The 111747-nt window shown below is 73.8% G+C and carries 102 protein-coding genes, 3 tRNA genes, 2 pseudogenes and 1 riboswitch (1 of these 108 only partly in view); of the genes and pseudogenes, 48 read left to right on the top strand and 59 right to left on the bottom strand.

The annotated features are described in order from the left end of the window. The 3 genes from ACZ45Q_RS14175 to ACZ45Q_RS14165 all read left to right on the top strand — a co-directional run. A protein-coding gene (locus tag ACZ45Q_RS14175; RefSeq protein ID WP_468259774.1) for a BCCT family transporter crosses the window boundary here: on the top strand, positions 1-277 show its 3' portion. Its footprint begins 1418 nt before the window's first position; only the last 277 of its 1695 coding nucleotides appear in the window; the start codon falls outside the window, past its left edge; the stop codon is at positions 275-277. 80 nt (positions 278-357) lie between these two features. Beyond that, entirely contained in the window at positions 358-1020 is a 663-nt protein-coding gene (locus ACZ45Q_RS14170) for a TetR/AcrR family transcriptional regulator (RefSeq protein ID WP_468259771.1), read from the top strand. Further along, positions 1017-2675 (top strand): acyl-CoA dehydrogenase family protein, encoded by a 1659-nt coding sequence (locus ACZ45Q_RS14165; protein ID WP_468259769.1) that lies wholly within the window; start codon positions 1017-1019, stop codon positions 2673-2675. Before ACZ45Q_RS14170 ends, ACZ45Q_RS14165 begins: the two co-directional genes overlap by 4 nt. 21 nt (positions 2676-2696) lie before the next feature. Here ACZ45Q_RS14165 and ACZ45Q_RS14160 read toward each other — a convergent pair whose 3' ends face one another. Beyond that, positions 2697-2891, bottom strand: a complete 195-nt coding sequence (locus tag ACZ45Q_RS14160) for a hypothetical protein (RefSeq protein WP_468259767.1) — start codon at positions 2889-2891, stop codon at positions 2697-2699. A gap of 270 nt (positions 2892-3161) precedes the next feature. Here ACZ45Q_RS14160 and ACZ45Q_RS14155 point away from each other — a divergent pair, with 270 nt between their 5' ends. Next, positions 3162-4142: a TerC family protein gene (locus ACZ45Q_RS14155; RefSeq protein ID WP_468259764.1), complete on the top strand. Its 981-nt coding sequence runs from the start codon at positions 3162-3164 to the stop codon at positions 4140-4142. 52 nt (positions 4143-4194) lie between these two features. Then, positions 4195-4461 (top strand): hypothetical protein, encoded by a 267-nt coding sequence (locus tag ACZ45Q_RS14150; RefSeq protein ID WP_468259762.1) that lies wholly within the window; start codon positions 4195-4197, stop codon positions 4459-4461. Between the two features lie 218 nt (positions 4462-4679). Here the strand turns inward: ACZ45Q_RS14150 and ACZ45Q_RS14145 are convergent, their stop codons facing one another. Further along, the gene (locus tag ACZ45Q_RS14145) at positions 4680-6569 is read right to left on the bottom strand and encodes an ABC transporter ATP-binding protein (protein ID WP_468260363.1); all 1890 of its coding nucleotides are present in this window, start codon (positions 6567-6569) and stop codon (positions 4680-4682) included. A gap of 126 nt (positions 6570-6695) precedes the next feature. Between ACZ45Q_RS14145 and ACZ45Q_RS14140 the strand changes: the two genes are divergently transcribed. Then, on the top strand, positions 6696-7619 hold the full coding sequence (locus ACZ45Q_RS14140; protein ID WP_468259759.1) for a lysylphosphatidylglycerol synthase transmembrane domain-containing protein: 924 nt from the start codon (positions 6696-6698) through the stop codon (positions 7617-7619). Between the two features lie 83 nt (positions 7620-7702). On the opposite strand, the pseudogene ACZ45Q_RS14135 reads toward ACZ45Q_RS14140, so the two are convergent. The 3 genes and pseudogenes from ACZ45Q_RS14135 to ACZ45Q_RS14125 form a co-directional block, all read right to left on the bottom strand. Continuing rightward, positions 7703-8656 (bottom strand): annotated as a pseudogene (locus tag ACZ45Q_RS14135) (NAD(P)/FAD-dependent oxidoreductase); the annotation flags it as partial. Then, entirely contained in the window at positions 8653-10059 is a 1407-nt protein-coding gene (locus ACZ45Q_RS14130; protein WP_468259756.1) for an FAD-dependent oxidoreductase, read from the bottom strand. The gene ACZ45Q_RS14130 and the pseudogene ACZ45Q_RS14135, both read right to left, overlap by 4 nt. A gap of 43 nt (positions 10060-10102) precedes the next feature. After that, positions 10103-11545, bottom strand: coding sequence for an FGGY family carbohydrate kinase (locus ACZ45Q_RS14125; protein WP_468259753.1), 1443 nt, complete (start codon positions 11543-11545; stop codon positions 10103-10105). A 259-nt stretch (positions 11546-11804) separates the two neighbouring features. Here ACZ45Q_RS14125 and ACZ45Q_RS14120 point away from each other — a divergent pair, with 259 nt between their 5' ends. The 6 genes from ACZ45Q_RS14120 to ACZ45Q_RS14095 all read left to right on the top strand — a co-directional run bounded on the left by ACZ45Q_RS14120 (position 11805) and on the right by ACZ45Q_RS14095 (position 20138). After that, complete coding sequence (locus ACZ45Q_RS14120) at positions 11805-12797, top strand: hypothetical protein (protein ID WP_468259750.1); 993 nt, start codon at positions 11805-11807, stop codon at positions 12795-12797. A 41-nt stretch (positions 12798-12838) separates the two neighbouring features. Further along, the gene (locus tag ACZ45Q_RS14115) at positions 12839-14353 is read left to right on the top strand and encodes an amino acid permease (RefSeq protein ID WP_468259747.1); all 1515 of its coding nucleotides are present in this window, start codon (positions 12839-12841) and stop codon (positions 14351-14353) included. A 247-nt stretch (positions 14354-14600) separates the two neighbouring features. Next, positions 14601-15710: a mechanosensitive ion channel family protein gene (locus tag ACZ45Q_RS14110; protein WP_468260360.1), complete on the top strand. Its 1110-nt coding sequence runs from the start codon at positions 14601-14603 to the stop codon at positions 15708-15710. A gap of 37 nt (positions 15711-15747) precedes the next feature. Next, a complete protein-coding gene (locus tag ACZ45Q_RS14105; RefSeq protein WP_468259744.1) occupies positions 15748-17967 on the top strand; it encodes an NADP-dependent isocitrate dehydrogenase in 2220 nt (739 codons plus the stop codon). A gap of 83 nt (positions 17968-18050) precedes the next feature. Further along, positions 18051-18848, top strand: coding sequence for an N-formylglutamate amidohydrolase (locus ACZ45Q_RS14100; RefSeq protein WP_468259741.1), 798 nt, complete (start codon positions 18051-18053; stop codon positions 18846-18848). A gap of 69 nt (positions 18849-18917) precedes the next feature. Then, entirely contained in the window at positions 18918-20138 is a 1221-nt protein-coding gene (locus ACZ45Q_RS14095) for a cytochrome P450 (RefSeq protein ID WP_468259738.1), read from the top strand. Between the two features lie 67 nt (positions 20139-20205). Here the strand turns inward: ACZ45Q_RS14095 and ACZ45Q_RS14090 are convergent, their stop codons facing one another. Genes ACZ45Q_RS14090 through ACZ45Q_RS14080 form a run of 3 tightly spaced genes read right to left on the bottom strand, consistent with a single transcriptional unit; the run spans position 20206 to position 22813 of the window. Beyond that, the gene (locus ACZ45Q_RS14090; RefSeq protein WP_468259735.1) at positions 20206-20736 is read right to left on the bottom strand and encodes a hypothetical protein; all 531 of its coding nucleotides are present in this window, start codon (positions 20734-20736) and stop codon (positions 20206-20208) included. Further along, entirely contained in the window at positions 20733-21383 is a 651-nt protein-coding gene (locus tag ACZ45Q_RS14085; RefSeq protein WP_468259732.1) for an RNA polymerase sigma factor, read from the bottom strand. The genes ACZ45Q_RS14090 and ACZ45Q_RS14085 overlap by 4 nt, the downstream gene beginning before the upstream one ends. Continuing rightward, entirely contained in the window at positions 21380-22813 is a 1434-nt protein-coding gene (locus tag ACZ45Q_RS14080; RefSeq protein ID WP_468259730.1) for a S8/S53 family peptidase, read from the bottom strand. Before ACZ45Q_RS14080 ends, ACZ45Q_RS14085 begins: the two co-directional genes overlap by 4 nt. 162 nt (positions 22814-22975) lie before the next feature. Between ACZ45Q_RS14080 and ACZ45Q_RS14075 the strand changes: the two genes are divergently transcribed. After that, entirely contained in the window at positions 22976-25861 is a 2886-nt protein-coding gene (locus ACZ45Q_RS14075) for a CHAT domain-containing protein (protein WP_468260358.1), read from the top strand. An 18-nt stretch (positions 25862-25879) separates the two neighbouring features. Here ACZ45Q_RS14075 and ACZ45Q_RS14070 read toward each other — a convergent pair whose 3' ends face one another. The 13 genes from ACZ45Q_RS14070 to ACZ45Q_RS14010 all read right to left on the bottom strand — a co-directional run bounded on the left by ACZ45Q_RS14070 (position 25880) and on the right by ACZ45Q_RS14010 (position 46579). Next, positions 25880-27745 carry a LuxR family transcriptional regulator AbsR2 gene (locus tag ACZ45Q_RS14070; RefSeq protein ID WP_468259728.1) on the bottom strand — a complete coding sequence of 622 codons (1866 nt, stop codon included), beginning with the start codon at positions 27743-27745 and terminating at the stop codon, positions 25880-25882. A 283-nt stretch (positions 27746-28028) separates the two neighbouring features. Further along, positions 28029-28298, bottom strand: a complete 270-nt coding sequence (locus ACZ45Q_RS14065) for a 4Fe-4S dicluster domain-containing protein (protein ID WP_468259725.1) — start codon at positions 28296-28298, stop codon at positions 28029-28031. A 14-nt stretch (positions 28299-28312) separates the two neighbouring features. Then, positions 28313-29572, bottom strand: a complete 1260-nt coding sequence (locus ACZ45Q_RS14060; RefSeq protein ID WP_468259723.1) for an NAD(P)/FAD-dependent oxidoreductase — start codon at positions 29570-29572, stop codon at positions 28313-28315. Positions 29573-29640: 68 nt separating this feature from the next. Continuing rightward, positions 29641-30579, bottom strand: coding sequence for a DUF1702 family protein (locus ACZ45Q_RS14055; protein WP_468259720.1), 939 nt, complete (start codon positions 30577-30579; stop codon positions 29641-29643). Further along, on the bottom strand, positions 30576-31571 hold the full coding sequence (locus ACZ45Q_RS14050; protein ID WP_468259718.1) for a DUF1702 family protein: 996 nt from the start codon (positions 31569-31571) through the stop codon (positions 30576-30578). The genes ACZ45Q_RS14055 and ACZ45Q_RS14050 overlap by 4 nt, the downstream gene beginning before the upstream one ends. Beyond that, positions 31568-32878 carry a cation:proton antiporter gene (locus tag ACZ45Q_RS14045; RefSeq protein WP_468259715.1) on the bottom strand — a complete coding sequence of 437 codons (1311 nt, stop codon included), beginning with the start codon at positions 32876-32878 and terminating at the stop codon, positions 31568-31570. The genes ACZ45Q_RS14050 and ACZ45Q_RS14045 overlap by 4 nt, the downstream gene beginning before the upstream one ends. A 45-nt stretch (positions 32879-32923) precedes the next feature. Next, positions 32924-33847, bottom strand: coding sequence for a DUF1702 family protein (locus ACZ45Q_RS14040; protein WP_468259713.1), 924 nt, complete (start codon positions 33845-33847; stop codon positions 32924-32926). Beyond that, positions 33844-34806, bottom strand: a complete 963-nt coding sequence (locus ACZ45Q_RS14035) for a DUF1702 family protein (protein WP_468259710.1) — start codon at positions 34804-34806, stop codon at positions 33844-33846. The genes ACZ45Q_RS14040 and ACZ45Q_RS14035 overlap by 4 nt, the downstream gene beginning before the upstream one ends. Further along, positions 34790-40405, bottom strand: coding sequence for a type I polyketide synthase (locus ACZ45Q_RS14030; protein WP_468259708.1), 5616 nt, complete (start codon positions 40403-40405; stop codon positions 34790-34792). Before ACZ45Q_RS14030 ends, ACZ45Q_RS14035 begins: the two co-directional genes overlap by 17 nt. Beyond that, complete coding sequence (locus ACZ45Q_RS14025) at positions 40398-41282, bottom strand: thioesterase II family protein (protein WP_468259705.1); 885 nt, start codon at positions 41280-41282, stop codon at positions 40398-40400. Before ACZ45Q_RS14025 ends, ACZ45Q_RS14030 begins: the two co-directional genes overlap by 8 nt. After that, the gene (locus ACZ45Q_RS14020) at positions 41279-43024 is read right to left on the bottom strand and encodes an NAD(P)/FAD-dependent oxidoreductase (protein WP_468259703.1); all 1746 of its coding nucleotides are present in this window, start codon (positions 43022-43024) and stop codon (positions 41279-41281) included. The genes ACZ45Q_RS14025 and ACZ45Q_RS14020 overlap by 4 nt, the downstream gene beginning before the upstream one ends. A gap of 14 nt (positions 43025-43038) precedes the next feature. Further along, positions 43039-44736, bottom strand: a complete 1698-nt coding sequence (locus ACZ45Q_RS14015) for an NAD(P)/FAD-dependent oxidoreductase (protein ID WP_468259700.1) — start codon at positions 44734-44736, stop codon at positions 43039-43041. Continuing rightward, complete coding sequence (locus tag ACZ45Q_RS14010; protein ID WP_468259698.1) at positions 44729-46579, bottom strand: NAD(P)/FAD-dependent oxidoreductase; 1851 nt, start codon at positions 46577-46579, stop codon at positions 44729-44731. The genes ACZ45Q_RS14015 and ACZ45Q_RS14010 overlap by 8 nt, the downstream gene beginning before the upstream one ends. A 341-nt stretch (positions 46580-46920) precedes the next feature. Here ACZ45Q_RS14010 and ACZ45Q_RS14005 point away from each other — a divergent pair, with 341 nt between their 5' ends. Further along, the gene (locus ACZ45Q_RS14005) at positions 46921-47298 is read left to right on the top strand and encodes a nuclear transport factor 2 family protein (protein ID WP_468259695.1); all 378 of its coding nucleotides are present in this window, start codon (positions 46921-46923) and stop codon (positions 47296-47298) included. Positions 47299-47326: 28 nt separating this feature from the next. On the opposite strand, the gene ACZ45Q_RS14000 is transcribed toward ACZ45Q_RS14005, so the two are convergent. Continuing rightward, complete coding sequence (locus ACZ45Q_RS14000) at positions 47327-48220, bottom strand: AfsR/SARP family transcriptional regulator (protein ID WP_468259692.1); 894 nt, start codon at positions 48218-48220, stop codon at positions 47327-47329. Positions 48221-48398: 178 nt separating this feature from the next. On the opposite strand from ACZ45Q_RS14000, the gene ACZ45Q_RS13995 reads away from it, so the two are divergent. Then, entirely contained in the window at positions 48399-49241 is an 843-nt protein-coding gene (locus tag ACZ45Q_RS13995) for a TetR/AcrR family transcriptional regulator (RefSeq protein WP_468259689.1), read from the top strand. Positions 49242-49312: 71 nt separating this feature from the next. Here the strand turns inward: ACZ45Q_RS13995 and ACZ45Q_RS13990 are convergent, their stop codons facing one another. After that, entirely contained in the window at positions 49313-50185 is an 873-nt protein-coding gene (locus ACZ45Q_RS13990; protein ID WP_468259686.1) for an AfsR/SARP family transcriptional regulator, read from the bottom strand. A 365-nt stretch (positions 50186-50550) separates the two neighbouring features. Here ACZ45Q_RS13990 and ACZ45Q_RS13985 point away from each other — a divergent pair, with 365 nt between their 5' ends. The 8 genes from ACZ45Q_RS13985 to asnB all read left to right on the top strand — a co-directional run bounded on the left by ACZ45Q_RS13985 (position 50551) and on the right by asnB (position 58024). Continuing rightward, positions 50551-50979 carry a VOC family protein gene (locus ACZ45Q_RS13985; RefSeq protein WP_468259683.1) on the top strand — a complete coding sequence of 143 codons (429 nt, stop codon included), beginning with the start codon at positions 50551-50553 and terminating at the stop codon, positions 50977-50979. Between the two features lie 18 nt (positions 50980-50997). After that, the gene (locus ACZ45Q_RS13980) at positions 50998-51327 is read left to right on the top strand and encodes an SCP2 sterol-binding domain-containing protein (protein ID WP_468259681.1); all 330 of its coding nucleotides are present in this window, start codon (positions 50998-51000) and stop codon (positions 51325-51327) included. Positions 51328-51351: 24 nt separating this feature from the next. Continuing rightward, a complete protein-coding gene (locus tag ACZ45Q_RS13975; protein WP_468259678.1) occupies positions 51352-52134 on the top strand; it encodes a class I SAM-dependent methyltransferase in 783 nt (260 codons plus the stop codon). A gap of 38 nt (positions 52135-52172) precedes the next feature. After that, entirely contained in the window at positions 52173-52505 is a 333-nt protein-coding gene (locus ACZ45Q_RS13970) for a YciI family protein (RefSeq protein WP_468259676.1), read from the top strand. A 39-nt stretch (positions 52506-52544) separates the two neighbouring features. Then, the gene (locus ACZ45Q_RS13965; RefSeq protein WP_468259673.1) at positions 52545-55037 is read left to right on the top strand and encodes a DHA2 family efflux MFS transporter permease subunit; all 2493 of its coding nucleotides are present in this window, start codon (positions 52545-52547) and stop codon (positions 55035-55037) included. A 14-nt stretch (positions 55038-55051) separates the two neighbouring features. Then, positions 55052-55393 carry a TfoX/Sxy family protein gene (locus tag ACZ45Q_RS13960; protein WP_468259670.1) on the top strand — a complete coding sequence of 114 codons (342 nt, stop codon included), beginning with the start codon at positions 55052-55054 and terminating at the stop codon, positions 55391-55393. Next, complete coding sequence (locus tag ACZ45Q_RS13955; RefSeq protein WP_468259668.1) at positions 55383-56081, top strand: DUF2461 domain-containing protein; 699 nt, start codon at positions 55383-55385, stop codon at positions 56079-56081. Before ACZ45Q_RS13960 ends, ACZ45Q_RS13955 begins: the two co-directional genes overlap by 11 nt. Positions 56082-56170: 89 nt before the next feature. Continuing rightward, on the top strand, positions 56171-58024 hold the full coding sequence (gene asnB / locus ACZ45Q_RS13950; RefSeq protein WP_468259665.1) for an asparagine synthase (glutamine-hydrolyzing): 1854 nt from the start codon (positions 56171-56173) through the stop codon (positions 58022-58024). Positions 58025-58086: 62 nt separating this feature from the next. Here asnB and ACZ45Q_RS13945 read toward each other — a convergent pair. Beyond that, positions 58087-58160 (bottom strand) — tRNA-Pro (locus ACZ45Q_RS13945). A gap of 171 nt (positions 58161-58331) precedes the next feature. Here ACZ45Q_RS13945 and ACZ45Q_RS13940 point away from each other — a divergent pair. After that, the gene (locus ACZ45Q_RS13940) at positions 58332-58676 is read left to right on the top strand and encodes a cupin domain-containing protein (RefSeq protein WP_468259662.1); all 345 of its coding nucleotides are present in this window, start codon (positions 58332-58334) and stop codon (positions 58674-58676) included. Between the two features lie 35 nt (positions 58677-58711). On the opposite strand, the gene ACZ45Q_RS13935 is transcribed toward ACZ45Q_RS13940, so the two are convergent. Beyond that, on the bottom strand, positions 58712-59716 hold the full coding sequence (locus tag ACZ45Q_RS13935) for a LacI family DNA-binding transcriptional regulator (RefSeq protein WP_468259659.1): 1005 nt from the start codon (positions 59714-59716) through the stop codon (positions 58712-58714). A 123-nt stretch (positions 59717-59839) separates the two neighbouring features. On the opposite strand from ACZ45Q_RS13935, the gene ACZ45Q_RS13930 reads away from it, so the two are divergent. Beyond that, complete coding sequence (locus tag ACZ45Q_RS13930) at positions 59840-61003, top strand: Gfo/Idh/MocA family protein (RefSeq protein ID WP_468259656.1); 1164 nt, start codon at positions 59840-59842, stop codon at positions 61001-61003. A 78-nt stretch (positions 61004-61081) separates the two neighbouring features. Here ACZ45Q_RS13930 and ACZ45Q_RS13925 read toward each other — a convergent pair whose 3' ends face one another. Then, the gene (locus ACZ45Q_RS13925; RefSeq protein ID WP_468259653.1) at positions 61082-62116 is read right to left on the bottom strand and encodes a LacI family DNA-binding transcriptional regulator; all 1035 of its coding nucleotides are present in this window, start codon (positions 62114-62116) and stop codon (positions 61082-61084) included. A gap of 165 nt (positions 62117-62281) precedes the next feature. Here ACZ45Q_RS13925 and ACZ45Q_RS13920 point away from each other — a divergent pair. From ACZ45Q_RS13920 to ACZ45Q_RS13910, 3 genes and pseudogenes are all read left to right on the top strand, one after another. Further along, positions 62282-63411, top strand: a pseudogene (locus tag ACZ45Q_RS13920) (phytanoyl-CoA dioxygenase family protein). A gap of 8 nt (positions 63412-63419) precedes the next feature. Further along, entirely contained in the window at positions 63420-64196 is a 777-nt protein-coding gene (locus ACZ45Q_RS13915; protein ID WP_468259651.1) for an SDR family oxidoreductase, read from the top strand. Positions 64197-64351: 155 nt separating this feature from the next. After that, on the top strand, positions 64352-65356 hold the full coding sequence (locus tag ACZ45Q_RS13910) for a Gfo/Idh/MocA family protein (protein WP_468259649.1): 1005 nt from the start codon (positions 64352-64354) through the stop codon (positions 65354-65356). Between the two features lie 40 nt (positions 65357-65396). On the opposite strand, the gene ACZ45Q_RS13905 is transcribed toward ACZ45Q_RS13910, so the two are convergent. The 5 genes from ACZ45Q_RS13905 to ACZ45Q_RS13885 form a co-directional block, all read right to left on the bottom strand. Further along, a complete protein-coding gene (locus tag ACZ45Q_RS13905; RefSeq protein WP_468259647.1) occupies positions 65397-65810 on the bottom strand; it encodes a VOC family protein in 414 nt (137 codons plus the stop codon). Between the two features lie 140 nt (positions 65811-65950). Then, entirely contained in the window at positions 65951-66853 is a 903-nt protein-coding gene (locus ACZ45Q_RS13900; RefSeq protein WP_468259645.1) for a sugar phosphate isomerase/epimerase family protein, read from the bottom strand. A 1-nt stretch (position 66854) separates the two neighbouring features. Further along, complete coding sequence (locus tag ACZ45Q_RS13895) at positions 66855-67832, bottom strand: ATP-binding cassette domain-containing protein (RefSeq protein ID WP_468259644.1); 978 nt, start codon at positions 67830-67832, stop codon at positions 66855-66857. Positions 67833-67838: 6 nt separating this feature from the next. Beyond that, positions 67839-68915: an ABC transporter permease gene (locus ACZ45Q_RS13890; RefSeq protein WP_468259641.1), complete on the bottom strand. Its 1077-nt coding sequence runs from the start codon at positions 68913-68915 to the stop codon at positions 67839-67841. After that, on the bottom strand, positions 68915-69937 hold the full coding sequence (locus ACZ45Q_RS13885) for a sugar ABC transporter substrate-binding protein (RefSeq protein ID WP_468259638.1): 1023 nt from the start codon (positions 69935-69937) through the stop codon (positions 68915-68917). Before ACZ45Q_RS13885 ends, ACZ45Q_RS13890 begins: the two co-directional genes overlap by 1 nt. 225 nt (positions 69938-70162) lie before the next feature. Here ACZ45Q_RS13885 and iolC point away from each other — a divergent pair, with 225 nt between their 5' ends. From iolC to ACZ45Q_RS13850, 7 genes are all read left to right on the top strand, one after another. Then, positions 70163-71158, top strand: coding sequence for a 5-dehydro-2-deoxygluconokinase (iolC, locus tag ACZ45Q_RS13880; protein WP_468259635.1), 996 nt, complete (start codon positions 70163-70165; stop codon positions 71156-71158). Continuing rightward, positions 71155-72033, top strand: a complete 879-nt coding sequence (locus tag ACZ45Q_RS13875; protein WP_468259633.1) for a Cgl0159 family (beta/alpha)8-fold protein — start codon at positions 71155-71157, stop codon at positions 72031-72033. The genes iolC and ACZ45Q_RS13875 overlap by 4 nt, the downstream gene beginning before the upstream one ends. A gap of 16 nt (positions 72034-72049) precedes the next feature. Beyond that, positions 72050-72943 (top strand): 5-deoxy-glucuronate isomerase, encoded by an 894-nt coding sequence (gene iolB / locus ACZ45Q_RS13870; RefSeq protein ID WP_468259631.1) that lies wholly within the window; start codon positions 72050-72052, stop codon positions 72941-72943. Beyond that, the gene (gene iolD / locus ACZ45Q_RS13865) at positions 72940-74811 is read left to right on the top strand and encodes a 3D-(3,5/4)-trihydroxycyclohexane-1,2-dione acylhydrolase (decyclizing) (RefSeq protein WP_468259629.1); all 1872 of its coding nucleotides are present in this window, start codon (positions 72940-72942) and stop codon (positions 74809-74811) included. Before iolB ends, iolD begins: the two co-directional genes overlap by 4 nt. A 33-nt stretch (positions 74812-74844) precedes the next feature. Continuing rightward, positions 74845-75600 (top strand): GntR family transcriptional regulator, encoded by a 756-nt coding sequence (locus tag ACZ45Q_RS13860; RefSeq protein WP_468259627.1) that lies wholly within the window; start codon positions 74845-74847, stop codon positions 75598-75600. Between the two features lie 96 nt (positions 75601-75696). After that, complete coding sequence (locus ACZ45Q_RS13855) at positions 75697-76083, top strand: BlaI/MecI/CopY family transcriptional regulator (RefSeq protein ID WP_468259624.1); 387 nt, start codon at positions 75697-75699, stop codon at positions 76081-76083. A 6-nt stretch (positions 76084-76089) separates the two neighbouring features. Further along, positions 76090-77046 (top strand): M56 family metallopeptidase, encoded by a 957-nt coding sequence (locus ACZ45Q_RS13850; RefSeq protein ID WP_468259622.1) that lies wholly within the window; start codon positions 76090-76092, stop codon positions 77044-77046. Between the two features lie 57 nt (positions 77047-77103). Here ACZ45Q_RS13850 and ACZ45Q_RS13845 read toward each other — a convergent pair whose 3' ends face one another. The 4 genes from ACZ45Q_RS13845 to ACZ45Q_RS13830 all read right to left on the bottom strand — a co-directional run bounded on the left by ACZ45Q_RS13845 (position 77104) and on the right by ACZ45Q_RS13830 (position 78652). Then, positions 77104-77559: a tellurite resistance TerB family protein gene (locus ACZ45Q_RS13845; protein WP_468259620.1), complete on the bottom strand. Its 456-nt coding sequence runs from the start codon at positions 77557-77559 to the stop codon at positions 77104-77106. 117 nt (positions 77560-77676) lie between these two features. Continuing rightward, positions 77677-78339: an NUDIX domain-containing protein gene (locus tag ACZ45Q_RS13840; protein WP_468259619.1), complete on the bottom strand. Its 663-nt coding sequence runs from the start codon at positions 78337-78339 to the stop codon at positions 77677-77679. Beyond that, positions 78336-78464 carry a hypothetical protein gene (locus ACZ45Q_RS13835; protein ID WP_468259616.1) on the bottom strand — a complete coding sequence of 43 codons (129 nt, stop codon included), beginning with the start codon at positions 78462-78464 and terminating at the stop codon, positions 78336-78338. Before ACZ45Q_RS13835 ends, ACZ45Q_RS13840 begins: the two co-directional genes overlap by 4 nt. A gap of 114 nt (positions 78465-78578) precedes the next feature. Next, a tRNA-Pro gene (locus tag ACZ45Q_RS13830) sits at positions 78579-78652 on the bottom strand. A gap of 100 nt (positions 78653-78752) precedes the next feature. Here ACZ45Q_RS13830 and ACZ45Q_RS13825 point away from each other — a divergent pair. Beyond that, positions 78753-79280, top strand: coding sequence for a DUF309 domain-containing protein (locus ACZ45Q_RS13825; protein WP_468259614.1), 528 nt, complete (start codon positions 78753-78755; stop codon positions 79278-79280). Between the two features lie 46 nt (positions 79281-79326). After that, positions 79327-80097 (top strand): precorrin-6A synthase (deacetylating), encoded by a 771-nt coding sequence (cobF, locus tag ACZ45Q_RS13820; RefSeq protein ID WP_468259611.1) that lies wholly within the window; start codon positions 79327-79329, stop codon positions 80095-80097. 75 nt (positions 80098-80172) lie between these two features. Here the strand turns inward: cobF and ACZ45Q_RS13815 are convergent, their stop codons facing one another. The 3 genes from ACZ45Q_RS13815 to ACZ45Q_RS13805 form a co-directional block, all read right to left on the bottom strand. Then, the gene (locus ACZ45Q_RS13815; protein WP_468259608.1) at positions 80173-80919 is read right to left on the bottom strand and encodes a cobalt-precorrin-6A reductase; all 747 of its coding nucleotides are present in this window, start codon (positions 80917-80919) and stop codon (positions 80173-80175) included. Between the two features lie 20 nt (positions 80920-80939). Next, positions 80940-81713 carry a sulfite exporter TauE/SafE family protein gene (locus tag ACZ45Q_RS13810; protein ID WP_468259605.1) on the bottom strand — a complete coding sequence of 258 codons (774 nt, stop codon included), beginning with the start codon at positions 81711-81713 and terminating at the stop codon, positions 80940-80942. A gap of 238 nt (positions 81714-81951) precedes the next feature. After that, positions 81952-83139: a thiolase family protein gene (locus ACZ45Q_RS13805; RefSeq protein ID WP_468259602.1), complete on the bottom strand. Its 1188-nt coding sequence runs from the start codon at positions 83137-83139 to the stop codon at positions 81952-81954. 202 nt (positions 83140-83341) lie between these two features. On the opposite strand from ACZ45Q_RS13805, the gene ACZ45Q_RS13800 reads away from it, so the two are divergent. From ACZ45Q_RS13800 to ACZ45Q_RS13770, 7 genes are all read left to right on the top strand, one after another. Further along, positions 83342-84151: an alpha/beta hydrolase gene (locus ACZ45Q_RS13800; RefSeq protein ID WP_468259600.1), complete on the top strand. Its 810-nt coding sequence runs from the start codon at positions 83342-83344 to the stop codon at positions 84149-84151. Between the two features lie 120 nt (positions 84152-84271). Beyond that, positions 84272-84751 carry a Dps family protein gene (locus ACZ45Q_RS13795; protein ID WP_468259597.1) on the top strand — a complete coding sequence of 160 codons (480 nt, stop codon included), beginning with the start codon at positions 84272-84274 and terminating at the stop codon, positions 84749-84751. A gap of 50 nt (positions 84752-84801) precedes the next feature. After that, the gene (locus ACZ45Q_RS13790; RefSeq protein WP_468259594.1) at positions 84802-85134 is read left to right on the top strand and encodes a DUF3140 domain-containing protein; all 333 of its coding nucleotides are present in this window, start codon (positions 84802-84804) and stop codon (positions 85132-85134) included. A gap of 2 nt (positions 85135-85136) precedes the next feature. Then, the gene (locus tag ACZ45Q_RS13785) at positions 85137-85784 is read left to right on the top strand and encodes an endonuclease (RefSeq protein ID WP_468259591.1); all 648 of its coding nucleotides are present in this window, start codon (positions 85137-85139) and stop codon (positions 85782-85784) included. Positions 85785-85975: 191 nt separating this feature from the next. Next, positions 85976-86839: a hypothetical protein gene (locus tag ACZ45Q_RS13780; protein ID WP_468259588.1), complete on the top strand. Its 864-nt coding sequence runs from the start codon at positions 85976-85978 to the stop codon at positions 86837-86839. 160 nt (positions 86840-86999) lie between these two features. Next, positions 87000-87812 carry an SAM-dependent methyltransferase gene (locus ACZ45Q_RS13775; protein ID WP_468259586.1) on the top strand — a complete coding sequence of 271 codons (813 nt, stop codon included), beginning with the start codon at positions 87000-87002 and terminating at the stop codon, positions 87810-87812. Between the two features lie 32 nt (positions 87813-87844). Further along, positions 87845-88372: an NUDIX hydrolase family protein gene (locus ACZ45Q_RS13770; protein ID WP_468260355.1), complete on the top strand. Its 528-nt coding sequence runs from the start codon at positions 87845-87847 to the stop codon at positions 88370-88372. Between the two features lie 58 nt (positions 88373-88430). Here the strand turns inward: ACZ45Q_RS13770 and ACZ45Q_RS13765 are convergent. Further along, positions 88431-88504: transfer RNA gene (locus ACZ45Q_RS13765), tRNA-Pro, on the bottom strand. Between the two features lie 170 nt (positions 88505-88674). Here ACZ45Q_RS13765 and ACZ45Q_RS13760 point away from each other — a divergent pair. Further along, positions 88675-89382, top strand: coding sequence for a transketolase (locus ACZ45Q_RS13760; protein ID WP_468259583.1), 708 nt, complete (start codon positions 88675-88677; stop codon positions 89380-89382). Positions 89383-89437: 55 nt separating this feature from the next. Next, the gene (locus ACZ45Q_RS13755; RefSeq protein WP_468259580.1) at positions 89438-90361 is read left to right on the top strand and encodes a transketolase family protein; all 924 of its coding nucleotides are present in this window, start codon (positions 89438-89440) and stop codon (positions 90359-90361) included. A gap of 80 nt (positions 90362-90441) precedes the next feature. Here ACZ45Q_RS13755 and ACZ45Q_RS13750 read toward each other — a convergent pair whose 3' ends face one another. The 13 genes from ACZ45Q_RS13750 to ACZ45Q_RS13690 all read right to left on the bottom strand — a co-directional run bounded on the left by ACZ45Q_RS13750 (position 90442) and on the right by ACZ45Q_RS13690 (position 102795). After that, positions 90442-91785, bottom strand: coding sequence for an MFS transporter (locus tag ACZ45Q_RS13750; RefSeq protein WP_468259578.1), 1344 nt, complete (start codon positions 91783-91785; stop codon positions 90442-90444). A 426-nt stretch (positions 91786-92211) separates the two neighbouring features. Then, on the bottom strand, positions 92212-92571 hold the full coding sequence (locus tag ACZ45Q_RS13745; protein WP_468259576.1) for an MmcQ/YjbR family DNA-binding protein: 360 nt from the start codon (positions 92569-92571) through the stop codon (positions 92212-92214). A 30-nt stretch (positions 92572-92601) separates the two neighbouring features. Continuing rightward, on the bottom strand, positions 92602-93144 hold the full coding sequence (locus ACZ45Q_RS13740) for a GNAT family N-acetyltransferase (RefSeq protein ID WP_468259574.1): 543 nt from the start codon (positions 93142-93144) through the stop codon (positions 92602-92604). Beyond that, positions 93141-93746, bottom strand: coding sequence for a helix-turn-helix domain-containing protein (locus ACZ45Q_RS13735; protein ID WP_468259571.1), 606 nt, complete (start codon positions 93744-93746; stop codon positions 93141-93143). Before ACZ45Q_RS13735 ends, ACZ45Q_RS13740 begins: the two co-directional genes overlap by 4 nt. Positions 93747-93792: 46 nt before the next feature. After that, the gene (locus tag ACZ45Q_RS13730; RefSeq protein ID WP_468259568.1) at positions 93793-94695 is read right to left on the bottom strand and encodes a LysR family transcriptional regulator; all 903 of its coding nucleotides are present in this window, start codon (positions 94693-94695) and stop codon (positions 93793-93795) included. A gap of 29 nt (positions 94696-94724) precedes the next feature. After that, on the bottom strand, positions 94725-95945 hold the full coding sequence (locus ACZ45Q_RS13725; RefSeq protein WP_468259565.1) for a glycine C-acetyltransferase: 1221 nt from the start codon (positions 95943-95945) through the stop codon (positions 94725-94727). 85 nt (positions 95946-96030) lie between these two features. Continuing rightward, positions 96031-97059 carry an L-threonine 3-dehydrogenase gene (gene tdh, locus ACZ45Q_RS13720; protein ID WP_468259563.1) on the bottom strand — a complete coding sequence of 343 codons (1029 nt, stop codon included), beginning with the start codon at positions 97057-97059 and terminating at the stop codon, positions 96031-96033. Between the two features lie 178 nt (positions 97060-97237). Then, positions 97238-97813 (bottom strand): GAF domain-containing protein, encoded by a 576-nt coding sequence (locus ACZ45Q_RS13715; RefSeq protein WP_468259561.1) that lies wholly within the window; start codon positions 97811-97813, stop codon positions 97238-97240. Positions 97814-97874: 61 nt separating this feature from the next. After that, entirely contained in the window at positions 97875-98519 is a 645-nt protein-coding gene (locus tag ACZ45Q_RS13710) for a GTP-binding protein (RefSeq protein ID WP_468259559.1), read from the bottom strand. Beyond that, positions 98497-98874, bottom strand: coding sequence for a DUF742 domain-containing protein (locus ACZ45Q_RS13705; RefSeq protein ID WP_468259556.1), 378 nt, complete (start codon positions 98872-98874; stop codon positions 98497-98499). The genes ACZ45Q_RS13710 and ACZ45Q_RS13705 overlap by 23 nt, the downstream gene beginning before the upstream one ends. Further along, positions 98871-99314, bottom strand: a complete 444-nt coding sequence (locus ACZ45Q_RS13700) for a roadblock/LC7 domain-containing protein (protein WP_468259553.1) — start codon at positions 99312-99314, stop codon at positions 98871-98873. The genes ACZ45Q_RS13705 and ACZ45Q_RS13700 overlap by 4 nt, the downstream gene beginning before the upstream one ends. A gap of 35 nt (positions 99315-99349) precedes the next feature. Beyond that, a complete protein-coding gene (locus tag ACZ45Q_RS13695; protein ID WP_468259550.1) occupies positions 99350-101140 on the bottom strand; it encodes a sensor histidine kinase in 1791 nt (596 codons plus the stop codon). Between the two features lie 440 nt (positions 101141-101580). Beyond that, positions 101581-102795 (bottom strand): MBL fold metallo-hydrolase, encoded by a 1215-nt coding sequence (locus ACZ45Q_RS13690; RefSeq protein ID WP_468259547.1) that lies wholly within the window; start codon positions 102793-102795, stop codon positions 101581-101583. A 135-nt stretch (positions 102796-102930) separates the two neighbouring features. On the opposite strand from ACZ45Q_RS13690, the gene ACZ45Q_RS13685 reads away from it, so the two are divergent. Next, positions 102931-103551, top strand: a complete 621-nt coding sequence (locus ACZ45Q_RS13685) for a TetR family transcriptional regulator C-terminal domain-containing protein (protein WP_468259544.1) — start codon at positions 102931-102933, stop codon at positions 103549-103551. A gap of 52 nt (positions 103552-103603) precedes the next feature. On the opposite strand, the gene ACZ45Q_RS13680 is transcribed toward ACZ45Q_RS13685, so the two are convergent. Together ACZ45Q_RS13680 and ACZ45Q_RS13675 are read right to left on the bottom strand one after the other, a co-directional pair. Next, positions 103604-104389 carry an SGNH/GDSL hydrolase family protein gene (locus ACZ45Q_RS13680; RefSeq protein ID WP_468260352.1) on the bottom strand — a complete coding sequence of 262 codons (786 nt, stop codon included), beginning with the start codon at positions 104387-104389 and terminating at the stop codon, positions 103604-103606. A 233-nt stretch (positions 104390-104622) separates the two neighbouring features. Then, positions 104623-105597 carry a M23 family metallopeptidase gene (locus ACZ45Q_RS13675; protein ID WP_468259541.1) on the bottom strand — a complete coding sequence of 325 codons (975 nt, stop codon included), beginning with the start codon at positions 105595-105597 and terminating at the stop codon, positions 104623-104625. Positions 105598-105601: 4 nt separating this feature from the next. Further along, a riboswitch (cyclic di-AMP (ydaO/yuaA leader) is annotated at positions 105602-105759 on the bottom strand. A 459-nt stretch (positions 105760-106218) separates the two neighbouring features. Here ACZ45Q_RS13675 and ACZ45Q_RS13670 point away from each other — a divergent pair. Then, complete coding sequence (locus ACZ45Q_RS13670) at positions 106219-107016, top strand: tyrosine-protein phosphatase (RefSeq protein ID WP_468259538.1); 798 nt, start codon at positions 106219-106221, stop codon at positions 107014-107016. A gap of 68 nt (positions 107017-107084) precedes the next feature. On the opposite strand, the gene ACZ45Q_RS13665 is transcribed toward ACZ45Q_RS13670, so the two are convergent. The 5 genes from ACZ45Q_RS13665 to ACZ45Q_RS13645 form a co-directional block, all read right to left on the bottom strand. Further along, complete coding sequence (locus tag ACZ45Q_RS13665) at positions 107085-107204, bottom strand: DUF6126 family protein (RefSeq protein WP_365826801.1); 120 nt, start codon at positions 107202-107204, stop codon at positions 107085-107087. Continuing rightward, a complete protein-coding gene (locus ACZ45Q_RS13660; RefSeq protein WP_468259534.1) occupies positions 107201-107824 on the bottom strand; it encodes a helix-turn-helix domain-containing protein in 624 nt (207 codons plus the stop codon). Before ACZ45Q_RS13660 ends, ACZ45Q_RS13665 begins: the two co-directional genes overlap by 4 nt. Positions 107825-107944: 120 nt before the next feature. Beyond that, a complete protein-coding gene (locus ACZ45Q_RS13655) occupies positions 107945-109330 on the bottom strand; it encodes an aspartate aminotransferase family protein (protein ID WP_468259531.1) in 1386 nt (461 codons plus the stop codon). After that, on the bottom strand, positions 109327-111252 hold the full coding sequence (dxs, locus tag ACZ45Q_RS13650; protein ID WP_468259528.1) for a 1-deoxy-D-xylulose-5-phosphate synthase: 1926 nt from the start codon (positions 111250-111252) through the stop codon (positions 109327-109329). Before dxs ends, ACZ45Q_RS13655 begins: the two co-directional genes overlap by 4 nt. Positions 111253-111279: 27 nt before the next feature. Further along, positions 111280-111747 (bottom strand): flavodoxin-dependent (E)-4-hydroxy-3-methylbut-2-enyl-diphosphate synthase (locus ACZ45Q_RS13645; RefSeq protein WP_468259525.1); only part of this gene is annotated, 468 nt, incomplete at its 5' end.

The following is a 111747-nucleotide window of genomic DNA, read 5'->3' as shown; positions in this document are numbered from 1 at the left end:
GGTGCTGCTGGTCGTCGGCGGGCTGAACTCGCTCCAGACCGCGACGATCCTGGTCGCGCTGCCGTTCGTGGTCGTCATGCTGCTGCTGTGCTGGGCCCTGCTGAAGGAGCTGCGGGAGGACCCGGGTGCCGGTCCCGCCCGGCACCACGCGCTGCACGGGCTGCGGGACGTCGTACGGACCATGGTCGGCGACGTCGTCACGGAGCAGACCACGGTGCGCCACCACCGGCTGCGCCGGGCGGCGAAGGCGCGCTCGGAGTCCGACGAGCAGACCTGACGCGGGCGCTGCCGGCGGCTCCGGTGCGGGCGCTGCCGGCGGCTCTGGCGTGAAGGTGTGAATGGTGGTTCACTTCTTTCATGGCCTACCGGAAGACCCCCGCTGAGATCCGTCGGCTGGAAGCCGCCCGGGACCACCTCGTCGCCTGTGCCACCGCCGTGGTCGCCGAGGTGGGCTGGGCGCAGGCCTCGGTGACGGCGGTCGCCGGGGCGGCCGGGATCGCGGCCGGCTCGGTCTACCAGCACTTCCCGTCGAAGGCGGCGCTCGCCGTCGAGGTGTTCCGGCGGGCGGCGGGACGTGAGGTCGAGGTGCTCGGCGAGGTGCTGCGCGGTGACGGCGATCCCGTCGAGCGGCTCGCCGCGGGCGTGCGGGTCTTCGCGCGCCGCGCGCTGGAGAACCGCGGCCTGGCCTACGCCCTGCTCGCTGCCCCGGCCGAGCCGGCGGTCGGCGCCGAGCGCCTGGACTTCCGGCGCCGCTACCGCGCCCTGTTCGCGGAGGTGGTCCGCGAGGGCATCGGGCACGGCACGCTCCCCGCGCAGAACGCGGAGGTCACGGCCGCCGCGCTGACCGGCGGGATCGGCGAGGTCCTCGTGGTGCCGCTCGGCGCGGCGGAGGACGGCGACACCGAGGCGCTGCTCGGCGAACTCACCGCCATGGCCCTGCGCTGCGCGGGCGCCGCCCCCGTCGCGCACCCGCGCTCCACCCCGTCGCACCACCCCGTCACCTCGGAGGCAGCCCCGTGACCGCACCCGCCGCACCCCGCAGCAACCCCACCGCCACGACCCACGAGGTGACCAACCAGCCCCCGCCGCTGACCGGGCACGACGTGGCCGACGACCCGGTCCTCCTGGAGGGCGTGCGCCGGGAGGGCGCCGCATGGTGCCTGGACGACCTGCACCGCATCGGCCGGCTGGCCGGCGGCGAGGAGGCGCAGCGCTGGGCCGAGGAGGCCAACCGCCACGAACCGGTGCTGCGCACCCACGACCGCTACGGCCACCGCGTCGACGAGGTCGACTTCCACCCCTCGTACCACGCCCTGATGAAGGTGGCGGTCGGCGAGGGCCTCGCCGGCGCGGCCTGGGCCGACGAGCGGGCCGGAGCCCATGTGGCGCGGGCCGCCGGGTTCATGGTGTGGAGCGCCACCGAGGCGGGACACGGCTGCCCGGTCTCCATGACGTACGCCGTGGTCCCCGCGCTGCGGCACGCGCCCGACCTGGCCAAGACCTACGAGCCCCTGCTGACCGGCCGGGTCTACGACCCCGGGCTGCGCACGCCCACCGACAAGCGCGGGCTGCTGGCCGGGATGGGCATGACGGAGAAGCAGGGCGGCTCGGACGTGCGCGCCAACACCACCGTCGCGGCCGAACGGCCCGACGGCACCTGGCGGCTGCGCGGGCACAAGTGGTTCACCAGCGCTCCGATGAACGACCTGTTCCTCGTGCTCGCCCAGGCGCCCGGAGGGCTGTCCTGCTTCCTGGTGCCGCGGGTCCTGCCCGACGGCAGCCGCAACACCTTCCGCATCCAGCGGCTGAAGGACAAGCTGGGCAACCGCTCCAACGCCAGCAGCGAGCCGGAGTTCGACGACACCGTGGCCTGGCTGGTCGGCGCCGAGGGCAAGGGGGTGCGCACCATCATCGAGATGGTGACCATGACCCGGCTCGACTGTGTGCTGGGCTCGGCCGCCGGCACCCGGACCGCGCTCGGCCAGGCCGCCCACCACGTCCGCCACCGCTCCGCGTTCGGCGCCCGGCTCATCGACCAGCCGCTCATGCGCAATGTGATCGCCGACCTGGGCGTCGAGTCCGAGGCGGCCACCACCCTGGCGCTGCGCCTGGCCGGGGCCGCCGACCGGGCGGCGCGCGGGGACGCGTCGGAGCGCGCCTTCCTGCGGTTCGCGACGGCCGTGGCCAAGTACTGGGTCTGCAAGCGCCAGCCCGCCGCCGTCGCCGAGGCGCTGGAGTGTCTCGGCGGCAACGGCTACGACGAGGCCTCCGGCATGCCGCGCCTGTACCGCGAGGCCCCGCTCAACGGCATCTGGGAGGGCTCGGGCAACGTCAGCGCGCTGGACATGCTGCGCGCGCTGGCCCGTGAGCCGGAGTCCCTGGACGTCTTCCGCGCCGAGATCGAGGCCGCCCTCGGCGCCGACCGCCGGCTGGACGCGGCCTGGCGGGGGCTGCGGGAGGAACTGGTGCTCACCGAGGACGCTCCGCTGCGGGCCCGGCGGGTCATCGAGCGTGCCGCGCTGGTGCTCCAGGGCTCCCTGCTCGTCCGGCACGCCCCGGCCGCCGTGGCGGACGCGTTCTGCGCGTCCCGGCTGGCCGGCGACCGCGGGCTGGCCTTCGGCACGCTCGCGCCGGACACGGACTTCGCGGGGGTGCTGGGACGGCTGCCCGCCTGAGCGCCGGCGCGGTCGTCCCGGTCAGTCCCGCCAGGACTCGGCGCCCGCGCCGCGCCACTCGATCAGCGAGGAGGCCAGCGCCTCGTCGGGGTCGAGATCGATCCCGACGCGGCGCACCAGGGCCACGACGTCCTCCAGGCTCGTCGCCACTCCCGCCGGCGCGCCCGCGACGGAGACCCGGCGGCCCGCGGCGTCGCCGGGCGGGTGCACGACCACGGGGGCGATCCGTCCGCGGCGCCCGCCGGGCGGCCGGGGGCACTCCCACGCTCCGGGCTCCGTGGCCCTCGTACGCCGCCTCGCGGACACGTCACCACCCTCCCGGTTTTCTTGCACAGTGCAAAGGTACCGCACCCGACCGGCGGTCCCGTCCGGCTCCGCGCCCGGCCTCCTCCCCGGCAATCCCGCGTCCGCGGAGGAGACATCGGCCCCCGGATGCCCCAGACTCTTAGGGAGACCGAGGTCGATCCCGCGCGAGAGGTCGGGCCTGTGCATGATGTGCCGTTCTGGTTGTGGGCCGTCTTCGCCGTCACGGTGGTGGTGTCCCTGGCGATCGATCTGCTGGCCCACCGGCAGGCCCACGTCATCGGCTTCAAGGAGGCCGCGGCCTGGAGCATGGTGTGGGTCGGGCTGGCGATCGCGTTCGGCGGTGTCGTCTTCGCCGTGGTCGGCACGTCGGCCGGGGTGGAGTACACGACGGCGTGGCTGCTGGAGAAGAGCCTGTCCGTCGACAACCTCTTCGTCTTCGCACTGATCTTCGGCTACTTCCGGGTCCCGCGCGCCTACCAGCACCGGGTGCTCTTCCTCGGCGTGCTCGGCGCCCTGATCTTCCGCGGTGTCTTCCTGGCCGCCGGTGTGGCGGTGGTGAGCCGCTTCACCGCCGTGCTGTTCGTCTTCGCGGCGATCCTCTTCTGGAGCACGTACAAGATCCTCAAGGAGGAGGACGACAGCTTCGACCCGGGCAAGAGCGTCGCCGTCCGCCTGCTGCGCAAGCTCGTCCCGGTGCGGGACGAGTACGCGGGGCCGCACTTCTTCGTCAAGGAGGCCGGCAAGCGCGTCGCCACGCCCCTGCTCGCGGTGGTCGCGGCCATCGAGGCCGCCGACCTGGTCTTCGCCGTGGACAGCGTGCCCGCCGTCCTGGCCGTCAGCAGCGACGCCTTCATCGTCTACACCAGCAACGCCTTCGCCATCCTCGGACTGCGCGCCCTGTACTTCCTGCTCGCGGGGCTGCTCGACCGCTTCCACTACCTCAGCAAGGGACTGGCGCTCATCCTGGCCTTCATCGGCGTCAAGCTGGTCCTCCAGGCCTGCCACAAGATCATCAGCCCCTCCGTGCCCGAGGTCCCCTCGCTGCTGAGTCTCGCCGTGATCGTGGTGGTCCTGGCCGTCTCCATCGGCCTGAGCATGACGCGGCCCCCGGCGAGAAGGAACCCGGAGGCGGCCGAGACGCCGGAGCAGGCCGAGGACTGATCTGCGTCAAGGGACTCCCAAAAGGGATTAAAGCGGCCGTAAAATGGGGGGCATGAACAGCGAGAGGCAACGTCCGGCCCCGGCTTCGTCCGGTGAGCATGTCTGCCCGGCCTGCAAGCAGCCCGTGGAAACGGTCGTGCACCGGCACAAGAGCATGGGCATCTACGTCCCGGCCTGGGGCCCAGGTCCCTGTCACAATCCCCGGTGCGAGAGGTACGAGCCGGAGATGGTGCCGCTGGACTCGGTGCGGAGCGCCCCACCCGGCGAGCGGCGCCGCGACACCGACCCCGGAACCGGGGCCGGAACCGGGGCCGACTGACCCGGCCGACCGACCCCGACCGACGGCCCCGCCCTGCCGACCGACCCGACCTACGGACCCGGTGGCCGGACCCGGCCCGGCCGGCGGACCCGGCCCGGCCGGCGGACCCGATCCGGCCGCGCCGGCCGGTCGGGGGGCCTGGTCGGCGTGATGCGCGGCCACGCGGCCGGCCGGCGTGATCGGGTGAGCCGGTCTGCCGGACCGCTGCGCGGGTCCGCTCACGCGGCCACGGCCCGCGCCGGCCGCTCCTGCGGCTGCCGGGCGAACTGCGTGCGGTACAGCTGCGCGTAGCGTCCCCCGGCGGCCAGCAGTTCCTCGTGCGTGCCCTGTTCCGCGATGCGGCCGTCCTCGACGACGAGGATCCGGTCCGCCGCGCGGACGGTGGACAGCCGGTGGGCGATGACCACGGCCGTACGCCCCTGGAGTGCCTCGGTGAGGGCCTCCTGCACGGCCGCCTCGGAGGTGTTGTCGAGGTGCGCGGTGGCCTCGTCGAGGATGACCACGCGCTGGCGGGCCAGGAGCAGCCGGGCGATGGTCATGCGCTGGCGCTCCCCGCCGGACAGCCGGTACCCGCGCTCGCCGACCACGGTGTCCAGGCCGTCCGGCAGCGACCGCACCAGCTCGTCCAGGCGGGCCCGCCGCAGGGCGTCCCACAGCTCCTCGTCACCGGCGTCCGGACGGGCGAGCAGCAGGTTGGCGCGGACGGTGTCGTGGAAGAGGTGACCGTCCTGGGTGACCATGCCGACGGTCCGGCGCAGCGACTCGGCGCTCAGGTCGCGCACGTCCACTCCCCCGATCCGCACGGCGCCCCCGTCGGTGTCGTACAGCCGCGGCAGCAGCTGCGCGATGGTCGACTTGCCGGCGCCGGAGGAGCCGACGAGGGCGACGGTGCGGCCGGCCTCGGCGCGGAAGGAGACGCCGTGCAGCACCTCGGCGCCGCCCCGGGTGTCCAGCGTGGCGACCTCCTCCAGGGAGGCGAGGGAGACCTTCTCGGCCGAGGGGTAGCCGAAGCGGACGTCATCGAACTCCACCGACACCGGGCCGTCGGGAACCGGGCGGGCGTCGGGCCGCTCCTCGATCAGCGGCCTGAGGTCGAGCACCTCGAAGACGCGCTCGAAGCTGACCAGCGCGCTCATGACCTCCACGCGCGCCCCGGCGAGCGCCGTGAGCGGCGCGTACATCCGGGTGAGCAGCAGGGCCAGCGCCACGACGGCGCCCGGCTCCAGGCTGCCGCGCAGGGCGAACCAGCCGCCGAGCCCGTAGACGAGGGCCAGGGCCAGGGCGGAGACCAGGGTCAGCGCGGTGATGAACGCCGCCTGCGCGGTGGCCGTGCGGACGCCGATGTCGGCGACCCGCCGGGCGCGCACCGCGAACTCGGCCGACTCCTCCTCCGGGCGGCCGAACAGCTTCACCAGTGTGGCGCCGGGCGCCGAGAAGCGCTCCGTCATCCTCGTGCCCATGGCGGCGTTGAGGGCGGCGGCCTCCCGCTGCATGCGGGCCATGCGGCTGCCCATCCGCCGGGCGGGCACGACGAACACCGGGAGCAGCACCAGCGCCAGCAGGGTGATCTGCCAGGACAGGGTGAGCATCACGGCCAGCGTCAGCACCAGGGTCACCAGGTTGCTGACCACGCCGGACAGGGTGTTGCTGAACGCCCGTTGCGCACCGATGACGTCGTTGTTGAGACGGGAGACCAGCGCGCCCGTACGCGTACGTGTGAAGAACGCGACCGGCATGCGCTGCACATGATCGAACACGGCCGTGCGCAGATCCAGGATGAGCCCCTCCCCGAGCGTCGCCGACAGCCGCCGGGAGAGGATGCCGAGCCCGGCCTCCACGACCGCGATGAGCGCGATGAGCAGAGCCAGGCGGACGACGGTGCCCTCGTCGCCGCCCGACACGATCGCGTCGACGACGCGGCCGGCCAGGACGGGCGTGGCGACGGCGAGCAGTGCGGTCACCACCCCGAGCAGCACGAACACGGCGATACGGCGGCGGTGCGGACGGGCGAAGGCGGCGATGCGGCGCAGGGTCGCGCGGGCGAAGGGGCGGCGGTCCTGCTCGGCGTTCATGACGCTGTGCAGCTGGGTCCATGCGGTCGTCTCCATGCTCATGCCGACGACGGTAGAACCTCAAGCTTTCTTGAGGTCAAGGGCCGGCCGCTGTCCGCTCGTAAGCCGCCGGTCCCGCCCGGGACATCGGCCGTTGGTGCGGCGCGGGCAGCCTCCTGGACCGTGACCGTCCGCCGAGTCCTCTGTCTGCTGCCGCTCGCGCTCGTCGCGGCGGTGGCGTGGCACAACCGGTCCGTGCTGGCCGACGGACTGGGCCAGTTGACCTCCGCCCGCTGGCCGTGGCTGCTGGCCGCGGGCGGCGCGACCTGTCTGACCTGGGTCGCCGCCGCCTGCACCCGGCAGGGCGCGGTGGTCGAGCGGCTGCCCGGCGGGCGACTGCTCGTGACCCAGTTCGCGGCGGGCGCCGCCAACCACATCCTGCCGTCGGGTCTGGGCGCGAGCGCGGTCAATCTGCGGTTCATGACGGTGTGCGGGCTGCCGCTCGCCCGTTCCTCGGCCGCGCTCGCCCTGTACCTGCTGGCGGAGAGCATCGGCCGGGTGGCGCTGCTGGGCGTCCTGCTGCTCGTCTTTCCCGACGCGCTGGGGCTCGGCGCGCTGCTGCCGGACGGGGCGGTCGGGCCCTTGCTGCTCGTCGCGGCGGTCGCGCTGCCGGTGGCGGCGGGCGCGCTGGCGTGCGTACGGCGGCTGCGCACGGCCGTCGTCTCCTTCCTGCGCACGGCACTCGGCGAGGCCCGCGCGGTGCACTCCCGGCCGGCCCGGGTGCTCGCCCTGTGGGGCGGTTCGCTGGCCTTCCCCGCCCTCCAGGCGACCGGACTGGTGCTGGTGGGGCGGGCCTTGAGCCTCGAGGTGCCGGCCGCGCACATGGCGGTCGCCTATCTGGCGGCGACGGTGGCCGTGGCGCTCGTGCCGACGCCGGGCGGCCTCGGCACGGTCGAGGCGGCGCTGATCGTGGCCCTGGTGGCGGCGGGCGGCCCGGCGGCGGTGGCCACGGCGGTGGTGCTGGCCTACCGGGTCATCACCGTCTGGCTGCCGATGCTGCCGGGCGCGCTGACGCTGGGGGCACTGATCCGGCTGAAGGTCGTCTGACGCTTGTCCGGGCGGTCTCGACGGTGGTCGCCCCGGGAGGCGCGGCCACCGGGCCGGACACCCGAGCCCCGTCACAGGCCCGCGCCCGGCCACTCGCCCGAGGCCAGCCAGGTGTGTACGGCCGCTGCCGCGCGGGCGCCCTCGCGGGCCGCCGTGGCGGCGGTCCCGGCCGGGTGCAGCACGCTGCCGACGGCGAACACGCCCGGCCGGGCGGTGCGCAGCGCGCCGTCCACGGCCGGGCCGCGGGTGCCGGGGTCGAGGGGGATGCCGCCGCTGCGCGCCAGGTCGTGCTCGGGGACGAAGTCGCCGGTGAAGACGACGGTGTCGCACGGCAGCGTCGCCGTGCGGCCGTCCCGGTGGCGCACGCGGACGCCCGACAGCCGCCGCCCGCCGAGGATCTCGGTGACCGTGGTGCCGGTGAGGAGCGGGACGCCGTGCCGCAGCCGCTCGTCCAGCGCCCGCACGACACCCGTCCGGGCCCGGGGCAGCTCCGTGACCAGGGCGACGACCTCGGCCCCGGCGGCCCGTAGGGTCCCGGCGGCGACGTAGGAGACGTCCTCGGCGCCGACCACCACCGCCCGGCTGCCGATCCGCTGCCCGAACAGGTGGACGGCCTGCTGGAGTTCGCCGGTGGTGTAGACGCCGGCCGGCCGGGTGCCGGGGACCAGGCGGGCGGCGCGGGGGCGTTCCCGGGCGCCGGTGGCGAGCACCACCGCCCGGGCGGTGACGGTTCCAGGGCCGCCGGGACCGGCGGTGGCCAGCGACCGCGGGCCCGCCCACTCCAGGGCGCCGACGCCCGTCCGCAGCACGGCCCCGGCACCCACCGCCGCCCGGACGGCCCGGCGGGCGTACGCCGGGCCGGTCCGCGGGTGCGGCGGGGTGCCGAAGCCGCGGTGCGGGCAGTACCGGGGCACGCCCCCGGCCGACTCCTCGCGTTCCAGTACCTCGACGCAGGCGCCGTCGGCCGCCAGCCGTGCCGCGGCGGCGAGGCCGCCGGGGCCGGCGCCCACCACGAGCACGTCGACGCGCCGGGTCATGCCGGCCCCCTTTCGAACAGCGCGCGGACCGCCGCCCCGCAGTGGAAGCCCTGGCAGCGGCCCGCCCGCGCGCGGGTGCGGCGGCGCAGTCCGTCGAGGTCGCGGGGCGGGACCGGGCCGGCGAGGGCGTCGCGGATCTCGCCACGGGAGACGTGCTCGCAGTGGCAGACCAGGACGCCGTACTCCGGGTCGGCGGCGACCAGTCCGGGACGCCGGCAGGGGCGCGGGGAGGCCGCGCCGAGGTCGGGCATCCGCACCGGCTCCGGCTCGCGCTCCGGACCGAGGTCCAGACCCGCGTCGGCGAGCAGCGCGGTGACGTGGCCGGCGATGGCGAGGGAGGCGGTCAGGCCGGTGGAGCGGATGCCGCCGACGGTGACGTACCTCCGCGACGGGTGGGTGCGGATGCGGTAGTCGTCGTGCTCGGTGGCGGCGCGCAGCCCGGCGTAGACGGCGGTGACCTCCTCCTCGACCAGGGCGGGCAGGATGCGGCGGCCCCGGGCGCGCAGCAGGGCGATGCCCTCGGCGGTGGAGCCGGTGGCCGACCTGTCGTCCAGGTCCTCGGCGGTGGGGCCGAGCAGCACGTTGCCGTGGACGGTGGGGGCGACCAGGACGCCCTTGCCCAGGGCGGTGGGGACGGGGAGCAGGATGTGCCGCACCAGGGGGCGGGCGGCCTTGTCGTAGACGAGGAGCTGGCCGCGGCGCGGGGTGACGGTGAAGTCGTGCAGCCCGAGCCGGGCGTCGAGCGTGTCGGCGTGCAGTCCGGCCGCGTTGACCAGCCATCGGGCGCGCAGCCGGCCGCGCGGTGTGTGCAGCACATGGGTGTCGTCCTGCCGGCGCACGTCCGCCACAGGGCAGTCGAGGTGCAGGTCGGCTCCGGCGCGCACGGCCTGGGTGGCGTACGCCAGCGTCGTCGTCCACGGGCAGACGATGCTCTCGCCGGGCACGTGCAGGGCGCCCAGCGCGCCGGGGCCGAGGTGGGGTTCGCGGGCGTAGAGGTCGTCGCGGCCGAGGAGGCGGGCGGCGTCGTACGCGTTGCGCCGGGCCTTGTCCGCCAGGGCCGGCAGGGCGGCGAGCTGCTCCTCGTCCCAGGCGACCAGCAGGGCGCCGACCGGTTCCAGGGCGATGCCGGACTCGGCGGCGTAGGCGGCGAGCGCGCGGGCGCCCTCGCGGACGAGCCGCGCCTCCAGGGAGCCGGGCACGGCGTCGAACCCGGTGTGCAGGATGGCGGTGTTGGCCTTGGACGTGCCCTCGCCGACGTCACCCCGGGCCTCGACGAGGGCGACGCGCAGCCCCGGGTGGTGGGCGAGCCGGCGGGCGATCGCGCAGCCGACCACGCCGGCGCCGACGACCGCCACGTCGTAGGGCCGCGGGGGCAGGGGCTCGCCCTGGACGGTGACCGTCACGCCGGGCCCCGGGTGATCGGCGCGCCCCGTCCGCGGGTGACCGTCATGCCGGCGTCCGGTCGAGCAGCGCGGCGACGGCGGTGCGGAAGCGGCCGAGGCGTTCGGCGGCCTCGCCTGCGGTGATGCGGGGTTCGTACACGGCGGCCGGTGTGCCGTCGGGCAGCGCCTCGGCGACCGTCAGGTCCGGTTCCGCGCCCAGCCGGGCCAGGACGCCGACGCCGAGGGCGGTGGCGTCGGCCAGGGCGGACACCTCCACGGGGCGTTGCAGCAGATCGGCCTGGGTCTGCATGAGCAGCGCCGAGCGGGTCAGTCCGCCGTCGGCGCGCAGCACGGTCAGCGGTGCCCCGAGGTCGGCCGCGGCGGCGTCGGCGAGTTCCACGACCTGGGCGGCCAGCCCCTCGCACAGGGCCCGGACCAGGTGGCCGGGCGTGGTGTCCAGGCCCAGTCCGGTGAGCGAGCCGCGCACGTCGCCCCGCCACCAGGGCGCGGCGAGCCCGGCGAGCGCCGGGACGAAGGTGACGCCGCCGCTGTCGGGCACGGCGCCGCCGACGCGGTCGAGGTCGGCGGCGCCGGTGATGACGCCGAGGTCGGTGAGCCAGCGCACGGCGGAGGCGGCCGTGTAGACCTGGCCGTCGAGGCAGTAGGCGGTGCGTCCGGCGAGCCGCCAGGCGACACAGCCGGCCAGGCCGACGGCGCTCCGGCGCGGGGTGTCGCCGGTGTGCGCGAGCAGGAACGCGCCGGTGCCGTAGGTGCACTTGGCGGTGCCGGCCGCGGTGACCCGCTGGGCGAGCAGGGCGGCCTGCTGGTCCACGGCGAGTCCGGTGAGCGGGAGTGCGGGGCCGAAGGCGGTGGTGGTGCCGGTCTCTTCGGCGTTGCCGACGACCTCGGGGAACCGTTCGCCGGCGAGGCCGTACAGCTCGCGGGCGCGCGGTGACCAGGTGGTGCCGTCCAGGTCGAGGAGCTGGGTGCGGGAGGCGGTCGCGGCGTCGGTGACGAAGGCGCCGGTGAGCCGGTGGACCAGCCAGGCGTCGGAGGTGGTGACGACGCCGTCGCGGGTGAGCCGGCGGCGTATCCACGCCATCTTGGGGGCGGCGAAGTACGGGTCCAGGGGCAGCCCGGTCAGCTCGCGCAACTCCTCGGCGTGCGGGGCCAGTTCGGCGCAGACGGTCTCGGCGCGGCGGTCCTGCCAGACGAGGGCGTCGGTCAGCGGGCGGCCCGTCGCCGGGTCCCAGGCGAGCACGGTCTCGCCCTGGTTGGCGAGTCCGAGGGCGGTGGCCGGTTCGCCGGCGTCGGCCAGGGCCTGCCGGCCGGCGTCGAGGACCGACCGGTACAGCTCCCCGGGGTCCACCTCGACCCGGCCGCCGGGCAGGTGGCGTGGGCGGACGGGGGCGAAGCCGGTGCCGATGACGCCGCGGTCCGGGCAGAGCACCAGGGCCTTGGTGCCGGACGTGCCCTGGTCGACGGCGAGCAGCGGTCCCCTGGCCAACGCACGCCTCCCGTTCCGGACGATCACCGAGCCTCAGCCTGCCGTCGCCGCACACACCCCGTCAAGCGGTGCTGACCGGCAGTCATATTCCTCTGGCAGCAGTGGTGTTGGCCGGAGATCGCCTTTCGGGGACTGGGGCCCGGCCCCCGCCCCTATAGTGACCGCCGACCACCGCACCGCTGCACCACCGCCCCCGGGGAGGGCTGTTGTCACTCCATCCTGCCGTCGTGCCCGTACCGCTCGCCGGGACGGGCGGGTGATGGCACGGGACGGAGCCCGACCCGCCTACGACCCCGCAGGCCACGACAGCGCGCTGCGCGCCGCCCTCCAGGAGGTGCGCACCGGCCGCTGGATGTCGATGCGCACGCTGCTGGAGCAGACCACGACCTGGTCGCAGTGGACGCGGCGCACCCAGGTGCTGGCGACCGCTGCGGCCGGCACGGACGTGGTGCGGGCCTGGCTCGGGGAGGAGCCGCACAGCGTGCCGGCCGCGGTGATGCACGCGCGCGTGGCCGTCGAACGCGCGCTGCGGGCGCACCGGGAGGAGCACCGCCGTACGCACGAACTGTGGCTGGAGGCCTGGCACGCGTGCGACGCGGCGACGCGGTCCGCCCCGTACGACCCGGTGCCGTGGGTGTGTCTGCTGGCGCTGGCCCGGCTGGACGGCGAACAGCGCTGGGCGGAGCACCGCATGGCGCCGCCGGAGCCGATGCTGCCCGCGGGCCCCTGGGGGCTGCTGGCCCGGGCGGACGAACGGGACCCGTTCAACCGCGAGGCACATCACCGGATGCTCCAGTTCCTGTACCCGCGCGGCGGTTCTGGGCGGCTGGCCGAGGCGGCCGGGTTCGCGCACTGGGCGGCCGGCGCGGCCCCGCCGGGTTCCGCGCTGCACGTCCTGCCGCTGTACGTGCGGGTCGAGCGCTACCGGCGCTCGGGCGGGCGGGCGGCGGCACTCGACCTGAACTGGGTGGCGGAGGACGCCACCCGTGAGGCCCGGCAGGCGTTCGACTCCTGGTTCCGGCTCGCGCCTCCCGCCGAGCGCTCGGTGCTGGACCTCAACCACCTGGCGCACGCCCTGTGGGGCGCCCTCCGCTTCGCCGAGGCGGCGGAGGTGTTCGACGCGCTGGGCCCCTATTGGACCCCGCTGCCCTGGGCGCTGCGCGTCACCGGGCCGCGCGATCCCGGCCGGGCCGTGGAGGTCTTCGCCCAGGCCCGGGCCCGCTGCCGGCCGGCCGGCCGCCGGTCCCGCTGAACGCCACACCCACCCCCCACCCTCTCGACGGAGGTCTCCGCATGCCCCGCACCCCCTCCTCACCGGCGCACGACGAGGAGCAGCGTCTGCGCGAACTGGGCTACCGGCCGGTGCTGGCCCGCCGCATGGGCGGCTTCGGCAACTTCGCGATCAGCTTCTCGGTGATCTCGATCCTGTCCGGCTGCATGACCCTGTACGGCTTCGGCCTGGGCACCGGCGGTCCCGCCGTGATGCTGTGGGGGTGGGCGGGCGTCGGCCTGTTCGTGCTGTGCGTGGGAATGGCGCTCGCCGAGGTCACCAGCGCCTACCCCACCTCCGGCGCCCTGTACTACATGGCCGACCGGCTCGGCGGCCGGCGCTGGGGCTGGTACACGGGCTGGCTGAACCTGCTGGGCCTGCTGGGCGCGATCGCCGGCATCGACTACGGGGCGGCGCTGTTCACCGGCGCCTTCCTCAACCTCCAGTGGGGCTTCGAGCCGACGCCGGAGAAGACGATGCTGATCTTCGTCGTGATCCTGCTGCTGCACGCCACGCTGAACCTCTTCGGGGTGCGGCTGGTCAGCGTGCTCAACTCGGTCAGCGTCTGGTGGCACCTGGCCGGCGTGGCGCTGATCGTCGGCGCGCTGGTGATCGTGCCCGACGACCACCGCTCACCGTCCTTCGTGTTCACGGAGTTCGTCAACGACACCGGCTGGGACAACCCGCTGTACGTGGCGGCGATCGGGCTGCTGCTCGCGCAGTACACCTTCTCCGGGTACGACGCCTCGGCCCATCTGTCGGAGGAGACCGCCAACGCCTCGGTGACGGCGGCGCGCGGCATCGTCCGGGCCATCTGGGTGTCGTGGATCGCGGGTTTCGTCCTGCTGGCCGGCCTGACCTTCGCCATCCAGGACTACGAGGCCACGCAGAACACCGCGACCGGGGTGCCGCCGGCCCAGATCCTGCTGGACGCACTGGGTACCGACGGGGCGAGCGCCCTGCTGCTGGTGGTGATCGTCGCCCAGTTGTTCTGCGGCAACGCCGAGGTCGCCGCCGCCAGCCGCATGGTGTTCGCCTTCAGCCGGGACGGTGCGCTGCCCGGCTCGGCCCTGTGGCGCCGGGTCTCGGCGCGCACCCGGACGCCGGTGGCCGCCGTGTGGCTGTCGGTGGGGGCCGCCTGTGTGCTGGCGCTGCCGTCCCTGTACTCGGCGACGGCGTACGGGGCGGTCACCGCGATCAACGTCATCGGGATCACCCCGGCCTACGCCATCCCGGTGCTGCTGCGGCTGCGGGCGGGCGACCGGTTCACGCCGGGGCCGTGGAACCTGGGCCGGTGGAGCCGGCCGGTCGGCTGGACCGCGGTGGTGTGGGTGGCGTTCGTCACGGTGCTGTTCTGCCTGCCGCAGTCGTCGCCGGTGACGGTGGACACGATGAACTACGCCTCCCTCGCCCTGTTGGCCGTCCTGGTCCTGGCCACGGTGTGGTGGTTCGTCGCCCGCCGCCGGTACGCGATCCCGACCACGGCGGCGTACGGCGACGACCGCGAGCAGGCGGAACTGGCCGAAGGCATCGTCTGAGGGCCGGGGCACGGTCCCCGTGGCGCGGGGCCCGGTCCTCGTGGTGCGGACCGCCCCCGCGGATGCGGCAGGATGAGGCCTCGCGCCGGTCGAACTCCTTTGCGGTATCCGGCGTTCGCACATCCCGGAATCGAGCAGGTGACGACGTGACGAAACTTCGCATCCGGCCGTCGGCGGGCATCCTCGCCGCATCCGCGCGCCACGGAGGTGACCGGTGAACGGCGACCTCACCGCGGACCACCTGGTCATGGCGGGGGTGGCCCTGGCCGCCGGCCTGCTGGCCGCGTTCCTGCTGCGGGTGCTGCTGCGCTGGCTGGCGAAACACGCCGACCGCACCCGCTGGAGCGGCGACGACGTGATCGTGGCCGCGCTGCGCACCGTGGTGCCGTGGGCGGCGGTCGCCGGCGGGGTGGCGGGTGCGGCGGCGGCGCTGCCGCTGACCCGGACGGTGCAGCACAACGTCAACCAGGTGCTGACGGTGCTGCTGATCTTCGTGGTGACGGTGTCGGCGGCCCGGGTGATCGCCGGGCTCGTGCGGACGCTGACGATGTCCCGGTCCGGAGTCGCCGGGTCCGCCACGATCTTCGTGAACATCACCCGGGTCCTGGTCCTGGCCATCGGTTTCCTGGTGGTGCTCCAGACCCTGGGCATCTCCATCGCGCCGCTGCTCACCGCCCTGGGCGTCGGTGGTCTGGCGGTCGCGCTGGCCCTCCAGGACACCCTCGCCAACCTCTTCGCGGGCATCCACATCCTCGCCGCGAAGACGGTGCAGCCCGGTGACTACATCCAGCTCAGCAGCGGTGAGGAGGGGTACGTCGAGGACATCAACTGGCGGCAGACCACCATCCGTGAGCTGTCCAACAACCTGGTGGTGATCCCGAACGGTCAGCTCGCCAAGTCGAACATGACCAATTTCATGCGCCCCGAGCAGAAGCTGACCATCCTGGTGCAGGCGGGCGTCGCCTACGACAGCGACCTGGAGCAGGTGGAGCGGGTCACCATGGAGGTCGTCTCCGAGGTGATGACCGAGATCGCCGGCGCCGTCCCGGACCACGAGCCCGCGGTGCGCTTCCACACGTTCGGCGACTCGCGGATCGGCTTCACGGTGATCCTGGGCGTGGGCGAGTTCAGCGACCAGTACCGGATCAAGCACGAGTTCATCAAGCGCCTGCACAAGCGGTACCGCGCGGAGGGCATCCGGATCCCGGCGCCCGCCCGCACCGTCGCGCTCCAGCAGGGGGCCGTGGTGCTGCCGCAGCAGCGGACCGGGGAGGCCGCCGACGTCCCGCACGCCGGGTTCGTCCGGAATCTCCCGGCGGACCCCAGTCGAGACGGCGTCGATCACGAGATATCTTGATGTCGAGCAATGTTGCAGACGTGGAGCGGAGCACCCGGTGACTGACTCGACCATCATCTATACGCACACCGACGAGGCCCCGGCCCTGGCGACGTATTCGTTCCTGCCGGTGATCCGGGCGTACGCCTCGCAGGCGGGCGTCCCCGTGGAGACGCGGGACATCTCGCTGGCCGGACGCATCATCGCCGTGTTCCCGGAGTACCTCACCGAGGACCAGCGCATCCCGGACGCCCTGGCGGAGCTCGGCGAGCTGGCCAAGACGCCCGCCGCCAACATCATCAAGCTGCCGAACATCTCGGCGTCCATCCCGCAGCTGAAGGCCGCCGTCGCCGAGCTCCAGGGCCAGGGCTACGCGCTGCCGGACTACCCGGACGACCCGAAGACCGACGAGGAGCGCGAGATCCGCGCCCGTTACGACAAGGTCAAGGGCTCCGCGGTCAACCCGGTCCTGCGCGAGGGCAACTCCGACCGGCGCGCCCCGGCCTCGGTGAAGAACTACGCCAAGTCCCACCCGCACCGCATGGGCGCCTGGACCGCCGAGTCGAAGACCAACGTGGCGACCATGGGCGTGGACGACTTCCGCTCCACCGAGAAGTCCGTGATCGTCGCCGAGGACGGCGCGCTGCGCATCGAACTCAAGGGCGACGACGGCTCCACCACCGTGCTGCGCGAGTCGGTACCGGTGAAGAAGGGCGAGGTCGTCGACGCCTCCGTGATGCGGGTCGCCGCGCTGCGGGAGTTCCTCACCGCGCAGGTCGCCCGCGCCAAGCAGGAGGGCGTGCTGTTCTCCGTGCACCTGAAGGCCACGATGATGAAGGTCTCCGACCCGATCATCTTCGGCCACGTGGTGCGCGCCTTCTTCCCGAAGACCTTCGCGAAGTACGGCGACAAGCTCGCCGCGGCCGGCCTCACCCCGAACGACGGCCTCGGCGGCATCTACAAGGGCCTCGAGGCCCTGCCGGAGGGCGCCGAGATCAAGGCCTCCTTCGACGCCGAGCTGGCCGAGGGCCCGGAGCTGGCGATGGTCGACTCCGACAAGGGCATCACCAACCTGCACGTCCCCTCCGACGTGATCATCGACGCCTCGATGCCGGCCATGATCCGCACCTCCGGCCACATGTGGGGCCCGGACGGCCAGGAGCACGACGCCCTCGCCGTCATCCCGGACTCCTCCTACGCCGGTGTGTACCAGGCCGTCATCGACGACTGCCGCGCCAACGGGGCCTACGACCCGTCGACCATGGGCTCCGTGCCGAACGTCGGCCTCATGGCGCAGAAGGCCGAGGAGTACGGCAGCCACGACAAGACCTTCGAGATCCCGGTCACCGGCACGGTCCGCCTGGTCGACCAGGCCGGCAACGCCGTCATCGAGCAGGCCGTGTCCGCCGGTGACATCTTCCGCGCCTGCCAGACCAAGGACGCGCCGATCAAGGACTGGGTGAAGCTGGCCGTCACCCGCGCCCGCGCCACCGGCGACCCGGCCGTCTTCTGGCTGGACGCCACCCGCGCCCACGACGCCAACCTGATCAAGAAGGTCGAGCAGTACCTGCCGGAGCACGACACCGAGGGCCTGGACATCAAGATCCTGTCCCCGGTCGAGGCCACCAAGCTGTCGGTGGAGCGCATCCGCCGCGGTGAGAACACCATCTCGGTGACCGGCAACGTGCTGCGCGACTACCTGACCGACCTGTTCCCGATCCTGGAGCTGGGCACCAGCGCCAAGATGCTGTCGGTCGTCCCGCTGATGGCGGGCGGCGGCCTGTTCGAGACCGGCGCCGGCGGCTCCGCGCCCAAGCACGTGCAGCAGCTGGTCAAGGAGAACTACCTGCGCTGGGACTCCCTGGGCGAGTTCTTCGCCCTGGTCCCGTCGCTGGAGAAGTACGCCGAGGTCACCGGCAACGCCCGCGCCAAGGTGCTGGCCGACGCCCTCGACCGCGCGACCGCGACCTTCCTCAACGAGGACAAGTCCCCGACCCGGCGCGTCGGCGGCATCGACAACCGCGGCAGCCACTTCTACCTGTCCCTGTACTGGGCGCAGGAGCTGGCGAAGCAGACCGACGACGCGGACCTGGCCAAGGCCTTCGCCCCGCTCGCCGAGAAGCTGTCCGCCGACGAGCAGAAGATCGTCGAGGAGCTGAACGCCGTCCAGGGCAAGCCGGCCGAGATCGGCGGCTACTACCAGCCCGACCCGGCCAAGGCCGCGGAGGTCATGCGCCCGTCCGCGACCTGGAACGAGGCCCTGGCGTCCCTGAGCTGACGCCCCGCCCCACCGTCTCCGCCCCGTCCGGCCTGGCTGCCGGGCGGGGCGGAGCCGTCCCGCCACCGACCCCGGAGCAGCCCGTGACCGACGCCCCGCCCTCCTTCGAACTCCTCCCGGGAGCCCCGGACTCCCCGGTGATCCTGCACGTCCCGCACTCCGCGCGCGAGATACCGGACGAGGTGCGGGCCGGCATCGTGCTGGACGACACCGGGCTGGAGCGGGAGCTGGACCACATCACCGACGCGCACACCGCCGAGATCGCCGAGGCGGCGGCCGGGCTGGCCGCCAAGCGGCCCTGGCGGTTCGTCAACCGGCTGTCCCGGCTGGTGGTCGACCCCGAGCGGTTCCCGGACGAGCGGGAGGAGATGACGGCCGTCGGGATGGGCGCCGTGTACACGCGGACCACGCACGGCGAGGTCCTGCGCTGCGCCGGTCTCGATCCCGAGCCGCTGATCGAGCGCTGGTTCCGGCCGTACGCGGCGGCCATGACCCGGGCGGTCGCGGACCGGCTCGCCGCCACCGGGCGGGCGGTGATCGTCGACGTGCACTCCTACCCCACCGAGCGGCTGCCCTACGAACTGCACGGCGACGGCCCGCGCCCGCCGGTCTGCCTGGGCACCGACGCCTTCCACACCTCGCCCGGGCTGCTCGCCGCCGCCCGGGAGGCGTTCGCGCCGTGCGGGGAGACCGGGCTGGACAGCCCGTTCGCCGGGGCGTACGTGCCGCTGGAGTTCCACGGGAAGCGGGCCGAGGTCGGCGCGCTGATGGTGGAGATCCGCCGGGACACCTACATGAGCGAGCCGGGCGGCCCCGCCGGTCCCGGACTCGCCCGCCTCGCCGGGTCGCTGGCGGCCCTGGTCGACGCCGTCTGCCGCTGACCGCCGGCCGGAGCACGGCTGGAGCACTCCCGCGCGACAGGCGGCCCGGGCGGCGGCCAGGGTGGGGACATGACCCAGGAGACCACCACGCTCACCGGCCACGCCCCTCCCCCGGTGCGGGACTGGCCCACCGTCGACCTGGACGGGACGACGTTCGACCCGCATCTCGCCGAACTGATGCGCGAGGGGCCGCTGACCCGCATCCGCCTGCCGCACGGCGAGGGCTGGGCGTGGCTGGCCACCCGGTACGAGGACGTGAAGCTGATCACCAACGACCCGCGGTTCGGGCGGGCGGAGGTGACCCGGCGCCAGGTGACCCGGATGGCGCCGCACTTCAAGCCGCGGCCCGGCTCCCTCGCCTTCGCCGACCAGCCCGACCACAACCGGCTGCGCCGGGCCGTCGCCGGGGCGTTCACGGTCGGCGCGATGAAACGGCTGCGGCCCCGGGCGCAGGACGTCCTCGACGGCCTGGTGGACGGGGTGGTCCGGGACGGGCCGCCGGCCGACCTGGTCGAGCGGGTCCTCGAACCGTTCCCGATCGCCGTCGTCAGCGAGGTCATGGGGGTCCCGGACGCCGACCGCGAGCGGGTGCACGCATGGACCCGGGAGATCATCTCCACCACCGGGGCGGAGGCCGCCGAGCGGGCCAAGAACGGGCTGTACGGCTGGATCACCGAGACCGTCCGGGCCCGCGCCGGCAGCGACGGCGAGGACGTGTACTCCCGGCTCGGCGCCGCCGTGGCCCGCGGCGAGGTCGCCGAGGAGGAGGCGATCGGGCTCGCCGGGCCGTTGCAGATCGGCGGCGAGGCCGTCACCCACAACTGCGGGCAGATGCTGTACCTGCTGCTCACCCGGCCCGAGCTGATGCGGCGGATGCGCGAGCGGCCCGGGGAGCGCGGCGCGGCCCTGGACGAGCTGCTGCGCTGGATCCCGCACCGCTCCTCCGTGGGCCTGGCCCGCATCGCCCTGGAGGACGTCGAGCTGCACGGCCACCGGATCGCCGCGGGCGAGGCGGTGTACGTCTCCTATCTGGCCGCCAACCGCGACCCGGACATCTTCCCCGACCCCGACGCCATCGACGCCGGCCGGGACCCCAACCCGCACCTGGCCTTCGGCAACGGGCCGCACTACTGCACCGGTGCGGTGCTGGCCCGGATGCAGCTGGAGCTGCTCGTCGACACCCTGCTCGACCGGCTGCCGGGACTGCGCCTCGCGGTCACCGCCGACCAGGTCGAATGGCGCCGCAAGACCATGATCCGCGGCCCGCGCACGCTGCCCTGCGCCTGGTAGCCCCGAGCGGCCGGGAACCCACGGTCGCCTGCGCGGCGGCACCCACGGCCCCGCCCGTCGGGTGCCGTCAGGCCCGCAGCCACTCGGTGACGACCAGTTCGCCGCCGGCCCGCAGCCGCAGCGCGAACGGGCCGGACGGCGGTGCCGCGCCGGTGAACCGGCCCAGGTCGTCCGCCGTGAGCGAGCCGACGGCCTGCGGTCCGCTCAGCACCTCGATCCGGGCCGGCCCGGGCGGCAGCAGCTGCCCGATCAGCCCCTCCTCGGTCACCTCGACGTCGATCGTCAGCTCGCCCGCGCTGAACGTCAGCATCCGCGGCGGGTCCTCCTCGCCCCGTACCGGGATGCCGTCCACCAGCGAGTCGAAGGTCAGCTCGGCGAGCCGGGCGTCCAGGTCGTGCAGGGCGTAGGCGTCGACGGCGATCCGGCTCAGCTCGGCCGGCACGGGGTCGAGGATCGCGGCGGCCTGCCGCAGCTCCTCCTCCAGCAGCCCGTCGCCGAACTCGCCGTCGTGGGACACCCCGTCAGGGAACCCCTCGTCGTGGAACACCCCGTCGTCGGCGAGGCCGTCGCCGTCGTGTGCGTCGCTCAGGTCGCTCATCCCGTCCCCCGTGCCTGAAGCCGGTCGCGCAGACGGCGCAGACAGCGCTGGCGCGTCGGCCCGATGCTGCCCACGGCGATGCCCAGCGCCGCCGACACCTCCTGATAGCTGGGCGGCGGCGACGCCATTAGCACGCGCAGCAACTGCCTGCACCGCTCGCCCAGCTCCTCGAACTCCTGCCACAGCCGCCGGATGCGTTCGCTCTCGGCGGCGGCCTCCTCCGAGTCCAGCACGGACTCCTCCGGCGTACGGTCCTCGCTGACCCGGTCCAGCAGCTGCGGATCGTCGGTCGGCGTCCAGCGCCGCGCCGCCCGGAGCACCTTCAGCGACTCGTGCCGCGCGGTGCTCGCCAGCCAGGACCCGGCCTTGTCCGGCTCCCGGATCCGCCCCAGGTGCTGGGCGAAGCGGAACCAGGCGGTCTGATAGACCTCGTGCGCGTCCGCGTCGGAGAGCCCGTGCGCGCGCACCACGGACCACACCAGCGGGCCGAGCCCTTCCACCAGTGCCTTCCACGCCGCCGCGTCACCGTCGGCGGCGGACTGGACGAGCGCCCCGACAGCGTCACGTTCCACGGTCCCACCCCTCGTGTACGACTCGTCATCGTACGCCGTGGAGAGGGCCGTTCCGCCTCGCGCGACGGTGCTCATGCCCCGGTGGCCGGCGGGTCGGCGGGGCCGGGCCGCCAGGTCGGCGGCAGCAGTGCCGGCACATGGGCGCCGCGCACCTCCGCGTAGTCGGTGCCGGCCGCGAGGAGCTGCTTGCGGGCGGCGCGCGGGGCGGTCTCCTTGTGCGCGCTCATGTGGGCGGCGACCATACCGGCGACCAGCGGCGTGGCGAACGAGGTGCCGCTCCACTGGGCGTGCCCCTCGAACATCACCTGGTCCGGTTTGGCGGGCGGCTCGCCCGGGTCGCTCAGGACGCCGGTGTGCGGCGGGAACTGGCAGGTGCAGGCGTAGCCGAAGCCGTAGCGGCAGGCGTCGTACGTGGAGTGCTGGTAGACGTACGGGACGGGGGTGGTGAAGCCGGTGAGGGCGCTGGTGAGCCGCTCGCCGGGGGCGTACACCTTCACCCAGCCGCCGTGGTTGGTGAAGCAGGCGCCGAACTCGCCGTCGGTGCGCAGCGCGCCGACCGACAGCACGGCGCCCTGCCAGCCGGGCAGGTCGGCGTAGGCGGCGGGCCAGAAGGGGGTGGCGCTGGCGTTGTTGCCGGCGGCGGCGACGAGCAGCGTGCCCTGGTCGCGCAGTTCCTCCATGAAGGCGTGGACGCCGAGCAGGCCGTCGGTGCGGCCGTTGGAGGTGCCGGCGGAGAGGCTGATGACGTCGGGCCAGCCGTCGCGGTCGACGGCCTCGAAGAGCTTCTCGCCGAACTCGTCCTCCAGGATCGCCCCGGCGTCGTTGAGGGTGTTGCGCACGGTGATGTCGGTGTTGGGCGCGACGGCCGCCAGCAGCCCGGCGATGAAGGTGCCGTGGCCGACGTACTGCCGGAGCACGCCGTCCTCGTCGCACTCCTCGGTCTGGAGGTCGCCGTCGGTGTGCGCCAGCAGCGGGCAGGACCGGTAGTCGCGCATGAGGCCGGTGTCGATGACGAGGACGCCGACCGCGGAGTCGGCCGAGTGAGGGGTGGTGTCGGGTGCCGGGTTGGGCGGCTCGCTGAGCGGGACGGGCACGGGTTCGTCGCCGGGGCAGGCGTTGACCGCGATGGACACCACGTGGTTGCGGCTGATCAGCCGGCGGCCCGCCCGGCCCTCGAAGGACCGCAGCGAGCGCAGGGCGTTGGCGACGGCCCGGTCGCCGCCCGCCTCGCCCTCGCCGGGGTCGCCGACCCGGATGCGGGTGATGCCGGTGCGGTTGGTCTCGGGGCCCGCCCGGCGCACCTGGTCCGCGCTCAGTCCGGCGAACGTCGTGAAGTGCTCGCGCACCGTGTCCTCGACGAGGCGGGCCTCCTCGCCGTCGCGGGCGAGGACGACGCCCTTCTCGTAGAGGAACTCGGCGGAGTCGTCCGGGCCCATCGCCAGGGGGACGTCGGGCATCGAGCGCTGTATCTGGTCGAACTGCTCACGGAAGCGGTGTGGTGCCATGGGCGGTTCCTCCCACTGAGGCGACGGCTGTCGCGGCGCGGTCGTCAATCAGAGCCCGGGGGTGGCTGATTGATACAGACACCGCCCTGTGGCACACGGTTGCGGAGCACTACCATCCGTTGCGTGACCGCGGGAAGCGAATCGGTGCCGGACCTGCTCCCGATGGTGTTCGCCGCACCGAACGAGGCCCGGGCGCGGGCCGAGGAAGTGCTCGCCGCGCGGCCGGGGCCGCTGCACGCCTCCGTGGCCCACCAGGTGATCGGCATCTGGCAGCGGGACTTCGGCGACACCCGGCTGGCCCTGTCCCATCTGCGGCGCGCCCGCGCTCTCGCCGCCCGCGCCGGCTCCGCCGACCGCGAGGCGGACGTGCTGGCCACGCTCGGGGTCGCGCTGGTGCACACCGGCCGCACCCGGCAGGGCCTGGCCGAGCTGGAGCGGGGCGTGGCGCGCGGCACCGGGCACACCCGGGCGCGGGTGCTGTACCGGCGGGCGTACGTGTGGTGGGTCCTGGGGCGGCACGCCGAGGCGCTGGAGGACGTACGGCGGGCCATCGCGGTATTGCGCCAGGTGGACGACGTGATCTGGACGGCGCGGGCGCTGACGCTGCGGGCGACGGTGCATCTGGCGCTGGGTGCGGTGGAGCGGGCGGACGCCGACTTCACGGCCGCGGAGGCGCTGTGGGACACCACGGGCCAGGAGCACGACAAGGCGGACGCGGTGGAGAGCCGGGGGCTGGCCGCGTTCCGCTCCGGGGACGTGCCGGCGGCGCTGCGGCTGCTCGACGAGGCCGAGGAGCGGTACGCGAAGCTCGGCACACCGACGTTCGTGCTGAGCATCCGGCGCTGCGAGGTGCTGATGGCGGCGGGCCTCGCCCCGGAGGCGCTGGCGGAGGCCGACGCGGCGCTCGCCGCGCTGGACGGCATCGGCGGACAGTCCACCCGTAGGGCGGAGCTGCTGCTGATGGCCGCGCGGGCGGCCCGGCCGGCCGGTGACGCGCGGACCGCCGTCGACCGCGCGGCCGTCGCCGTGCGGCTGTTCGCGGCGCAGCGGCGCACCTGGTACGAGACGCACGCCCGGCTGGTGCTGATCGAGGCGCGGATGGCGGCCGGTCGCGGCTCGGGGCGGCTGGTCGCGGACGCCGCCGCGGTGGCGGAGCGGCTGGCCGCGTTCGGTGCGCCGGCCGCGGCCGAGGCCTCGCTGCTCGCGGGCCGGATCGCGCTCGGTCTGGGCCGGCCGGAGGACGCCGAGCGGCATCTGGCGCGGGCCGCGCGCAGCCGGCACAGCGGGCCGCCGCTGGCCCGGATGACGGGCTGGGCCGCGCAGGCGCTGCGGGCGCGGGCGGCCGGGTCGACGCGGGGGGTGCTGGAGGCGTGCCGGCGCGGTCTGGACGTGCTGGACGACCACCGGATGACGCTGGGCGCCTCGGAGTTGCGGGCCCGGGTCACGGAGCAGGGCGCGGAGCTGGCCGCCCTCGCGCAGCGGGCGAGTCTCGCCTCGGGCGGGCCGCGGCGGCTGCTGGTGTGGAGCGAGCGCTGGCGGGCGACGGTGCTGTCCGCGCCGCCGGCCCGGCCGCCGGCCGATCCGGCGCTGCTCAGCGGCATGACCGCGTTCCGGGAGATCGCCGCCCGCGCGGAGCAGGCCCGCCGGGACGGGCGGCCCGTGGCGGCGCTGGAGCGTGAACAGCGGCGCCTGGAACGGGAGATCCGCTCCCGGACCCTGCACATGCGCGGCGCGGCGCCGGGCGGCGGGGGCCGGTTCGACGTCGGCCGGCTGCTCGCGGCGCTGGGGGACGGCGTACGGCTGGTGGAGCTGGTCGTGCTGGACGGGCGGGTGCATGTGCTGCTGTGCGGGCAGGGGCGGGTGCGGCGGTTCGAGGCGGGGCTGCTGGCGGAGGCGGAGCGGGAGGCCGAGCATGTGCAGGCCGGGCTCAGGCGGCTGGCCCATCCGGGAGCGCAGGCGCGGCTGCCGCTGGTGGAGGCCGCGGGGCGCCGCCTTCAGGAACTGCTGCTCGGACCGGCGGCCGCGCACCTCGGCTCGGGCCCGGTCGTCGTGGTCCCGCCGGGGCGGCTGCACCGCGTGCCGTGGGCGCTGCTGCCGGCGCTGCGCGAGCGGGTGCTGAGCGTGTCACCGTCGGCGAGCAGCTGGCTGCGGGCCCGCGCGACCGAGCCGCCGCCCGACGGCCGGCACGTCCTGGTCCGCGGCCCCGGCCTGGCCAGCGGCGGCGCGGAGGTCCCGGAACTCGCCCGACGGTACGGAAACCGGGCGCCGGCCGGCGCACCGGGCTCGTCGAACGGCACGACAGCGCCGGGCGGCGGCACGGGACCGACCGGCCCGGCCGGCGGAGAGCGATGCGGGCCGGGCGGAGGGACCGGAGCAGCGACCGCCGTGCCGGGCGGCGGCACGGCACCGGCCGGACCGGCCGGCGGAGAGCCGACCGGGCCCCGGGAAGCGCTCGGCACGGGTGCCGCCGAGCCGGCCGGGCGCGGGGAAGGGCTCGGCACGGGTGTCGCCGGGGCGGGCGGCGGTGAGCCGGCCGGGCGTGGCGAAGGGGTCGGGACAGGGGCCGTCGGGGTGGAGCCGGTCGTGCTGGAAGGGGACGAAGCGCGGGTTCCGAGGGTGTTGCGGGAGCTGGACGGGGCCGCGTCGGCGCACATCGCCGCGCACGGGACCTTCCGGGCCGACAGCCCGCTGTTCTCGGCGCTGCGGATGGCCGACGGGCCGCTGATCGTCCACGACTTCGAGCGGCTGCACCGCAGCCCGTACCGGATCATCCTGTCCTGCTGCGACACCGCCCGGTTCGCGACGGTGGGCGCGGACGAGCTGCTCGGCCTGGTCACCGCGTTGCTCCCGCTGGGCACGGCCGGTGTCGTGGCGTGCAGCGCGCCGGTCAACGACGCGGCGGTGGTGCCGCTGATGCTCGCGCTGCACAAGGGGCTGGATGCGGGTCTGTCGCTGGCCGAGGCACTGCGCGACGCCCGGGCCGCACTGCCGGACGACGCGGTGCACCAGGCGACGGGATGGGCGTTCACGGCGTTCGGGGCGGCTTGAGACGGGGGCCGGGCGGGGTCAGGCGGGCCGGGGCTCGGGCAGGTCCAGCAGGCGGCTCAGGGCCGTGCGGTCGCCCGAGCCGAGGCGGGTGTAGGCGCTGTGGAGGTGGTTGCCGACGGTCCGCACCGACAGGGTCAGCCGCTCGGCGATCTGCCGGTTGGTCAGGCCGCCGGCGGCGAGGGTGACGATCTGGCGCTGGCGGGCGGTGAGTTCGCCGAGCGCCAGGCCGGACAGTGCCGGCGTGCGCGCGTCGTCGCAGCGCCGGGCCAGGGACACGGCGCGGGCGCGGGAGGTGCGGGCGGCGCCCGGATCGCGGTGGACGCGGGCGGCCTGGGCGTGGGCCTCGGCCGCGAACAGCAGGTATCCGCGCCGCCGCAGCTCTTCGGCCGCCCGGTCGAGGCCGGGTCCGTCGCCGCGGGCGAGGGCGTCGGCGTGGGCGGCGAAGACGCCGGTCAGCCGGTGGGCGGCGCGGCCGGGGGCGCCGAGCCGGACGGCCTCGTAGGCGTCCTCGTCGGTCACGGCGGCCAGGGCCGCGTCGAGGTCGCCGCGCGCGGCGGCGACCCAGACGAGCGCCGTCCCGGTCAGGGCCGCCTCGGTGCCCCGCACGCCGGCCGGGCACTCGGCGTCCTCGTGCCGGGTGGTCGGCGGGGTGCCCGACTGGGCGGTCGCCAGGGCCAGTTCGGAGCGGCAGGTGCGGTCCCCGGGAGCGGCGCGCAGGCCCTCGCGGGCCCAGGCCGCGGCCAGGCGCAGCTCGCCGCGGAGGCGGGCGCAGCGGGCGCGCACCGCCGCGTACCCGGCGGGCACGGGCAGGCCCTCCGCCACCAGCCACTCCCCCACGGGCGCCTCGGCGGGCCGTACGTCGTCCCGCTCCAGGCGGTCGAGGAGGGCGGTCCGCTCGGCCGCGAGCGCGGCGTCGCACCGGCCGGGCGCGGTACGGCTCAGGCGCCGGGCGCGCAGCCGGCCGGCCCGGGCCCGCAGCACGGGTCCGTGCAGGGGGTGGGCGAGGCGGGCGGCGCCCTGGTCGTCGACGTGGACCAGGCCCTCGGCCTCCAGCGCCTCCAGGTCCTTCAGCGTACGGGCGTCGACGTCGTCCGTGGGCAGCGGCAACGGCTCGGCGAAGGCGAGGAGTTCCAGCGTCGCGCGTTCCTCGGGGCGGGCGCGGTCCAGGAGGTGCGCGGTGCGGTGCCGTACGGCCGCCGTGACGGGCACCGGCCCCCGCAACGCCCACGGGGCTGCGGTGTCCGGGGCCGGCCCGGCCGCGGACACGAGGTCGCGCAGCAGCCGCAGGTCGCCCTGGCACAGGCGGTGCAGCCGGTCGGCGGTGAACGGGTCCGGCCGGCCGCCGGCCCGGGAGGCGAGCAACTCGGCGGTCTCGGCGCGGGACAGCGGCTCCAGGGCGAGACGCGGCAGCAGTTCGCCGCCCCACAGCCGGGTGACCGCGTCGGGTGCGGGCTCGCCGTCGGCGGCGACGACCAGCAGCCGGGTGCGGCCGTGCACGGCGAGCTGGTGGAGCAGGGCGGCGGAGGCGTCGTCGAGCAGGTGCGCGTCGTCCACCACCAGCAGCCGCACGCCGGACAGCAGCCGGACGGCACGGTGCAGGGTGGCCGGCTCGGGCAGCAGGTGCGCGAAGGCGCCGAAGGGGAGGTGCCGGGCTCCGGGCGTCCCGGCCGCCAGGGCGTGGTCGGTGCCGCGGAGGGCCTCGGTGACGAGCCGGGTCTTGCCGTGGCCCGCCGGTGCGGTCACCACCAGGCCGGGCCGTCCGGCGGCCACGGACCCGCGGACCGCCCGCAGTTCCTCCTCGCGTCCGGTGAACGGCCAGGGCGGCGGTGCGGTGGCCGTCTCCCGGTCGTCCCGGCCGGGTGCGCGCGTCGCGAAAGTCGTCACGCCAACAAGAGCCCGCCTACTCACATCTGATACACGCGCGGTTGAGCAGCCCTCGACTCAGGTGCCGCACCCGTGCGGAGGGCACCCTGGTCCCCTGACGGCCCGACGCTGCCCGCTCGCGCCGCGGACGGCCCGCGGGGCCGACAAACCACAGTCCGGCGCCGGGGGACGGTCGCCGGGAGCGCCGCCTTCGGGGGAGGGCGGCGCCCCGGCGCCGCCGGCGTCCGCCGGACGGGGGTCGGCGGACGCCGGGGCCGGCCCTTCGCGGCCCGGGCCCCGGCGCTCAGGCCGTGCGGGCCGCGAAGAAGTCGCGGTTCGCGGCGACCGAGTCCCGCGACTCCTCCGGCACGTCCTCCTCGGGGTAGATCGCCTCCACCGGGCAGACCGGTTCGCAGGCGCTGCAGTCGATGCACTCGGTGGGGTCGATGTAGAGCTGGACGTGGGTGCCGAAGGCCTCCTCGTCCGGGCCGGGGTGGATGGCGTCGGCGGGGCACGCCTCCCAGCAGGCGGTGTCCTTCCGGCCGGCGCAGGCGTCGGTGATGACGTAGGTCATGGATCTCTCCTGGCTCAGCGCGCGTCGGCGAGTTCGGGCTCGGCGGGCAGGTCGGGGTCGGTGAGGCCCATGAGGGCGGACAGGTTCCTCGGGGAGAAGAACTCCTCCCAGGGCACGGTGTTCTGGATCACCCCGAAGAACCGGTTGACGGCGTCCTGGTCGCCCCGCATCGCGGCGAGCACGTCCTGGAACGCGGGGTCGAACGGTTCCATCGCGGCGTGGTCCACGATGAAGTCGTACAGCGGCTTGAGCGCCTCGTTGCGCCGGTACTCGTAGCCGCGCAGCGCCGTTTCGACCGGCATCCGCCCGCTGAACCCGGCGTCGAGGGCGCGCGCGAGGAGTTCGGCGTCCCGGAAGGCGTCGGTGATGCCCTGGGCGGTGATGGGGTCCTTGTGGACACCGGCGTCGCCGACCAGCGCCCAGCCGGGTCCGAAGGGCCTGCGGAAGAAATTCGGGCGGTTGCCCGCGCCCATGAACCGGTGGGCGAGGCGTCCGTCCGCCAGGCGCGCTCCCAGGTCGGGAGCGATGTCGTCGACCGTCTTGCGGTACCCGGCCTGGACGTCGGCCTTGAAGTCGGCGAAGTCCCGCTCGGGCCGTTCGACGAAGACGGCGGCCTGGTCGTCGTGGGTGGGGAAGGCGATGACGGTGCTGCCGGGGCGGGTGTAGAACTCCAGGCCCTTGAGGGGTACGCCGTCCCAGTAGGTGTAGTAGCCGAACGCCTTGGGCGGTACGACGTGGTACTCGGGTGCCCCGACGGTCCGCGCGACGACGGAGCGCAGGCCGTCCGCGCCGACGACCATGCGGGCCCGCTCGGTGACGGTGATGCCGCTGGCGCCCCGCCCGCGCACGCCGACCACCCGGCCGTTCTCGGTGAGCACCTCCTGGACCGAGAAGCCCTCGCGGACGACGGCGCCGGCCGCGGCGGCCGCGTCCACCAGGATCTTGTCGAGGACCGTGCGCTTGGGGGCGTAGATGGCGGCGAAGCCGTCGTCGTCCGGGTACGGGAAGCCCTCCAGGGTGAAGTGCCCGTACCGGTCGAAGCAGAGGTCGAGCACGATGTTGGTCACGGCGGGGCATCCGGAGGCCTCGATCTGGCCCAGCAGGCCCCAGCGCCTGAGCTGGGCGCTGCCCTCCACCGTGATCATGTGGGTGGAGACCGTGTCGCTGGGGAACGTGGCGCGGTCCAGCAGGAGTACCCGGTGTCCCTTTCTGGCGAGCAGCATGGCGGTGGGTGCGCCGGACACGCGGGCACCGATCACGATGGCGTCGTACACGGCCTGTTCCCTTTCCTCGGCGGGTCGTTCGGGTCGCTCCGTTCCTCGGGGTGCTGCGGCCCGGCGGCTCAGGTGGCCGCGCGGGCGGTGAACCGTTCCTCGATGCGCCTGCGCCACAGCTCGCAGGCCGGTTCGACGCTGATCAGGGGCAGGTCGCGGGCCGCCTCCTCGACGACCGCGGCGGCCTCCTCGGCGTCCTGGCCGCAGAAGACCCGGCAGGCCAGGCCGGTGTGGGCGGTCGGGTTGCCCGCGGCCCGGCGTCCCCAGGCGGCGATGGCCGCGCCGCGGGCCAGCCGGGGGCGGTGCACCCCGGCCAGGTCCCGCACCGTGCGCAGTCCGGCCTCGTCGGTGCCGCCGCCGTAGGCCGATGCCAGGCCCACGCCGCTCCACAGGTCCGCGTGGCGGCCGGGCGGGAAGCCGGTGACGAGACCCGCGACGCGGTCGGCGACCGCACCGCCCGAGAACCACAGGGCCCGGCCCACGCCCTGGTCGAAGAACCGGCGGCCGGTGTCGGACAGCCGGGCCGGTACGGCGTGCCGCTCGACGTGGCGCCGGCGTTTGAAGAAGGCCTCGTGGAACCCGTAGCCGTCGGCGGTGATCCAGCCCAGCAGCGGGTCCAGGCGGGCGAGCCGGCTCTCCGGCGTCCGCCGCAGCCGTGCGTAGGCCAGGCCGACGCCGACGTAGACGGGGTAGATGTGCGGTGCGCCGGGCCCGGCGACGAAGGCGTCGAGCCGGCGGCCGCCGGGCGTGACGGCGTCCAGCGCCGCCAGGCCCATCCCCGCGCCTTCGTAGGCGAACCCGCGCAGCGCCGGTTCCACGGCGTCGAGGCGGGCGGCGAGCACCGGGAGCCGGGGGTCCTCCAGGGTGGCGTGGTAGCCCTCCATGAGCGAGCGGGCCACCGGGGCGAACCGCTGCCAGGCCTCGGGGGCGAAGCCGGGCCGGGAGAAGACGGCCTCGGCGGACGGGATTCCGAACAGCCGCCTGCGGACGGCTCCGGCGGTGGTCATGCCCGGGTCTCCTTCGCTGCCGTGGTGAGGGGGGCCGCCCCGGTGTCGAGCCAGGCGGCGCGGATCCGCAGCCGCCACCGTTCGTAGGCGGGGCCGGTGCCCGTCCCGGCGAGGCCGCGGCCGGCGTCGTGGGCGATCGCGGCGACGTCGCTGCCCGCGCTGCCCCACACCACGTCGCAGGCGAGGTCCGTGTGCGGCGCGGGCAGGCCCGACTGCTCGCGGAAGACCGAGGCGACGGCGGTGCCGGTGGCGAGGTCGGCGCGGTGCCGGCCGGCGGCTTCGAGCAGTGTGGCGACGGCACCCCGGTCCATCACCCCGGCGGCGTAGGCGCAGGCCAGGCCTATGCCGCTCCACAGGTCGCCCTGCCGGGCGAGGGGGAAGGCGCGGATGGTGCCGATGATGCGCTCGACGTCGGCGCCGGTGGAGAACCACAGGCTGCGGCCCACCCCCTGGTCGAAGGCGCGTGCCGCGTAGCCGCGGATCCCGCGCGGTGTGCGGTGCCGTTCGACGGTCTCCCGCCAGGTGAAGAAGCCCTCGTAGAAGCCGTAGCCGTCCATCACCAGCCAGCGCAGCACGGGGTCCTGGCGGGCGAGGAACCGGCGCGGGTCGACGGGGACACGGGGCAGGACGAGTCCGGCCCCGATGTGGATCAGGCACCGGTAGGGCGCGCCGGGTCCGTGGAGGAACGCGGGCAGCCGCCTGCGGTACGGGAAGAGGCTGTCGAGCAGCATCAGCCCCATGCCGGCGCCCTCGTAGGCGATGCCGCGCAGAGCGGGCGGCACGGCGTCCAGCCGTGGGACCAGTTCGTCGTGGCGGGGGTGGTCCAGCGTCAGGTAGAAGCTGTCGACGAGGGTGCGGGCGACCGGTTCGAAGGTGAGCCAGGTCGCCTCCATGTCCTCCTGCGCGCCGAAGCGTTCGGCGGCCATCTCGGGGAAGGAGTCCGCGGACAGCGGGAAGACCGGCTTGAGCAGGGTTCCGAGGGGCAGGCTCATCGTCCGCCTCCCGGCAGCTCGGCGAGTTCTTGGGCGGGACCTTCGGGGGCCGGGGCCGTCGGGGCCGGCCGGGGGCGGAACCGGCCGTAGACGAACTCGAACAGCGGTGTGGCCATGAGCGTCGTCGCGATGGCCATGAACACCAGGATCGTGAACAGGGTCGGGGTGATCAGGCCGGCCTGGAGTCCGATGTTGAGCAGGATCAGTTCCATCAGGCCGCGGGCGTTCATCAGGCTGCCCAGTGCCAGCGCCTCGCGCTGGGGTTCCTTGTTGAGCCGGGCGGCGAACCAGCAGGCGACGCCCTTGCCGAGGACGGAGACCACGAGCACGAGCAGCGCCACGCCCCACAGGTACAGGGAGTTGACCAGGCCGATCTGGGTGTTCAGACCGGAGAAGACGAAGAACAGCGGCAGCAGCAGATGGGTGGTGAGCGGTTCGAAGGCCTGGCGGATGCGGTCGGCGAAGACACCGCGCGGCATCGCGGCGCCGAGGATGAAGGCACCGAAGACCGCGTAGATGCCGACGTGGTCGGTGAACCAGGCGGCCAGCATCAGCAGCATCAGCACCAGCGCCATGACGGGCGAGCTGACGCCGCCCTCCCGCTCGGCCCTGTCTCCCAGCCGGCTCAGTACCCGCCTGCCCGCGGTGAGGACCACGACGGCGTAGGCGATGCCGCCGCCGATGGCCAGCAGGGCGATCTGCATGTCGTTCTTGAAGACGGCGAGGACGACGGCGAGCAGGCACCAGGAGATGGCGTCGTCGGTGGCCCCGGCCGCCAGCGCCAGGGTGCCCAGCGACGTCCCGGCCAGCCGCCGCTCGAAGATGATGCGGGCGAGCATGGGGAAGGCGGTGATGGCGATGGCCGAGCCGAGGAACAGCATGGCCTGCCAGGTCTCGACGCCCTCGGTGAAGAACGTGCCGTCCTGCTGCACGAGCAGCCAGGCGGTCAGTGCGCCCAGGACGAGCGGTGCGAGGACCCCGGACAGCGAGATGGAGACGGCGCTGGGGAGCCGGTGACGGATCAGCCCGGTGTCGAACTCCAGGCCCACCAGGAACATGTACAGCGCCAGTCCGACCTGGCTGACCACGTAGATCATGGACATCGACGGCCCGGCCGGGAACAGCTTCTCCTGCCAGTCGGGCCACAGCAGCCCCAGCAGCGAGGGGCCCAGCAGCACGCCGGCGATCATCTCCCCCACGACCTGCGGCTGCCCGATCCTGCGGACGAGCAGGCCGACCAGGCGGCAGGCGGCGAGGATGGCGGCCAGTTGCAGGAAGAACTGGATGGCGATTTCGGAATGGGACACGTTTCCCCCTCGTCGAGCGGATCGACCGGTGGTCGGGGAGGGTGGTCAGGCGAACGGGCGGCGGATGCGCTCGCGCCAGATCTCGTAGGCCGGTTCGACCCCGTCGGCCGGCAGGCCGGTCAGGGCGGCGGCGGCGAGGTCCGCCGCCTCGCGGCTGTCGATTCCGCAGATCACCCGGCAGGCGATCTCGTTGTGCTCGGCCTCGTTGCCGACCTGGTGCCGGGCCCTGGCCGCGACGACCACCCCCTCGGCGAGCCGCGCCCGGTGGGCTCCGGCGCGGGCGCGCAGCCGCTCGACCGTCGGCCGGTCGACGCCTCCGGTGTAGCCGCACGCCAGGCCGACCCCGGCCCACAGGTCGCCGCGGCGGTCCGCGGGGAACGCCTCGATGGTCGCCACGACCCGCTGGACGTCGGCGCCCGTGGCGAACCAGATGCTGCGTCCCAGGCCGTGGTCGAAGGCGCACAGCGCATAGCCGCTGAGGTGGCGGGGAACGGCGCGCTCCTGGACGTGCCGGCGGTGCGCGAAGAAGCCCTCGTGGAAGCCGTAGCCGTCCAGGACCGCCCAGTTGAACACGTCGTCCCCGAGCCTGCGGCGGAAGGGTTCGGGGTTGCGGCGCAGCCGGGCCAGTCCCATGCCCGCGCCGAGGTAGACGGCGAAGACGTACGGGCGTGCGGCCCCGTCCACGAAACGGCGGGTGCGCCGTCCCCACGGCAGCAGCTGGTCCAGGGCGGCGAGTGCGACGCCCGCCCCCTCGTAGGCGAACCCGCGCAGTTCCTCGGGGTAGGCGTCGAGCTTGCGCAGCAGCGCCGGCTCCCGCCGGTCGAGCAGCGTGGTCTGGCAGCATTCCGTCACCGTGTACACCACTTTGCTCAGTCGTTCCGCGGTGGCGCCGGTGTCCGTCGCCGCGGCCGGCAGATCCGCCGGGGCGACCTCGAACAGCGGCCGCATCACGGCCCCCAGCACGGTCATGGGGCGCCTCCCGTTGTCGTGGAGGGCGCGGCGGCGGCGAGCGCGGCCTCCAGGCGGTTCTGGAGGGTGTCGTAGGCGGGCGCGGAGGGGCTGTCGGGCAGGTCCTGGAAGGCCCGGTCGACGTGGTGCGCGGCCTCCTTCTCGGAGATGCCGCAGAGCACCTCGCAGGCCAGGGCGGTGCCGGGCACGGGATTGCCGGCCCTGATGCGGCCCTTGGCCACGAACGCCGTCCCGACCGCCATCCGTGCCGCGTGCCGGCCGGCCGCCGTGCGCAGGGCCTCGACGGCGGACCGGTCGACGCCGCCGACGTAGCCGCAGGCCACGCCGACGCCCAGCCAGAGGTCGGGGTGCCGGTGCGCCGGGAACGCCGCGACGGTGCGGGCGATCGAGGTGGGCTCGGCCCCCGAGGTGAACCAGATGCTGCGGCCGACGCCCTGGTCGAAGACGCGCCGGGCGAAGGGCGACAGGCGGGCGGGCACCTGCTGCCGGTCGACGAAGCGGCCCGGTTTGAAGAAGCCCTCGTGGAAGCCGTAGCCGTCCATCACCAGCCACCGCAGCGCGGGATCGCTCATGCGCCGCAGGAAGGGCTCCGGCCTGCGGCGCAGCCGGGCCAGCGCCTCGCCGGCGCCGATGTGCGCCATGTACAGGTGCGGGCGGCCGGGTCCGGAGAGGTAGGCCGCCAGCCGGGACCTTCCGGGCAGGAAGCAGTCCAGGCCGGTCAGCCCCATGGCGGCGCCTTCGTAGGCGTAGCCCCGCAGTTCCAGCGGTGTCCGGTCCAGTCGGGGGACCAGGTCCTCCAGGCGGCTGCCGTCGAGGACGGCGTGGTATCCGCCGACCGCGGCGCGCACGGCGGTCTCCAGGTGCCGCCACGTCGGGGTGTCGCCCCGGCTGAAGGCGGTGGCCTCCGCGTCGGGGACGCCCATCACGGCGCGGCGCAGTCTGCTAGGCGACAGGGTCATGGTTCACCGCTCCCGTGGGGTCCTCGGTGGGCTGGTCCTTCTCCAGCTCGTCCAGGAGCCGCTCCAGTTCCTCGGGCGGTACGTGGGCGAGCAGGGCGGCGAGTTCGTCCGCCTCGCCCGGTTCCTCGTCGCCGGCCTCGGTGCCGGGGTCCGTCCGTCCCTCGGGCTCCTCCAGGTCCAGGAGGGGCAGGAGCCGGCCGGCGAGCGCGTGGACGCTGACGCCCTGGAGCAGGTCGAGGACGGAGACCTCGGCGCGCAGGGTCGCCTCGACGCGGTGCTTGACCTCGACGGCCATCAGCGAGTCGATGCCCAGGTTGCTGAGGTTCTCGTCGTCGCCGAACTCGCCCGGATCGAGCTTGAGGACGAGCGCGGCGATGTCGTGCAGGTGCGCGGCGAGCGCGGCCGGCCGGTCCGGCTCCGGCGTGCGCCGCAGGGCGTCGAGCACGGCGTCGGCGGAGGCCGTCGGCTCCCGGCCGTCCGTGGTGCCGTCCGGTTCGGCGTCGAGTTCGGCGTACATCGGCGCAAGCTGCCCGGACACGGACGTCGCCCGGGCGGTCGCCCAGTCGGCGGTGATCGCCAGCACGTGCGCCGGGTGCCGGCCGAGCAGCCGGCCGAGGATGCGGTCGCCGGCCTCGGGAGTGATCAGCTCGATGCCGCGCCGGGCGTACAGCTGCTCCAGGCCGAGCTTCTCGACCATGCCGACCGACCAGGGGCCCCACCCGATGCTGAGGGCGGGCAGGCCGAGGGAGCGCCGGTGGTGGGCGAGGGCGTCGAGGAAGGCGTTGGCCGCGGCGTAGTTGGCCTGCCCGGCCGAGGCGACGACGGATCCGACCGAGCCGAACAGGACGAAGAACTCCAGCGGGGTGTCGGCGAACAGCCGGTGCAGCAGCCAGCCGCCGTGCAGTTTGGGCCGCAGGACGCGCTGGAAGGTGTCCCGGCTCATCCGTGCCGTCAGCTCGTCCTCGACGACTCCGGCGGCGTGCACCACGCCCGCGACGGGGGGCCGGCGCAGCCGCCGGTGTTCGGCGGACCAGGCGCGCAGGCCCTCCTCGTCGGCGGCGTCGACGGCGGCGCAGTGGACGCGCACCCCGCGGTGCTCCAGCAGGAGCAGGTCGTCGACCAGGTCGCGCTGGGGGTGATCGGCGGGCAGCGTGTGCCAGTCCCCCCGCGGGGGCACGGGCGTGCGGCTCAGCAGGGCCAGGTGGCGTGCGCCGCGGTCGGCGAGGAACCGGGCGACGAGCCTGCCGAGGGCGCCGGACCCGCCGGTGACCAGGTAGGTGGCGTCGGGCCGCAGGGCCGTCGGGAAGGGCGGGCCGAGCGTGTCGCAGCGGACCAGGCGCGCGACATGGCGCCGTCCGTCGCGGAAGGCGACCTGGTCCTCGCCGTGCGGCGCGGTGATCTCCTCGACGAGGCGGCACGCCTCCTGCGCGTCCGGCCCGGTGTCGAGGTCCACGATGCCGCCCCACATGCCGGTGAACTCCTGGTGGCCGATCACCCGGCCGATGCCCCACATCGGGGACTGCGGCAGCGCGAGGGGCCGCGCCCGGTCGCCGACGGCCTGTGCGCCGCGGGTGACCAGCCAGACCCGCGGCAGGGCCTGGGTGACGCCGGCGGAGAGGGCCTGCATCAGGTGCAGGACCGACAGGGCGCCCAGGTCCTGGCCGTCCTGGAGCGCCGTGACCGGACCGTCCTCGGTGAACGGCGCGTCGAGGCTCCACAGGTGCACCACCGCGCCGATCCTGCTGTCCGGCGCGAGCCGGCGCACCAGCCACGCGTAGTGCTCCGCCCGCGTCGGGTCGAGCACGAAGCGGCCGTCCGGGCGTTCGACGGGCTCGGCCACCGGGCCGTGGCAGACCGTGACCACCGGGCGTCCGTGCGCGCTCAGCAGACGGGCGGCCTCGGTGCCGACCCCGTTGTCGCCGGCGAACACCACCCAGGCGCCGTCCGGGGCCGGTGCGGTCCGCTCCTGCCCGTCGTCCTCGCGGGGCGCGGGACGCCACCGGAGCTCGTACAGCCCCTGGTCGATGCGTTCGGGGGTCAGGCCGGCCGCGGTGTCCAGCGACTGCGCCCGGAACCCGCGGATCTCGGCGAGGACGGTGCCGTCGGCGTCGCACAGGGCGACGTCGCTGACGAGGGACGCCGTGTCGGCGTCGCCGGCCTCGGCCAGCACGAACATCTCCCGCGCCGGGGGGCCGAGGACGGTCACGCTGTCGATGGCCACCGGCAGCCAGGGGCCACCCGGCGCGGCGCCGTCGGTCTCCCCCGGCGCGGCCGACGCCAGCAGCACCTGGAACGCCGCGTCGACGAGGCCGGGGTGGAACCGGTGGGCGGCGAGTTCGTCCCGGAGGGGCTCGGGGACGGTGATCCGCCCGACCGCGCGGCCGGGGGCGGTGGAGACCTCCTGGACGGCGCGGAAGGCGGGCCCGTACTGGAAGCCCATCCGCTCGACCCGCGCATAGAACTCCTCGCGGCTCAGGTGGTGTTCGCAGCCGGCCCGGGCGCCGTCGAGGTCGCGGGTGCGCGTCGCCGGGCGGCGGCCGAGCCGGGCGGTCGCGTGCAGCGTCCAGGTGCGGTCGCCGCCGGGCGACGCCGTGAACGCGGCGATCTCGACCCGGCCGGTCTCGCGGTGCAGGGTGGTGCGCAGCCGCGGGTCGCAGGTGTCCGGGAGGACGAGGGCCTTGCGCAGTTCGACGTCCTCGACGCTGTAGTCGCCGTCGCCCCACGTCTCGTGCGCCGCCGCCAGGGCCAGTTCGACGTAGGCGGCACCGGGGAACACGGTGCTTCCCTTCACCCGGTGATCGGCGAGGAACGGAAGCCGCCCGGGGTTGAGTTCGCGCTCCCAGGTGGGGTGGGTGGCGTTCACGCGCTGCCCGAGCAGCGGGTGCGCCTCGTCGTAGTGGCGGTCCTCGCGGGCCTCCGCCGACTCGTTCCAGTAGCTCTTGAGCTGCCAGGGGTAGGCGGGCAGCGGCACCGGGCGGCCGTCGTCGCCGTGCAGCGCCCGCCAGTCGATGTCGTGGCCGTGGCTGTAGAGGGCCCCGAGGGACCCGAGGAGCACGGCGTCGTCGGGTTCGTCGCGGCGCAGCGAGGGCAGGACGAGCCCGTTCTGCTGCTGCTCCGCCAGCAGTTCCCGCATGGGGCCGGCGAGCACCGGGTGCGGGCCCAGCTCCACGAAGTGGGTGTAGCCGTCGGCGACCATCTGCCGGAAGGCGGCGGCGAACAGTACGGTCGCGCGCACGTTCTGCCACCAGTAGTGGGCGTCGGCGCCGCGGCCGTCGATACGGGTCCCGGTCACCGTCGAGTACAGGGGGAGGGCGGCGGTGGCCGGGCGGAGGTCGGCCAGCCCCTTCTGGAGGTCCTCGCGCAGCGGGTCCATGAAGTGGCTGTGGTAGGGGACCTTGACGGACAGGAAGCGGTGGAAGACCCCGAAGGTCTCCAGCTGGGCCGCCATGTCCTGAAGGATCCGCGCGTCACCGGCCAGGGTCACGGAGGCCGGGCTGTTCACGGCGGCCACCGAGACCCCGGGACCGGCGTCCGCCACGGCCCGGTCCAGGGTCTGCGGGGTCAGCCCCACGGCGAGCATCCGGCCGGTGCCGGTCGCGCGTTGCTGGAGGCTGCTGCGGTAGTAGTTCACCTTCACCGCGTCCTCGAAGCCGAGGACGCCCGCCAGGTACTGGGCGGCGACCTCGCCGGTGCTGTGGCCGACGACGGCGTCGGGCGTGACGCCCCACGAGCGCCACAGTTCGGCCAGGCCCAGCTGGACGGCGAAGTTGGCCGGCTGCGCGACCTCCGTCTCGGCCATCCGGGAGTCCTCCTCCCGGGCGAGGAGTTCGTCGAGCAGGGACCACCCGGTGTAGGCGCCCAGTTCGCGGTCGCAGCGTTCGACGGCGGCGCGGAAGACCGGCTCGGTCTCCAGCAGCCGGCGGGCCATGGCCCACCACTGGGGGCCCATGCCGGAGCAGACGAAGGCCACCTTGGGCCGCTCCCCCGCCGGGGCGTGTCCGCTCGCGACGCCCTTCACCGCGCGTCCCGCGGCGAACGCGCCGAGCTTCTCGGCGGCCTCGGCGGCCGTGGCCGCGACCACGGCGGCCCGGTGCTCGTGGTGGTCACGGCGCAGGGCGCGGGTGTGGCCGACATCCCGCAGGTCGGGCGCGCCGTCGCCCGTCAGGGCGCCGGCGAGCGCCGCCGCCGTGTCGGCCAGCGCTTCCGGTGAGCGGGCCGACACCGGCACCAGGCGGTGCCGCGGGTCGTCGGTGCGCGGGGCGGGCGGCTGCTCGGCCGGGGGTTCCTGGAGGACCACGTGGGCGTTGGTGCCGCCGAAGCCGAACGAATTCACGCCGGCGAGGCGCGGCCCGTCGGCCGGCGGCCAGTCGCCCGGTTCGGTCTGGACGTGGAGCCGGAGGGCGGCGAAGTCGATCGCCGGGTTGGGCGTGCGGTGGTGCAGCTGGCCGGGTATCCGGCGGTGCTTGAGGGAGAGTGCCGTCTTGATCAGCCCGGCGACCCCCGCGGCGGCCTCCAGGTGACCGATGTTGGTCTTGACGGACCCGATCACCAGGCGCTCCCCGGCGGGCCGCCCCTCGGAGAAGACCCGCCCGATGGCGGCCGCCTCGACGGGGTCGCCGACCGGTGTGCCGGTGCCGTGCGCCTCGACGTACTGGACGTCGCGCGGCGCGACCCCGGCCCGTTCGCAGGCGGCCCGCATCGCGGCCTCCTGCGCCTGGCCGTTGGGCACGGTGATCCCGTTGCTGTGGCCGTCCTGGGAGACGGCGGTGCCGCGGATCAGGGCGTGGACCGGGTCCCGGTCGGCCAGCGCGCGGGACAGCGGCTTGAGCAGGACCACGCCGGCGCCCTCGCCGCGCGCGTATCCGTCGGCGGAGGCGTCGAAGGCCTTGGAGCGGCCGTCGGGCGACAGGAAGCCGCCCTTGGACTCCGCGATGGTCATGTTGGGCGCGATCATGACGTTGACGCCCCCCGCCAGCGCCAGCGAGCACTCGCCGTCCCAGATGCTGCGTGCCGCCAGGTGGACCGCGACCAGCGACCCCGAGCAGGCGGTGTCCACGGCCATGCTCGGCCCCCGGAAGTCGAAGGCGTACGACAGCCGGTTGGCCAGCATCGTCATCATCATGCCGGTGGCGGAGTGGGACTGGAGTTCGTAGCGGCTGTGCACGCCGTAGTTCTGGAGCAGCTGGTAGTCCAGGGTGAAGCCGCCCATGAAGACGCCGGTGTCGCTGCCGGCCAGCCGGGCGGCGACCTGTCCGCCGTCCTCCAGCGCCTCCCAGGCGGTGTGCAGCAGCAGGCGCTGCTGGGGGTCGAGCCAGACGGCCTCACGCGGGGAGATCCCGAAGAACTGGGCGTCGAACTGGTCGATGCGGTCGAGGAAGCCGCCGCGGACGGTGGCGGTCTTGCCGAGCTTGGTGCTGTCCGGGTCGTAGAACTTGCCCGCCTCCCAGCGGTCGGGGGGCAGTTCGCGGGTGGCGTCGACGCCGGCGCACAGCAGGTCCCAGAACTGGGCGGGCGTGGTGGCGCCGCCGGGGAGGCGGCAGCCGATTCCGATGATGGCGATGGGTTCCGGCGGTCCGCCGGCCGGTGACCGGTCAGTCATGGCGCCTGTCCCCTTCCGTGGCGCGAAGGGCCGGTCCGAGGTCGCGGGCGAGCTCGGCCAGCAGCAGGTCGAAAGAGCTGTGCAGGAAGAAGTGCGAGCCCGGGAGCATCACGAGCCGGAACGGCCCGCCGGCCTGCGCGCGCCACGAGCCGAGGTCGCCGCGGCCGACGCGCACGTCCTGGTGGCCGCCGTAGACGGACAGGGGCATGGGCAGCGCGGCCTCCTCCCGGTAGCGGTAGGTGTCGCAGACCTCCAGGTCGGCCCGGAGGGTGGGCAGCAGGGCCCGCATCAGCTCGTCGTTGTCGAGCACCTGCGCGGGGGTGCCCTCCTTGCGGAGCACCGTCTTGAGCACTTCGTCGGGCAGGTGGTGGATGCGGATGTGCGGGTTCGGCAGCTGGGGCGCCCGGAACGCGCCGAGCAGCAGCCGGGACGGCAGCGGCGCTCCGGCGCGGCGCAGGCGCCGGGTCAGTTCGAAGGCGACGAGGGCGCCCATGCTGTGGCCGAAGAACGCGTACGGCAGGTCCAGGCGCGGCAGGACGGCCTCGTACAGTGCCTCCACCAGGGTGTCCAGGCGCCGTAGCGGGGCTTCGGCCACCCGGGTCTCGCGGCCCGGCGGCTGGACCGCCGTCACCTCGACGCCGGCGGGCAGGTGTGCGCCCCAGCCGCGGAAGGCGGACGCCCCGCCGCCGGCGTAGGGGAAGCAGAACAGCCGCAGCGCGGGGGGTGCGGCGGCCGGGTGCCGGACGAACCACTCGCCCGTCGGCCGGGCCTCGTGCGGCCTGCCGCGCAGGTGCTCGACGAGGCGGGTCCGCTGGTCCCGGGGCAGTCGTGCGACGCGCTTCAGCGGGAGCGCCGCCGCGTCCGGCCGGCCGGTCACCGGGCCTCCCCCGTGCCGACGGTCTCGCCGGCGGGCCGCAGCCGGATCCACCGGTCGCTGAGCGGCGTGGTCCCGCGTTCCCGCAGGTGGACGTCGACGAGGTCCATCAGGGCCTGGTCGGCCCGCCAGCGCCGGGCCTGGTCGCGCTTGACCGGGTTGAAGGGTTCGGCCTCGAACTCCTCGAGCACGGTCAGCACCAGTTGGCCCGAGAGGTGCTCGATGAACCGGACGTTCGCCGCGAACTGCGTGTCGAGTTCGGCTTCCCCGAGCCCCGCGGTCATGCCGATGTGCAGGCGGCTCATGAAGTCGAAGTCGTAGAAGCGGACGAAGGGGGCCGGCTCGGCCGGGTCGTCGTCGGCCGCGGCCCACTCCCGGAAGAAGCGCTGCACCTCCCGGCTCGCCGCGCTGAACCGGGCCAGTCCGGTCACCATGGCGGGCCGGTCCCCGAGGCGGCGCAGCGCGTCGTGGAAGAACAGCAGCCCGGGGACCGCCCAGTACACGGCGGTGTCCCAGATGACCTTGGCGAGCATGACCCGGGCATTGCCCATGAGCGCGTACTGGTTCTCGTAGATGCTCAGCCAGCCCTCGGCGACGAGGAGGAAGACCTGGTTGTGGATGGCGGCGAGTTCCTCGACGTCGTCGCCGTCGAGGGCGTGCGCGATCAGGTCGGTGATCAGGCCGTTGCTGATGGCGATGAGGTCCAGCCCCGGGGAGTACAGGGGGTCGAGGAAGACGCCGGCCTCCCCGGCCAGGCACCAGCGGTCCGCGGAGAAGACCTGTTCGCAGCTGTAGGCGTAGTCCTTCATCACCCGGAAGTCCTGGATCCGGTCGAGGTGCTGCCGGACGACGCCCGCGCACTGCGGCTCGTGCGCGTCGAGCCATTCCAGGGCGCGCTCGAAGCGGTTGAGGTCCTCGAAGCGGTGCAGGTCCGGGTCGGTGACGATGCCCACGCTGGTGGAGCCGGAGGCGAGCCTGATCAGCCAGACCCAGTAGCCGGGGCCCATGAGGTGGTTGGTGGACAGCTCCCGCCGGCCCTCCTCGATCCGGGCGTGCCACTGCGGGTCGTCGGACCACTGGTCGACGTCGATGGGGCAGCCGACCCGGAACCACACGGCGTTGGCCCGGTGGCCGACGCTCTTGGCGAGGCCGAGGCGGCGTTTGAGCAGGGAGGTCCGCCCGGTGGCGTCCACCACCCACCGTGCGCGTACGTTCCTGGTGGTGCCGTCGGAGGTGCGGACCCGGAGCCGGTGGTGCTCGTCGCCCGGGACCAGGTCGACGGCCTCGACCTTCGCCCCGGACAGGAACCGCATGCCGCGGGCGGTCACCTCGTGCGCGAGGGCGTTCTCCAGCCGGCCCCGGTCGAGCTGGTAGGTGCCGACGGCGCCCGGGGGGCGGACGGAGTGGCCGAGTTCCACGCGGCGGGTGATGTCGTCGTTGCCGTCCTTGGAGAAGAACACCCGCAGCCCGTACTTGTTCAACTGCTGGGACCGGAGGTGCTGTTCGAGTCCGAGTACCTGGCGCAGGTAGTGACCGGCGATCTCCACGGTGGACTCGCCGACCTTGTGGGTCGCCTCCGGCACCGGGTGCGCCTGGCGCTCCAGCACCAGGACCCGGGTGCCGGGGCGGTGCTCGCGCAGGTGCAGCGCCAGGGTGAGGCCGGCGGCGCCCCCGCCGACCACGGCGACGTCGACGGTGTCGACGGTGTCGTCCGCTGCGGAAGGGGCGACGGTCCTGTCGTTCATCGTGCTCCTGTCCTTCACGGCGCCACCGCCGCGGTCCGGGTGCCGAGGGTGATCCAGGCGCTGTCGACGGGCTCCATGCCGTCCTTGCGCTCCCGGTAGCGCTCGACGGCCTCGCTCAGCAGTGCGTCGGCGCGCCAGCCGTCGACCAGGGCCCGGGCCGTGTCGTCGGCGCCGCGCCGCTCCAGTCGCCCGGCCACGGTGTCCACCAGCTGGCCCGCGAGCCGCTCCAGCAGGTCCACGTTGCGGGTGAACTGTTCCTCCAGCTCGTCGTCGTCGAGGCCGGCCGCCATGCCGTTGTGCAGGTCGACGATGAAGTCGAGCAGGCTGTAGGGGTCGGCGAAGACGTCGGAGGCCGGCTCGTTGCCGGCGGAGTGCCACTCCCGGAAGAACTGCTGGACGCGGGTGTGCAGCAGCCAGATGCGCTGGAGGTCGGCGTAGGCGCGGGGGCTCTCGCCGAGGCGGCGGAAGGTGTCGTGGAAGAACAGCAGGCCGGGCACGGCCCAGTAGATGATCGTGTCCCAGACGACCTTGGCCACCATCACCTGCGGGTCGGCCATGACCGGGTACTGGCCCTCGTAGGCGACCAGCCAGATCTCGCTGAGCACCAGGTAGACCTGGTTGTGCGCCACGGCCCGGTCGGTGACGTCCTCGCCCCGGCGGTCCCGGGTGACGAGGTCCGTGACGAGGCCGTTGCCGATCGCCATGAGGTCGCCGCCCGAGGAGTAGAGCGGGTCGATCGACACCCCGGCCTCACCGATCAGGCACCAGCGGTCCTCGGAGTACACCTGCCGGCAGCCGTAGGCGTAGTCCTTCATCACCCGGAAGTCCTGGATCTTCCCACGGTGGCGGCGTACGTCGGCCGCGCACTGCGGCTCGTGCGCGTCCAGCCACTCCAGCGCGCGTTCCAGGGTGTTGAACCCCTCGAAGGGGTGCGCCGCGTCGTCGGCGACGATGCCGATGCTGGTGGAGCCCGACGCGAGCGGGATGAGCCAGACCCAGTAGCCGGGGCCCATGAGGTGGTTGGTGGACAGCCGGCGCAGACCGTCCTCGACCCGGGCCCGCCACCGCTCGTCGTCCGACCACTGCTGTACGTCGACCTCGTGGCCGATGCGGAACCAGGCGGCGTTGGCACGGTGGCCCACCGGCCGGGCCAGCCCCAGCTTGCGCTTGAGCAGGCCGGCGCGCCCGGTCGCGTCGACGACCCAGCGGGCCCGCAGCGTGCGCCGCTCCGTGCCGTCCTGGATGCGGACGAGGTGGTCGTCGTCGCCGGTGGCCAGGGCCACGTCCCGGACCTTGCAGGGCCGGCGGAACGTCACTCCCAGGTCGGCGACGAGGTGACCGAGCGCGTTCTCCAGCCGGCCCCGGTCGAGCTGGTAGGAGGCCAGGGGTGCCTCGGAGACCTGGCCGTACTCCACGCGCCGGGCGATGTCCTCGTTGCCGGCGTGGCTGAAGAACATCCGCAGGCCGAACTTGCGCAGCTGCTCGGTCTCCAGGTGGTCCTTCAGACCGAGGACGTCGCGCAGGTAGTGGGCCTGGACCTCGACGCTGGACTCACCGACCTTGTGGGCGGCCTCGGGCACCGGGTGCGGCTGCCGTTCGAGGACGGCGATGCGCAGGTCCGGATCGGTGCGCCTGAGCTGAAGGGCCAGGGTCAGCCCGGCGATGCCGCCGCCGAGGACGGCCACGTCGAAGCGCTCGGAGGTGTCATGCATAGCTGACCTCGCTGGGGTGGGGTTCCATGCCGTCCGCTCCGTTCGGTCGCCGGCCCGGGCTGCTCGTCCGCGGGCCGGTCGTGGGCAGGGCGATCCAGCCGTCGCTGGTGGGGTTGCGATGGCGTTCCCGGCGGTGGCCGGCGACCAGGTCGGCGATCAGCGGGTCCCGCTGCCAGCTCTGGACCTGGGCCATGACCCGGTCGTCGCCGTACCGGTCGCCGTGGGCGTCGATGACCGCGGTGACCAGTTGCCCGGCCAGTTGGGCGAAGAGCCGGGTGTTGGCCGAGAAGCGCTCGGGGAACGTGACGTCGGTCAGGTCGTCGGCCATGCCCGCGTGCAGCCGGACCATGAAGTCCAGCGGGGAGTACAGGTCGACGAACCGGGGGTCGAGACGGGAGTCGTCGAGGGCGGCCCACTCGCGGAAGAACGCCTGGACCCGGTTGCTGATGTCGGTGAGGCGCTCCAGGTCGGCGGCGACCGAGGGTGTGTCGGCCACCGTGCGGAACCGGTCCTGGAAGAAGAGCAGGCCGAAGACGCCCCAGTAGAAGGCGGTGTCCCAGATCACCTTGGAGACCATCACGCGGGCGTTGCCCATCAGCGCGTACTGGTTCTCGTAGACGGCGAGCCACATGTCGGTCACGCGCCGGAAGAGCGCGTCGTGGACGGATGCCCGCACGGTGACGTCCTCGCCGTCGAGCGACCGGGTCACCAGGTCGGTCACCAGGGTGTTGCTGATGGCGATCAGGTCCAGTCCCGGGGAGTACAGCGGGTCCAGGAAGATGCCGGACTCGCCCGTCAGGCACCAGCGGCCGGCACCGTCGTACACCCGTTCGCAGCTGTAGGCGTAGTCCTTCATGACGCGGAAGTCCTGGATCCGGTCCTGGTGCTCGGTCACCGCCCGGGCGCACTGCGGCTCGTGGCGGCGCAGCCAGTCCAGTGCCTTGTCGAGGGTGTTGAACTCGTCGAACCGGTGGGCGCCGGCGTCCGCGACGATGCCGATGCTGATGGCGTCGGAGGCGAGCCGGATGAGCCAGACCCAGTAGCCGGGTCCCATCAGGTGGTTGGTGGACAGCTCGCGCCGGCCCTCCTTCAGCCGCGCGTGCCAGTCGGGGTCGTCGCTCCAGGAACCGAGGTCGATGGGCCGGCCGACCCGGAACCAGGCCGCGTTGGCCTTGTGCCCCACCTCCTTGCGCAGGCCGAAGCGCCGCCCGAGGAAGTGGCTGCGCCCGGTGGCGTCGACCACCCAGCGGGCGTGGACGAGGCGTTCGCGGCCCTCCACGGCCAGGCGGACCCGGTGGGGCGAGGCGTCGGGCGCGAAATCGACCTGGAGAACCCTGCTCGCGGGGAGGAATTCGATGCCTTCGCGCGCACAGGCCGTGCCGAGTTCGTTCTCCAGACGGCCGCGGTCGAGCTGATAGGTGGCCAGCGGCGGAAAGACCGAACTGCCCAGCTCGACACGGTCGGTGATATCGGTGTTGTCCCCGTTGCTGAAGAACATGCGGAGGCCGAATTTGCGGATCTGCCGCTGCTCCAGGTGTTCCCCGAGTCCGAGGACGTCGCGCAGATAGTGGGCGGCGATCTCCACGGTGGACTCGCCGACCTTGTGCGCGGCCTCGGGTACGGGGTGCTCCTGCCGCTCGGCGACCAGCACCCGCACACCCGGGCGGGCCCGCCGCAGGTGGAGTGCGAGCGTGAGGCCGGCCGCCCCGCCGCCCAGGACCACCACGTCGTAGTGGCCGGGCTCGGTGCCGGCGTCGGCGGTGCGGGTCCTGAGTTTCCGGGTGAGCAGGGCCCGCTGTTCGGCGGACAGGTCGGATATCCGATGCCGTGCTGATTGGGTCATGCGTCCCCCTTCGTCCCGGACGACTCTCGGAGGGCGGGATTACGGACGACTTACTTCACGTGCAAGCTGACGCCTCGGAATGCGTTTCGTCGGCCGCCGGAACACCCGGATTCCGGCGGCTGGAATCCCGCGGTTCACACACGCCACACGGAACTCCGCCGTTCGGTGCGTCCGGCGACCGCGCTTTCGGGTCTCTTTGTCGACAACGGAGTGAATCGCGCTCTGGTGGCGTGTCCCGGCCGCGCACGACGCGGTTGAAGAAACGTCGGTGCGGGGGCCGGGACGTCCGTCCGGTCCGGGCACCGACGGATTCCGACCCCGTCACGAAAAAGGGAACCGTCATGACCCAAGCGCCCAGTCCCGCCCTGGACACCGCCCTCGCCTATCACCGGGCGTGGACCGGTCACGACTTCGACCGCGCCATGGACTACATCGCCGACGACATCGTGTGCGAGGCGCCGTCCGGGCGCCTGGAGGGCGCGGAGGCCTTCCGGGGCTTCATGGAGCCCTTCACGCAGATCCTGACCGACTCGCAGCTGATCGCCGCGTTCGGTGACGACCGGACGGCCCTGCTGATGTACGACACGAAGACCCTGCCGGTGGACAGCGCCCCCGGCGCCGAGTGCCTGACGGTGCGGGACGGCACCATCAGGCACCTGCGGATCATCTTCAACCAGGCGCCGTTCATCGCGGCCGAGCAGGCGGCGTCCGGCTCCTGACCGTCCGGCACCGCCTCGCGGTCCCGTCTCAGACGGGACCGCGGGAGCCGGTCGGCGACAGCGCCCGCTCGGGCGCGTGCGGCGGCGCGTGCATGATCCGTTCGCGCAGCGCCAGCAGGTCGCGGCCGGCCGCGGCTCCCAGGTCGTGTTCGAGGGACCTGAGGAACCCGGACAGCTCGCGCAGGGCGCGGGCGGGCCGGCCGAGCTGGAGGTGCCCCTCGACGATGGTGGTGGCGGCGAGTTCGTTGTAGGGGTCCAGCCGCAGCTTCTCGTAGGCGTACTCCACGGCCTCGTCCAGCTCACCGCGCGCCCGGTGGAGCTGGATCAGCCGGATCAGCGCCTGCGAGCACAGGCCCTCGTACTGCCGGCGGTACGGTGCGAGCCACGGCTGCTGGGACTCCTCGTCCTCCAGGAACCGTCGCACGGTGTAGGCGGTGACGCGGCTGTAGTAGAAGCAGGCGCGGCGGGCGTCGCCCCGGGCGTCGCTGCTGCGCGCCTGCTCGAAGAGGCGTTCCACCTCGTGCGCGTCGCTCCACCAGCCGTCCCCGGCCTCGAAGCGGTAGAAGTTGGTGCCGCTGCGGTGGATGAAGGACGACTCCTGGCCCGGGCGGAGGTCAGGCTCGAGCATCCGGCGCAGACAGTGCATGCCGACGTGGAAGTTGCTGGCCGCCTTGTCGGGCGCGGTGTCCTGCCAGCCGAGTTCGATGAGCTGGTCCATGGAGACCGGCTTGCCCGGGTTCAGCAGGAACCACTTGAGCAGCAGCAGCGCCTTCCCCCGGCGCTGGCGGTGCCGGCCGAGCACCTCCTGGCCCTTGAAGACGCGGAACGGGCCGAACAGATAGGCCCGGTAGGTCGCCCCGTGTTCCCCGTCCCGCGGGTGGCACCACGCGGGTTCGGTGAGCAGGGCTGTCCCTGAAGTCATACCGTGCACGTTCGCCCTCCCCGTTTGTTTCTTCAGCGATCGTGTATGGGTATAGGGGCAGTTACTGGCGTTAACGGTGAAGGGTGTTCACCGTAGTTGTCAAGCGTTACCGTGGGAAGGGCGGATGCCGCGCATCGGCCCTTCTCCATGCCCTGACGAACCCACCGGGAGGTGCCGGATGAGCCACGTCGACCCCGGACGCGTCGAGCGGACGCGTCCGGTGCTGAACCGCCGGGAGCGCCTGAGGCAGGCCACGCTGGAGGAGATCGTCGAGGCCGGCCGGTCCCTGCTGCGGGCCGGCCGTGAGGTGACCCTGCGGGCGGTGGCGGCCGAGATGGGCTTCACCGCCCCCGCGCTGTACCGCTACGTGGGCAACGTGGCCGCGCTCAACGACCTTCTGTCGAACGACATCTTCGCCGAGATCGTCCGCGAGATGGCCGCGGCCGCCGAGCCCTACGGCGACGACGACCCGGCGGCGCAGATGGTGGCGGCGGCCTCCGCCTTCCGCGGCTGGGCGCTGGACCACATCGACGAGTTCCAGCTGGTCTTCCAGACCAACTCGCTCTCCGGGGACCACGTCGCCCGGTCGGAGGGTGGACGGCCGGTCCATCCGCTCACCGCCGACTCGCCGGGCGCCTCCGGCGGGGTGCAGCTGTTCGCCGACTTCTTCGGACAGATCTTCGTCCGGCTGGCGCAGCGGCAGCCGTTCCCCGTTCCCGCCCGGGAGGAACTCGACGAGGAGTTCGTGGCGGTGCACTCCCCCGGCGGGGACGGCAGGCCCGATGTCGCGGAGCTGCTGGGACCCGACGGCCTGGGGATGATCTGGCTGTTCGAACTCGCCTGGGCGCAGCTGTACGGCATCGTCACGCTGGAGGTGTTCGGGCACGTCCGGCCGCAGCTGGTCAGGTCGGGGGCGCTGTTCACCGCCGTGATGCGGGAGATCGGCCGCAGCGCCGGGATGGCGGAGGACTGGGACCGGCTGGCCGCGATCAGCCGGGAGGTCCTCGCCCGACGGGCGTGACGCCGACGGCGTACGAGGACCGCGGTGCGCGGCCGGCGCCCGCCGGTGCCGCCCCGCGGGGCGCGCGGCCCTCATCGCGCACGCCTCACCCGCTCCCGCAGCGCGAGGAGTTCGGGACCGGGCGCCACCCCCAGGTCCTCGCGCAGGACCCGGACGAACTGCTCCAGCTGGGAGATGGCCCCGGTGAGACTGCCCTGGGCCAGGTGGATCTCGACGGCGGCGGTGGCCGCCTCCTCCGCGTAGGGGTCGCGGTCCAGGATCCTCGTCGCACAGGTCAGCGCCTCGTAGTGGTGCCCCGCCCGACGGTGCAGGCGCAGCAGCTGGAGCAAGGTCTCCTCGTGTCCGCGCTCGTGGGCCGCCCGGAAGGGCGCGAACGCGTCCTGGTAGACCTCCTCGGGCAGGAACCCGAGGTCGTAGTGGGCCAGCAGGCCTTCGTAGGCCGCGATCGCGGTCCGTGTGTCGCCCGCCCGGCGCGCGGCGCACGCCCGCTTCGACAACAGCGCCACCTCGTCGGCGTCGGTCCACCAGCGGTCGCCGGGATCGAACCAGTAGTGGCCGTGGGGATCGGACCGGATGAACCGCGACGGCTGCCGGCTGGCCAGCTCCGGCTCCAGCACCCGGCGCAGCGAGTGCTGCGTCACGTGCAGCCTGTTGGCCCGGTTCCCCGGACAGCCGGGCCAGAGCACCTCGGCCAGTTCCACGTCCCGGAACTCCTGCCCCGGGTTGAGCAGGAACCACTTCAGAAGTGTGCGTGCGCTCGCCCGGCCACCGCGCGGCTCCCCCAGGGGGACGCCGGCCCGGTGGACCCGGAACGAGCCGAAGAGCCATGCCTGGTACTCATGTCGTGCGCCGGGCCGCTCGCCGGCGTCGTCCGGCGGTGTCGTGCCGGTTCGGGCGGGCGCGGCGGACGACGGCGTCCGCGCAGCCCCCTGTGATCGGTCCATTGCGTTCCCCGTCCCCCGTTGAACGCCCTCGGGTGTTCGACCCTGCGAACGCCCTCGGGTGTTCGACCCTTGATTCCCCCGGTGGTCCGGTCGAAACCACCCGGAGTCATGGTCTTCGTCACCCTCGTACCCCGTCACGGCGGGACTCCGCTCTCCCGGGCCGCCCCTGCGGCCCGGGGCAGGCATCGTGCCAGCCGGCCGGCGGCGGTGGAAGGTCCCGGGCGGGAGCGGGAGCGCGACCGGGTGGGCGACGCCACTTTCAGGACCCGTAAGCACTCGGTAAGTCGGCGTGACTAGCGTCCCCGCACAGCCGTCGACGGGTTGTGCCGCCACATCCCACCACCCCCGGAAGGGGACTCGCACCCATGCTCTCGCATCTGGACGCGGTGACCGTCCTGGCCCGTGACGTGGAGCGCACCACGGCGTTCTACACCGAACTGCTCGGATTCTCCGTCGTCCCCGAGTTCACCGCCCCCGAGGGCGACTTCGTCTGGCTGCGCTCGGAGAAGCGCTCCGCCAGCATCCTCGTCCAGGACGTGGCCACCCGGGCCGGCAATCCGACCCAGGCGGACATCCCGGAGGCCAGCGGGGGCCTCATGCTCGGGTTCGCCGTCGACGACGCCGAGGTCGCCCACAAGACGGCCCTTCAGGGCGGTTACGAGATCCGCACCCCGGTCGTCGACATGGGCTCGGGCCGCACGTTCGGCGTCAAGGACCCCGACGGCAACCACCTCCAGCTGTTCGATGTCTATCCGCAGGTCAAGGAGATCCAGCGCCGGATCGGCCTGGACTGACCCCGAGGGAGCCGCTCCATGTCCATGACCGTCGGAGAGTTGTTCGCCGCGCTCGCCACCCGCTTCAACCACGAGGCCGCCGCGGGCATGAACCGGACCCTGCAATGGAAGATCACCGACGAGGACCCGGGCGTCTGGGCCTTCGAGATCAAGAACGGCCAGGGCCGGCTCATCCCCGGCGGGGTCGACGAGCCCGACACGACGTTCGTCACCAGCAGCGAGACCTGGGTGGCGATCGCGGAGGGCCGCCAGGACGCGATGCGCGCCTTCATGACCGGAAAGCTCAAGGTCAAGGGCGACATGATGCTCGCGATGAAGGTTCCCAAGCTCTTCGAGACCGGCGTCTGACACCTGACTCAAGGAGTTGACGACGTGCAGAAAACCGCGGAACACACCACCGACCCCGAGAAGGTCCGCCTGGAGGCGGTCGCGGCGCTCACCGATCCCGCGACGATCCGCTACCTGGAGCAGATAGGTGTCGGCGAGGGGTGGACCTGTGCCGAGGTCGGGGCCGGGGCGGGGTCGATCGCCCGCTGGCTGTCCAACCGGGTCGGCCACTTCGGCACGGTCCACGCCATCGACATCGAGACGTCCTACATGGACGGGCTGTCCGCGCCGAACCTCGAGGTCCGGCAGCAGGACATCACGACCACACCGCTTCAGGAGGGCGCGTACGACCTCGTGCACGCCAAGATCCTCCTCATGCACCTGGCGGACCGGGAGCGGATCCTCGGCGAGTTCGCCAAGGCCCTCAAGCCCGGCGGCCACCTGCTGGTCGAGGAGGCCGACATCCGCAGCATCCAGCGGGTCGACCCGCCCTCGCCCCTGCTCACCCGGGCGGCCAGCGCCCTGGAGACCTTCTTCTACTTCGGCGGCGCCGACCCCGGGTACGGGATGAAGCTCCTGCCCGCGTTCCGCCGCACCGGGCTCACCGTGCTCGGCACCGACTGCCAGCTCACCGCCGTCCAGGCGGGCACCCCCGAGATGCAGACGATCGTGCTGAGCCTGGCCAAGCTCGCCCCCATGATCACCAAGGTGGGGCTGATGGGCGAGAAGGAGATCGAGGCCGCTTTCGACCAGCTCCAACAGCCCTCGGACACCGTCCTGTACACCCCGATCACGGTGTCGGTGTGGGGCCGGCGGTCCGAGGACTGACCCGCCCTCTTCGGCACAGCACGGAAAGGACAGCGGCATTGCTGTACGCAGTCATCGCCTATGACAGCACCGAGCCGGGGACGTTCGAGCGGCGGATGCACGTCCGCCCCGCCCACATGGCCAACGGCGAGCGGATGATGGCCGACGGTTCCTTCCTCTTCGGCGGAGGAATCCTGGACGGCGCCGGGAAGATGACCGGCGGAGTCCTCATCGTCGATTTCGAGACACGCGAAGAGATCGACGAATGGCTCAAGAACGAGCCCTACATCGTCAACAAGGTGTGGGACCGCGTGGAGGTGCACCCCTTCCTGGTGCCGCCCCAGTTCCTCAGCCTCTTCCCCAAGTACCAGGAGCAGCCGGCCGCCGGCTGAGGCATCCGCTCACGCCATCTCTCAGGGAGCCCACGCACCATGGAGACAACGTCACGCGCCCTCAGGGCGATGACCCTGCTGGTCACCAGCCTGGGGTCGTTCATGGTCCTGCTCGACGGGTCCATCATCTTCGTCGCCCTGGGCGAGATCCAGCAGGATCTCGGCGCGCAGATGTCGGACCTGCAGTGGACCGTGGACGCCTACACGCTGCCGTTCGCCGCACTGATGCTGATGACCGGCACCCTGGGGGACCGGCTGGGCCGAAAACGGGTGTTCCTCACCGGCCTCGTCCTCTTCGTCGCCGGTTCCGCCCTGTGCGGTTTCGCGGACAGCTTCGGCGTGCTGATCCTCGGGCGGGTGTTGCAGGGGGTCGGCGCCGCCGCGATCGAGACCGGGAGCCTCGCGCTGCTGGTGTCGACGTTCAACGACCCGGCGGGCCGGGCGAAGGCGATCGGCATCTGGACCGCCGTCTCCGGCGTCGCCCTGGCCCTGGGCCCGCTCTTCGGCGGTGTGCTGATCGAGTCCTTCAGCTGGCACGCGATCTTCCTGATCAACCTGCCGGTCGGCGTCGTGGCCCTGGCGCTGGGCCTGCGCTGGCTGATCGAGTCGCGCAACCCGCGCGCCGGCCGGCTGGACGTGCCCGGTCAGATCTGTGTGACCGCCGGTCTGTTCTGCCTGATCATGGCGCTGATCCAGGGCGAGCGCGAGGGCTGGGGATCGGCGCTGATCGTCGGTCTCCTCGTCGGGTCCGCGGTGCTGCTCGGGGCGTTCGTGGTCGTGGAGACGCGCAGCCGGGAGCCGATGCTGCCGCTGGACCTGTTCCGCAACCGCATGTTCGCGGTGTCCAGTGTCATCGCGTCGCTGCTCGGCTTCGTCATCGTCGGCGCGATGTTCTTCATGGCCCAGTACTTCCAGACCGTGCAGGCGCACTCGGCGCTGGAGACCGGCCTTCGGCTGCTGCCGCTGACGCTCGGCATCTTCTTCTTCTCACCGCCGGCCAGCACCCTGGCCGGCAAGCTGGGCCCCCGGGTCCCGATCATCGTCGGCGGACTGCTGGTGACGGCCGGTTTCCTGCTGCTGACCACGGTCGAGCCGGGTTCCGGATTCGGTGCGGTGTGGTGGAAGCTCGGGCTGGTCGGCGGCGGTATCGGCTGCATGTTCGCACCGCTGACACTGGCCGTGATGGCCTCCACGCCGCCCGAGCGGGCCGGACTGGGCTCTTCGATGATCAACACGACCCGGATCGCGGGGTTCACCGCGGGCGCCGCGGTGCTGGGCACGGTGGTCGTGTCGGTCTTCAAGGACGAGGTCGTCTCCGCCCTGGCCCGCATGGGCGTGGGCGGAGAGGCCGGCCACGCGCTCGCCGAGCGCATCGGCGGTTCCGGCGCGAGCGCCGGCCAGGGCGCCGGTGCCGTCCCGGACCTGCCCGTCGACCGGGGCGAGTTCACGGCGGCGGTGCAGCAGTCCTTCGTCGACGCGATCCACGTCGTCTTCCTGGCCTGCGCCGGCTGCACGCTGCTGATCGCCGTGCTCGCCGCGGCCCTGATGACCCGTGGGCGGCTGCCCGACCCGGTCCCGACCGCCGCGCCGGCCGGGAGGACGCCGGCCGCGGGCGCGACGGGCGGCGCCGGAGCGGACGCCCGGGCCGGGGCGGCGCCGGCCGCCGTGCGGGTGCCCTCGGCGCTCGTCGGGACCGAGTGGCTCGCGGAGCACCTGGGGCGTCCGGGGCTCGTCGTCGTCGACTGCACGGTCGACTTCCGGCCGCTTCCGGAAGGGGGCGTCCACCTCGGCAGCGGCCGTGAGGGCTACGAGCAGGGGCACCTACCGGGCGCCGTCTTCGCCGACCTGCTCACCGAACTAGCCGATCCCACCGCGCCCAAGCCGTTCGCCGTGCCGCCGCCCGGGCCGCTGGCCGCGTCCCTGGAACGGCTCGGGATCGGCAACGGCACCGCGGTGGTCCTCTACGACGGGGCGCACACCGCCTTCGCCACCCGGCTCTGGTGGCTGCTGCGCTGGCTCGGGCACGACAACGCCGCCGTGCTCGACGGCGGTCGGCGCAAGTGGGCCGCGGAGGGCCGCCCGATGGCCACGGACGTCCCGGACGTGGAGCGGGGCCACTTCGTCCCGCACCCGCGGCCGGAGATGTTCGTGACGCGGGATCAGGTACGGGCCGCCGTCGACGCCCCCGACGTCTGCCTGGTCAACGCGCTCTCGCCCGAGCAGCACGCCGGCCAGGTCCCGGTCGCGCACGGCCGCACCGGCCACATCCCCTCCAGCGTCAACGTCCCGGCGGCCTCGCTCCTGGACCCCGCGACCGGCTGCTTCCTGCCGGCGCCCCGGCTCGCCGACCGGTTCGCGGCGGTCGGTGCGACGAAGGCCGGCCAGGTCGTCGCGTACTGCGCCGCGGGGGTGGACGCGACCGTCGACGCCTTCGCGCTGGAAATGCTCGGTGTGCGCAACGTGGCTCTCTACGATGACGGCCTCGTGGAATGGAGCGGCGATCCCGCGCTGCCCCTGGCCACCACGATCTAGGAGGGCGGCCGACGATGGCGTACGACGAGGAACTCGCGAACCGCATCCGGGAAGCTCTCTCCGGACAGCGCCAGGTGCGCGAGGTGAAGATGTTCGGCAGCCTCGCCTTCATGGTCGACGGCAGCATGGCGGTCACCGCCAACGGCGACGGACGGCTCATGGTCCGCTGCGATCCCGACCGGGCGGAGAAGCTGCTGGAGCGCGAGGGCGCCGACTGGGCGGAGATGCGCGGAAAGCCCATGGGCAAGGGCTGGATCGTGGTCGCCGCCCACGGCATCGACTCCGAGGAGGCCTTCGAGGGCTGGATCGCGGAGGCGCTGGACTACAACCGAAAGGTGAGCGGCAGTGGCGACTGAGAAGGGTGTGCACGTCACCCCGCCCTTCGACGGCTTCCCGCCGGAGCTCTTCTCCTTCCTCGAAGGACTGGAGAAGGACAACTCCAAGACGTACTGGGAGGCTCACCGGACCGTCTGGGAGACGTCCGTGAGGGAACCGGTCGAACGGCTCATGGCCGACCTGGAGGAGGAGTTCGGGCCGCTGCGCACCTTCCGGCCGCAGCGGGACGTGCGGTTCTCCAAGGACAAGACGCCGTACAAGACCTGGGTCGGTGTCACCACCAGCGACCGGGCCGTCGGCGGCATCGGTGCCTTCCTGCGGATCGACGCCGAGGGGATGCGGCTGGCCGGCGGGGCCATGGCCTTCGCACCGGACCAGGTCAAACGCTTCCGTTCGGCCGTCGACGACGCCGGGCCCGCGGCGGAGTTCGAGGCGATCCGCCGTCGTCTGGCCGAGCGGGACCTGGTGGTGGAACCGGGCGCGCAACCCGTCCTCAAGCGGGTGCCCGCCGGCTACCCCGCGGACCACCCCCGCGAGGAACTGCTGCGCTGGAAGGGCGCGGTGGTGATCAAGGAGTACGAGCGGGCCGACTGGATGCACCGGGCCGGGGCCATCGACGCGGTGCGCGAGATCTGGACGGCGACGGCGCCCCTGAAGGAGTGGATCGACACCCACGTCGGGGAGAGCGAGACACCGCGCCGGCGCTGACCCGGGACGGCTCCCGGTGCCGCGCGCGGCACCGGGAGCGGCCGGGGAACAGGACCACGGGCTTGTAGCCGACCACAGGAGGACGGCGGATGTGCGGCATAACCGGTTGGGTCTCGTTCGACCGTGACCTCACCCGTGAGCGGGAGACCCTGGACGCGATGACGCGGACGATGGCCTGCCGGGGCCCCGACGCGTCCGGCACCTGGGTGGAGCCCCACGCCGCCCTCGGCCACCGGAGGCTGGCCGTGATCGACCTGCCCGGCGGAAAGCAGCCGATGACGGTGCGGACCCCGAACGGCGCGGTCACGCTCGTCTACAGCGGCGAGACCTACAACTTCACCGAGCTGCGCGAGGAACTGGTCCGGCGCGGTGAGCGCTTCACGACCGCCAGCGACACCGAGGTGGTGCTGCGCGGCTATCTGCGCTGGGGCGAGGCGGTCGCCGACCGGCTCAACGGCATGTACGCGTTCGCCGTCTGGGACGGGCGCGCGCAGAAGCTGGTGATGATCCGGGACCGGCTGGGCATCAAGCCCTTCTACTACTACCGCACCCGCGACGGACTGCTGTTCGGCTCCGAACCGAAGGCGATCCTGGCCCATCCGCTCGCCGAACGCGTGGTGGACTCCGACGGGCTGCGCGAGTCGTTGTCGTACTGCTTCACACCGGGGCATGCGTTCTGGTCGGGCATGCGGCAGGTGGAGCCCGGCACCGTCGTCACGGTGGACGCGGGCGGGCTGCGCGAGCGCACCTACTGGCGGCTCGAGACCCGCCCGCACCCCGACGACGTGGAGACCACCGTCGCCCGGGTCCGTGAGCTGCTCGACGACACGGTGCGGCGGCAGCTCGTCGCGGACGTGCCGCGCTGTGTGCTGCTCTCCGGAGGGCTGGACTCCGGCACGCTCACCGCGCTGTCCGCGGCGCACCTGGGCGAGGAACGGGTGCGGACCTTCGCGGTCGACTTCATGGACCACGCGGAGAACTTCAAGTCCGACGATCTGCGCGACACCGTCGACGCCCCGTACGTGAAGGACGTCGCCGAGCACGTCGGCTCCGACCACGCCGACATCGTCATCGGCCCGAAGACCCTCGCCGACCCCGCGATCCGCAGGGCGGTGATCGGTGCCCGGGACGTGCCGATGACGATGGGCGACATCGACTTCTCCCTGTACCTGCTGTTCAAGGAGATCAGGCAGCGCTCGACCGTGGCCCTGTCCGGCGAGGCCGCGGACGAGGTCTTCGGCGGGTACAAGCACATGCACGTGCCGCAGATCCAGCAGGCCCGCGCCTTCCCGTGGATCGCGCTGAACATCGGCGCGTTCGACAAGGACGGCACGGGCGTGCGGCCGGAGCTGTGGTCGGGCCTGGCGCTGGAGGAGTACCGGCGGGACGCGTACGCCGGTGCCCTGGGGGAGGTCGAGCGGCTCGACGCCGGCGACGACTACGGCTCGGAGGACGACTTCGAGTACCGCATGCGGGTCATGATCCATCTGCATCTGACCCGGTTCATGCGCTACCTGCTGGACCGCAAGGACCGGCTGAGCATGGCGCTCGGGCTCGAGGTGCGGGTGCCGTTCTGCGACCACCGGCTCGTCGAGTACGTCTACAACACGCCCTGGGCGTTCAAGACGTACGACGGCCGGGAGAAGAGCCTGCTGCGCGGGGCCGCCCGGGACGTGCTCCCGGAGTCGGTGCTGTGGCGGCCCAAGAGCGCCTACCCCTCGACGCAGGACCCGTACTACGCGGCGGAACTCCAGCGGCAGGGCAAGGAACTGCTCGGCGACCGGGGACACGCCGTCTTCGAGCTGATGGACCGGCGGTGGCTGGAGGACGCCACGGGCCGGGACGCGGACGGGATGGACCGGCTGACCCGGTTGGGCCTGGAGCGGACTTTGGACCTGGCCACCTGGCTGGACGCCTACCGTCCGACCCTGCGGCTCCCCTAGCGGAGCGGGCGGCGGGGGCCGGCCGGCATCCGGCCCGGCCCCGCGACCCGCCGCTTCGCGAGTCGGGACGACAGGATTTGAACCTGCGACCCCTTGACCCCCAGTCAAGTGCGCTACCAAGCTGCGCCACGTCCCGGTGCGCGTCCCGGACCGGTCCGGGTGAACGCGCAGGCCGAGCCTACCGCACGGGCGCGGGCGGGACGCCGGCGCCCCCGCTGCGGCGGGACGACGAAGTGTCGCGCACGGCCCCGGAAACGGCACAACCTGTCGCGCGTCCCGCCGCCTGCGTGCTGGCTAGATTGACGCCATGGACCACAGCTTCGCTCTCCACGTGCCCGACGCCGCGCTCGAACCCGAGCCGCTCGATCCCGCGCAGATCGTCTCCGGCACCCCCGAGGTGACCGGGAAGGTCGTCTGGGAGTCGGCGGACGGCCGCCGGGCGCGCGGCGTCTGGCAGATCACCCCGGGGGTCGTCACCGACACCGAGGCGGACGAGATGTTCGTGGTGCTCAGCGGGTCGGCCACCATCGAGGTGGAGGGCGGGCCGACGCTGGAGGTCGGCCCGGGCGACCTGGTCGTGCTGCGCGAGGGCGACCGGACGACGTGGACGGTGCACGAGACGCTGCGGAAGGTCTACGCCGTCGGCGGGTGACGGCACGGCGCCGGCGCGCGCGTCGTGACCGGCCGTCACCCTCCGGCGGGCGGGGCCGTGGTGCCCCGGATCTCCAGGGTGGGCGGCGCGAGATGGAGGCTCCCCTCGCCCCCGCGCCGTGCGAACCGGTCGAGCAGGCAGCGGGCGGCACGGCGGCCGACCTCGTGGCCCGCGTTGTCGACGGTGGTCAGCCACACGTGGCGCAGCCGGGAGATGCCGGTGTTGTCGTAGCCGGCCACGGACAGGTCCCGCGGGACCCGCAGGCCCAGCTCTCCGGCCGCCGAGAGGGCGCCGACGCAGGCGATGTCGTTGACGGCGAAGACCGCGGTGGGCCGGTCGGGGCGGGCGAGCAGCCGGACGGCGGCGCGGTAGCCGCCCTCCTCGGTCATGTCCGTGGGTTCCACGACCGCCCGGTCGGCGAGGCCGTGGGCGTCCATGGCCGACTCGTAGCTGCGCCGCCGCAGTTCGCCGACGGCGCCGTATCCGGCGAGGTGGGCGACGCGGCGGTGGCCGAGGCCGAGGAGGTGCTCGGTGGCCAGCCGTGCCCCGCGCTCGTCGTCGCCGGCGACGACGTCCACGCCCGGCGGCACCGGTTCGCGCGCGCCCGCGACGACGACCGGCATCCGGGCGGCGACCGCATCGAGGGCGGCCGGGTCGGGCAGGGTGCCGACCACCACCAGTCCGTCCACGCCGAGGTCGCCGAGCGGGCCGGCCGGGTCCTGGCCGGTGCGGCGGTTGAGGCGGGCGTCGGCCAGCAGCATGTGGAGACCGGCCGCGTGCAGCAGGGAGTTCAGACCGTCGAGCAGCTCGACGAACCACGGGTTGCGCAGGTCGTTCAGGAGCACGCCGACCGTGCGCGTGCGCTGCTCGCTGAGGCTGCGGGCCGCCGCGTTCGGCCGGTACCCGAGGTCCCGTACGGCCCGCAGCACGGCCTCCCGCTTGTCGGGACGCACCTGCGGGGAGCCGCGCAGCACCAGGGACACCAGCGACTTGGAGACCCCGGCGCGCTCGGCCACGTCGCGGATGGTCGGCTGCTTCATGTTCTGGACCGTTCCATGACCCGGGGGCCCCTGTCAAAGCCCGTGTGGATGCTTGACAGTGCCCGTGTATGGCGCCCAGGGTGGGCGGGCAGGTGTTGTGGACCGGTCCAACGAGGGGCTCTCATGGTGGATGTGCTCGGTGTCGCCGTCGTCGGGTTCGGCTGGATGGGCCGGGTGCACACCCAGGCCTACGCCCGGGTCCGCCACCACTATCCCCACCTGCCGCTGCGCCCGGAGCTGGTGACCGTCGCCGAGGAGGTGCCCGGCCGGGCCGAGGAGGCCGCCGAGCAGTTCGGGTTCGCCTCGACGGCCCGCGACTGGCGCGAAGTGGCCGCCGATCCCCGGGTCCGGGCCGTCAGCGTCACCGCGCCGAACTTCCTGCACCGCGAGATCGGCGTCGCCATGGCCGAGGCCGGCAAGCACCTGTGGATCGAGAAGCCGGTGGGCCTGACCGCCGAGGACGCCCGCGCGGTGGCCGAGGCGGTCGCCGCGGCGGGCGTGCAGGGCGCCGTCGGCTTCAACTACCGCAACGCGCCCGCCGTGGAGGCGGCCCGCGATCTGATCGCCTCGGGCGAGATCGGCACCGTCACCCATGTCCGGATCCGGCTGTTCAGCGACTACGCGGCGCACCCCGAGTCCGCGCTGACCTGGCGGTACGAGCGGGAACGCGGCGGCAGCGGCGTCCTGGGCGACCTGGCCTCGCACGGCGCGGACCTGGCCCGGTTCCTGCTGGGCGACATCGCGTCGCTGGCCGCGGACACGGCGGTCTTCCTGCCGTGGCGGGCCCGGCCGGCCGCGGCCACCGCGGGACACGCCCGCGCCTCGGGCGGCGAGCCGGGCCCGGTGGAGAACGAGGACTACGTCGGCTGTCTGCTCCGCTTCGCCTCCGGGGCGCGCGGCGTCCTGGAGGCCAGCAGGGTGTCGGTGGGCGAGCAGAACGCGTACGGCTTCGAGGTGCACGGCACCCGGGGCGCGGTGTTCTGGGACTTCCGGCGCATGAACGAACTGGGCGTCAGCCGCGGTACGTCGTACCAGGACCAGCCGGTCAGCACGGTGTACGTCGGCCCCGGGCACGGCGAGTTCGCCGCCTTCCAGCCGGGTGCCGCCAACGCCATGGGCTACGACGACCTGAAGGTCGTGGAGGCCTACCGTTTCCTGCGCTCCGTCGCCGAGGGCACCCCGTACGGCGCCACGCTGAGCGACGCCGTGCACGCGGCGGCCGTACTGGACGCGATGGCGCGGTCGGCGGCGAGCGGCGCCTGGGCGGAGGTGGACGCGGGAGCGTGAGGGACGGCGGTGCCTCCCGGGGTCGGGGCCCGTCGGCTCGGAGATGTCCAGGACCGGTCCCGGTGGCCGGGCGCGGGTTCACGCGGCCGTCGCCTGCGGTGGCATGTTGTACGGCGTGACCACCTGGATCGCGGAGGGCAGCACCGGCCCGGCGGGCGGCAGGGCGCCGTGGGCGCGCATCACGGCGTGGCAGGCCTCGCGCATGTCCTGGCGCAGGTCGTGGTGGAGCACGGCGGAGAGCCGGTGCTCGCGCAGCAGCCGGACGTTGTCGTGGTCCAGGTCGTGGGCGACGAAGACGGCGCAGGTGCGGCCCAGGTCGGCGAACGCCCGCAGCGTGGCGACGTTCCCGCCGCCGATCGAGTACACGGCCCGGATCTGCGGGTCGCGTTCCAGGGCGGCGCGGACCAGGTCGTACTGGGTGGCGTCCAGGCCCTGGCCCTCGGTGATCTCCACCAGCGTGCGCTCAGGGTGGCGGGCCCGCATGACACCGCGGAAGCCCATCTCCCGCTCCTCCTCGTTGCGGAAGAACCCGCTGCTGAGGCTGGTCAGGACGTTGCCGGGGCGGTCGCCGAGCCACTGCCCGGTGAGATACGCGGCGGTGGCGCCCGCCGCGCGGTCGTCGATGCCGACGTAGGCGATGCGGGCGCTGGCCGGCAGGTCGGTGACCAGGGTCACGACCGGGATGCCCGCCGCCGCCAGCCGGCCCACGGCGGCCGTCGCCTCGGGGACGTCCGGGGCCTTGAGGATCACGCCCTGGGAGCCGCGCCGGGCGATCCGGTCCAGGGTGCGCACCAGGTCCTCGACGGGGCCGGTCTGCCGGAAGTGGAACCGGGAGCGCACCACGGCCGGGTGCAGGGACGGCAGTTCGGCCTCCAGCGCCGCCCGTACGGCCGTGGTGAACCGCTCCGGCGCCTGCATCACGATGTCCACCATGAAGGTCCGGCCGACCAGCCGGACCTGGGTGCGCTGCCGGTCCAGATCGGCGATGGCCCGGTGCACCTCCTGCGCCGTGCTCGGCCGCACCCCGCCGCGGCCGTTGAGGACCCGGTCCACGGTGGCCTCGCTCAGTCCGGCCTGGCGCGCGATCTCCCGGATGGGGAACGGGTGGCCCATACGGCGGCTCCTTGAGGGGTTTTTGATGGCTCGCTGCTGGTTGTTCGAGGGGTTTGTACTGACAAGAATGACAGGGCCGCGGCCTTCCGTGACCCGGTTGCCCCTGCCGGTTCCTCCTGACCCGGTTCCTCCTGACCCGGCTGCTCCCGACCCGAAGGGACGACGATGTGGGACTGCGACCTCGACGCCTTCCGTGAGCTCGTCGAGCGGACCACCGACCCGGCCGACCACCCGCACGCCCAGGACGTGCAGCAGGGCGTGCCGGTGTACGAGGCCGGCCGGGTCGAAGCCGGTGGCGGGGTCCGGGACGAATGGGTGCGCGTCCTCACCGAGGGCCCCGGCGTCATCGTCGTGCGCGGTGCCTTCCCGGACCCGGCGGTGGTCGACCGGGCCACCGCGGTGTTCGACGCGCTGATCGCCGGGCAGCGCGCGTCGGGCGCGGGCGGCGGCGACCACTTCGCCCCGCCGGGCGCCAACGACCGGGTGTGGAACGCCCTGGAGAAGGCGGCCCGGTACGATCCGGAGGCGTTCGCCGACTACTACGCCAACGACGTGCTGGCGCTGGCGGCCGAGGCCTGGCTGGGCCCCGGCTACCAGGTCACGTCGCAGGTCAACGTGGTCAACCCGGGCGGCGCGGCGCAGACCGCGCACCGCGACTACCACCTCGGGTTCCTCTCGGCCCAGGCGGCCGCCGCCTACCCCGCGCACGTGCACCGCCTCTCCCCCGTGCTCACCCTCCAGGGCGCGGTGGCGCACTGCGACATGCCGGTCGAGTCGGGTCCGACGATGTACCTGCCGTACTCGCAGACGTACGAACCGGGGTACCTCGCCTGGCGACTGCCCGAGTTCCAGGAGTACTTCGACGCCCACCGCGTCCAGCTGCCGCTCGCCAAGGGCGACGCGGTCTTCTTCAACCCGGCGCTGTTCACGCGGCCGGCGCCAACCGCTCCGCCGGCATCCGGCGCATGGCCCATCTGCTCCAGATCTCCTCGGCGTTCGGCCGGGCGATGGAGACCGTGGACCGGGCGGCGGTGGTCGAGGCGGTCTACCCGGTGCTGCTGCGCCGCAGGGCCCAGGGCGTGCCCGGGCGATGGCTGGAGAACGTGATCGCCGCGAGCGCGGAGGGCTATCCGTTCCCCACGGACCTGGACCGCGACCCGCCCGTCGACGGGCTGGCGCCGCCGTCCCAGGCCGACACCGTCCGGCGGGCGCTGCGCGAGGAGTGGCCGCCCGAGGCGCTCCGTGCCGAGCTGCGGGCCGGGGCCGGACGGCGGCGGAGCCGAGGAGAGAGCTGAGGGACACCATGGGACTGCTCGACGACAAGGTCGTCCTGGTCAACGGCGGCAGCCAGGGCGTCGGTGCGGCCGTCGCGCGGGCCGCCGTCCGCGAGGGCGCGCACGTGACCGTCACCGGGCGCCGGCCCGGCCCCGGTGAGGCGCTGGTCGCCGAGCTGACCGCGGCGGGCGGCAAGGCGGCGTACGTCCGCGCCGACCTGGCCGACGCGGAGCAGGCCGGGGCGTGCGTCGCGCGGGTCGTGGAGGCCTCCGGCCGCATCGACTGCCTGGTCAACTCGGCCGGCCTGACCTCCCGGGGGACGCTGCTGGACACCACCCCGGAGCTGTTCGACCAGCACATCGCGGTCAACCTCCGGGGCCCGTTCTTCGCGATGCAGGCGGCCGTGGCCGACATGGTGCGGCGCGGCGCCCCCGGCACGATCGTCAACATCATCACGTCGTCGGCGCACGGGGGTCAGCCGTTCCTGGCCCCGTACGTCGCCGCGAAGGCCGGACTCGCGGGCCTGACGCGGAACGCCGCCCACGCCCACCGCTGGGACCGCATCCGGATCAACGGCCTGAACATCGGCTGGACGGCGACCGAGGGAGAGGACGCGACCCAGCGCGCCTTCCACGGCGCGGGCGACGACTGGCGCGAGGTGGCCGCCGCCCGCCTGCCGATGGGCCGGCTGGGCCGGCCGGAGGAGATCGCCGACTTCGTCGCCCTGCTCCTGTCGGACCGCTCCGGCGTGGTCACCGGCTCGGTGATCGACTGGGACCAGAACGTCCTGGGCGGCCTGGACTGATCTCGCACGCCCCGCCGTCGCCCCACTCGCCCGTCGTACGCCCACCCTCGTCCCCTCGCCCCTCGTACGCCCCCTCGCCCACCCCGCCCGCAGCGGACAGCAACCCCCTCAAGCGCGTCCGGCGTTGAGGACAGAACCAAGGAGCAGCGAAGCTCATGCGCATCGGAATCCTGGGCCTCGGCCGCATCGGCGCCTTCCATGCCGAAACCCTCTCCGGTCTCGACGCCGTCGACTCCCTCGTCGTCGCCGACCCGTTCGCGGACGCGGCCGAGGCCGCCGCCGCCCGGTTCGGCGCCCGGATCGCGGACTCCCCCGAGGCCGTGCTCGCCGCCGGCGTGGACGGGGTCGTGGTCGCCGCCGCGACCGACGCCCACCCGGCGCTGATCACCGCCGCCGTGGACGCCGGCGTCCCCGTCTTCTGCGAGAAGCCGGTCGCCCGCACCATGGCGGAGGGCGTCGAGGTGCTCAAGGCGATCGCCGGCCGCGACGTGCCGGTGCAGATCGGCTTCAACCGCCGCTTCGACGCGGGCTTCGCCGCCGCCCGGGAGGCGGTCCGGGCCGGCGAGCTGGGCACACTGCACACCGTGCGGTCGACGACGCTGGACCCGGCGCCCCCGCCGGCCGCGTACATCGCCGCGTCCGGCGGCATCTTCCGGGACTGCGCGGTCCACGACTTCGACGCCGTCCGCTGGGTGACGGGCCGCGAGGTGACCGAGGTGTACGCCGCCGGCGGCAACCGCGGCGCCGACCACATCCGGCGGGCGGGCGACGCCGACACCACCGGCGCGGTCCTCACCCTGGACGACGGCACGCTCGCCGTGGTCTCCAACAGCCGGCACAACGCCCGGGGCTACGACGTCCGGATGGAGCTGCACGGCTTCGCCGACTCCATCGCCGTCGGCCTGGACGACCGGCTGCCGCTGCGGTCGGTGGAGCCCGGCGTGGACTTCCCGGCCGGTACTCCGCACGACTTCTTCATGGACCGCTTCGCCGCCGCCTACCGCGCCGAACTCACCGCGTTCACCGAGGTCGTCGCCGGTGCGCGGCCCTCGCCCTGCACGGTCGAGGACGCGCTGGAGGCGGGCTGGATCGCCGAGGCGTGCACGCTGTCGCTGCGCGAGCACCGCCCGGTGACCCTGGCGGAGGTACGGCGCGACTGAGCGGCCCGGGACGCGGGCACCGGAGCCGGCGGGCTGTGCGTCAGCTCGCCGGCTCGCCGATGTCCACCATCCAGGAGACGCCGAAGCGGTCCGTGCACATGCCGAAGACGTCGCCCCACATCTGCTTCTCCAGCGGCACGGTGACGGTGCCGCCGTCGGACAGCTTCTCCCAGTAGCCGCGCAGCTCGGCGTCGTCGTCGCCGCTGAGGCTCACGGCCATGGTGTTGCCCGGCTTGTGCTCCGTGCCGGGCGGGGTGTCGGAGGCCATCAGGGTGAAGCCGCTCGGTGTCTCCAGCATGGCGTGCATGATCTGGTCGGCGTTCGGGCTGTCGGCCATGCCGAACTCCCCGAAGGTGTTCATCCGCAGCGTGCCGCCGAACACCTGCTCGTAGAACTCCATCGCCTGCCGGGCGTCGCCGTCGAAGCTGAGGTAGGGGTTGAGACGCGAACTCATGACTGCCTCCCGGATCGGGCCGAAGTGCCAGTGCTCAGCACGCTAGCGCCCGCCACTGACAACGGCCCGCCGGAGCGGCCGTGCGGGCTCGCGCACGGCCGCCCCGGCGGGCCGCCCGGCCGGACGACGGGGCCCGGGGGTCAGGCGCCGCAGGAGCGCAGGAACCTGCGGGTGCGCACGGCGATCGGCAGCGGCTCGTCCGCTTCGCAGGGGTACATGTCCTGCTCGACGATCGCGAACAGGTCCACGCCGAGCCGCTGGGCGGCGGCGAGCACCGGCTCCAGCTCCGGCACTCCGCCCGGCGGTTCGCACATCACACCGCGCGCCACGGCCGGCCCGAACGGCACGCCGCCCGCGGTGACCTCGGCGAGGATCTCCGGGTCGACCTGCTTGAGGTGCAGGTAGCCGATGCGCTCGCCGTAGGTCTCGATCAGCTTGACGCTGTCGCCGCCGCAGTAGGCGTAGTGGCCGGTGTCCAGGCAGAGGCCGACCAGGTCGGAGTCGGTGGAGTCGAGGAACCGCTCGACGTGCTCCTCGGTGTCGATGTGGGTGTCGGCGTGCGGGTGGACGACGATGTCCAGGCCGTAGTTCTCCCTGACCTCGTGGCCGAGCCGCTCCATGCCCTTGGTCAGGTGGGCCCACTGCTCGGCGGTCAGCTCGCTGGGCTCCAGGATCTCGGCGGTCTTGTCGTCCCGCCAGAAGGAGGGGATGACGACGAGGTGCCGGGCGCCCATGGCCTGGGTGAGCGCGGCGACCCGGCTGACCTGCTCCCAGGTGGCGTCCCACTCGGCGGGGCCGCGGTGCAGTCCGCAGAAGATGGTGCCGGCGGAGACCTTCAGGCCGCGCCGGTCCACCTCGTCGGTGAGCCGGGCGGGGTCGGTGGGCAGGTAGCCGTAGGGGCCGAGTTCGATCCAGGAGTACCCGGCCTCGGCCACCTCGTCCAGGAAGCGTTCCCAGGGCACCTGCCGCGGGTCGTCGGGGAACCAGACGCCCCAGGAGTCGGGGGCGGAGCCGACCCGGATACGGTCGAGGGCAGGGGGCATGTCAGGACTTCCCTTCGGTCCGTTCGGGCGCGGCGGGCGCGGCGGGCGCGGCCGGTTGCGGGGGCGCGGCGGGCGCGGGCGCGGGCGTGGCGGCCGGTTCCCGGTCGCGTCGGGGCTCCCCCGGCAGTTGCTCCACGTCGACGCCGCCGACCTGGGCCAGCTCGTGCTTGAGGGCGGCGAGCTCGGCGCCGCCGGCCATGTGGTTGGTCAGTTCCTCCAGCGTGATCTCGCTGCGGTCGGCGGACAGCTCCAGGGTGCCCAGGCGCAGCACGCTGAAGTGGTCGCCGACCATGAAGGCGTGGTGGGGGTTGTGGGTGATGAAGATGACGCCGAGGCCGCGGTCGCGGGCGGCGGCGATGTACTTGAGGACCACGCCGGACTGCTTGACGCCGAGGGCGGCGGTGGGCTCGTCGAGGATGAGGACGCGGGCGCCGAAGTGGACCGCGCGGGCGATGGCGACGCACTGGCGCTGGCCGCCGGAGAGGGTGCCGATGGGCTGCTCCAGGTCGTCCAGGACGATGCCCATGTTGCGCAGTTCCTCGTCCGCGGTCCTCTTCATGCGGGCGATGTCCAGGCGCCGGAAGGGCCAGGGGCCCCGGGTCAGCTCGGAGCCGAGGAAGAAGTTCCGCCACACGGGCATCAGCGGGACGGTGGCGAGGTCCTGGTAGACGGTGGCGATGCCGCGGTCGAGTGCCTCGCGCGGGGTGGTGAAGCGGACGGGTTCGCCGTCCACGAGGAAGTCGCCCTCGGTGTGCTGGTGCAGCCCGGAGACGATCTTGATGAGGGTGGACTTGCCGGCGCCGTTGTCGCCGAGCACACAGGTCACCCGGCCGGGGCGGACGGCGAGGTCGACGCCGTGCAGGGCGCGGATGTTGCCGTAGGACTTTCCGGCGCCGCGCAGTTCGACGAGCGGGCGCTCACCGTCGGGGACGGTGTCCGCGGTGACGGCCGAGTGGGTGCCGGTGGTGTTGCTGGTCATTTCCGATCACCTCCGGGTCGCCGTGCGGCGGACCCACAGATTGAGGAGCACGGCGCCGAGCAGCATCACGCCGAGGAAGGCCTTGAACCAGTCGGGGTTCCAGCCGGCGTACACGATGCCCTGGTTCACCATCCCGAACATGAACGCGCCGAAGACGGGCCCGATCGCGGAGCCGTAGCCGCCGGTCAGCAGGCAGCCGCCGATGACGGCCGCGGCGATGTAGATCAGCTCCTGGCCGACGCCCTCGCCGGACTGCACGGTGTTGAAGGAGAACAGCTGGTGCATGCCGACGAACCAGGCGCCGAAGCCGACCAGCATGAACAGGGAGATCTTGGTGAAGGTCACCGGGACGCCGACGGCCCGGGCGCTGTGCTTGTTGCCGCCGACGGCGAAGATCCAGTTGCCGTACCGGGTGCGCAGCAGCACCCAGGTGGCCAGCGCCGCGAAGGCCAGCCACCACAGGACCGTGATCTTCACCTGGACGCCGCCGATGTCGAAGGAGGAGGCGAAGACCGCCCGGGCCTGTTCGAAGCCGTCCATGTCGCTGATGTCGTCGGTGGCGACGTTGCCGGTGACCAGCTTGGTGACGGCGAGGTTGACGCCCTGGAGGATCAGGAAGGTGCCGAGGGTGACCAGGAAACTGGGCAATCCGGTCTTGACCAGCATCCAGCCGTTGAACGCGCCGACGGCGAGCGAGACGAGCAGCGCGACGAGCACGCCCGTCCAGGCGTTCAGGGTCAGCTGGTAGCTGAGCATGCTCGCGGTCAGTGCCGAGGTGACGACGGCGACGCCGGCCGACAGGTCGAACTCGCCGCCGATCATCAGCAGCGCCACCGGAAGCGCCATGATCCCGATGGTGGAGGACTGGTAGAGGATCGTCGCCATCGACCCGCCCTGCCGGACCGTGGGGGCCGCGATCAGGAAGAAGACGAGGACGGCGACGGCGCCGAGGAACACCCCGACCTCGGGCCGGGCGAGCAGCCGCAGGGCCAGGGGGCGCTGCCGGGTCCGCCCGTCGGACGGCCGGGGGCCGGGCGCCGGCGGTGTGGTCGCCGCCGGCGCAGCCTGCTGGGTCATGCTCATCACCGGGTGCCCTTCGCGGCGAAGTCGGCGATCCGGTCGACGTTGGACTCGTCGACGAAGGCCGGGCCGGTCAGCACCGGCTGCTCACCGCCGCCGCTGTAGTTGCCGTTGTTCTCGTAGAGCCACAGCCCGTCCACCGCCAGGTAGCCCTGGAGGTAGGGCTGCTGGTCGACGGCGAACTCGACGGTGCCGTCCTTGATGGCGCCGGTCAGCTGCTTGTTGAGGTCGAAGGTGGCGACCTCGGCCTTGCTGCCGGTCTCCTCCACCGACTGGGCGGCGGTGAGCGCGAAGGGGGCGCCGAGGGTGACGACGTGGTCGATGGCGCCGTCCTGCTTGAGCTTGGCGGTGATCGTCGACTTCACCGACGGCATGTCGGTGCCGTTGACGTAGAGGTTCTCGAGGGCGCCCTCGAAGGTCTTCTTCACTCCGTCGCAGCGCTGGGTGAGGCCGATGTTGCCCTGCTCCTGGATGACGCAGACGGCCTTCTTCGCGCCGACCTCGTTGAGCTTCTTGCCGAACGCCTCCCCGGCCACGGTCTCGTCCTGCCCGAAGAACTCCAGCAGGCCCAGCTCCTTCCAGTCGCTCAGTCCGGAGTTGAGCCCGACCACGGGTATCCCCGCCCGCTGCGCCTTGGCCACCACGCTCTTGAGGGCGTCGGGCTTGGCGAGGGTGACCGCGATGCCGTCGACCTTCTGGTCGATGGCGTTCTGCACCAGGTTGGCCTGGTTGCCGGCGTTGGGGTCGGCGGAGTAGATCAGCTCGACGTTGTCCTTGGCCGCCGCGGCCTCGGCGCCCTTGCGGACGATGTCCCAGAAGGTGTCGCCGGGTGCCTGGTGGGTGACCAGGGCGACCTTCATCCGGGGGGTGTTCGCCTTGCCCGCGGAGGCGCCCGAGCCGCCGTCCTCGTCGGCCTTCTTCCCCCCGGAGCCGCTGGAGCAGCCGGCGAGGGTCAGGGCCGCCGCCGCGGCGAGGGCCAGGGCGGGGGCGAATCTGCGGGGGCGGGCGTGCGAAGAGCGATCCATCTTTCCTGCACCTCACTGTGCGACGGGGAGCCGTGTGCCGAGAGGAGACGGCCTTGCGCTGGGACCGGATACAAGTCCTTGGGACGCCCGCTGTCAATACTTTGTTAAGACATCATTTCACGAGCTAGTCCGAATGTAAGTACAAAGTATTGACAGGGTCGGCCTCCCGGTCCTACATCTGGGAGGCGGCAGGCCCCCGCCCAGCCCCCACAAGGAGCGTCGTACATGTCAGAGGCAGCCGAGTCAGCCCGGTCAGCGCAGCATTTCGACCTGATCACGATGGGCCGGATCGGGGTCGATCTCTACCCCCTCCAGACGGGCGTACCCCTCGCCGAGGTGGAGACCTTCGGCAAGTTCCTGGGCGGCTCGGCCGCCAACGTGGCGGTCGCCGCGGCCCGCCTGGGCCGCAGAGCGGCCGTGATCACCCGCACCGGCGACGACCCGTTCGGCGGCTATCTGCACCGTGCGCTGAGGGAGTTCGGCGTCGACGACCGCTGGGTCACCCCGGTCGCCGCCCTCCCGACCCCCGTCACGTTCTGCGAGATCTTCCCGCCGGACGACTTCCCGCTGTACTTCTACCGCCGCCCCAAGGCCCCCGACCTGGAGATCCACCCCGAGGAGCTGGACCTCGACGCGATCGGCGCGGCCCGCGTCTTCTGGATCACCGGGACCGGCCTGAGCGAGGAGCCCAGCCGTACGACGACGCTGGCGGCCCTCGCCCACCGCGCGAAGTCCGGCACCACGGTCTTCGACCTGGACTGGCGTCCCATGTTCTGGTCCGACCCCGATCAGGCCCGCCCGCACTACGCCGAGGCGCTGCGGCACGTGACCGTCGCGGTCGGCAACCTCGACGAGTGCGAGATCGCCACGGGGCTGCGCGAGCCGCACGCCTGCGCCGAGGCGCTGCTGGCCGCCGGGGTGGAGCTGGCCGTCGTCAAGCAGGGCCCCAAGGGGGTCCTCGCCGTGCACCGGGACGGGACGACGGCCGAGGTGCCGCCGGTTGCGGTCGAGGTGGTCAACGGCCTCGGCGCGGGCGACGCCTTCGGCGGCTCGCTCTGCCACGGCCTGCTCTCCGGCTGGGACCTGGAGCGCACCATGCGGTACGCCAACGCGGCCGGCGCCCTGGTCGCCTCCCGCCTCGCCTGCTCCTCGGCGATGCCCACCCCCGACGAGGTCGACGGCCTCCTCGCACGCACCTTTCCGAACGGAGCGTCGTCTTGACCCTCGCCATCCCCGACCTCACCGCGGTCAGAGCCCGGCACCCGGAGGCGATCGCCGAGGCCGCCGCCCGGCGCAGGCGCCGCCCGCTGGTCGGCGACAGCGGCCGGCTGATGATCGTGGCCGCCGACCATCCCGCGCGCGGTGCCCTCGCCGTCGGCGACCGCCGGCTCGCCATGGCCAACCGGGCGGACCTGCTCGAGCGGCTGTGCGTCGCGCTGTCCCGGCCCGGCGTCGACGGCGTGCTGGCCACCGCCGACGTCCTGGAGGACCTGCTGCTGCTCGGGGCGCTGGAGGACAAGGTCGTCATGGGCTCGATGAACCGCGGCGGGCTCGCGGGCGCCGCGTTCGAGATGGACGACCGCTTCACCGGTCACCGCGCCGAGGACCTCGTCCGGCTCCGGTTCGACGCGGGCAAGCTGCTGCTGCGCATCGACTACGCCGACCGCGGCTCGCTGGCCACGCTGGAGGCCACGGCCCGTGCCGTGGACGCGATGGCCGCCCACCGGCTGCCCGTCTTCGTGGAGCCGTTCCTCTCCCGCCGGGTCGACGGCCGGGTCCGCAACGACCTGTCGGCGGAGGCCGTCACCCGGTCCATGGCGATCGCCTCCGGCCTGGGCGGCACCTCCGCCTACACCTGGCTGAAGCTGCCGGTCACCGACGACCCCGACGCCATGGGCGCCGTCCTGGAGACCTCCACCCTGCCGGTGGTGCTGCTCGGCGGCGACGTCGGGAACGATCAGGACGCCGCCTACGAGCGCTGGCGCAAGGCACTGCGCCTGCCCACCGTCCAGGGCCTGGTGGTCGGCCGCTCGCTGCTCTACCCGGCCGAGGGCAGCGTGGAGCAGGCGGTGGACACGGCCGTCGGCCTGTTGTGACGAGGAAAGGGACCCGATGACGTACCACCACCCCGCCGGGAAGACGGCGAACGGCCCCTACCGCGTGGACATCACGCCCGAGACCGCGGGCTGGGGGTACTGCGGTCTGCGGGTGCTCGACCTGCCGCCGGGCGGCAGCCACACCTTCGGCACCGGCGAGAGCGAGTGGATCGTCCTGCCGCTCGGCGGCGGCTGCACCGTCACCGCCGAGGACGACTTCGGCCGGGACACCTTCGCACTCCACGGCCGCGCGGACGTGTTCAGCGCCGTCAGCGACTTCGCCTACGTGCCCCGGGACGCCCGCACCACCGTGACCTCGCCCGGCGGCGGCCGGTTCGCGCTCACCGGCGCCCGCTGCACCCGGCGGCTGCCCGCCCGCTACGGGCCGGCGTCCTCGGTGCCGGTGGAGCTGCGCGGCACCGGCAGCTGCTCCCGCCAGGTGAACAACTTCGGCGCGGCCGGCGTCTTCGAATGCGACAAGCTGATCGCGGTCGAGGTGCTCACCCCGGGCGGCAACTGGTCGTCGTTCCCGCCGCACAAGCACGACGAGCACCGGCCCGGCGAGGAGTCGGTGCTGGAGGAGATCTACTACTTCGAGTTCGCCGGCCACGACGGCACGCCCGGACTCGGCTACCAGCGGGTCTCGCCGTCCGGCCGCGGACGGGGCACGGACGTGCTGGCCGAGGTCCGCGACGGCGACGTGGTGCTGATCCCCGACGGCTGGCACGGCCCGTCGATGGCCGTGCCCGGACACCACATGTACTACCTCAACGTCATGGCGGGGCCGGAGGAGGAGCGCGCCTGGCTGATCCGCGACCACCCGGACCACTCCTGGATCCGCGACATCTGGCCCGAGCAGCCCGTCGACCCCCGACTCCCCCTCTACACAGCTCCGGAGAGGTCCGCATGAGCGCCGCAACCGTCCGTCTGACGACCGCCCAGGCCCTGGTGCGGTTCCTCGCCGCCCAGTACACCGAACGCGACGGCGTGCGCCACCGCCTGATCGCCGGGACCTGGGGCATCTTCGGCCACGGCAACGTGGCCGGCGTCGGCCAGGCCCTCGTCGAGTACGCCGGCCTCATGCCGTTCCACCAGGGCCGCAACGAACAGGCCATGGTGCACGCCGCGGTCGGCCACGCCCGGCAGCTCAACCGCCTGTCCGCGCAGGCGGTGACCACGTCGATCGGCCCCGGCGCCACCAACCTGGTCACCGGCGCCGCCCTCGCCACGATCAACCGGCTGCCGGTGCTGCTGCTGCCCGGCGACTACTTCGCCTCGCACGCCGCCGACCCGCTGCTCCAGCAGCTGGAACACCCGGTGTCCGCCGACGTGTCCGTCAACGACACGCTGCGGCCGGTCTCCCGCCACTTCGACCGGATCACCCGCCCCGAGGCACTGATCCCGTCGGCACTGGCCGCCATGCGGGTGCTGTCCGACCCCGCCGAGACCGGCGCCGTCACGCTCGCCCTGCCGCAGGACGTGCAGGCCGAGGCCCACGACTGGCCGGAGGAGTTCTTCGCCGACCGCGTCTGGCGCGTCCGCCGCCCCGCACCCGACCCGGAGGAGCTGGCCGAGGCCGTCCGCGCCGTCCGGGCCGCCGAACGCCCGCTGATCGTCGCCGGCGGCGGCGTCCACCACAGCGAGGCCGAGGAGGCGCTGCGGGCGCTGGCGGACGCCACGGGCATCCCGGTCGCCTCCACCCAGGCCGGCAAGGGCTCCCTGCGCCACGACCACCCCGCCGACGTCGGCGGCATCGGCCACACCGGCACCGCGGTCGCCGACGACCTGGCCCGCACCGCCGACCTGGTGATCGGCGTCGGCACCCGCTACACCGACTTCACCACCGCCTCCGGCACCCTCTTCCAGAACCCTGACGTCCGCTTCCTCAACGTCAACATCACCGCCTTCGACGCCCACAAGCTCGCGGCGCGGACGCTGGTCTGCGACGCGCGGACCGGCCTGGAGGCGCTGGCGGAGGCGCTGGCCGGCCACCGGGTCGACCCCGCCTACGCCGCCGAGTACCGCGCCGGCAAGGAGCGCTGGGAGCGGATCGTCGAGGCCGCCCACCGGGCCGACGACGACAGCGCCGTGCCGACCCAGACCCAGGTGCTCGGCGCGCTGGACGCGGTCGTGGGCGACGAGGACGTGGTCATCAACGCGGCCGGCTCGCTCCCCGGCGACCTGCACAAGCTGTGGCGGGCCCGCTCCGCGCGCCAGTACCACCTGGAGTACGGCTACTCCTGCATGGGCTACGAGATCCCGGCCGCGCTCGGCGTCCAGCAGGCCGCGCCGGGCACGCCGGTGTGGGCGCTGGTCGGCGACGGCACGTATCTGATGAACCCCACGGAGATCGTGACCGCCGTCCAGGAGAACCTGCCGGTGAAGGTGGTCCTGGTCCAGAACCACGGCTACGCCTCCATCGGCGGCCTGTCCGAGACGGTGGGCGCCGAACGGTTCGGCACCGCCTACCGCCACCGGGCCGCCGACGGCACCTTCACCGGCGCACCGCTGCCCGTCGACCTCGCCGCCAACGCGGCCAGCCTCGGGATGGAGGTGCGGCGCGCGAAGACCGTGCGCGAGCTGCGCGAGGCACTGGCCGCCGCCCGCGACGCGGACCGGCCGACCTGTGTGTACGTCGAGACCGACCCGGCGGCGACCGCTCCCCCGGCCGAGGCCTGGTGGGACGTGCCGGTGGCCGAGGTGTCCGGCCGCGAGGCCGTGGCGAAGGCCCGGGAACGCTACGACCGCGCGGTGGCCGGCCGCCGCCACCACCTGTGAGCCCGCAGGCCCGCCGACCAAGGAGGTACGCGCGTGACCGCCGCCGCGCACCACTCGCTGGACCTGGCCCTGGACCGCACCAGTCCGGTGCCGCTGTACCACCAGCTCGCCCGGCAGCTGGAGGCCGCCATCGAGCGGGGCGCCCTCGCCCCGGGCGACCGGCTGGGCAACGAGGTCGACCTGTCCGCGCGCCTCGGGCTGTCCCGGCCCACCGTCCGCCAGGGCATCCAGTCCCTGGTCGACAAAGGGCTGCTGGTCCGGCGGCGGGGAGTGGGCACCCAGGTGGTGCACACCCGGGTCCGGCGCCCCCTGGAGCTGAGCAGTCTCTACGACGACCTGGAGGCGGCCGGGCAGGGCCCCGCCACCCGGGTCGTACGCCATGAGCCGGCCGCCGCGACCGCCGAGGTGGCCGACGCCCTCGGGGTGCCGGACGGCAGCGAGGTCACCGTCCTGGAGCGGCTGCGGCTGACGCACGGCCGACCGGTGGCCGTCCTGTGCAACTACCTCCCGGCCGGCCTGCTGGAGCTGGACGACGCCCGGCTGGAGTCGACGGGCCTGTACCGGATGCTGCGCGCGGCCGGCGTCACCCTGCACAGTGCCCGGCAGAGAGTCGGCGCCCGCTCGGCCACCGCCGAGGAGGCCGCCCGCCTGGACGAGCGGCCGGGCGCCGCCCTGCTGACCATGCGGCGCACGGCGTACGACGACACCGGCCGGGCGGTGGAATTCGGCACGCACATCTACCCCGCCTCCCGGTATTCGTTCGACTTCCAGCTGCTGGCCCGCCCGTGAGGCGGCGGCCGGGATCGACCGGGCGCGCCGGATGTCCTTCGGCTGTCCTTACGATGGACCGCCTGTGAGGATGCGGCGGCCGAAGGGAGACAGGGCGTGACGGACCACCGGCGGCCCCGGCGACGGGGACAGGGCGAGCTGGAGGTGCAGGTGCTGTCGGCGCTGCGCGAGGCGGACGGGCCGGCGAGCGCCGGCTGGGTGCAGGAGCGGCTCGGCTCGGACCTGGCCTACACGACGGTGATCACGATCCTCACCCGGCTGCTGGCCAAGGGGGCGGTGACCCGGGAGCGGGCCGGCCGGTCGTTCCTGTGGACGCCGGCCGCGGACGAGGCGGGACTGGCCGCGCGGAAGATGCGCAAGGTGCTCGACGGGGAGCAGGACCGGGAGGCGGTGCTCGCCAGCTTCGTCACCGGGCTGGGCCCCGAGGACGAGCGGCTGCTGCGGGAACTGCTGGACCGGCCGGCGGACGACGGGGAGGGCTGAGGCCGCATGGGGATGTTCGTCTTCCTGCCGCTGGTGCTGCCGTTGACGGCCTGGCCGATCGCCCGGCTGGCCGAGCAGCATCTGCATCCGCGCGTGGCGACCCGGCTGCTGACGGGCGTGGCCGGGGTGATGGCGCTGTGCAGCACGGTGTGCCTGGGTCTGCTGATGGTGGTCGGCACCGCTCAGCTGCCCGGCAACCCGCTGCCCGACGGCTGGTCGGACCCGGAGGTCCGCGCGGCCGTGCCCTACGACGAGGTGGCCGGCCGGGCGGCCATCCCCGCGCTGCTGGCGGTGGCGGCGGTGTGCGGGCGGACGCTGTGGCGGCACCGGCGGGTGCACCGCCGCGCGCACCGGGCGCTCGCCCACCTGCCCGCCACGGAGGTGGCCGTGCTCCCCGACGGGGAGCCGTACGCGTACGCGCTGCCCGGCGGCGCCCGGGACCGGATCGTCGTGACCTCGGCCCTGCTGCGGGGTCTGCGTCCCGTCGAACGGCGTGTCCTGTTCGCCCACGAGCGGGCGCACCTGAGGGCGCGTCACCACCGGTTCCTGCTGGTGGTCCGGCTGGCGTCGGCCGCCAACCCCTTTCTGCGGCCGCTGCGTACGGCGGTGTCCTACACGGCGGAGCGCTGGGCGGACGAGGACGCGGCCCGGGTGGTCGGCGACCGCCGTGCCGTGGCGCGCGCGATCGGGGCGGCGGCGCTGGTCTCGCGCGGTGCGCCGGCCCCGGGGCCGGCGGGGTTCGCCGCGCCGGGTCCGGCCGGCTTCGCCGCTCCGGGGCCGGTGCCGCGCCGGGTGGCCGCCCTGCTGGGGCCCGCCCCCGCGACGCGCACCTGGCCGTCGGTGTTCACCGGCGTGGGCGTGGCCGCGTGGCTGGCCGCCGCCGGGACGGCCCTGTCCGCGATGTCGTCCGCGAACTCCGCGGTGACGCTGGTCTTCGTCCTCCACGCGGCCACGCCGCTGTGAGCCGCACGGCCCGGGACCCGGTGTCCCGCGGCCGGGAGGGCCCAGCGCCGGGAGTGCTCAGAGGTCGAACTCGTGCGGCGGCAGGTCGAGCGCGAAGCACGCCTCCCGCACGACGGCCTGCTCGTCCTTGTCGAAGTGCCCGTCGGCGCCGCCGATCACGATGCCGATCTGGACGACGGCCCGCGCCTCGGCGGGCTTCTTCTTCGCCTTGCCGATCTCCTGCAACACGCTGACCTTGCCGAAGGCGAAGTCGGCGGTGAGCTTGTCCAGGTTGTCCTCGAAGCGCCGGCGCAGATCCATGGCGTCGAAGTTCTGCAACACCTCGTTGGTGGCGATGAGCTGCGCCACGCGCTGCCGCTCGGAGGGGTCGACGGTGCCGTCGGCGGCGGCGACGAGCGCGCACATCGCCATGCTCGCGTCGCGGAAGGCGCCGCTCTTGAGGTCGTTCTTCTTCGCCGTCAACTGGGTCTGCATCTGCGACGCGGACTCCTTGATGCGGTCCCACAGGGCCATGAGCACACTCCCATTGCGTCGGGGGCCGCCCGGACCGGAAGGGTGCGGACGGCCCTGACTTCTACATCTATGTAGAAGTTATCAGGAGCGGCGGCCACCGCGGCCACGGCGGCGGGTTCAGCGGGCGAACGGGCCCTCCAGCGCGGCCCACTGGAGCAGCATGATGGTCTTGGCGTCCGCGATCTCTCCGCTGCGCACCATCTCCAGGGCTCGACGGAAGGGCAGTTCGAGGATTTCGATGTCCTCGCCCTCCTCGTCGAGACCGCCCCCGGTGTGCGTGCGGGTGGACGGGCCGTAGGCGGCGGCGTAGAAGCTGACGCGTTCGGTGACCGAGCCGGGGCTCATGTAGACGTCGAAGACGTGCCGGACCTCGCCCACGGTGTGCCCGGTCTCCTCCACGATCTCGCGCCGCACCGCCACCTCGGGGTGCTCGTCCTCCTCGTCCAGCACCCCGCCCGGGGTCTCGATCAGCATGCCGTCCGGGTGCCCGTTGACGTACACGGGGAAGCGGAACTGGCGGGTGAGCAGCACGGTCTCGCGCGCGGTGTCGTACAGCAGGACGGTGGCGCCGTTGCCGCGGTCGTGGGTCTCGCGTTCCTGGGTGGTCCAGGTGCCGTCGGCACGCCGGTAGTCGAAGGTGGTGGTGCGCTCGACGTACCAGTGGCTGGACAGGAGTCTCACGTCCCGGACCCTGACGCGGGGGTTGCCGGTCAGCTCCCGGCCGGCCCGGTCCAGCCCGGTGCGGCCCCGGCGGTCCGGGGTGTCGACGCCGGCGGTCACCGGGCGCCGTCCGGGCGGGGGCCGACGCCGTCGGGGCGAGGGCCGGTGGCATCCGGGCGGGAGTCGTCGGCGTCCGGGCTCGGGGCGGGGGGCGGGGCGGTCGTGACCGCGGGCGGAGTGCTCATACCCGCTTCTATCATCCCGGGCGGGCCCGCCCGCCCGGCGTCCGAGGGCCGGGAGCGAGGTGAACGAGAAGAAGGGTCTTCCCGGGCTCTCGCCCGCGAAGACCCTTCGCACCGTCGGGACGACAGGATTTGAACCTGCGACCCCTTGACCCCCAGTCAAGTGCGCTACCAAGCTGCGCCACGTCCCGGTGCGCCCGCACGCGGCGAACCGCGTGATCACGCGGACAGCACTCTACCGCACCCTCCCCCGTACACCGAAGCGGGCACGGTCGCGGGACAATCGGAGCCATGGACAGCACACCCGCGAAACGCCCGGTGGACGCACGCGACCGCGACAGCGAGGGCCGGGCACGCAACGCCCGGCCGCGGGACGGGCTCGGCCGGCCCCTGCCGTACGGCGCTGAGGGCGTGCCCCGGCAGCCGGAGGGCGTGGTGCGCTCGCCGGAGGAGACCGTCACCGAGGCGCAGCGGCTGCTGGACGAGGGGAAGCCGTTCCACGCCCACGAGGTCTTCGAGGACGCCTGGAAGTCGGGCCCCGGGCAGGAGCGGGAGCTGTGGCGGGGGCTGGCCCAGACCGCCGTGGGCCTGACGCACGCGGCCCGCGGGAACGCGGCGGGCGGCGCCCGGCTGCTGCGGCGCGGGGCCGGGGCCGTCGAGGAGTGGGCGGCGCGCTCCGGGCACCCGGAGCCGTACGGCCTGGCGCTCACGTCGGTCACCGCCTGGGCGCGGGAACTGGCGGCGGACGTCGAGCGCGGCGGCGGTGCCGTGGACGCGGCGGCGCGGGCGCCCCGGCTGCGGGGCCGGGCGGGGCGGTGACGGTCCCGGCGTCGGCGCCGCCGGTGGCGTGCGGCAGACTCGGGGCGTGCGGAAGATTCATGTCATCGGTATCGGTGCGGGCGACCCCGACCAGCTGACCCTTCAGGCGGTCCGGGCGCTGCGCGGCACGGACGTGTTCTTCGTCCTGGACAAGGGCGAGGCCAAAGCGGATCTCGTGCGGCTGCGCCGGGACATGCTCCGGACGCATGTGCCGGAGGGGACCTACCGGGTCGTCGAGGCACGCGACCCGGAGCGGGACCGCAGGGCCGGCGGGGCGGCGTACTCGCCCGCCGTCGGCGACTGGCGCAGCGCCCGCGCCGGCATCTACGAGCGGTTGATCGCCGAGGAGCTGGGCGCCGACGAGACCGGCGCGTTCCTGGTGTGGGGCGATCCGGCGCTGTACGACAGCACGCTGGGCATCCTCGAGGAGGTGCTCGAGCGGGGCGCGGTCGACTTCACGTACGACGTCGTACCGGGCGTCAGCAGCGTCTCGGCGCTGGTCGCCCGGCACCGCACGGGGCTGAACCGCGTCGCCCGGCCCGTCCAGATCACGACGGGACGACGGCTGGCGGAGGGCTTCCCCGAGGGGGTGGACGACGTGGTGGTCATGCTCGACGCCCACCAGGCCTTCCGGGCGTACGCCGACCAGGACATCGACATCTACTGGGGTGCCTACATCGGCACCCCGGACGAGATCCTCGTCTCGGGCCCGATCGAGGAGGCCGCGCCCCGGATCGAGCGGCTGCGCGCCGAGGCCCGCGAGCGCAAGGGCTGGATCATGGACACCTATCTGCTGCGGCGCCGCCCGAAGGAGTAGGCGCCCCGGCCGGCCACGGAGACGGCCCGGCCGGTCACGGGGGCGTGCGCCGCCGGCCGCGGGCGCGGGCCCGGGTCAGTGCCCGGGCAGTCCCAGGTGTGCCAGCGCCGCCGGCACGTCGGGGACCGCCGTGACGCCCTCCGGCAGCGGGGGCCGGCGGACGATCACCACGGGCAGGCCGAGGGCGCGGGCGGCGGTGAGCTTGGCCGCGGTGGCCGTTCCCCCGCTGTCCTTGGTCACCAGCACGTCGATGCGGTGGTCCCGGAGCAGCCTGGTCTCGTCGGCCCTGGTGAACGGGCCCCGGTCCAGGATCACCCGGGTGTCCGGCGGGACGGGGGGCTCGGGGGGCTCCACCGAGCGGGCGACGAAGTGCAGGCCGGTCAGATGCGCGAAGGCGGCGAGGCCGAGCCGGCCGGTGGTGAGGAACACGCGGCGGCCGAGCGCCGGCAGCAGGTCCGCCGCCGCGGCCAGGGTGGGGGCGGGGTGCCAGCGGTCGCCGGGGCCCGCCTGCCAGCCCGGGCGGCGCAGGACCACCGCGCGGACGCCGGTCGCCGCGGCGGCCCGGGCCGCGTTCGCGGTGATGGCCGCGGCGAAGGGGTGCGTGGCGTCGACGAGGGCGTCCACGCGCTGCTCCCGCAGCCAGTCGGCCAGCCCCTCGGCGCCGCCGAAGCCGCCGGTGCGCACCTCCCCCTCCAGGGCGCCGGGCCGGGACACCCGGCCCGCGAGCGAGGTGGTGACGCGGACGCCGGGCCGTGCCGCCAGCTCGGCGGCCAGGCGCCGGGCCTCGGTGGTGCCGCCGAGGATCAGCACGTGCGGGGACATGCCACGAGCGTACGGGCCGGTCAGGGCAGCAGGAGCTGGAGGCCCCCGACGACCGTCGCCGCGATCACCAGCCGCTCGAAGAGCAGCTGGTCGATCCGGTCCACGGCCCACCTGCCGAGCAGCGCGCCCGGCACCACGAACACCAGCAGCGCCGCGTCGAGGAACAGCGAGCGGGCGTCGATCAGGCCGAGACCGGCGCTGAAGGGGAGCTTGGAGACGTTCACGATCAGGAAGAAGAACGCCGACGTGCCCAGGAAGCCCAGTTTCCGGAAGCCGGCGGAGAGCAGGTACATCGACATCACCGGGCCGCCGGCGTTGGCGACCATGGTGGTGAAGCCGCCCAGGACGCCGTACGAGCGGGCCTTGGCACGGCCCGCCCCGCCGGTCACCGCCCCCGGTTCCCGCACCGCGTCGGCCTGTCTGCGGCGCCACACCGTCACGCCCGCCATCAGCAGCAGGATGGCCCCGATCGACATGCGGACGGCCCCGTCGCCGGCCCACATCAGATAGCCCGTGCCGAGGACCACGCCCGCCCCGACCGCGGGGAACAGCCGCCACAGCGTGGGCCAGTGGGCGTGCCGCCGGTAGACGAGGACGGCCAGCACGTCGCCGGCGATCAGCACCGGCAGCAGGACGCCGGTGGAGGCACGGGCGGGCAGCACCGCCGCGAAGATCGCGAGGCTGACGGTGTTGGCCCCGCTCACGGCCGTCTTGGAGAAGCCGACGAGCAGGGCCGCGAGGGCGAGGGCGGCGAACTCCCAGCCGGTGACGTGCCACAGGGTCATGGTGTCCATTGCGGGCACCGATGCTAGGCGCACCCGTCCGCCGCCGTGCGGCCGTCTCGCCTGATGATCCCCGGGCACCGCCGGCGCACCACGCCCCCGGCTCCCGGGCGCGCCCCCGGCTCCCGGGCCCGGCCGCCGTCCGGCCCGGACCCGGGGGCCGGGAGGCCGGGGGCCGGGAAGCCGGGGGCCGATTCCCGGGTCCGGGAACCGGGGACCGGGGGCGCCTGCGTGCCTCGCGGTGGAGCGCTCAGTGCCGCTCGACCAGTACCGCGCTGCCCTGTCCCACCCCGACGCACATGGTCGCCAGCCCGCGGGCGGCCCCGGTGCGGCGCATCCGGTGCAGCAGCGTGGTCAGGATGCGGGCCCCGGAGCAGCCGAGCGGGTGTCCCAGGGCGATGGCCCCGCCGTAGGGGTTGACCAGGTCGGGTTCGATGCCGAGCTGGTCCACGCACGCGAGCGCCTGTGCCGCGAACGCCTCGTTGAACTCGGCCTCCTGCACGTCCCCGATCCCCCAGCCGGCGCGGGCCAGCGCCTTGCGGGTGGCGGGGACCGGGCCGACGCCCATGACGTCGGGGTGGACACCGGCCGAGGCGCCGGCGACGTAGCGGCCCAGTGACTGAAGGCCCAGTTCCTCGAGCACCTCCTCGCTGACCAGGAGCAGTCCGGCGGCGCCGTCGTTCATCGGGGAGGCGTTGCCCGCGGTGACCGTGCCGCCGGCGCGGAAGACCGGCTTCAGACGCGCCAGCTTGTCGAGGGAGGTGTCCTCGCGGACGCACTCGTCGGCGGTCACGGTCACGCCGTCCGGCCGCTCGACGGGGAGCAGTTCGTCGTCGAAGTGGCCGTCTCTGCGGGCCTCGGCGGCGCGCCGGTGGCTGCGCAGCGCGAACTCGTCCTGGCGCTCCCGGGAGACGCCGTACCGCTCGGCGACCTCCTCGGCGGTCTCGCCCATGGACAGCAGGCCGTGCAGCTCCTTCATCGCCGGGTTGACCAGGCGCCAGCCGAGCCGGGTGTCGGCGGTCTCGATGCGGTGGGGCAGCGCCTCGTCGGGGCGGGGCAGGACGAAGGGGGCGCGGCTCATGGACTCCGAGCCGCCGGCGAGCACGACGTCGGCCTCGCCCGCCGCGACGGCGCGTGCGGCGGTGGTGACCGCCTCCAGGCCGGAGGCGCACAGCCGGTTGACGGTGGCGCCCGGGACCGTCTCGGGCAGACCGGCGAGGAGCGCGGCCATGCGGGCGACGTTGCGGTTGTCCTCGCCGGCCTGGTTGGCGGCGCCCCAGTAGACGTCGTCCACGCGGGCCGGGTCGAGGGCGGGCACGTCGGCGACCAGGCCCCGGATCACGGCCGCGGCGAGGTCGTCGGGCCGTACCGAGGACAGGGCGCCGCGGAGCTTGCCGATCGGGGTGCGGCGGGCGGCCGCGAAGTGGACGGGACGCACGAAGGATCTCCTGACCGTCGTCGCTCGGTCGCCGGCGGGTCGGGGCGCCGGGCGGACCTCCATGAACCTTGAGCAGCAGGGCCCCCGTAATTAGCACTGCTAGTTTTGGACTATAGACCGCCGCCCGCCGCGCTGGGAAGATCCCGGTGGGCCCCGGCCCGGGAACCGCCGGGGACCCGCACCGACGCAGTTGGAGGCAAGCATGGCCGAGTCCCGCGCACACGTCCTGACCGGAACCCGGGGGCGCGTCACCGCCCGCGAGTGGAACGGAGCACCGCCCCGCTACGTGGCGCTGCTGGTGCACGGGTACGGCGAGCACATCGGCCGCTACGAGGAGGTGGCCGGCGTGCTGGCCGCGCACGGCGCCGCCGTGTACGGACCGGACCACGTCGGGCACGGCACCTCGGACGGCGAGCGGGTGCTGATCGAGGACTTCGAGGACGTGGTCACCGATCTGCACCGCGTGGCCGCGCTGGCCCGGGCCGCCCACCCCGGTCTGCCGGTGGTCGTGATCGGGCACTCGATGGGCGGCCTGATCGCCTCCCGCTACGCCCAGCGCCACCCCGGCGAGCTGACCGCGCTGGTGCTGTCCGGGCCGGTGATCGGCGACTGGTACCTGCCGCGGCGGCTCCTCGCCCTCGACGAGATCCCGGACACCCCGATCAGCCCGTCCTCCCTCTCGCGGGACCCGGCGGTCGGGGCGGCGTACGCGGCGGACCCGCTGGTGTGGCACGGGCCGATGAAGCGGCCGACGGTGGAGGCGTTCGTGAAGACCCTGGACACCGTCGCCGACGGCGGGGACGTCGGCCGGCTCCCGCTGCTGTGGCTGCACGGCGACGACGACCGGCTGGTGCCGCTGTCCGGCAGCCGCCCCGGCGTCGAGCGGCTCAGCGGCGGGAACCTGACCGAGCGGATCTACCCGGGCGCCCGGCACGAGGTGTTCCTCGAGACCAACCGGGCCGAGGTGCACGCCGACCTCATCCGCTTCCTGGACGGGGTCCTGCCGGGGTAGCGGCGTTTGCCCTGGTGCGCGCGGGGCACCCGTGGCCGCGGAGCGGGTGCGCCGCGCTGCCCCGACCGTCGCGCGGCGTCCCTGCGCACACCACTCAGACGGCGCGAGGAGAAGCACTGTATGACTGTCGTGAAGAGCACGATTCCGGAGTCCGCCCGCCAGGTCACCGGGGACGCGTTGCAGGGCACGCTCGTGGATCTGCTCGGACTCTCCCTGATCGGGAAGCAGGTGCACTGGAACATCGTCGGACCGCGTTTCCGCTCGATCCACCTCCAGCTCGACGAGGTCGTGTCCACGGCGCGGTCCTACGCGGACACGGTCGCGGAGCGCTCGGCCGCCCTCGGGATGCCCGCCGACGGCCGCCCGGAGACCATCGCCTCCGCGTTCACGCTGCCCGGCGCCAAGGAGGGCTGGGTGCGCGACGGCGACGTCGTCGCCCTGATGGTGGAGAGCCTGGAGACGGCCATCGCCCGGCTGCGCGAGCGGATCGAGGCCACCGAGAAGGCCGACCCGGTCACCCAGGACCTGCTGATCGCCGTCACCGCCGACCTGGAGAAGCAGCGCTGGATGTTCGACGCCGAGAACTGGCCCCGCGACTGACCGGCGCCCGGGCCGCACGTACGACTACGCACCACGAGAAGGGCAACCTCATGGCCGACGCCCTGGAACTCGACGCGCTGTGGGAGGACTTCCACCGCGTGGTGAACATGACCTCCGCCGAGCTCGCCGCCTGGCTGCGGGTGCGCGACGCCGACGAGCAGACCGAACCGCTGCCGGAGGAGGCGGGCTCACCCACCGGCCGGCACGTGCTGGCGATCCTGCAAAAGCGGCGCACCGACCTCACGGAGGACGACCTGCGGGTGATGCGCTCGGTCGTGGACTCCGTCACCGCGCAGACCGACGTGGAGAACGAGCCCGAGGCCGAGAGCACCCGCCGCAGGCACCGTCTGATGACGCTCGGACACGACCCGCTGAAGGCGTAGCCGTGGACCGCGACGAGCGCCTGGTAAGGGAACTCGTCGGTGCGCACGGGCAGACCTACGCCGAGGAGGCCGGCATCCGGCTGAAGGACACCCCGCAGCCGCTGTACCGGCTGCTCGTCCTGGCCCATCTGCTCAGCGCCCGCATCCGCGGCTCGGTCGCGGTGGCCACGGCCCGCGCCCTGGCGCAGGCGGGACTGGGCGATCCGCGCCGCATGGCCGAGTCCGACTGGCAGGAGCGGGTCGACGCACTGGGCGAGGGCGGCTACCGGCGCTACGACGAGCGGACCGCCACCCAGCTCGGCGAGGCCGCCGAGCTGCTGAACGAACGGTGGGGCGGGGACCTGCGCCGGCTGCGCCGGGAGGCGGACGGCGACGTCGGCGCACTGAGCAGGCTGCTCCAGGAGTTCCCCGGCATGGGCCCGGCCGGGGCCGGCATCTTCCTGCGCGAGGTGCAGGACGTGTGGCCGGAGGCGGCGCCCTACCTGGACCCCAAGGCGCTCCAGGGCGCCGAGCGGCTCGGCCTGCCCCAGGACCCCGGCCGGCTGATCGAGGCGGCCGGGAAGACCGGCCCGGCCGTGCTCGCCGCCGCGTTGGTGCGGGCGTCGCTGGACAGGGACGTGGTGGAGGACACGCGGGAGCGCGCCGGATGACGCGCCGGCCGGGCGAGCGGCGCGCCCGCCCCGGGCCCCGGCGTCGGCGGGGCGCTGCGACCGCGGCTGAGCGGCGGACCCGGCGCGGCGGCGGTGCGCGCGGCGTCACCCGATCGGCGCGAGCGGCTGGTGACCCCGTGACGCCGGTGATGCGCTGAGGGGACGCGCCACGTCTTCAGGAGGCATCCCCGATGAACCCTCGTCCCGCCCGTCCCGTCCGTGTCGTCGCCTCCCTCCTCGCGGCCGGCACGCTGCTGGCCACCGCGTCCTGCGCGGACGGGACCGATGACACCTCCGGCCCGGCGAGGGCCGACGCCTCGGCGAGCGCCGGCGCCTCACCGGCCGCCGAGCGGGCCGAGGCCGCCGAACCCGCCGGCCGGCAGACCACCAGCCCCTCGCCCGGCGCCCTGACCGAGGACGGTGCACGGGCGGCACTGCTCACCGAGGCCGACCTGGAGGGCGACTGGCAGCAGGTCGACAACGCCGGCACCTGGCGTGACCGGATGGTCGTCGCCGAGGTGGACGTCTCCGACTTCCTGACCGCCAAGGCGGACGCCGCCGACTGCCAGCGGCTGCTCGACGCCCTCTACAGCGACCAGTTGCTCGGCGAGCCGGCGCAGCCGTCGGCGATCACCGGCTTCCAGCAGGAGGACTCCCGCCTGTTCGAGCAGATCGCCGCCTACGACCGGTCCCGGCTGGACGACTCCCTGTCCTGGCTCGACCAGTTGCCCGAGACCTGCGACGAGTTCACGGCCACCGGCTCCGACGGCGAGCAGCGGACCGTCCAGGTGACCGAGGCGTCGGTGCCCGACCTGGGCGACGCGCGCGAGGGCGTGCACGTGACGGTGCGGGGCCAGGCCGCCGGCAACCCGGCCGAGCTGTCGCTGAACCTGTCCGCCGTACGGTTCGGCAGCAACGCCATGACCCTCACCGTCGGCGGACTCTCCGGGGACGAGCGGGCCACCTTCGACCAGGCGACGAAGCTGGGCGCCCAGCGTCTGGAGGACGTCCTGGCCGGCCGCACGCCCGACGCCCAGCCCACCGACCCGTACTGATCCTCGCGCCTCCGCCACCGGCCCCCTGCCTGGCCCTCTCTCCCCTTCTCCCCCTTCTCTCGCTCCGCCGCCGGTCTCCGTCCCCGTTTCCCGGGACAGGGTGATCATCCGGCGGCACAATGGGCGGCGACGACGCAACCGGCGCGAAGGAGTCGCAGACGTGAGCGAGGGCCACACCCCGACGAACGGGTCCCCGAGGCTGAACACCGGTGTGGCGCACAACGCGCGCGTGTGGAACTACTGGATCGGCGGCAAGGACAACTACGAGGTCGACCAGCAGGTCGGCGAGCACGTCGCCGGGCTGTTCCCGGTCATCCGGGAGGTCGCCCGGGCCGACCGCTGGTTCCTGGGCCGGGCCGTCCGCTTCCTGACGGAGGAACGGGGGATACGCCAGTTCCTCGACATCGGCACCGGGCTGCCGACCGCCGACAACACCCACGAGATCGCCCAGCGCATCGCGCCGGACGCACGGATCGTGTACGTCGACAACGACCCGATCGTGCTCACCCACGCCAGGACCCTGCTGACCGGCAACGCCGAGGGCGCCACCGACTACATCGACGCCGACGTGCACGACCCGGACGCGATCCTCGCCCGCGCCCGGCAGACCCTCGACTTCGACCGGCCGGTCGCCGTGATGATGCTCGGCATCCTCAACTTCGTGCTGGACCACGACGAGGCCCGGCAGATCGTGCGCAGCGTCATGTCGGCCCTGCCCTCCGGCAGCCACCTGGCCCTCACCCACCCCACCCACGACGCCGAACTCGGCGGCGAGGGCCAGATCCCGGCCATGGAGTTCTGGAACGAGAACGCCACCCCGCCGATCACCGCCCGCGGCCGTGCGGACATCGCCGCCTTCTTCGAGGGACTCGACCTGCTCGAACCCGGACTCGTCTCCTGCTCGCAGTGGCGCCCGGAGCCGGGCTCCCCCGCCGCCGTACCGCAGTACGGCGCGGTGGCCGTGAAGCCCTGACCCGCCGAAAGTATGATCAAGCGATGTCTGACATGACCGAAACCACGCCGGGTTGGCTGACGACCGACGAACTCGAACTCGTGCGGGCCCGTATGCCGGTCCTGTACGTCGAGGCCGTGCCGGTCCGGGTCGACGACAGCGGCGAAGTCACCAGCGTCGGCCTGCTGCTGCGCATCGGCCCCGACGGAACGGTCAGCCGGACCCTGGTCTCCGGCCGGGTGCTGCACCACGAACGGGTCCGGGACGCCCTGCTGCGCCACCTGGAGAAGGACCTCGGCCCGGTGGCGCTCCCCCGCGTCCCGGCCTCGCTCCAGCCGTTCACGGTCGCCGAGTACTTCCCGACCCAGGGCATCACGCCGTACCACGACCCGCGCCAGCACGCGGTGTCCCTCGCCTACGTCGTCCCGGTCACCGGCGACTGCCGGCCCCGGCAGGACGCGCTGGACCTGGTCTGGTTCAGCCCGCAGGAGGCGCTGTCGCCGGCGGTGCAGAGCGAGATGCCGGGCGGCCACGGGGTGCTGCTGAAGCAGGCGCTGGCGCATGTCGGCTGCGTGAACTGACGCGCCCGGGACACGAAGAAAGTCCTCGCGGACCACTGCCCGCGAGGACTTCTCTCTGTCGGGACGACAGGATTTGAACCTGCGACCCCTTGACCCCCAGTCAAGTGCGCTACCAAGCTGCGCCACGTCCCGATACCCGCTGACCTGGGGATTCCCCTGGCCGAACGCGCAGGAAAACCATACCGCACTCGGACCGGTGGTCGCGCATCGCTTTTCGGTGGCACGTGTCCGGCGGACTCCGGGGCGCGGCTCGCCGCGCGACGCTTGACCTCAAGTTTGGTCGAGGTTGCAGGATCGTTGGCATGACGATCACCGAGGAACGCGCACGCACGTACGACTACGCCGATCTGCCCGGCCTGATGGCCCTGATGACGGGCGACGAGAAGCACGGCCCCGCGGCCACGTCCACGCTGGACGTGCTGTGGGTGCTCTACGACCGGGTGCTGCGGGTGGCCCCGGAACGGAGGGACGACCCCGAGCGGGACCGGTTCCTGCTGTCGAAGGGCCACGGGCCGATGGCGTACTACGCCGTCCTGGCCGCCAAGGGGTTCGTGCCCGTGGAGTGGCTGCCGGGCTTCGGCTCCTACGACTCGCCGCTCGGCCACCATCCCGACCGGACCCTGGTGCCCGGGGTGGAGATCGGCAGCGGCTCGCTGGGCCACGGGCTGCCGATCGCCGTGGGCACCGCGCTCGGGCTGCGCGCCCAGGGTCTCGCCGAGCCCCGGGTGTGGACCCTGATCGGGGACGCCGAACTGGACGAGGGCAGCAACCACGAGGCGATCGCGTTCGCCGGGCCGGCCGGGCTGGAGCGGCTGCACACCGTGGTCGTGGACAACCGCTCCGCCAGCCACGCCCGGCCCGGCGGCATCGCCGCCCGCTTCGAGGCGGCGGGCTGGTCGGCGATCACCGTCGACGGACGCGACCACGAGGCGCTGCACGCCGCCTTCACCGCGCCGCATCCGGGCCGGCCACACGTGGTCGTGGCCCGGGTGGAGCCGAAGTCCGCCTGACCGCCCCTTCCCCGGCCCCGCCACTCCCCTTCAGCCAACTTCAGAAAGGCCTCCCATGGACACCATGCGTGACCGCTTCGCCCCCGTCGTCTCCCGTCTGCTCGACGAGGATCCGCGCGTCGCCGTCGTGCTCGCCGAGATCGGCGTCGACGGCTTCGAGGAGGCGCGACGCCGGCATCCGGACCGGGTCGTCAACGTCGGCATCCGCGAGCAGCTGCTCGTGGGCACCGCGGCGGGGCTGGCGCTGACCGGGCTGCGGCCGGTCGTGCACACCTTCGCCAGCTTTCTCGTCGAGCGGCCCTTCGAGCAGGTCAAGCTGGATCTCGGCCATCAGGACGCGGGGGCGGTGCTGGTGAGCGCCGCCGCCTCCTTCGACTGGCCGGCCGGCGGCTACACGCACATGGCGCCCGGTGACGTGGCGCTGCTCGACACCCTGGACGGCTGGACGGTGCACGTGCCCGGGCACCCGGACGAGGCCGAGACCCTGCTGCGGCACGCCGTCGCCGCCGGGGACGACAAGGTGTACGTACGGCTCTCGGTGCAGGCGAACGCCGTGGCCCGGCCCGTCGACGGGCGGCGCTTCCACACCGTCCGCGAGGGGCGCTCCGGGGTGGTGATCGCCGTCGGGCCGATGCTGGACGCGGTGCTCGCCGCCACCGAGGGCCTCGACGTCACCGTCCTGTACGCCGCGACCGTGCGGCCCTTCGACGCGGACACGCTGCGCCGGGCCACCGGGACGACCGGAACGGACGTCGTCCTCGTGGAGCCGTACCTGGCGGGCACCTCGACCGCGGCCGCCAACGACGCGCTGCACGACGTCCCCCACCGGGTGCTCGGCCTCGGTGTGGGCCGCCGTGAGCTGCGGCGCTACGGCGGCATCGAGGAGCACGTCGCCGCGCACGGCCTGGACGCCCGGTCGCTGCGGGAGCGGATCGGCGCCTTCGTCGGGACCGGTGCCGCGGTGCCGGCGGGGGCCTGACGGCGGGCGGTCGCCGCCCGGACCCGGAGCCGCCGGGCGTCCCGCCCGCCCGCCTCCCGGCCCGTCGGCCTCCCCGCCCGTCAGCCCCGGTCGGGGCAGGTCCGCCCGGACGCCGATGCCGGCGTGCGGCGGGGCGTGGCCGGGTCGGCGCGGACCAGGTCGCGGACGGCGGGTATCGACAGCAGCGCGGCCGAGACCAGCAGGCTCACCACCCCGGCGACGAGCAGTACGCGGTCGGCGCCCAGGGCCCCGGCCGCCGGGCCGGCGAGGGCCTGCCCCACCGGCATCATCGCCAGGGAACCGGCGACGTCGTAGGCGTGGATGCGGTTGAGCACGTCGGGCGGGACCTGCGTCTGCACGCTGGTCGCCCACATCACGCCCCAGAACGACATCCCGGCCCCGGCGACGGCCGCCCCCGCGGCCATGGCGGGCACGCCGAGCCCCGCGCCGACGGTCGCCGGGAACGCGGCGAAGCCGACCAGGGCGATCGCACCGGCCCGCAGCATGCGGCGGGGCCGCAGCCGCAGCGCGATCAGCCCGCCGACCACCGTGCCGGCGCCCAGGGCGGAGTTGACCAGGCCGTAGGCGCGCGGGCCGTGCTCCTGGACGACCTCGACCGCGACGAGGGGGACGGTGGGACCCCACACGGCGATCATGTACAGGCACCAGACGGCGATGACGCCCCAGAGCCAGGTGCGGGAGCGGAACTCCCGCCAGCCCTCGACCAGATCGGCCCGAAAGGCCTTGGCTCCGCCCGCCGAAGCCTTGCCCTCCGGCGCCCCGCTCGCCGTGGCCGCGCCCGTCTTGCCGGCGCCTGCCTCGGCGGCGCCTGCCCGGGCGCGGCCGGCGGTCCCGCTGCCCGCGGGGAGCGGAGGCAGCCGGAGCAGCAGCAGACACAGCGCGCTCAGCCCGTACGTGGCGGCGTGCGCGGCGAAGACGCCGCCGGGCGAGGCGAAGCCCACCAGCAGCCCGGCCGCGGCCGGCCCGGCGAGGTGCGCCGCGGACTCGGCGACCCGTATCGCGCCGTTGGCCCCCTGCACATCGGTGGCGAGCCGGGGCACCGTGCTGGCCACGCCGGGCTGGAAGACGGCGCCGGCCACGCCGTTGACGAAGCCGATGGCGCAGATCTGCCACAGCACGACGTGCCCGGAGAAGAACAGGACCGCCGCCAGGGCCTGGGTGCCGAGGCGGACCAGGTCGGCGCCGATCATCAGCTTGCGGGTGCTGAACCGGTCGGCGATCACCCCGCCGAAGACGACCAGCCCGGCGAAGGCGGCGGCCGTCGCGGCCATGGCGAGGCCGACCGCGCCCGCGCCGTACCCGTGCTGGAGCAGGCCGGCGGCGAGGGCGACGGGCAACATGGTGTCGCCGAGCCGGGCGACGGCACGGGCGGTGAAGAACAGGCCGAAGTCCCGCGACCACACCGGCCTCGCCGGCCGGCCCGGTCCGCCGGCGCACCGCGCGGGGCCGTTGGGTCCCGGTTCACCGACGCGCCGCGCGGGGCCGTTGGGTCCCGGTTCACCGACGCGCCGCGAGGGGCCGTTGGGGCCCCGTTCGCCGACGCGCCGCGCGGGACCGCCGCGGCCGTCCCCGGCAACGATGTCGCCGGCCCCTCGGCGCCCCGCGGCCCGGCCCGCCGCCTCCGGCCGTCCCGATCCGTCCCGCGCGGGCTGCGACGGTGTCCCGGTCACCTTCGCGCGCTCCCTCCCCGGTCGGTCCCCACCGACTCGGCGCCGCTCCCCGCCGGCCCCCCGGCCGGCCCGTCCGGCGGCGCCGGGGCTCCCCTCCCGCCCCGGCCGCCACCGATGCCCCGGATCATGCCACGGGGCACCGACAACGCCCCGGGGTTTTCATCCCGTGGGCGGCAGCCCCAGCCGGGGATGGGCCTCCAGCAGGCGGGACGGGGCGGCCTGGCGCCAGGAGTCGGCCAGGATGTCCCGCAGTTCGTCCTCGCCCTCCAGCGCCGAGAGGCGGACCCGCACCCAGGCGAACTGGGCCTCGTGGCCGGCGATCCAGAACTTCCCCGGCTCGGCGAGGGCCAGTTCGTCGCGCTCCTCCTTCGGACAGCGCACGGCCATGGAGGTCTCGTCCTCGGGCAGGGTGGCGAACATCTTCCCCGCGACCCGGAACGTGGGCATGCTCCAGGCGGTCTTCTCCGTCGTGTCCGGCAGGGACAGGGCGATACGGCGTACGTCTTCGGCGTCCGGCATGGCAGGCACCGTAACCGCTGCCACTGACAGTCACCCGCCGTGCCGCTCGGCGAGGTGCCGGCCGAGGCGCTTGTAGTAGAGCGTGGTCGGCCGCAGCACACCCCCCGGATCGGCCGCGTAGGCGGGGATCACGCCCGCCCGGGTCCACCCGGCGCTGCGGTACAGACGCTCGGCGGGGCTGTCGGTCTCGGTGTCCAGGTGGAGCAGGGTGAGTCCGGCGTCCGCGGCGGCCTGCTCGGCGGTGGCCAGCAGCCGGCGGCCGACTCCCCGGCCGCGGGCCTCCCGGTGGACCATGAGCTTCACCAGTTCGCCGCGGTGCCGGCTGTTGGGCTTGTCGGGCAGGGCGAGGCTCACGGTGCCGGTGATCCGGCCGCCGTCGCGGGCCACCCACACGGCGAGCCGCCCGGCGGTCACGTCGGCGGCCCGGTCCCGCCACCACGCGACGGCGTCCGCGTGGTCCAGCGGTGCGAGGAAGCCGACGGAGGCGCCGCCGGCCACCGTGTCGGCCAGCAGGCCGGCCAGTTCCTCCAGGCAGTCCGTCAGCCGCCGCGCGTGAAGTCGGTACACGCTCATGGCAGCACCACCGCGAGCAGGTAGCGCACCGCCTCGGGGCCGGGGCAGCGAAACCGCGTCGGCCCCCACACCCGCAGCCGCAGGCAGTCTCCGGCGTCCAGGGCGTGGGTGGTCTCCCGCTCGGTCACCTCCAGCCCTCCCGCCAGGACCCAGACGTGCTGTTCCAGGCCCGGCACGGGCGGCCGGTCGTAGGGGATGTCGGCGCCCGCGGCGAGGCGTCCCTCGACGAGTTCGCCGCGCAGGCCCGCGTGCGGCGGGGAGACCGACCGGCGGACGAAGCCGGAGGACCGGTCCTCCCAGAGCGGCTGGTCCGCGGCCCGCACGAGCGGCGCGGGCCGCGCCTCGACCTCGCTGAGCAGTTGGGACATGGTGCGCCCGTACACGGCGCACAGCCGGTTGAGCAGGGCTGCCGTGGGGCTGGTCTCCGCCCGCTCGGCCCGGGACAGCGTGGACCGGCTCACCCCGCTGCGCTCGGCCAACTCCCCCAGGGACCAGCCGCGTTCGGCCCGCAGCTCGGCGAGGCGGGCGCCCAGCAGGGCGTCCACGGCGGCGGTGCCGGCGTCCGTGACGGTGCCGGTCTCCGTGTCACTGTCGCTTCTCATGTCCGGGACGCTATCCCGGACATGAGACGGCCGTGTTACGGACGGCTCACTCCCGGGCCGCGTCCTGGAGCGCCCGCAGCACCGGCCGGATCAGCGGGTGCTCCTCCGCTCCCCGGCGTACGGCCGCGAAGACCCGGCGGGTGGGCGCGACTCCGTCGACCGGGCGGACGACCGCCCCGGTGAGGTCCGTGCCGTGCAGGGCCGAGCGCGGGACCAGGGCCACGCCCGCCCCGGCCGAAGCGAGGGCCACCACCGCCCGGAAGTCGTCCGAGGAGTGCTCCATACGCGGCTGGAAACCGGCGTTCTCGCAGGCCAGCACGACCACGTCATGGCAGGGGTTGCCCGGGTAAGGGCCGATCCACGAGTCCTTGGCCAGCTCCGCGAGCGGCACCTCGGCGGCGTGGGCGAGGGGGTGCGTGACCGGCACCACGGCGTCGAACGGCTCGGCGTAGAGCGGGACGTGGGTGAGCCGCGGGTCGTCGGCGGGCGGGGCGCCGCGGTACTCGACGGCGACGGCCACGTCGACCTGCCGGTCCAGCACCATCGGCAGGCTCGCGTCGCCCTCGGCGTCCTGGACGCGGATCCGGATGCCGGGCGCCGACCCGGCGAGGGAGGCGACCGCGGGTGCGACGACCAGCGCGATGCCGGTGGCGAAGGCGGCGACGGTGACGGTGCCGGCCTGCCCGGAGCCGTAGGCGGCCAGCTCGGCCTCGGCCCGCTCCAGCTGGGCGAGCACCGCGTTGGTGTGGCTGAGCAGGATCTCGCCGGCCGGGGTCAGCCGTACGCCCTTGGCGCCGCGCTCGACCAGGCGGTGGCCGGTCTCCTGCTCCAGGGCGGACAGCTGCTGCGAGACCGCCGAGGGGGTGAGGTAGAGCGCGGCGGCAGCCGCCGTCACCGTACGGTGGTCCGCCACCGCACGGAGGATGTGCAGCCGCCGCGCTTCGATCACGGGATCGATTCTCTCAGGTCACCGGCGGATCAGGCGTCGAGCTGCTCCCGCGCGGCCACGAAGGCGTCCACCGCGCGGTGGACGTCGTCCGTGGAGTGGGCGGCCGAGAGCTGGACCCGGATGCGGGCCTGGCCCTGCGGCACGACCGGGTAGGAGAAGCCGATCACGTAGACGCCGCGTTCCAGCAGCAGCTCGGCCATGCGCCCGGCCCGTGCCGCGTCGCCGATCATCACCGGGGCGATGGCGTGGTCGCCGGGCAGGACGTCGAAGCCCTCCTCGGTCATCCGGCGGCGGAACAGCGCGGTGTTCTCGGCGAGCCGGACGCGCAGGTCGTCGGCCGACTCCAGCAGGTCGAGCACCTTCAGCGAGGCGGCGGCGATCACCGGGGCGAGCGTGTTGGAGAACAGGTACGGCCGGGAGCGCTGGCGCAGCAGGGCGACGATCTCGGCGCGGGCGGCGACATAGCCGCCGGAGGCGCCGCCGAGGGCCTTGCCGAGGGTGCCGGTGACGATGTCGACGCGGTCCATGACGCCGTGCAGCTCGGGCGTGCCGCGTCCGCCGGGGCCGACGAAGCCGACGGCGTGCGAGTCGTCGACCATGACCATGGCGTCGTAGCGGTCGGCGAGGTCGCAGATCTCGCGCAGCGGGGCCACGTAGCCGTCCATGGAGAAGACGCCGTCGGTGACGATCAGGCGGCGCCGGGCGGACTGGGCCTCCTTCAGCTGCGCCTCGAGGTCGGCGAGGTCGCGGTTGGCGTAGCGGAAGCGGCGGGCCTTGGACAGGCGGATGCCGTCGATGATCGAGGCGTGGTTGAGGGCGTCGGAGATCACCGCGTCCTCGGGGCCGAGCAGGGTCTCGAAGACGCCGCCGTTGGCGTCGAAGCAGGAGGAGTACAGGATCGTGTCCTCCTGCCCGAGGAAGGCCGACAGGCGGGCCTCCAGCTCCTTGTGCACCTCCTGGGTGCCGCAGATGAAGCGGACGGAGGCCATGCCGTAGCCCCAGCGGTCCAGCGCCTCGTGGGCGGCGGCGACCACCTCGGGGTGGTCGGCGAGGCCGAGGTAGTTGTTGGCGCAGAAGTTGAGCACCTCTCCCCCAGCCTCCGGCCGGGGGGACCCCCAGGGGCGGCCGCCGGCGGTGACGTTCACGGTGGCGGACTGCGGGGTGCCGATCACGCGCTCGGGCTTGTGCAGTCCGGCGGCGCGGATCTCGTCGAGGGTGGCGCGCAGGTCGTCGCGTACGGAGTCGAACACGGAAGGCTCCAGAGAAGGGGTGCGGTGAGGGGAGGGGCGGGCCCCGGGGGAGGCTCCCAGGAGGAGGAGAGCCGGGGGCCGTGGGTCAGACGGTCCAGTCGAGGATGACCTTGCCGCCCGTGCCGCTCGCCGCGTCCTCGAACGCGGCCTCGTAGTCACGGTGGCCGTACCGGCCGGTGATCACCGGGGAGAGGTCGAGACCGCCCTCCAGGAGGACGGACATCGCGTACCAGGTCTCGAACATCTCCCGGCCGTAGATGCCCTTGATGGTGATCATCGAGGTGACGACACGGGCCCAGTCGACCGGGAACTCCTCGGCGGGCAGCCCGAGCATGGCGATCCGGCCGCCGTGCGTCATGTTGGCGATCATGTCGCGCATCGCCTCGGGGCGGCCGGACATCTCCAGGCCGATGTCGAAGCCCTCGCGCAGCCCCAGCTCGCGCTGGCCGTCGGCGATCGTCAGCTCGGAGACGTTCAGGGCGAGGCTGACGCCGACCTTGAGCGCCAGCCGCAGGCGTTCCTCGCTCACGTCGGTGATCACGACGTTGCGCGCCCCGGCGTGCCGGGCCACGGCGGCGGCCATCAGGCCGATCGGGCCGGCGCCGGTGATCAGGACGTCCTCGCCGACCAGCGGGAAGGACAGCGCGGTGTGCACGGCGTTGCCGAACGGGTCGAAGATCGCGGCGACGTCGAGGTCGACGGGGACGCGGTGCACCCAGACGTTGGAGGCCGGCAGGGCGACGTACTCGGCGAACGCCCCGTTGCGGCCGACGCCGAGCCCGACCGTGGACCGGCACAGGTGCCGGCGGCCGGCCAGGCAGTTGCGGCACTTGCCGCACACCAGGTGGCCCTCGCCGCTGACCCGGTCACCGACCTGGACGTCGGTGACGTCCCGGCCGGTCTCGACGACCTCGCCGACGAACTCGTGCCCGAGGACCAGCGGGGCGCTGACGGCCTGCCGCGCCCAGCCGTCCCAGGCCCGGATGTGCAGGTCGGTGCCGCAGATGCCGGTGCGCAGCACCTTGATGAGCACGTCACCCGGCCCGACGGCGGGCTCGGGGACGTCCATGAGCCACAGCCCGGGCTCCGCCTTCTCCTTGACCAGCGCCTTCAACGCTTCGGCTCCTGAGGGGTGTGGTCCCGGGGCAGGGCATGCCGGGGCGGCCCGCGTCCGGGGAGGTGAGGGGGATCGCACAGCAATCTGCCCTACCGGGACCGCGGCAGTCCATCGAGGTTTTCTAAAGCGGCGCCACAGCTTTCCTTCACACGGCTCCCACGGGCCGTCGCGTTCCTCACGGCGGCAGGCCGTCGTCCGCGCTGCGTTCGAGGCGCCGGGTGAGCTGGGCCGCCGTCGACTTGATCGTCTCCAGTCCCTCGCGCCCCCAGGGCCGCGGCCGGACGTCGGCGGCGCTCACCGTGCCCAGCACGGTCCCGGTGCTGTCGATGAGGGGGGCGCCGAGGTAGGAGCGGATGCCGAACTCGTCGACGACCGGATTGCCGGCGAACCGGGGGTAGTCGCGGACGTCCTCCAGGACCAGGGCCTTGCGCCGGGCGGCCACATGCGGGCAGAAGCCGTGCTCACGAGGCTGGACGCGGCCGAACTCGGGAGCGGTGCCGTCGCCGCGCACCACGGGCGGGACCTCGGGGACGTGCAGCCCGGCGAAGAACTGCCCGTCCTCGACCAGGAAGTTGACCATGGCGTAGGGGGTCCCGGCGTGCTCGGCGAGCCGGTCCGCGAAGGCGTCGAGCGCGGGCTCGGGCCGGTGCCCGAATCCGAGCCTGCGCAGCCGCCGGGCCCGGGCGGGCGCCTCGGTGTCCTCGGGCGTGAGCAGCAGACGTCCGACCGGGCGCGGCGGGTCGTAGCTCATGGGCGGACTCCGGCGCTGTGGGCGTACGTCATGGGCGGCTCCGTGGCGGTGGGTGCGGGGGTCACCTGTGGGCGCCGTACCCCGAGGCGGGGGCCGGCGTGTGGGCGAGAAGGTGGCGTACGAGAGTCAGCAGGGTCTGCACACCGGAACTGGAGATCCGGGCGTCGCAGCGCACGACGGGGACCTCGGCGGCGAGGTCCATGGCCAGGCGCACCTCCTCGGTGTCGTAGCGGTGGGCGCCGTCGAACTCGTTGACGGCGACGACGAAGGCGAGGCCGCGCTGTTCGAAGAAGTCGACGGCCGCGAAGGACTCCTCCAGGCGGCGGGTGTCGGCGAGGACGACCGCGCCGAGGGCGCCCTCGCACAGTTCGTCCCACATGAACCAGAACCGCTCCTGCCCCGGCGTTCCGAACAGGTACAGGACGTGTTCCGGGTCGAGGGTGATGCGGCCGAAGTCCATCGCCACGGTCGTCTCGAGTTTGTTCTCGATGCCGTCGAGGTTGTCGGTGGCGGCGCTGACCGTGGTGAGCAGTTCCTCCGTGCTCAGCGGCGCGATCTCGCTGACCGCGCCGACGAAGGTGGTCTTGCCGACCCCGAACCCGCCCGCGACCAGGATCTTGAGCGCGGTGGGGAACGGGTCGTCGCCGTCCGCGCCGGCGGTTCCGCCGGGTCCGTCGGTGTAGTCAGAGCTGTCGTCGTAGTCCATCGAGCACTGCCTCCAGAAGGGCCCGGTCCGTGGGGTTGTGGTGGAACGCGGGGGGCTTGGTGGTCAGCGCCCCGCAGTCGACGAGGTCCGACAGCAGCACCTTGGTGACCGCCACCGGCAGCCTCAGATGGGCGGCGACCTCGGCGACCGGGACCGGCGCGCGGCACAGCTCGACGGCCTGCGCGTGCTCGGGTCCGAGGTAGCCGAAGGGGGTGGCGCCGGTGGCCATCACCTGCGACATCAGGTCGAGCGCGACGCTGGGCCGGGTGCGGCCGTTGCTGACCGTGAAGGGCCGCACCAGCCGTCCGGCCGCGTCGTCGAGCCAGGGCCCGTCGCCGGCCGCCGCCGCGCTCAAGGCCTCATCGCCGGGGAAGCCGGGGACTCGACGGCGTGCTGCCGGGGCGCGGTGACGAGGTAGGGGCGGACGCTCTTGACCAGCATCGCCATCTCGTAGCCGAGGACCGCCGCGTCGGCCTCGCGGCCGGCCAGTACGGCCAGGCAGGTGCCGGAGCCGGCGGTGGTGACGAACAGCAGCGTGGAGTCGAGTTCGACGACGACCTGCCGTACGTCCCCGCCGTCGCCGAAGCGGACGCCGGCGCTGCGGCCGAGGGAGTACAGGCCGGAGGCCAGGGCCGCCATGTGGTCGGCGCTGTCGGGGTCCAGGCCGTGGACGGACTTCACCAGCCCGTCGCAGGACAGGAGCACCGCGCTCCTGGTGTGCGGTACGCGCTGCACGAGTCCGCTCATCAGCCAGTCGAGGTCGGATACCTGGCCGGTCGGCGCGTCGCTCGCCATGGTGGATCGACTCCTTGGAATACGAAGGGGGGTGGTCATCCGGCCGGTGCGCTCCCGTCGTGCCGGGCGCGCTCCCGGTGGGGTGGTCCGGTGGGCTGCTGCGCCTCGGCGAGGCCGATGCCGCGCTGGAAGGCGGCCATCAGACCGGGGTCGTGGCCGGGGAACTGGTCGGGGTCCTGCCGGGGGGTGGGTCCGTCGCGGAGCTGGGGAGCGATGTGCTCCTGGGCGCGGCGGCGGGGCAGCCGGGGTTTGTCGATGGTGCCGCGCACGGCGGCGTGGCGCGGGACGGGTGGGGTGTCGGCGTGCTCGGCGAGGGCGCCCCGGTCGTCGGGACGGATGCCCGGCACGGCTTCCGCGGGGTTGGGCCGGTCCTCGTGCGCGCCGCGCACGGGCAGCGGCTGGGGTGCGGTGCCGTGCGCGGGCACGGGCTCGGGGTCGTGCCCGCTGCGGGCCCCTTCGGACCCCGGGTCGCGCCCGGAGGGGTCCGCGGCGGGCACGACGGCGGTGGGAACGACGGGGGCGGCCGGGGCGGGGTCCGGCTGCCGACGGGGCGGCGGCACGGGTACGGGCGCGGATGCCGCCGGGGTCTCGGACCGGGCCCCGCTGCCCGGGACGCCGGGTTCCGTGCCCAACAGGGCCTGGGGGACGACGAGCACGGCCTGGACGCCGCCGTAGATGTTGGACTGGAGGCGGACGGTGATGCCGTGCCGCTTGGCCAGCTGGGAGACGACGTACAGCCCGATGCGCCCGTCCGCCAGCAGCCGGGCCACGTTGACCTGGTCGGGGTCGGTGAGCAGGGCGTTCATCCGGTGCTGTTCGGCGACGGGCATGCCCAGGCCGCGGTCCTCGACCTCGACGGCGAGCCCGGAGGTGACGAGGCCGGCGCGCAGCAGCACCGGGGTGTGCGGTGCCGAGAACACCGTGGCGTTCTCCACCAGTTCGGCCAGCAGGTGGATGACGTCGGCGACGGCGTGGCCGCGCAGGGTGCCGTCGACCGGCGGGACCAGCCGGACCCGGGAGTACTGCTCGACCTCGGCGATGGCCGAGCGCAGCACCTCGGTCATGGAGACGGGGTTGCTCCACTGGCGGCGGGAGACGGCGCCGCCGAGCACGGCGAGGTTCTCCGCGTGGCGGCGGATGCGGGTGGCGAGGTGGTCGACGTGGAAGAGGCCCTTGAGCAGGTCGGGGTCCTCCATCTCGTTCTCCAGCTCGTCGAGGATGGAGATCTCGCGGTGGACCAGGGACTGCAACCGTCGGGCGAGGTTGACGAAGACCTCGAGCTTCTGTTCGCTTCCGGCCTGGCTGGAGAGCTGGGCGGCCTGGACGACGGCCGAGACCGCGCTGTCGTGGGCACGGGCCAGGTCGGCGGCGAGCAGATCGAAGTCGTCGGCGTCGCCCGGGAGTCGGCCGGGCACCGGACGTCTGGGCGGTCCCTCGCCGCGGCGCAGTGCCTCGACCACGGCGCGCAGGTCGCCCTCGCCGCGTGCGGTGCTGCGGCGCAGTGCGCCGACGCGGTCGTGCACCGTCCGGGCGGCGCGGCGGGCCGCGACGGCGGCGATGACGACGGCCGCGAGCGTCACCGAGAAGGCGCCCGCCAGCACGCCCCAGAGGGTGGGTCCGGGCGCGGTCTGCGTGGAGCGGACCGTGAACAGCACGGCCGCGCAGCCGCTGAGGGCCACGGCGACGGGCGGCAGGACGGCGAGTCGCAGCAGTTGGGACCGTATGTGGGTCTCGGGCAGCGCGGGAGCGGTGCGGGCGGCCGGCCGTCCGTGCCGCCCGCCCTCGCGTCGGTCTGCGCGCGCGGCCGGGGCGCGGAGGTGAGACATCGGTGTCCTCGTACTGGTCCGTCAGGGGTGGCGTGCTCACGCGTGGTGCGCCACGCGGGCATGCGCCATCGCGGTGTCGGCCGTGGGACCGCGACACGGTCTCCTGTCGCCCGACGGACACTCACGGTAGTCGCCTGCCCATCATGTGCGGTGGGCAGTTGACAAAGTCCCCCGGGCATCGTCCCGCTCTGGTATGAGGCCTCGTACGACAGACCGATAAGCCGGTGAGACACCCGCTCCGGAACAATGCGAGACCGGTCGGAACCGATCAGAGACGGTCACGTTCGGTGACATCGGTGGGGCTCGCCGAGTGGCGATCCGCCGGCCGGCGCTCCGTCCACGCGGGCGTGCCGCAGCACACGCCCGCGGACACGGCGCGGGAACGGCGCCCCCTGCCGCCGGGCAGCCCCTCGGACGCGGCGAGGTGCCGCCGGGGCGGCTCAGCCGCCCGGTGTCACCGGCTCGCCCGCGGTGCCGAGGCCGCCGCCGGGCACGACGGGCGCACCGCCGGTCCGCTGCCGGGGGCGGCGCCAGTGGGGGTCCAGGGGTGCGGACACCGACCGCCACCAGGGAGCGGCGGGAATCAGTCCCCCGGGTTCGAATGGCTCCCCGGGCCGCGGCAGGGCGACCGCCTGGCCGGCCTCGTCCGCCACGTCCTTGGTCCACTCACCGGGCTCCGCCCACGGGTGCGGGGCCAGTCTGAAGGTCCCCCAGTGGATCGGCAGCAGGACGCCGGCGTCGGCCGCCCCGCCCTGGAGGTCGAGGTGGGCGCGCAGGCCCTCGTCCGGGGTCATGTGGATGTCCGGCCAGAACGCGGAGTACGCGCCCACCTGGATCATGGTGGCGTCGAAGGGCCCGTGCTCGGCGCCGATCTTTGCGAAGCCGTCGAAGTACCCGGTGTCGCCGCTGTGGTAGACGCGGTGTTCCGCACCGGCGACGACCCAGGAGGCCCAGAGCGTGTGCTGGGTGCTGCGCAGCCCGCGTCCGCAGAAGTGGCGGGCCGGCGTGGCGGTCAGGGTGAGGCCGCCGGCCTTCGTCGACTCGTGCCAGTCCAGCTCGCGCAGCCGGCCGGCGGGCACCCCCCAGTGCTCCAGGTGAGCGCCGACGCCCAAGGGCGCGGCGAACAGGGTGTCCGTGCCGGCCAGCGCCTTGATGGTGGGCATGTCCAGGTGGTCGTAGTGGTCGTGCGAGACGACCACGACGTCGACCGGGCCGAGGGCGGCGAGCGGCACGGGCACCCGGTGCAGCCGCCGGGGCCCGGCGAACGCGAACGGCGAGCAGCGCTCGCCCCACACCGGGTCGAACAGCACGCGCTGCCCGTCGATCTCGGCGAGCACGCTGGAGTGCCCCAGCCAGGTGAGGCGGAGCCCGGTGGCCGGCGGACGGGACAGGTCGGCGAGCGTGGTGGCGTGGGTCGGGACCGGGCCCCGGGGGGCGCGGCGCACGCGTGCCTCCCGGTCGAAGTAGATCTTCGCGAAGTCGCGGGCCGAGCCGGAGGGCCGGGTCCGGGCCGGGCCGCCGGGGTTCTGGAAGGCACCGTCCCTGAAGTGCGGCGAGGTGCGGATGCGCGCCATGCGCTCACCGCTGGGGTCCGCACCGAAGGCGGCCGGCCGCAGGGCTCGGGACGCTGAGCTCGAAAGACGGAAGCCGGCCACGGTACCTCCAGGTGGAGTGAGTCAGGATTTCATTATGGTCCGGCGCACCGGCACTCCCGCCGCCCGCCCGCGCCCCGGGCCCGGCAGCGGGCCTCCCCGCGCCACCGCCCCCGGAAACGGATTAGGGTGACCGGCGTGGCCAGGGTTCGATTGAGTGTGCGAGAAAGGCGCGAGGAACTGCTCGGCGCGGCGATCGAGCAGATCGCGGCGCGCGGCGTGGCCGCGGTGCGGATCTCCGACGTGGCCTCCGCGCTCGGCGTCAGCAACGCGCTGGTGCTCTATCACTTCTCGACCAAGGAGAAGCTGGTCGCCGCGGCGTTCGCGCAGGCCGCCCAGGACGATCTCGCACGACTGCACAAGCTGCTCGGCCGCCGCACGTCGGCGTTACGGAGGCTGCGCGCGGCGGTGCGCTGGTACGCCCCGACCGGCCAGGCCAAGGGCTGGCGGCTGTGGATCGAGGGCTGGGCGGCGGCGCTGCGCGAACCGGCGCTGCGCCAGGTGGCACGGGACCTCGACGCGCAGTGGAAGGCCGCGATCGAGGCGGTCATCGCCGAGGGCGTGGCGGCGGGCGAGTTCCCCTGCCCGGACCCGGCCGGCGCCGCGCTGCGGCTGACGGCCCTGCTGGACGGGCTGGCCGTGCAGCTGACGTCGTACGGCGGCACGGTCTCGCGGACGCGCGCCCAGGAGTGGGTGGACGACGCGCTCGCCCGGGAACTGGGTGTGGCGCGGGAGGCGTTGACCGCGTCACGCAGGTGAGCGCGGCCGACGCCCGTTCCCCGGACGGCCGTGGGGCCGTCGCCCGTCCCGCTCAGGCCACCGACGCGATCCGCATCCGGATGTCGTCCGGCGACAGGGCGCCCTTCGCGGTCACGTGGTCGCCCGACGACTGCCCGCGCAGCCGCCTCCCGATCCACGGCACCAGGTACTCGCGCGCCCACTGGACGTCGTCCCGCCGGACGTCGAGGGTGCCGCGCGGCGGCAGCGGCGGCCAGGGCTGGTCCGGGTCGGCCGGCACCGGCAGCCCGAGCACCTGCCCGGCGCGCAGCGCCACACGCGTGTGCCCCTCGGGCGACAGGTGCAGCCGGTCCGCGTCCCAGGCCCGCCGGTCCTGCACGCTGCGCAGCGACCACAGGTCGAGCACCGGGCAGCCGTACCGGTCGGCGACGGCCCGCACATGCCCGTTGTAGGTCGCGATCTTGCCGCGCAGGTGTTTGAGGACGGGCACGCCGCGGGTGTCGAAGCCGGTCGTCACCATCACCGTGCCGGCGACCGCGGTCAGCCGGGCGACCGCCCGTTCGAACCGCTCGGCCACCTCGTCCGGGTCGCTGCCGGGCCGGATGATGTCGTTGCCGCCCGCGCAGAAGGAGACCAGGTCCGGGGCGAGTTCCACGGCCCGGGGCACCTGGTCGGCCACGATCTGGTCGAGCAGCTTCCCGCGGACGGCGAGGTTGGTGTAGCGGAAGTCGCCCTCCGGTCGCCGGTCCGCGAGCAGGACGGCGAGGCGGTCGGCCCAGCCGACGAACGCCCCGTCGGGGCCGGGGTCGCCGACGCCCTCGGTGAAGCTGTCCCCCACCGCGACGTACGACCCGATCACTGATCTGCTGTCACTCTTCGAATCGTCTGCCACGTCGCACCATGATTCACCCTCGAATGTGACCTACGCGACCGTAGGAAGGGGTTGACGAGCGGTGAGAAAGACCACGCCCCGCCGCACCTAAAGTGTTCGCCAACTCCGGAATATCCGGCGGGGTCTTCCGGCCCCGGACGCACCGAAGGCCGGACCCGGGGATCGGGATCCGGCCTTCGGTGGCGCGAGAGACCTGAGCGTCAGAGGGAGACGCCCTTGGAGCGCAGGTAGGCGACCGGGTCCACGTCGGAGCCGTAGTCCGGCGTGGTGCGGATCTCGAAGTGCAGGTGCGGTCCGGTGGAGTTGCCGGTCGAGCCGGAGAGGCCGACCTGCTGGCCCGCGCTCACGGACTGGCCGCTGGAGACGGAGAGCGAGGACAGGTGGGCGTACTGGGCGTAGTGGCCGTCGGCGAGCCGGATGACGACCTGGTTGCCGTAGGCACCGGCCCAGCCGGCCGAGACGACGGTGCCCGAGCCCACGGCCTTCAGGGAGGTGCCGGTGGGGACGGCGAAGTCGACGCCGGTGTGGTAACCGCTGGACCACATGCTGCCCGACTGGCGGTACGGCGTCCCGAGGGTGCCGCCCGGCACCGGGGAGGCGAAACCGCTGGAGGCGGTGGAGGTGCCCGCGGACTGGGCCTTGGCGCCCTCGTCGGAGGACTCCTGCTGCGCGGCGCCCGAGGACGACTTCTCCTGGGCGGCAGACTTCGCCGGCTTGTCCGACTTGCTCTGCTTGCTGGACTTGCCGGACTTGCTCGACTTGTCCGCCATACCGGCGCCCGCCTCGGCCTTGCCGCCGATGGTGAGCTTCAGGCCCGGGTGGATGAGCGACGGGTCCTCGCCGACGGCCTGGAGGTTGTCGGCCCACAGCTGCTGCCAGCCGCCGGCGACGTCCTGCTCGTCGGCGATCTTCGCGAGGTAGTCGCCGGCGCGCACGGTGTAGGTGCTCTCGTCCGAGGACTTCCCGGCCTGGTCGAGGTTCTTGCCGGCGGCCTTCTGCTGGGCCACCGGAAGGGAACTCACGGCCTTTTCGGGCACGTTGTGCGCGGGAGCGGCGTGCGCTCCGGCGGCGCCGATGAACGGCAGCGCGAGCGCGGCGCCACCGGTGGAGGCCGCGGCGATGGTACGGGTCAGACGCTGGGTCTTGCTGCGACGGTGCTTACCCTTCGCGGGCATGGCGCATTCCTCTCCGGCGCCTGCGAGGTGAGCTGTCGGGTGCGGGCTGGAGATGCCCGGCCGTGCCGAAGCGCGGCTTTACCCCTAGCCGTTCCGGGAACCGGAACAGGCGGTTGTACCTGTGGGTCCCCCGCTCCTGCCGTGTACGGGTGATGGATGGGTGCGGGCTCCGGTCGGCGGCAGGATTAGGCGTCCGTCCGGATCGGTGGTGAACGTAAGGGACCAAGACGCACAGGAACAAGCGGCGGTTTCCGGATTCGGGGATTTCGCTTGATCCTTTGCCGGAATGCGCCGTCACACTCCGTCGATTCCTGGGCCGCCGTCACCCGCAAACATCCTTGAAAAGCACGTGAATTACGTGGACATGACGGGCAACGCACCGTCACGGATATGACGCTCCTCACGCACCCGTCCGCCAGCCTCCCTTATTCCAGAGCGAGTTGGAATGAAGGCACCAATTCGGACAGAAGGCCTGAAAGACTCAATGGAGAATTATCCGGTCGCCGTTCCTGCCGTTCCCCTGCCTGTGGACAACTCATTGCCCCAGGCAAGGGATGCCGTATCGTCGAGTCGGTGCCCGTCGACGAGCAGCGCCGGCGGGGCGGAGTGGGAGGAGTCCCCGTGACGCAGCAGGTCCCGTCGACCGAGCCGGAGCTGTCCGGTGTGCGCAATTTCCGTGACGTGGGCGGACTGCCGACCGCGGACGGCCGGCGGGTGCGGTACGGAGTGCTGTACCGCAGCGGTCACCTCGCGCACGCCACCGCGGAGGACGCCGCGTTCCTCGGCTCCCTGGGTCTGCACACGATCTTCGACTTCCGCAACGCGGCCGACCAGAAGCTGGAGGGCCCCGACGTCGCGCTGCCGGGCGTGCGCAATGTGAACCTGCCGCTGTCCGACCCCGCCGACGGCGCCGAGTTCTGGAAGATGATCCGCGACGGCGATCTGGACCAGCTCCGGGAGATCCTGGCGGACGACAAGGGCGCCCAGCGGATGATCGCCTCCTACCGCATGATCATCAAGGAGCGCACGGCGGAGCACTCCCAGGTGCTGCACGCCCTCGCCGAGGACAGCGTCCCCGCCCTGATGCACTGCGCGGCGGGCAAGGACCGGGCCGGTCTCTCGGTGGCGGTGACGCTGCTCGCCGTGGGCGTGGAGCGCGACGCCATCGTCGAGGACTACCTGAAGTCGGGCGCCGCGCACCGCCGCTACAAGGTGCGTCGCGGCGGCGACTCCGCCTCGGCCTACTCCCCCGAGGTCATGGAGCTGCTCAACCCCCTGTTCGACGCGCGCGCCGAGTATCTTCAGGCGGCCTTCGAGACGATCGAGGGGACCTGGGGCGGCGTCGACGGCTACCTGGAGCAGGGCCTGCGGATCACCCCCGAGACCCGGCAGCGGCTGCGCGAGCGACTGCTCGACTGACCCCGGCTCCCCGGGGCGCGGCGCTTTGGTCCCCGGCCCCCCGGCCGGGGCCGCCAGGCCGGCGCCGGCTACTTGGCGCCGACCTCGAACAGCAGGTAGACGAAGGCCGCGAAGACGTGCCCCACGGCGATGTAGACGATCAGCCGCACCCACAGGGCACGCGGGAACTTCTCCTCCATGTCGCTCATGGCGTCTCTCCGGTGGTGGGGCCGAGGCACATCGTGGCCGCGGGGCTCTGCAACAGGGTGTGGACGAACAGCAGGTCGACGCCGTCGGTGTCCATGGCGGCGATCCGGTGCGGGGTGAGCGAGTCGAAGTGCGCGCTGTCGCCGGGCACCAGCCGGTGCACGGTGTCGCCGAGCCGCAGCCGCAGCCGGCCCCGCAGGACGTGGAGCCACTCCTCGCCGGGGTGCACGCGCACGATGTCGCCCTGCGACCCGTAGGGCGCGTGGACCCGCAGCGCCTGCATCCCCCGCCCGGCGGCGCCGGCCTGCCAGTACGTCCAGCCGCCCGCCGGCGTCGGCTCCATGTCGGCCGCCCGGACGACCGCGTCCTGGCCCGCGACGGTCTCGCCGAGCAGCTCCGAGACCGTCGTACCGTAGATCCGGGCCAGCGCGAGCAGCATGGGCAGCGACGGCTGGCGCTGTCCGGTCTCCAGCCGGGAGAGATGGGCGGGCGACAGCCCTGCGGCACGGGCCGCCGCCTCCAGGGTGAGGGCGGCCCGCCGGCGCAGGGACCGCAGCTGCGGTGCCACGACGGACACCGCGTCGGCGGCTCCGTCCGGCGGCGCGGACTCGGGAGTGCTCATGCCTCCATTGAGCCCGACGTTTGCCCAAGGGGCAATTTTCTTGCCTGGGAGGCAAAGGCGTCCCTCAGCGGGGACATGGGCCGGGTCAGGGCCCCGGGTGGCGCCCGGCCCCGGGTGCCCCTAGCGATTGGCCACCGCCTGCTTCACCAGTGTCCTGCCGAAGTCCCACACCAGGCCGCCACCGTTGTGCGCGTCGTCCATGACCTCGGTGAAGGCGTCCACGAACCGGTCCACCTCCCGCTCCCCGACGATCAGCGGCGGGATGAGCTTGATCACCTCCAGGTGGTCGCCGGAGACCTGGGTGAGGATGCGGTGCCGGTGCAGCAGCGGGGCGACGACCATCTGCGCGAACAGCCCCTTGCGGGCCGCCTGGAGCATGGTCCACCGGCTGCGCAGCTTCATCGACCGCGGCCGGCCGAACTCGATGCCGACCATCAGTCCCCGGCCGCGCACGTCGGACAGCAGCTCGTAGCTGTCCACCATCGCCGCCAGCCGGGACTTCAGCCGCTCCCCCACGGCCGCCGCGTTGGCGACGATCTCCTCGTCGTCCATCACGGCCAGCACCGCGAGCCCGGCGGCCATGGCCTGCGCGTTGGAACCGAAGCTCGCCGAGTGCACCAGCACGCGGTCCATCGACGAGAACACCTTCTTGAAGATCCAGTCCTTGCCCAGGGTCGCGCCCACCGGCACGTACCCGCCGGAGAGCGCCTTGGCCACGCACACCAGGTCCGGTTCGACGCCCTCCTCGTCCTGGTAGGCGTAGAAGGTGCCGGTCCGGCCGAGGCCCGTCTGCACCTCGTCCGCGATGAGCAGCGCCTTGTGCCGGTGCAGCAGCTCCTGGGCGGCGCGCAGATATCCGGACGGGGCCTCGTGCACGCCCTTGCCCTGGATCGGCTCCACGATCAGCGCGGCGACGTCGCCCCTCTTCAGCTCCCGGGCCAGGGCGTCGAGGTCGCCGAGCGGGACGGCCGTGTCGGGCAGCAGCGGGGCGAAGCCGTCCCGGAACCCGGCCTCGCCGTTGACGGACAGCGATCCGGTCGTCAGCCCGTGGAAGGCGTGGTCGCAGTACAGCACCCTGGGTCTGCCGGTCGCGTACCGGGCGAACTTCAGCGCGGTCTCCACCGCCTCGGTGCCGCTGTTGCCGAAGAACACCTTGTCGAGGTGCGGGCTGTACGACAGCAGCCGCTCGGCCAGCAGTCCGGGCAGCGGCGGGCAGTCGAAGCGGGTCAGGTCGGCGAGCGAGGCGTCGAGCACGTCGTGCAGGGCCTTGCGGACGACGGGGTGGTGGCGGCCCAGGCCCATCACCCCGAAGCCGGCGAGCATGTCCAGGTAGTCGTTGCCGTCCGCGTCCCAGAAGTAGGCGCCCTCGGCGCGCTCGTAGACCTTGTCGAAGCCGATGGTGCGCAGCATGCGCGGGAGCTGGTGGTTGACGTACCTGCCGTGCAGCTCGTACCGCTCGGCTCCGCGCTCGGCCAGCAGCGCGCCGAGGTCGAACTCCTTGGTCATTCCGTTTCTCCTTGCGCTGACGCGACGGGTGGGTCGCCCCCCTGTTTCCGCTGCTCCGCGACGGCCAGGCTCGCGCTGATCCGGCCGGCGATCTCGACGGGGGTCAGCCCGATGTCGGCGAGCACCTCGGCGCGCTTGGCGTGCGCGAGGAACCGCTCCGGGATGCCGAAGCGCCGCACGGGCACGTCGACCTCGGCGTCACCCAGCGCCAGGGCGACGGCCGAACCGACGCCGGCGGCCCGGCTGTTGTCCTCCACGACGGCCACCAGACGGTGCCGCGCGGCCAGCGGCGGCAGGGCCGGGTCGACGGGCTTGACCCAGCGCGGGTCCACCACGGTGCAGCCGATGCCCCGGGCCTGGAGCAGCTCGGCGGCCCGGAGGCAGACCGGCGCCATCACGCCCACGGCGACGAGCAGTACCTCGGGCCGGTCCGCGGCGTGCAGGACGTCCATGCCGCCGACGCGGTCCACGGCGGGCACGGCCGGGCCGACCGACTCCTTCGGGAAGCGCAGCAGCGTCGGCGCGTCGTCCACGGCGACCGCCTCCCGGAGCTGGGCGCGCAGCTGGTCGGCGTCGCGGGGAGCGGCGATGCGCAGGCCGGGGACGACCTGGAGGACGGACAGGTCCCACATGCCGTTGTGGGAGGGGCCGTCGACGCCGGTGACGCCGGCCCGGTCCAGGACGAAGGTCACGCCGCAGCGGTGCAGGGCGACGTCCATCAGCAGCTGGTCGAAGGCCCGGTTGAGGAAGGTGGCGTAGACGGCGACGACCGGGTGCAGCCCGCCGGTCGCCAGCCCGGCGGCGGACACCGCCGCGTGCTGCTCGGCGATCCCGACGTCCCAGACCCGGTCGGGGAACCGCTCCGCGAACCGGCCGAGTCCGACCGGATGCAGCATGGCCGCCGTGATGGCGACGACGTCCTCCCGTTCCTCCCCGATGCGCACGATCTCCTCGCCGAACACCGACGTCCACGACGGCCCGCCGGAGGGGGCGAGCGGGGCGCAGGTCAGCGGGTCCATCACCCCGACGGTGTGGAAGTGGTCCTCCTCGTGGGCGAGGGCGGGAGCGTAGCCGCGGCCCTTCTCGGTCAGGCAGTGCACCAGCACGGGCCCGTGGAAGCGTTTCGCGCGGCGCAGCGCCGACTCGACGGCGCCGATGTCGTGGCCGTCGACGGGGCCGACGTACTTCAGACCGAGGTCCTCGAACAGGCCCTGCGGGGCGAAGGCGTCCTTGAAGCCCTTCTTCGCACCGTGCAGGGCCTCGTAGACGGCGTTGCCGACGACGGGTGTGCGCTGGAGGACGTCCTTGCCCCAGGCCAGCATCCGCTCGTAGCCGTCGGTGGTGCGCAGCGTCGCGAGGTGGTCGGCCAGACCGCCGATCGTCGGGGCGTAGGAGCGCTCGTTGTCGTTGACGACGATGATCAGCGGCCGGTCCTTGGCGGCCGCGATGTTGTTCAGGGCCTCCCAGGCCATGCCGCCGGTGAGCGCGCCGTCGCCGATGACGGCGACGACGTGGCCCTCCTCCCCCCGCACCCGGCGCGCCTTGGCCAGGCCGTCGGCCCAGCCGAGGGCGGTGGAGGCGTGGCTGTTCTCGATGACGTCGTGCTCGGACTCCTCGCGCGACGGATAGCCCGACAGGCCCCCCTTGCCGCGCAGCTTGGAGAAGTCCTGGCGGCCCGTCAGCAGTTTGTGGACGTAGCTCTGGTGACCGGTGTCCCACAGGATGCGGTCGGCCGGTGACTCGAAGGCCCGGTGCAGGGCGACGGTGAGTTCGACCACGCCCAGGTTGGGCCCGAGGTGGCCGCCGGTGCGGGCCACCGCCCGGATCAGGAAGTCGCGGATCTCCTGGGACAGTTCGCCGAGTTCCGCCTCGGACAGCGCCCTCAGGTCGCGTGGTTGGCGGATGTTCTCCAGGATCGTCACGCTCGGCCCCCTCTCGGTCCGTGCTTGTCAGCTCACGGTGACGGCCGGCTCCCCCTGCGCGACGCCGTCCTGCTCCATCTGCTCGGCGAGCTTCATCGCCTCGTCGATCAGCGTCTCGACGATCTTCGACTCCGGCACCGTCTTGATGACCTCGCCCTTGACGAAGATCTGCCCCTTGCCGTTGCCGGAGGCCACCCCCAGGTCGGCCTCCCGGGCCTCACCCGGACCGTTGACGACACAGCCCATCACCGCCACCCGCAGCGGCACGTCCATGCCCGTCAGACCGGCGGTGACCTCCTCGGCCAGCTTGTACACGTCCACCTGGGCCCGGCCGCAGGACGGGCAGGAGACGATCTCCAGACCCCGCTGCCGCAGGTTCAGCGACTCCAGGATCTGGATGCCGACCTTGACCTCCTCCGCCGGCGGGGCGGAGAGGGAGACGCGGATCGTGTCACCGATGCCCTGCGAGAGCAGCGCACCGAAGGCCACGGCCGA

The sequence above is a fragment of the Streptomyces sp. NPDC031049 genome (assembly GCF_055571015.1).
This window is presented reverse-complemented; position numbering and strand designations above follow the sequence as displayed.

Excerpts from the sequence above, each read along its gene's own strand:
- ACZ45Q_RS14170 (WP_468259771.1), top strand. The coding sequence starts at position 358 with ATGGCCTACCGGAAGACCCCCGCTGAGATCCGTCGGCTGGAAGCCGCC.
- ACZ45Q_RS14150 (WP_468259762.1), top strand. The coding sequence starts at position 4,195 with ATGAACAGCGAGAGGCAACGTCCGGCCCCGGCTTCGTCCGGTGAGCAT.
- ACZ45Q_RS14145 (WP_468260363.1), bottom strand. The coding sequence starts at position 6,569 with ATGGAGACGACCGCATGGACCCAGCTGCACAGCGTCATGAACGCCGAG.
- ACZ45Q_RS14120 (WP_468259750.1), top strand. The coding sequence starts at position 11,805 with ATGGCACGGGACGGAGCCCGACCCGCCTACGACCCCGCAGGCCACGAC.
- ACZ45Q_RS14115 (WP_468259747.1), top strand. The coding sequence starts at position 12,839 with ATGCCCCGCACCCCCTCCTCACCGGCGCACGACGAGGAGCAGCGTCTG.
- ACZ45Q_RS14110 (WP_468260360.1), top strand. The coding sequence starts at position 14,601 with ATGGCGGGGGTGGCCCTGGCCGCCGGCCTGCTGGCCGCGTTCCTGCTG.
- ACZ45Q_RS14095 (WP_468259738.1), top strand. The coding sequence starts at position 18,918 with ATGACCCAGGAGACCACCACGCTCACCGGCCACGCCCCTCCCCCGGTG.
- ACZ45Q_RS14090 (WP_468259735.1), bottom strand. The coding sequence starts at position 20,736 with ATGAGCGACCTGAGCGACGCACACGACGGCGACGGCCTCGCCGACGAC.
- ACZ45Q_RS14085 (WP_468259732.1), bottom strand. The coding sequence starts at position 21,383 with ATGAGCACCGTCGCGCGAGGCGGAACGGCCCTCTCCACGGCGTACGAT.
- ACZ45Q_RS14080 (WP_468259730.1), bottom strand. The coding sequence starts at position 22,813 with ATGGCACCACACCGCTTCCGTGAGCAGTTCGACCAGATACAGCGCTCG.
- ACZ45Q_RS14075 (WP_468260358.1), top strand. The coding sequence starts at position 22,976 with ATGGTGTTCGCCGCACCGAACGAGGCCCGGGCGCGGGCCGAGGAAGTG.
- ACZ45Q_RS14065 (WP_468259725.1), bottom strand. The coding sequence starts at position 28,298 with ATGACCTACGTCATCACCGACGCCTGCGCCGGCCGGAAGGACACCGCC.
- ACZ45Q_RS14055 (WP_468259720.1), bottom strand. The coding sequence starts at position 30,579 with ATGACCACCGCCGGAGCCGTCCGCAGGCGGCTGTTCGGAATCCCGTCC.
- ACZ45Q_RS14050 (WP_468259718.1), bottom strand. The coding sequence starts at position 31,571 with ATGAGCCTGCCCCTCGGAACCCTGCTCAAGCCGGTCTTCCCGCTGTCC.
- ACZ45Q_RS14040 (WP_468259713.1), bottom strand. The coding sequence starts at position 33,847 with ATGACCGTGCTGGGGGCCGTGATGCGGCCGCTGTTCGAGGTCGCCCCG.
- ACZ45Q_RS14035 (WP_468259710.1), bottom strand. The coding sequence starts at position 34,806 with ATGACCCTGTCGCCTAGCAGACTGCGCCGCGCCGTGATGGGCGTCCCC.
- ACZ45Q_RS14030 (WP_468259708.1), bottom strand. The coding sequence starts at position 40,405 with ATGACTGACCGGTCACCGGCCGGCGGACCGCCGGAACCCATCGCCATC.
- ACZ45Q_RS14020 (WP_468259703.1), bottom strand. The coding sequence starts at position 43,024 with ATGAACGACAGGACCGTCGCCCCTTCCGCAGCGGACGACACCGTCGAC.
- ACZ45Q_RS14015 (WP_468259700.1), bottom strand. The coding sequence starts at position 44,736 with ATGCATGACACCTCCGAGCGCTTCGACGTGGCCGTCCTCGGCGGCGGC.
- ACZ45Q_RS14010 (WP_468259698.1), bottom strand. The coding sequence starts at position 46,579 with ATGACCCAATCAGCACGGCATCGGATATCCGACCTGTCCGCCGAACAG.
- ACZ45Q_RS14005 (WP_468259695.1), top strand. The coding sequence starts at position 46,921 with ATGACCCAAGCGCCCAGTCCCGCCCTGGACACCGCCCTCGCCTATCAC.
- ACZ45Q_RS14000 (WP_468259692.1), bottom strand. The coding sequence starts at position 48,220 with ATGACTTCAGGGACAGCCCTGCTCACCGAACCCGCGTGGTGCCACCCG.
- ACZ45Q_RS13995 (WP_468259689.1), top strand. The coding sequence starts at position 48,399 with ATGAGCCACGTCGACCCCGGACGCGTCGAGCGGACGCGTCCGGTGCTG.
- ACZ45Q_RS13990 (WP_468259686.1), bottom strand. The coding sequence starts at position 50,185 with ATGGACCGATCACAGGGGGCTGCGCGGACGCCGTCGTCCGCCGCGCCC.
- ACZ45Q_RS13985 (WP_468259683.1), top strand. The coding sequence starts at position 50,551 with ATGCTCTCGCATCTGGACGCGGTGACCGTCCTGGCCCGTGACGTGGAG.
- ACZ45Q_RS13980 (WP_468259681.1), top strand. The coding sequence starts at position 50,998 with ATGTCCATGACCGTCGGAGAGTTGTTCGCCGCGCTCGCCACCCGCTTC.
- ACZ45Q_RS13965 (WP_468259673.1), top strand. The coding sequence starts at position 52,545 with ATGGAGACAACGTCACGCGCCCTCAGGGCGATGACCCTGCTGGTCACC.
- ACZ45Q_RS13960 (WP_468259670.1), top strand. The coding sequence starts at position 55,052 with ATGGCGTACGACGAGGAACTCGCGAACCGCATCCGGGAAGCTCTCTCC.
- asnB (WP_468259665.1), top strand. The coding sequence starts at position 56,171 with ATGTGCGGCATAACCGGTTGGGTCTCGTTCGACCGTGACCTCACCCGT.
- ACZ45Q_RS13940 (WP_468259662.1), top strand. The coding sequence starts at position 58,332 with ATGGACCACAGCTTCGCTCTCCACGTGCCCGACGCCGCGCTCGAACCC.
- ACZ45Q_RS13935 (WP_468259659.1), bottom strand. The coding sequence starts at position 59,716 with ATGAAGCAGCCGACCATCCGCGACGTGGCCGAGCGCGCCGGGGTCTCC.
- ACZ45Q_RS13930 (WP_468259656.1), top strand. The coding sequence starts at position 59,840 with ATGGTGGATGTGCTCGGTGTCGCCGTCGTCGGGTTCGGCTGGATGGGC.
- ACZ45Q_RS13925 (WP_468259653.1), bottom strand. The coding sequence starts at position 62,116 with ATGGGCCACCCGTTCCCCATCCGGGAGATCGCGCGCCAGGCCGGACTG.
- ACZ45Q_RS13915 (WP_468259651.1), top strand. The coding sequence starts at position 63,420 with ATGGGACTGCTCGACGACAAGGTCGTCCTGGTCAACGGCGGCAGCCAG.
- ACZ45Q_RS13910 (WP_468259649.1), top strand. The coding sequence starts at position 64,352 with ATGCGCATCGGAATCCTGGGCCTCGGCCGCATCGGCGCCTTCCATGCC.
- ACZ45Q_RS13905 (WP_468259647.1), bottom strand. The coding sequence starts at position 65,810 with ATGAGTTCGCGTCTCAACCCCTACCTCAGCTTCGACGGCGACGCCCGG.
- ACZ45Q_RS13900 (WP_468259645.1), bottom strand. The coding sequence starts at position 66,853 with ATGCCCCCTGCCCTCGACCGTATCCGGGTCGGCTCCGCCCCCGACTCC.
- ACZ45Q_RS13895 (WP_468259644.1), bottom strand. The coding sequence starts at position 67,832 with ATGACCAGCAACACCACCGGCACCCACTCGGCCGTCACCGCGGACACC.
- ACZ45Q_RS13890 (WP_468259641.1), bottom strand. The coding sequence starts at position 68,915 with ATGAGCATGACCCAGCAGGCTGCGCCGGCGGCGACCACACCGCCGGCG.
- ACZ45Q_RS13885 (WP_468259638.1), bottom strand. The coding sequence starts at position 69,937 with ATGGATCGCTCTTCGCACGCCCGCCCCCGCAGATTCGCCCCCGCCCTG.
- iolC (WP_468259635.1), top strand. The coding sequence starts at position 70,163 with ATGTCAGAGGCAGCCGAGTCAGCCCGGTCAGCGCAGCATTTCGACCTG.
- iolB (WP_468259631.1), top strand. The coding sequence starts at position 72,050 with ATGACGTACCACCACCCCGCCGGGAAGACGGCGAACGGCCCCTACCGC.
- iolD (WP_468259629.1), top strand. The coding sequence starts at position 72,940 with ATGAGCGCCGCAACCGTCCGTCTGACGACCGCCCAGGCCCTGGTGCGG.
- ACZ45Q_RS13850 (WP_468259622.1), top strand. The coding sequence starts at position 76,090 with ATGGGGATGTTCGTCTTCCTGCCGCTGGTGCTGCCGTTGACGGCCTGG.
- ACZ45Q_RS13845 (WP_468259620.1), bottom strand. The coding sequence starts at position 77,559 with ATGGCCCTGTGGGACCGCATCAAGGAGTCCGCGTCGCAGATGCAGACC.
- ACZ45Q_RS13835 (WP_468259616.1), bottom strand. The coding sequence starts at position 78,464 with ATGAGCACTCCGCCCGCGGTCACGACCGCCCCGCCCCCCGCCCCGAGC.
- ACZ45Q_RS13825 (WP_468259614.1), top strand. The coding sequence starts at position 78,753 with ATGGACAGCACACCCGCGAAACGCCCGGTGGACGCACGCGACCGCGAC.
- ACZ45Q_RS13815 (WP_468259608.1), bottom strand. The coding sequence starts at position 80,919 with ATGTCCCCGCACGTGCTGATCCTCGGCGGCACCACCGAGGCCCGGCGC.
- ACZ45Q_RS13810 (WP_468259605.1), bottom strand. The coding sequence starts at position 81,713 with ATGGACACCATGACCCTGTGGCACGTCACCGGCTGGGAGTTCGCCGCC.
- ACZ45Q_RS13800 (WP_468259600.1), top strand. The coding sequence starts at position 83,342 with ATGGCCGAGTCCCGCGCACACGTCCTGACCGGAACCCGGGGGCGCGTC.
- ACZ45Q_RS13795 (WP_468259597.1), top strand. The coding sequence starts at position 84,272 with ATGACTGTCGTGAAGAGCACGATTCCGGAGTCCGCCCGCCAGGTCACC.
- ACZ45Q_RS13790 (WP_468259594.1), top strand. The coding sequence starts at position 84,802 with ATGGCCGACGCCCTGGAACTCGACGCGCTGTGGGAGGACTTCCACCGC.
- ACZ45Q_RS13780 (WP_468259588.1), top strand. The coding sequence starts at position 85,976 with ATGAACCCTCGTCCCGCCCGTCCCGTCCGTGTCGTCGCCTCCCTCCTC.
- ACZ45Q_RS13770 (WP_468260355.1), top strand. The coding sequence starts at position 87,845 with ATGACCGAAACCACGCCGGGTTGGCTGACGACCGACGAACTCGAACTC.
- ACZ45Q_RS13760 (WP_468259583.1), top strand. The coding sequence starts at position 88,675 with ATGACGATCACCGAGGAACGCGCACGCACGTACGACTACGCCGATCTG.
- ACZ45Q_RS13755 (WP_468259580.1), top strand. The coding sequence starts at position 89,438 with ATGGACACCATGCGTGACCGCTTCGCCCCCGTCGTCTCCCGTCTGCTC.
- ACZ45Q_RS13745 (WP_468259576.1), bottom strand. The coding sequence starts at position 92,571 with ATGCCGGACGCCGAAGACGTACGCCGTATCGCCCTGTCCCTGCCGGAC.
- ACZ45Q_RS13740 (WP_468259574.1), bottom strand. The coding sequence starts at position 93,144 with ATGAGCGTGTACCGACTTCACGCGCGGCGGCTGACGGACTGCCTGGAG.
- ACZ45Q_RS13735 (WP_468259571.1), bottom strand. The coding sequence starts at position 93,746 with ATGAGAAGCGACAGTGACACGGAGACCGGCACCGTCACGGACGCCGGC.
- ACZ45Q_RS13715 (WP_468259561.1), bottom strand. The coding sequence starts at position 97,813 with ATGAGCTACGACCCGCCGCGCCCGGTCGGACGTCTGCTGCTCACGCCC.
- ACZ45Q_RS13710 (WP_468259559.1), bottom strand. The coding sequence starts at position 98,519 with ATGGACTACGACGACAGCTCTGACTACACCGACGGACCCGGCGGAACC.
- ACZ45Q_RS13700 (WP_468259553.1), bottom strand. The coding sequence starts at position 99,314 with ATGGCGAGCGACGCGCCGACCGGCCAGGTATCCGACCTCGACTGGCTG.
- ACZ45Q_RS13695 (WP_468259550.1), bottom strand. The coding sequence starts at position 101,140 with ATGTCTCACCTCCGCGCCCCGGCCGCGCGCGCAGACCGACGCGAGGGC.
- ACZ45Q_RS13675 (WP_468259541.1), bottom strand. The coding sequence starts at position 105,597 with ATGCCCGCGAAGGGTAAGCACCGTCGCAGCAAGACCCAGCGTCTGACC.
- ACZ45Q_RS13665 (WP_365826801.1), bottom strand. The coding sequence starts at position 107,204 with ATGAGCGACATGGAGGAGAAGTTCCCGCGTGCCCTGTGGGTGCGGCTG.
- ACZ45Q_RS13660 (WP_468259534.1), bottom strand. The coding sequence starts at position 107,824 with ATGAGCACTCCCGAGTCCGCGCCGCCGGACGGAGCCGCCGACGCGGTG.
- ACZ45Q_RS13655 (WP_468259531.1), bottom strand. The coding sequence starts at position 109,330 with ATGACCAAGGAGTTCGACCTCGGCGCGCTGCTGGCCGAGCGCGGAGCC.